The sequence below is a fragment of the Azonexus sp. genome (genome assembly GCF_049652925.1).
GTDB lineage: Bacteria > Pseudomonadota > Gammaproteobacteria > Burkholderiales > Rhodocyclaceae > Azonexus.
Map to the genome: position 1 here is coordinate 1 of NZ_JBASFI010000013.1, position 115,343 is coordinate 115,343.

Sequence of the window (115,343 nt, forward strand, 5' to 3'; positions counted from 1 at the left end):
AGGCTTCCTTCGGCAGCAGGTCCTTGTCGCACTCGCAACCGGCCTTGTCGGCGGCAGCAGCGGCCGGGGTCCAGTAGCCATCACGCCAGCACAGGCCGAAACCGGACTTGGCGACGACGTCACGCTGATCAATCAAGTAAACGCGTTCTTGGGCAACAGCAGAGAAACCGATGCCGGCCAGCAGGGCCAGAACCAGAGATTTTTTGACGATATTCATTTTTGGCAGTCCCGGTGTAGTAATTAGGATGAAAGATTATTTTGAAACCTCCGAATTCTATTACGAATCGTCACATTTCAACCACTTGTCGCCCATGGCGGGCAGCCTTTATCTCCGTTACCATGGGTTCGTCCGACACCCTGACGGCCACTCCGGACCCAAAATAATATGACAAAAATCCAAGCCTTTTTCCTCTGGCTGTTTGGCCAGGCATCGCCGGTAGGCGACCCGCTGGCTGATGCCCTGAACAGCTTTCGCCATCCCCAAGCCGATACGCTCGAACTGATGCGCCGGCTGGTTGCCGCCCTGCGCCCGCAAAATCGGCGCGACGGCAGATCGCCTGAGCGTTACCAATTCATGCTCGACCGACTCGAATCCGACCCGGCCTTGCTCGCTGTCTTTCGCTGCCATGTCGTGCATTTCGTCGCGACGCGCCGGCTCGTCACCTTTTTCACCGAAAGCGGAGTTCTGCCGGGCACCGGTTTTTTCTCGGAATGGTGGCGCATCCTCGGCAGCCATCTGTTGCCGGAAGTCCCCGACGAACGCCGGCTGAAAGACTGCCTGCATGTCATCTACGACAACACCGACGACTGGCGCTGGCTCGAGGAGATTCCACCCGAGGCCTCGCAACGCTTCTGGGCGCTGCTCGCCCCAGCCGAGGAACTGCGCAATGTCGACTGGCACCGCATCCAGGAACAGATGCTCGACGCCGTACTGCTGCTCGCCCACAGGGTCAGTGGCCTGGGTATCGAAAACGAGCTGATGCGCGCCTCGCCCAATTTCGACGACGACACACCTAGCTTCGTCGCGCTCTCCGCCGAGGCGCTGGATTTCGTCAATGCCTTCCGCGCCGCACTCAACGATCCCGAACAAGTTGCTGACGACGGCAGCCAGCTACTGGTCATCGCCGACCAATGCCAGTGCACGCTCCAGCGGATACGTAAGCGGGCGCTCACTGTCGGGACCAGCCTCCATCTTTCCTACCTGTTGACGCGCGCTGAGCAAAGCCTGGACCGCCTGCGCGATCTTACCGCCATCCTCACCGCCAGCCAGCTATCGACCACCCGCAGCGAGGCCATCCAGTCCTGGGGCGAATTCGCCCACGCCGCTTTTCTCGCCGAAAACCGCCGCAACAGCCTGCGCTTTTACGTCGCCCAGCTCTCCCGCCTGCTTGCTGTTCGTGTAACCGAAAACGCGGCGCGCTCGGGCGAACATTACATCTGCCAAACGCAAGCCGATTGCCGCAACATGTGGCACTCGGCGGCTGGCGCCGGCGTGCTGATCGGACTCATGGCGCTGCTCAAGATCAAGGCCGCCGCCCTGCAGGCGCCGCTGTTCGGCGAAGCTTTCATGTTCAGCATGATCTATGGACTGGGCTTCGTCATCATCTTCCTGCTTGGCATGACGGTCGCCACCAAGCAGCCGGCGATGACGGCGCAAACCCTGGCCGGCCTGCTCGGCGACATCAAGCCAACGCGCAGCGCCGATCTCGAGCGGCTGGTCGATGTCGTTGCCGCGGTCAGCCGCAGCCAGCTCGCCGCCATTGCCGGCAACGTCATGGTTGCCCTGCCGGTCGCCATTGCCGTCGGTTTCGGCCTGAGCTATTGGGCTGGCGAGCCGGCCATCACGGTTGACAAGGGTGCCCACCTCATTGCCGATCTCGATCCGCTGTCCTGGGCGCTGCCGCACGCCGCCATCGCCGGTTTTTACCTGTTTCTGTCCGGCCTGATCTCCGGCTATTTCGACAACCGCGCCGCCTACGCCGACATCGGCCCGCGCATCGCCCGCCTGCGCTGGCTGCAGGCGCTGGCCGGCGGCGAGCGGGCCGGGCGCATCGGCAGCTACATTCAGGAACACCTGGGCGGCATCATGGGTAACTTCCTGTTCGGCTGCATGCTTGGCTCGACCGGCGTCATCGGCACCATCCTCGGCCTGCCGCTCGACATCCGCCACATCGCCTTCGCCTCGGCCAACCTCGGCTACGCGCTGGTCGGCTTCCAGTTCGAATTGCCGCTCAAGGCCATCGCCTGGGCCGCCTTCGGCATCGCCGCCATCGGCTTCACCAACCTCGCCGTCAGCTTCGCGCTGGCCATGCGCACCGCCATGCGCGCCCGGGGCATCGTTTTCGAACACTGGGGGCCCTTGCTCCGCGTCCTCTGGAGCCGAGTGATCCACCAGCCGCGCAGTTTCTTGCTGCCGCCGCGCCAAGCCATAGCTGACGCGTAAAATGACGGCGTGATCACCCGCCAACTGCCACTCCTTTTTCTGCTCGCCATAGCCACCCCGCTGGTCGCCGGCGAGCTGGCCGTGCAGGCGCCGAAGGACATCAGCAAGCTGCTGGCGCCCTGGTTGCCCGAGGAAGCCGGCAATCCGAGCCGTTTGCAGGGGCAACTCAGCGATATTCTCGCTACTGAAGGCTATTTTTCGCCGGAATTCACTTTCAGCGAAGCCGATGACGGCCTCAAGTTGGCCATCGATCCCGGGCCGCGGACGACCATCGCCAGCGTCAATGTCACGGTCGACGGGAAAATTGAGCCAATAACGAAATCGGCCCTGATTGCCGGCTGGGGCCTGCCGGTCGGCCAGCCTTTCCGCCAGGAAGACTGGAACGATGCCAAGCAGCAGATCCTTTCCGAGCTACTGGCCGTCGAACATGCTGATGCCTCGCTGCTCGACAGCGAAGCCAGCATCGACGCCGAAACCCACCGCGCCGAGCTAAGCGCTCACTACGATGCCGGCCCGCGCTACCGCTTCGGCGGGATTCGCGTCGAGGGCCTGGAAAACTACCCGCCCGACCTCATCGAACGCTACAACCGCGCCGTGCAGGCCGGCCAGCCTTACCGTGCCGACCGCCTGAGTGCACTGCAAGGCATGCTGCAATCGACACCCTATTTTTCCTCGGTGCAGACCACGCTCGACCGCGAGGCGGCCGTGGTCAACGAGGACGGCACGGCGACGGCGCCCGTCCTCGTCCGCGTCCGCGAGCGTTCGCCCCATCGCGTCTCCTTCGGCGCCGGCGCCAGCTCCAACACCGGCGCCCGCGTCGAGGTGAATTACCACACGCCCAACCTGCTCGGCCGGGGCTGGGCGCTCGACAGCGGCCTGCGCTTCGAGCAGAAAAGGCAGACCGCCTACAGCGACGTCTTCCTCCCGCCCGACGAGCGCAACCGCCGGCACAGCTTCGGCATCATGGCCGAAGCCGCCGACATCCAGGGCCTGAAAACCGAGCGCTACGCCTTCGGCGCCCAGACTGTGCAGCAACGCGGCATCGTCGAACAGCGCCTCTCGCTCAACTGGCAAGAGGAAAAGCGCGAAGCCAGCGGCGCCTCGCCGCAAACCGCCCGGGCTCTCGTCCCGAACGGCGTATGGACCTGGCGCCACATCGACAACCTGCTCGACCCGCGTGACGGCACCGTCATCCAGGTGCAGATCGGCGGCGGCGCCAAGGCCGCGCTTTCCGACCAGAATTTCGTTCGCCTGCACAGCCGCGTCCAGCACTACATCCCGCTCGGCCGCGCCGACACGCTCAACCTGCGCGGCGAAATCGGCTACACCTTCGCCGACTCGCGTCAGTACATTCCGCAGGATTACCTGTTCCGCACCGGCGGCGCCGGCTCGGTGCGCGGCTACGCCTACCAGAGCCTCGGCATCCGGGAAGGCAGCGCCATTGTCGGTGGCCGCTACCTGGCCATCGCCAGCGCCGAAGTGACGCACTGGCTGAACGACAGCTGGGGCATCGCCGCCTTCGTCGACGCCGGCGACGCGGTCGATTCGCTGCAGGATATCCGCCTCGCGGTTGGCGCCGGCCTCGGCGCCCGCTGGCGCAGCCCGGCCGGGCCAATCGGCATCGATCTCGCCTACGGCGAACGCAACAAGGAAGTGCACCTGCACTTCTCGCTGGCCATCCCCTTCTGACATGAAACGCCCTCTCACTCTTTTCGCTCTCCTCGCCAGCGCCGCCGTCATCGGCGGATTCGGCTGGCTGACGACCAGCGAAAGCGGCCTGCAAACCGCCATCGGACTGGCCCAAAACGCCACCGCCGGCCAGCTGCAGATCGAACAAGCCAGCGGCCGCCTGCTCGGCAACATGGATATCGGCCAACTGCGCTGGCAAGCCGCCAAGCAGCAAATCGAAGCGAAGCAAATTCACCTCGACTGGTCGCCGTCAGCCCTGTTCCGCGGCGCGCTGGACATCGCCGAACTGAGCATCGCCGACCTGCACATCGTCACCACCCCGAGCGACACGCCGACGCCCGCCCCGACCGACCTGCAACTGCCTGTCACGGTCAACGCGAAAAAACTCGTAATTTTGAAATTGAGCGTTGGCGACGCCTTCACCGCCACCGACCTCGCCGCCAGTTTCACCAGCGATGGCCGCCAGCACCAAATCGAAGACCTGCACGCCCTGACCGGCGGCATCGCCATTACGGGCAGCGCCAGCCTCGACGGCCTCGCCCCCCTGCCGCTCGCCGCCAGCGCCGAGATTTCCGGCCAGCTTGACGAGCGCCCGCTCGCCCTGGCGCTGACCGCCAACGGCCCGCTCGAACGCATTGCACTGACCGCCGTCGCCACGCAAGGCGTCGCCGGCACGGCCGAGGTGGCGCTCACGCCCTTCGCCGACGCCGCTTTCGCCAGCGCCCGCCTCCTGCTTGAAGACATCGACCCGGCCACCTGGCAGCCCGGCGCACCGCAGGCCAAACTCAGCATCACCGCCGACGTCGTGCCGCAAGGCGATGGCATCATCGGCAGCTTCGGCCTGACCAATCACCAACCCGGCCCCCTCGACCGCCAGCGCCTGCCGCTCACCACGCTGGCCGGCACGGTCGACTGGCAGGGCAGCAGCGCAAAATTCTCTACGCTGCACGCCACCCTGCCCGGCGGCAGCGAATTCAACGGCAGCGGCGAATGGCGCGACGGCGCCCTCAAACTGGCATTGACCGCCAGCCGGCTCGACGCCGCGCAACTCGTCTCGACCCTACGGTCGACCCGATTAAATGGCCAAATTTCAAGTCTGGTCGGCGCCGACCGCCAGCAACTCAAGCTCAATCTGAAAGACGCCACCTTTACCCTGCTCGCCGAGGCCAGCCACGCCGACCAGCGCATCGACCTGCCGCAACTGCAAGTCTCGGCCGGTGATGCCCGCCTGAGCGCCAAGGCTGAACTCAACCTCAAAACGCCGCGCGCCTTCACGGCCGAAGGCGAACTGCAACGCTTCGACCCGAGCCGCTTCGCCAAACTGCCGGCGGCGCAGATCAACGCCAGTTTCAAGGCCGACGGCCGGCTCGACCCGCGCGCCGTCGTCGACGCCAGCTTCACGCTCAAGGACAGCCGGGTCGCCGGTCAGCCGCTGAACGGCCAGGGCAAACTCGCCATCGACTGGCCGCGCATTCCGGGCATCGATATCCAGCTCATCTCCGGCGCCAACCATCTGTCGGCCAAAGGCGCTTTCGGCCAGCCCGGCGACACCGTGATCGTCGATCTGGATGCCCAGCAACTCGCTCCCTACGGCCTTGATGGCGGCATCACCGGCCGCTTCGACCTGAGCGGCTCAGCACAAAATCCGAAAATCGCCGGCCAGTTGAACGCCGCCAAAATCGGCAAGCCCGGCGTCGCCCGCCTCACCGGTCTGAGCCTGAAGGCCGATGGCGGTGGCGAAGCCGGCTCGCCGCTGAACCTCGATCTCGCCATCGCCGCCCTCGACAGGCCGGACCAGCCCGGCCTGCTGCGCGCCATCCGCCTGCATGGCGAAGGCACCAACCAGGCGCACAGCCTGACAGCCAGCGCCGAAGTGGCCGGCAAGAATCTGTTGAATATCGCGGTGGACGGCGGTTTGAGCAGCGATTTCAGCCAGTGGCAAGGGCGGCTGCTCGAAGCGAAACTGAACAGCCCCGACAAATCGCGCAATTTCCACCTCGCCGCGCCGGCCCCCATCAAGCTCGCCGCCACCGGCTGGAACGTCGGCCCGACCAAATTCGTCGGTGATCCGCTCGACTGGCAAGCCACTCTGCAGGCTGCGGCCGACGCCGGAAAACTGCACGCCAGCCTGAACGCCAGCGGCAGCCGCATCGGCCAGGTCGATGGCGAACTCACCGCCGCCATGCTCGGCGCCTGGTCGCTCAACCAAAACGCCCGCTGGCAGGGCCGCCTGAAAACCGACATCGCCGACCTCGGCTGGCTGGCCGAGCTGATCGGCGAGGGCTGGCAGAGCGAAGGCCGCCTCAACGGCGAACTGCAACTCGCCGGCACGCCGGCCGCGCCGCTGAGCAGCGGCCGCTTCCGCGGCGAAAAACTGGCCCTGCGCCTGCCCACACAAGGCCTCAACCTGGCGCGCGGCGAACTCGATGTCGATCTGCGCAACAACCTGCTGCACATCAACCGCCTCGGCTTCGACAGCTTGCTCCAGCCGATGCCCCGGGCGATCCGGCTCGATGCGCGCGACGACCTGGCGGCGCTGACCAAACAGCCGGGGCGACTTGAAATTTCGGGCGAAATTCGGGTTGACCGTGGAATGCAGAGCGACAACGCTTTTCTCGACATCAAACTCGACCGCCTAGGCGCTTTCCAGCTGCCCGATCAGTGGGTGATGGTTTCCGGCAACGGCCGGCTCAGCCTCAAAGACGGAACCCTTGGCGCCGTCGGCAAACTGGCCGTCGATGCCGGCTACTGGCAACTCGCCCCCGGCGGCACGCCGCGCCTATCCGACGACGTCGTGGTCAAGCGCCCGGGCACAGAAAAGCCCGCCGCCAGCCTGCGCCCCAAGCTCGAACTCGACATCAACACCGACCTCGGCCGCAACTTCCTCTTCAACGGCGCCGGCCTGTCGAGCCGGCTGGCCGGCAGCATCCGCATAACCGCCCACGGCCGCGACCTGCCGCGGGCCAGCGGCACCATCCGCGCCCGCAATGGCCGCTACGAAGCCTATGGTCAAAAGTTGGAGATCGAGCGCGGCATCCTGAGTTTCAACGGTCTGCTCGACAATCCCGGCCTCGATGTGCGCGCCGTGCGCAAGGGGCTGTCGGTCGAACCCGGCGTCCAGATCAGCGGCTCGGCGCAACGGCCGGTCATCAAACTGATCTCCGACCCGGAGTTGCCTGACGCCGAAAAACTCGCCTGGCTGGTCCTCGGCCACGGCCCGGAACAGATGGGCGCCGGCGACGCGACGCTGCTCTTCTCGGCGGCCGGCGGCCTGCTCGGCAACGATTCGGGGAATCTTGTCCAGCAGTTGAAAAAGACTTTCGGATTCGACGAATTCGGCCTTCGTCAGGGCAATATCGGTGACACCGGCGGGCGCCAGCCAGGCAGTCGGGTGGCCGGCGGCAACAGCATCGACACGGCCGGGACGACCGGCCAGCAGATTCTCAGCGTCGGCAAACGCCTGACGTCAAACGCGCTTGTTTCCTACGAGCAGACGCTGGGCCGGGCCGAAGGGATCGTCAAGCTGACCGTCAACCTGACCCGACAAATCGCTGTCATTGGCCGCGCCGGCAGCGACAACGCGCTGGATATTTTCTACACGCTGACCTTCGGGCGTGCAGAAAAAAAGCCCATCGTCGAGTAAGAACGAAACAATCTGGCGAATCATGCTGCGGCGATGTGGTTTTTTACGGTGTGGTGTGCGGACATATGGGCCAGACGCCGAATTTCAGCCCGCAAGGCCACCTGCTGCCCGGCCGTGATCATGCGCTGGCCATTGTGCCATTCGTAGTTGATGGCGGTATCGTCAACACCAAGCTCATAAAGCGCCTGCGCCATGGCACGCCAGTCGTGCCGCTCAACGCGCCGGCCATCGCTCAAAGCCGCGACAAATTCACTCTTGAAAAACGCTACGCTTGCAGTAATCGTCATGACAGCACCTCCTGTTGACTCAGGTTAGCGCCATCCTTTTTTGAGGTCAGTGACATATTTCACGCTTGCCATCAATGAGCCTTGAAGTTGCCCAACCACTTGCCGACCATGCCCAGCAACTCGGCATGATTGATCGGTTTGGCCAGAAAATCGTCCATGCCGGCCGCCATGCAGCGCTGCTGATCCTCGACGAAGGCTGCGGCGCTTAGGGCCACGACGGGCCGGCGCGGCAATCCCTTTTCCTGCTCCCAGTCGCGGATCAGGCGGGTAGACTCGAGACCGTCCATGATCGGCATCTGGACGTCCATCAGGATCAGATCCGGGCACAGTCCGCTGGTAATGGCTGTCAGCGCTTCCAGTCCGTTCTCGGCCACCTCGACCACGAAACCCTCTTTCTGGAGCATGGCGCTGACCACTTTGCGGTTCACCAGATTGTCCTCGACCACCAGTATCCGGCCAACCTGGCTGGCCGACGCGTTCTTGACTTCGGGCTCCCGGTTTCGGGTCGCCTGACGACTGTCCTCGCCAGCTTCGACGATCCTGGCGCGAATCCGGAACCAGAAACGCGCCCCCTGCCCGGACTGACTCTCGACGCCGACTTCCCCGCCCATCATTTCGGCCAGACGGCGGACGATGGAGAGGCCAAGGCCGGTGCCGCCAAACTCGCGGGTCGTCGAACTATCGGCCTGCGAAAACGGCTCGAAAAGCTGCGACTGCTGGCCCAAGGAAATGCCGATCCCGCTGTCGCGGACGGAAAACTCGAGGATCGCCCCGTGCGCGTCACGGCTGACCTCGCTCGCCTCGATATCGACAAAGCCGTGCGCCGTAAATTTCACTGCATTGCTGACCAGATTGGACAGCATCTGGCGCAACCGGATCGAGTCGGCACGGTAGCGTGTGCCCGCTTCGCCCCGCCAGCTCGCCCGAACCTCGAGTTCCTTGTCGTGAACCGGCCCGGAAAAAAGCATGGCGGTTTCGTCGATGATTTGCTTCGGATCGAAGACCGCGTCGGACAGGGCCAGCTTGCCGGCCTCGATCTTCGACAGATCGAGGACATCGTTGAGCAGCGCCAGCAAGGTCTGGCCCGAATTGAGGATGATGCGCGCGTAGTCATTGCGCTCGTCATTCGACACCCCTGGCATCAGCAGCAGTTGAGCCATGCCCAGGATGCCGTTCATCGGCGTGCGGATTTCATGCGACATCATCGCCAGAAAACTGCTCTTGGCCCGATTGGCCGCCTCTGCCGCCTCCTTGGCAGCGTAAAGCTCGGTCACGTCAATGCGAAAACCGACAGTGAATCCTTCCGGTGTCCGGCGCTCGAGAATCCGCAGCCAGCGGCCGTCATCAAGCTGCTGAATGATCTCAGTATTGCCGCCGCGATGAGCGGCCAGACGCTCGGCTATCCATTCGTCTTCGCGGCCGATGGCCTCCTTGTACTGGCCGCGTTCAGCGCCCGTGCGAATGATTTCCTCGAAGCTTTTTCCGGGAACCAGCAGGTCGGAAGAGCTCCGGTAATACTGACGATACTGCTCATTTGAATAAGCCAGTCGGTCATCCTGATCGTAAATGACAAAGGCCTCGCCGATGGTATCGACCGCCGAAGCGAGCATCGCCTGGCTATCATGCAGACGCCTCCCCATGTCGGCCCGCAACGCCAGCGAACGGAACAGAAACAGCATGAAGGCCGCAAAAACGATGCTGACCCCCGAAGCTGCGCCAAGCACGACCCGCCGGTGACTATAGAAAGGCATCAACACCTGTTCGACAGCATGCCCGATGACAAAATTCAGGCCGTAGTCCGGCAGTCGGTAAAACCCGTAGACCCGCTCGACACCATCTACCTGGGCCTGTCGCGTGAAACTGCCGGACAAGGGCGCACCTGGCGGCAGATAAGGGGCCCCGACAATTTTCTTACCCATGGCGTTTTCGAAACCAGGCTCGCGCGCGACAATGTCGCCGCTATCGGCAACCACGGTGCTGCTCGCCTCCGGGGCGATTTTTTCACTGTAGGCCGCCACCGAACCCGGGCTGACGGAAGCCACTATCACCCCCGTCAAACGCCCGTTGACCAGGATCGGCCGGGTGAACTGGATGGACCATTTGCCGGACACCTTGCCCTTGATCGGCTTGCTGATGAACAGTCGGTCGCCACCATCAAGGTGTGCCCGAAAATGCTCGCGTTCGCCAAGAAACACGCGCTCACTGGCGACCGACAGATTGGAATAAGCCAACCAGCCCTCGGCATCGATAACGGCCACCTGAAAGGCCATGTCGGCCATGTATTGCTGGCGACGTTTTACCTGTTCGGCGAAGCGCTCGGGGCGCCCATCCCACTGGGTTCGCAGATCGAGCAGCATCTGGTCAAGGCGTTTGATGGCCGAAAATGCGCTCTCGGCAAAGGCCTGCGCCTGAAACCGGGTTGAGTTCTCGACTTCACGCAGATAACCCGCCCGGCTTCGCTCGAGCTCATACCAGGCCATCGCCCAGACGAGCCCCAGACCAAACACCAGCATCAGCCAGAGTTGCGGCCTGAGTGACAAAACGGAGTATTTTTTTGCAGGAATTTCGCTCACCAACTGGCGCATCTGTCATCGCACGGCATCAGGCGGCGAAAAAAGCACGGCACCTGCCGATGAATAAGGAGCGTGATGCTCGCCTCGCCCATTACCAAAGTCAAGACCGTCCCGACAGGAATGACTCTATAACCGCGATCTGACGATCATCTCCATGGCGATGGCGCCTCGCGACTCATTCAGATTTTCGCCAAAACCCTCCGTCCGCACCCCATCTGCCGCGACGCTTAGTGCGGCTTGAGCCCCAGGCGAGCCCGAACCAGCCCGATCAGGTCATCGACGTAGGTAAACACCACCGGGATGACGAGCAGACTCAGGAAGGTCGAGGTAATCAGGCCGCCGATGACGACGATGGCCATCGGCGCCCGGAAGCTCGGGTCGGTGCCGATACCGAGAGCAATCGGCATCATGCCGGCGCCCATGGCGACGGTGGTCATGACGATCGGCCGGGCCCGCTTGCGGCAGGCATCGAGTAGCGCGTGCCAGCGATCCAGCCCGTGCTCGCGACGGGCGAGAACGACGTAGTCGATGAGCAGAATGGAGTTTTTGGTGGCGATGCCCATGAGCATGATGAGGCCGATCATCGACGGCATCGACAGCGCCGTGCTGGTGATGAACAGCGCCAGGAAAGCGCCCGGCACGGAGAGCACGAGGGCGGCGAGGATGGTCACCGGCTGGACGAAGTCCTTGAAGAGCAGGACGAGCACGATGTAGATGCACAGTACGCCGGTCGCCATGGCCAGCGCGAAACTGGCGAACAGTTCGCCCATGGCCTCGGCGTCCCCGACCGTGGTCTGGATGACACCGGGTGGCAGATTGGCGAGGCTGGGCAGCTTGAGGGCGGCAGCCTCGACGTCGCCGAGCGGCTGGCCGTTCAGCTCGATTTCGAAATTGATGTTGCGCAGGCGGTCATAGCGGTCGATCTCGGCCGGGCCGCCGGCAATGCTCACCGAAGCGACGTTGGCGAGCATGACCGGGCCGTGCTTGCCGGGCACGGTCAGGCGTTCGAGCAGAGCAAGATCGGTGCGCGCCTCAGGCGGCAGCTTGACGACGATGGGCACCTGGCGCTGGGCGAGGTTGAGCTTGGCCAGCCCTTGGTCGTAGTCGCCGGCGGTGGCGATACGCAAGGTGTCGGCGATGGCCGCCGAGGTCACGCCGAGGTCGGCCATGCGGGCGAAATCGGGGCGAATGACCAGTTCCGGGCGAACCAGGCTGGCTGTCGTCGTAATGCCGCCGATGCCGGGAATGGTCCGCAGGTTGCGCTCGACGAGGCGGGCGTGCTCGGAAAGCAGCGGCCCGTTTTCGCTGGCCAGGACAAGAACGTATTTGGCGTTGCCGGAGGCCAGGCCAACCTTGATCTGGGCGCCGGGGATCACCGTCAGCGCCTCGTGCAACTGGTCTTCGATGACCTGCTTGCTGATGCCCGAACGTTCGCTGCGTGGCGTCAGGTTGATGGTCAACGTGGATTTCCGTACCTCGGCAGCACCCGAGGCTGCGAATGGATCGCTGCCGGCCTTGCCACCGCCGACGGCGGTATAGACCAGCTTGACGTGCTCGTTGGCCTCGGCAATGTGGCGGGCCTGCTCGGCAATGGCGACCGATTCCTTGAGCGTCGCGCCGGGCGGCAGGGAGAGATAGATCTGGGTTTGCGAAACGTCGTCGGCCGGGACGAAGCCGGTGGGCAGCAGAGGGACGAGCATGAAGGAGCCGACGAAGAAGAAGGCGGCGCCGAGCATGGTCAGGATGCGGTGCTTGAGACACCAGGTGGCCCAGCCTTCGTAATACTTCAACCAGCGTGGCGTCGGCTCGTCGTGACTGACCGGCTTGAGAATGTAGGCGGCCATCATCGGCGTCAGCATGCGGGCGACGACGAGCGAGAAGAAAACGGCGACGGCTGCGGTCCACCCGAACTGGACGAAGAATTTGCCGGCAACGCCGCCCATGAAGGCCGTCGGCAGGAACACGGCGATCAGCGTGAAGGTGGTGGCGATGACCGCCAGGCCGATTTCGTCGGCAGCTTCCATGGCTGCCTGGTAGGGCGTTTTGCCCATGCGCAGGTGGCGCATGATGTTTTCGATTTCGACGATGGCATCATCGACCAGAATACCGACGACCAGCGACATCGAGAGCAGGGTGACGACGTTGAGCGTGAAGCCCATGAGGTACATCGCGGCAAAGGTCGGGACCGCCGAGAGCGGCAGCGCAGCGGCCGAAACGAAGGTGGCCCGGGCATCGCGCAGGAAGAGCCAGACGACGAGCACGGCGAGCAGCGCGCCTTCGATGAGCAGCTTCATTGAGCCTTCGTAGTTTTCGATGACTGGATCGACGAAATTGAAGGCTTCAGTGATTTCGATATCGGGATGATCGGCTTTCAGCTTGTCGAGGACGACCTTGACGCTGTCGGCCACCTCGACCTCGCCGGCGCCTTTGCTCCGCGTGATCTCGAAGCCGACGACCGGCTTGCCGTTGAGCAGGGCTTCGGTGCGCTGCTCGCCGACGGTATCGCTGATCGTCGCCACCTGATCGAGGCGGATACGCCGACCGTCGGAGAGCACGATGTCCATGCCACCCAGTTCATCGGCACTCTTGACGGTGGCGATGGTGCGCACCGACTGCTCGATGCCGCCAACGTCAGCCCGGCCGCCCGAGGCATCCTGCTGAATCTGCTTGAGCTGGCGTGAGATGTCGGCCGCAGTGACGCTCAGGGCGAGCATTCTGGCCGGATCGAGTTCGATACGGATTTCGCGCGTCACACCGCCGACCCGCGACACGGCACCAACGCCGCGTGCCGAGAGGATGGCCTTGCTGACGGTGTTGTCGACAAACCACGACAGCGCCTCGCCATCCATCCGGCTCGACGCCACGGTGTAGGTCAGGATCGGGGCGCCGGACAGGTTCATTTTGCTGATCACCGGGTCGCGCAGATCGCCCGGCAAATCGGCACGAATGCGCGAGACGGCATCGCGGACGTCGTCGACCGCTTCCTGCGTCGGCTTTTCCAGGCGGAATTCGACGGTCACCGTCGCCGTGCCGTCCTGCACCTTGGTGTAGATGTGCTTGATGCCCTGCAGCGTCGCCACCGAATTCTCGATCTTGCGCGCCACTTCGGTTTCCATCTGGGCCGGCGCAGCGCCGGGCAGGCTGGCGGTGACGATCACGTTTGGCAACTCGATGTCCATGAACTGCTGGATCTTCATGGCCTTGAAGCCCATGATGCCGGCCAGCGTGAGGAGAACGAAAAGCAGGATGGCCGGCGTCGGATTGCGGATCGACCACGATGAAACGTTCATCGCATCACACCCTTCATCTCAATCTTCGTAGCCGCCAAGCGGAATTCCACGGTCAACCGGAAAAATCGGCTCATTTTGCAACCCCGTCGACCACCTTGACGATGTCCCCATCGGCCAGGAAGCCCGCCCCCGTCGCCACGACGCGCGCTGCCGGATCCAACCCGGAAAGAACCTCAATGCGCTCGCCAAGCCGACGGCCGAGAGCGACCTTGGCCTGCGCCACGCGATCCTCGCGCTCCATCCGGAAAACGTAGGCGAAACCTTCGCGCAGAACGACAGCTGATTGCGGCAGCGTCAGCGCCGGGCTTTGCGCCAGCGAAAACTCGCCGCGCGCGAACATGCCGGCCCGCACCGCCGAAGTCACCGGCAAATCGACATAGACCAGCCCATTGCGCGTCTGCGGATCAACGCTCGGCGAGACAGCGCGCACCGCACCCTTGACCGTTTCCCCGCCCGGCGCCGTGAGCGCCGCGACAACGCCGGCCTTGATCTTGCCGAGATCGGCCGAGGGCACTTCGGCCCGCCATTCGAGCCGACCGCCGCGAATCAGACGAAACAGCTCCTGCCCCGACTGGGTCAGCGAGCCGACCGTCGCGCTGCGCGCTGAAATCACGCCATCGTCCGGCGCCAGCACAGCAGTCTTGCTGACTTTCAGATCGGCCCCCTGCTGCCGGGCACGGGCGGCGGCGAGGCGAGCCTGCGCCGTATTCTGGGCCGTCTGGTACTGGGTGTTGAGCTGCGAGCTGTAGAAGCCCTTTTCCTTGAGCTCCTTCGCCCGCTCGGCATTGCCTTTTGCCTCGGCGGCACTGGCTTCGAGCTCGGCCACCGACGCCCGGGCCTCGGCCAGTTCACTGGCCACCGTATCGCTGGCGATGCGGGCCAGCACCTGCCCCTTTTTGACCTTGTCGCCAACCTGGACGCGGACTTCGGTGATCCGGTAATTGGCGATCTCGGCGCCGATCACCGCCTCCTGCCAGGCGACGACATTGCCGTTGGCCGGGAGCACCAGCGGCCAGTCGAGATTTTGTGGGGTAGTCAGGGTGACCGTCAGCGCCGGCCGGGCGGCGGCTGCCTTGGCAGCTTCGGCCGGTTTCGATTCATCGGAGCGCGATAAAAAGAAAGCGCCGGCCACTACCAGAGCGGCAATAGCCAGCGCAATGTGCGTTTTTCGCCCGGCAAGCGGGCCCAATATATTGGATTTCATGCAAAAACCTGTGTCGACCGCGGGAATCGTCGAATCATACCGCGGCCAATGTCACAGGCCTAATGACCCTCTGGTCATCATTGCTTTGCCAGATGCCCCTCGGCTTCATCGGCGCTCTCGAAGAGACGCGGCGAAATCCGCTGTTTCTCGAGTGCCTCGCCGAGCTTCATGCGCAGGAAAGTGCTCGAGGTATAGCGCGTCACGTCGTGGTAGTGCCGATCCATGATGCCCTTGACAACGCCAATGTACTCATCGACCAGCTCGGGCACGATGGAGAAACGGTCGTAATTGACGATGGCGTTGACCTTGTGGCCGATCGGCGCGAGTTCGTTCTCGACGGCTTCGAGAATGCGGCTGATATCCGCTTCGCTGCGTACGCTGAGCCCGGCAAAGTCGACGAAGAAGAGGTTTTGCGCCGGATCGTAGGTGAGACGTTCCGACAGCGGCCGTTCGAGCATTTCGGCCCGGAAGTTCATCGGCTCGTCGGTAAAGATCCGCGCATCCATGAGCTGCGGTTCGCGATGCATGATCGGCCGGAATTCCATCTTGTCGAGGATGTCCTTCTGCAGATCAATTCCGGGTGCGATCTCGATCAGTTCCAGTCCTTCGGCGGTCAGCTTAAAGACGCAGCGCTCGGTGATGTAGAGCACGGTCTTGCCCCACTTGGCGGCTTGCGGGCCGCTGAAGGTGCGGTGCTCGACCTCGTCGACAAACTTCACCGCCTTGCCGTCCTCGACAATGCTCAGTTTGCCGGCACTGACTGCAACCTCCAGATTGCCGGCCGTAAAGGTGCCGACGAAGACGACTTTCTTGGCGTTCTGCGAAATGTTGATGAAACCGCCCGCCCCGGCCAGCCGCGGCCCGAACTTGGAGACATTGAGGTTGCCCTGTTTGTCGGCCTGAGCCAGACCAAGAAAGGCGATGTCGAGGCCGCCGCCGTCGTAGAAATCGAACTGGCTGGGCTGGTCGATGATCGCCTGGGCGTTGGTCGCCGCCCCGAAACTCAGGCCGCCGGCCGGCACGCCGCCAATGACGCCGGGTTCGGCGGTGAGCGTCATGAGGTCGATGACCTGCTCTTCGGCCGCGACATTGGCAACGCCTTCCGGCATGCCGATGCCGAGGTTCACGATGGCATTGGCTTTCAGCTCCAACGCCGCGCGCCGGGCGATGATCTTGCGCTCGCTCATCGGCATCGCCGCGATGGCCGACAGCGGCACCTTGATCTCGCCAGCAAAAGCCGGGCTATAGGGCTCGGCAAAGGTTTGCATGTGGTATTCCGGTTTCTCGGCGACCACGACGCAATCGACCAGGATGCCGGGAATCTTGACCTGGCGCGGGTTCAGCGTACCCCGCTCGGCGATGCGCTCGACCTGGACGATGACGATGCCGCCCGAGTTGCGCGCCGCCATGGCGATGGCCTGCGCCTCCAGCGTCAAGGCCTCCTTTTCCATCGTCACATTTCCGTCGGGGTCAGCCGTGGTGCCGCGAATGATGCCGACGTTGATCGGCAGCGCCTTGTAGAACAGATATTCCTCACCGTCGATTTCCATGAGGCGGACGACATCCTTGGTCGTCATTTCGTTGAGCTTGCCACCGCCGAAACGCGGATCGACGAAGGTGCCGAGGCCGACACGGGTCAGCGTCCCCGGCTTGCCGGCAGCAATGTCGCGGAAGAGGTGGGTGATTACCCCCTGCGGCAGGTTGTAGGCTTCGATCCGGTTGGAAACAGCCAGTTGCTGCAACTTGGGGACCAGGCCCCAGTGGCCGCCGATGACCCGGCTGACCAGGCCGTCGTGGCCGAGGTGATTGAGGCCGCGCTCCTTGCCGTCACCCTGCCCGGCCGCGTAGACCAGCGTCAAATTACGCGGCCGACCGAGGCCGTGCACATCGGCCTCCTCGCCTTCGAGAAAAAGCGCCTCGAGCGCGACAGCGATATTTTCGGCAAAGCCGATGCCGACAAAACCACCGGTGGCGACGGTATCGCCATCCTTGATCAGGCGGACGGCGTCGCGTGCCGACACCACCTTGCCGGTGTCGGAAGCGCGCAGCGACGAAGCCATTGGGTGACGTGACAAGGCCATGGTTTATCTCCTCTTTGTTTTTATTGGATTATCAAACAATACCGGTGGCGTAGAACACCCCGATCACCACAAAGACCGCCATGGTCTTGATGCAGGTGATGGCGAAGATGTCCTTGTATGACTGGCGATGGGTCAGGCCGGTGACGGCGAGCAGCGTAATCACGGCGCCGTTGTGCGGCAAGGTGTCCATGCCACCGGAGGCCATCGAAGCAACGCGGTGGAAGACTTCTAGCGGGATGCCGGCGGCGTTGGCATTGGCAATGAAGGTCTCGGCCATGGCGGCCAGCGCAATGCCCATGCCGCCGGAAGCGGAACCCGTGATGCCAGCCAGCGCGGTGACGGTAATTGCTTCGTTGATCAGCGGGTTGGGAATCGAGCTCAGGGCATTGGCGACGACCAGGAAGCCCGGCAGCGCGGCGATCACGGCACCGAAGCCGTATTCCGAAGCGGTGTTCATGGTAGCCAGCAGGGCACCGCCGATGGCATTCTTGCTGCCTTCGCCGAATTTGCTGATGACCATCTTCCAGCCAAAGATGAAGACGGTGGCGATACCGATCAACAACGCCCCTTCAACGGCCCAGATGGCAGCGACGGCCTTGGTCTGTTGAACAACGGGCGCCGCCTTGCCGATAACGGCCGGAATGAACGACACGCTCTCGCCGTAGAGCGCCGGGATGGCGGTGGTGAACACCTTGTTCATGACGCCGACCATGATCAGCGGCAGGATGGCGATGGCCGGATGGACCAGTTTCTCGGTGGAGACCGCTTCCGGCTCATTGATGTGGCCTTCGCCATAACCTTCGCCGGCCTTGGCGGCGCGACGGCGGGCGCTTTCCAGATAGAGCATGCCGACGATGAAGATGAACACGCCACCGATGATCCCCAGCCACGGCGCGGCGTAGATGTCGGTCTTGAAGAAGGTGGTCGGGATGATGTTCTGGATCTGCGGCGTGCCGGGCAGGGAATCCATCGTGAAGGTGAAGGCGCCGAGTGCAATGGTGCCGGGAATCAGGCGCTTCGGAATGCCGCCCTGGCGGAACATTTCGGCGGCAAAGGGATAGACCGCGAAAACGACGACGAACAGCGAAACGCCACCGTAGGTCAGGACTCCGCAGACGATGACGATGGAGAGCATGGCCCGCTCGCTGCCGATCATCTTGATCACCGAGGCGACGATCGATTTCGAGAAGCCGGAAAGTTCAATGACCTTGCCGAAAACGGCGCCGAGCAAAAAGACCGGGAAGAAGTTTTTGACGAAGCCGACCATCTTGTCCATGAACAGACCGGTGAACATCGGTGCAACCATGTTGGGGTCGATGAAAAGCACGGCGCCCATGGCGGCGATCGGTGCAAACAGGATGACGCTGTAGCCGCGATAGGCCACGAACATCAGGAACGCCAGGGCGCCCAGAACGATCAGAAAGTCCACGTTGTCTCCTTGAATATTATTGCGGAGCCTTCTCTATCGCACGCGGCGTGCCAGCGCATTCAACTCATTGACTATTATGGAATTGAACGTTTTTTCCGGTTGACCGTGGCATCGCGAACGTCTGCCCTGGCTGACACTCTGTCCAGTCAGGCAGACACTTCAGGCCGCCTCGGCATCAACCCCCAGGCCGGCAATCTTTTCATAAAGTGCCGCCCGTGAAATACCCAGCTGCCGGGCGGCCTGAACCTTGTTCCCGGCACAGCTGCGCAAGGCAGCGAGGATCGCCTGTCGTTCTGCCTGGGCAACGACTTCGGCAATGCCGAGAACCCTGGCCAACGGCGGCACGAGCGATGCCTTGGCCTTCGGCATGACCCGGTCAAGATCGGTGCTCTCCAGCATGTCGCCATCACTCATCAACAAGGCCCGTTCGAGCACATTGGCCAATTCGCGCACATTGCCCGGCCAGTCGTGCTGGAGCAGACGATTGAGGCCCGACGTACTGATGCCGTGCAGGGGAATGCCTTGCAGGCGGCAAATCTGCTCGATCAGGTAGTCGGCCAACAGGCCCATGTCTTCCGGACGCTGGCGCAAAGGCGGCGTTTTTACAGTAATGACGTTGAGCCGGTAGTAAAGATCGGCCCGGAACTGGCCATCGGCAACCATTTGCTCGAGATCGCGACTGGTCGCCGCGATGATCCGCACATCGACGGTCAACAGCTTGTTCGAACCAACCGGCTCGAACTCACGCTCCTGCAGGGCGCGCAGCAGCTTGGCCTGAAGCGCCAGCGACATGTCGCCGATTTCGTCGAGGAACAAGGTGCCGCCATCGGCCAGCTTGAACTTGCCGTCGCGGCCGCGCTTGTCGGCGCCGGTGTAGGCCCCGGCAGCGACACCGAAAAATTCCGCTTCGAGCAGCGTTTCCGGCACGGCGGCAATGTTGACCGCGACGAACGGTCCGTTCACGCGTGGGCTGGCCGCATGGATGGCCTGGGCCAGCAACTCCTTGCCCGTCCCCGTTTCGCCGAGGATGAGGACCGAGGACGAAGTGCGCGCCGCCCGCCGAGCCGACTGTTTCAACTCGCAGCACAGCGCACCGGCGCCGACAAAACTTGAGAAGGTGTATTTGGTCCGCCGGGCATCGGCCAGCTTGCGCTCGGCCTCGGCCAGATCAGCCCGCAAGCGCTGGTAGCGCGACACCACCGGCGCCAGGTGACGCGGATCGTCGTAGAGAATGAAGCCAACCGCGCCGACCACCTTGCCGCTCGCCTCGCGCAACGGCAGCCGCGTCACGACAAAGGATTCATCGCCGAAATCCATGATGTCGAGCATGATCGGCCGGCCGCTGTCGACCACCTGCCGCATCTGGCTGTTCGGGATCACTTCTTCGATTGGCCGACCGATCGTCGCCGCCAGATCGCTGATCCCCAGACGGCCCGGATATTGATCGTTCATCCAGGCAACATTACCCAAGGCGTCGACAATCACCGCCCCCTCGCACAGATCGGCGAAGTGCGAGAGCAGGGACTGCGACGCCAACTGGCGCAAATCGTCTGGCGTGGTCATGCCGGCACCGGCATCACGGAGCCAGCGCCGCCTCGATTTCGGCAAAGGTGCTGGCCAGTTCGAAACCGAGCACCGGCACGCCGAGCTGGCGGCCGATGTTGGTCGCCGAGAAAACGCCGCGCACGCGTGGCAGACCAGTCGCCGCATCGACGTCCTCGACGAGAATATGCTGGCGGCCGAGGCGCTTCAGGGCATCGAGAATATCCACCACGCGCGCGTTGAGGACTTCCTTCAAATAGAGCGTATCGACGTGGCTGATCGACGTCATGAGCTCGGCCACCTTCAGCTCGTCACGCTTGCAGCCGCGCGCCGAGGCAACCTGCATTGGCTTCTCGCCGAGGATGTCGCGGGCGGTAATCAGCCCCTCCAGCCGGTCGCCGGCCCCCGTCACCATGAGCAGGCGAACGCCGCGCGCAATCATTTGCGCATTGGCCTCGACCACCGATGCGTCGGGCGCGATGACCACCACGCTGACTCGCAGAAAGTCAGTCATCGCCTCGATCGCCGGCGAGTCGGCGCCAATCACGTTATATCCGGAAGCACTCAGCGTAATGTTTTTGGAAATCTTGTGCGTTTGCACCTTGGGTACCAAAGTCATGTCTCGATCCTCCATCCGTTATTGTTTTGCGACCAAAGCTCTGTTGAGTCAGGCAACCTGACACGTACAAAGTATTCGGCGAATCGGATGGCAATACAAGCACCCCGAGGGAAATCCCTAATCCGGCGAGAAAACAAAAAAAGCCTGAAAAATCAGGCTTTTTGAGATGGTGGAGAGGATGAGGATCGAACTCACGACCTCCTGATTGCGAACCAGGCGCTCTCCCAGCTGAGCTACCCCCCCAACGAGGACCGATTCTAGCTCACTCCAATTTGCAGATCAAAGCGGCATTTTCATTCTGTGCCAACTTTCAATTTTGGCCGTTTTTTCCGGTTGACCGTGGGAGTCGGAATTTACGCCTGTCCGGCACCGGCAACGGCCCGGCGCAGGCGGTCGGCGACTGCGGCCCATGCTGGCTCGTCGGGCAAGGCTTCGACGGCGATCAGGTCGACGCCGGCGTGGTCCATGTCGCGCAGGGCGGCGTAGAGCTCGTGGGCGTAGCCGACCGGGTCGGCCGGCAGCATGCGCCAGGCGTGGGGCATGCCGGCGTGTGGGGGCTGGTTGGTGCTGATGACGCCGCAGCGGTCGCCTTTGTGGCGCTGGGCGTTGATGAAATCGAGCAAACGTTCGGACGACACCAGGCGCATCGGGGTTTGTGGCGCGTAGTGGGCGGCCAGCGAGCCGGAGACGCGCGGGGCGCCGTCGGCGGTTTCGATGGCCGGGCGGCGGCCGAGGACGGCTTCGAGATGGGCCGGGGCGATGTGGCCGGGGCGGAGGACGACGGGCTCGCCGCGCGAACAATCGACGATGGTCGATTCGATGCCGACCTTGCACGGCCCGCCGTCGAGAATCAGCGGCACCCGGTCACCAAGTTCTTCACGGACATGTTCGGCCGTGGTCGGGCTGATGCGGCCGAAGCGGTTGGCCGATGGGGCGGCGATGCCGGCATGTTCACCGGCGACGGCGGCAAAGGCACGCAGCAGGTCGAGCGCCACCGGATGGCCGGGAACGCGCAATCCAACCGTATCCTGGCCGCCGGTCACGACGTCGGGCACCCAAGCCTGTTTTTTGAGAATCAGCGTCAGCGGGCCAGGCCAGAAAGCTTCCATGAGTTCCCAAGCGACAGCGGGAACCTGCTCGGCCCAGTGGTCGACCGCGTCGTGGCCGGCGATATGGACGATCAGCGGATGATCGGCCGGGCGGCCCTTGGCGGCAAAAATCTTGGCAACGGCGGCCGGGTTGGCGGCATCCGCCCCCAGGCCGTAAACCGTTTCCGTCGGGAAGGCGACCAGCTCGCCGGCGCGCAGCAATTCAACAGCGCGCGTGTAGTCCTGAGTCATTGGCGAAAGCTGGTCGGAGTGGCGGTCAAGGCTGGTCGGGCAGCGTCTTGGACAGCACTTTTTCGGTCTGGCTCTGGCGGAAGCCGGCCAGCCTCTGGGCAATGGCTTCGTCGCTCAAGGCCAGCATGGCGACGGCAAACAGCGCCGCGTTGGTGGCACCGGCTTCGCCGACGGCAAAGGTGGCGACCGGAATACCGCCGGGCATCTGGACCATGGAGAGCAGCGAATCAAGCCCCATCAGGTGCTTGGACGGCATCGGCACGCCAAGCACCGGGAGTTGGGTCTTGGCGGCGAGCACGCCGGCCAGGTGGGCGGCACCGCCGGCCGCGCCGATCAGCACCTTGATGCCGCGCTCGGCAGCGGTAGAGGCATAGTCAAGTGCCTGATCCGGGGTGCGGTGGGCTGAAAGCACCTTGGCTTCGTAGGGAATATCGAGGTTCTTCAGGGCAACAGCGGCGGCGCGCATGATCGGCCAGTCGCTGTCCGAACCCATGACGATGCCAACGAGGGGCTTTGTGCTCATGTTGTAAATCCTTCAGTTAGAGATGGAAAGATGCCTTAGTCAGCCAGCGCTGCTTTTCGTTCCGCAGCTTCGATCGTATTTGCCAGCAGCATCGTGATCGTCATCGGCCCAACGCCGCCCGGGACCGGCGTGATCTGGCCGGCAACCTCAAGACAGCTGGCGAAATCGACGTCGCCACACAGCTTGCCGTCCGGAAGGCGGTTGATGCCGACGTCGATGACGACAGCGCCCGGCTTGACCATGTCGCCGGTGACGAATTTTGGCTTGCCGACGGCAGCGACCAGAATGTCGGCGCGGCTGGTGTGGAATTTCAGGTCTTTGGTGCGCGAGTTGCAAACGGTGACCGTCGCCCCGGCGTTGATCAGCAGCAGCGCCATCGGCTTGCCGACGATATTGGAACGGCCGATGACGACCGCTTCCTTGCCGGTCAGATCGACATTGCCCTTCTCGAACATCTTCATGACGCCGTAGGGCGTGCACGGGATGAAGCGCGGATTGCCCTGGGCCAGCGCACCGACGTTTTCGGCGTGGAAGCCATCGACGTCCTTCTCGGCAGCAATCGCCTCGAGCACAGCTTCTTCGTCGAAATGCTTCGGCAGCGGCAGTTGGACGAGGATGCCGTGGATGTTCGGATCAGCGTTCAGTTCGGCGATCTTGTCGAGCACCGTCGCCTGATCGACCGTGGCGTCGTAAGTGATCTTTTCGGAGTGCATGCCGATGGCCAGACAGCCATTGACCTTGTTGCGGACATAGACCTCGGAAGCCGGGTCGGCCCCAACCAGAATGACCACCAGACCGGGTTTGTGGCCCTTGGCGGTGAGCGCCTCGACGCGTGCCTTGAAACCCTGGCGCAGTTCTTCGGCCAGCGCCTTGCCGTCAATAATTTGAGCTGTCATCGTCGCATCCAACTGAAAAGAAAAAGGGGAAAGGCGGCGGCCTTTCCCTTTGAATTGGCGCGTATTTTAGCAGATTACGCCGCGGCAGCTTCCGCTTCACCGACTGCTGCGCGACCAGCTTCAAAAGCGCGGCGGTTCAGTTCTACCAGTTTTTCGCCCTTGCGCTGGAAGCGCTTGAGCACGCAATCGAGCAGCACCTCGGCGCCAAACGGCAGGTGATCGGCAATAGCGCCCAGCATTACTGTGTTGCCAAGGCGGATGTCGCCCAGATTCTGCGCGATGGTCGTGGCGTCGAAAGCGACGACCTTGTTGCCGGATTTCCTGATCTCGGCCAGCGGATCTTCCGGGTAATCGAACAGACCGAGTTCGACGACCGGCGGCACCAGTCTGGCGGTGTTCATGAGCGTGATGCCGCCCGGCTTGAGCATATGCTGCCAGCGCATCGCTTCGGCCGACTCGAAGCCGAGCAGGACGTCAGCGGTCCCTGGCGTGATCTGCGGCGACAGGACGCGCTTGCCGAAACGCAGGTGCGACGAAACAACGCCACCACGTTGCGCCATGCCGGCGACTTCGGTTTTCTTGGCGTCGTGGCCTAGCGCGATGGCCGCTTCGGCGAGGATTTCGGTCGCCGTCATGACGCCCTGGCCGCCGATGCCGACGACGAGGATGTTGGTGCAGGTGTTTTCAACAACGCTCATGCTGCGCAGCCTCCCTTGGTCACCAGCTGGATCGGCGAGGTCTGCACATGATGGACAATGGCCTTCGGCGCACAGGGCTGGACACACAGGCCGCAGCCGGTGCACACCGAGGTTTCGATGCGCACGAATGCCAGATCGACCTCGCGACCGCTCGGTTTGACTTCCTTGCCACGGCGCGTGACGTGAATGGCCGGGCAGCCGACGTCGATGCAATTGCCGCAACCCGTGCACTTGTCGTCGATGACTTCGAACGGCTTGAGCTTGTGGTAATCCTTGACCAGCACGCAGGGCTGGTCGGTGATGATGACCGACACATCGGGGACCTTGACCTCGTCGCGAATGGTCTTGAAGAGCACCGGCAACTCATACGGATTGACGACGTGGATGCGCTCATCCTTGACGCCCAGCGCACTGACCAGCTTGGCGAAATCGACGCGCGGCGCTTCTTCACCGTGAATGCCGTAGCCGTTGCCCGGATTGTTCTGGCCGCCCGTCATGCCGACGGCTCGGTTGTCGAGCAACAGCACGGTGACATTGCCCTTGTTGTAAACCATGTCGAGCAGGCCCTGCATGCCCATGTGCAGGAAGGTCGAATCGCCGATCACGGCAACGATGCGCTTGTCCTTGTCGGCCTCGCCACGGCCCTTGTCCATGCCCAGCGCGACGCCCATCGAGGCGCCCATCGAGACGCAGGTGTCGAGGGCGTTCCACGGGTGTCCTGCGCCCAGCGTGTAGCAGCCGATATCGCCCGAGATATTGAGATTGCGCACTTGCGACAGCGTGTAATAGACGCCGAGGTGCGGGCAGGCGACGCACATCGTCGGCGGCCGCGGGAAAACCTGCAGCGGGGCCAGCGCGGTCTTTTCCGGAATCGGCTCGCCGAGCAGCTTGGCGATGGCCGGCTTGAGCACGTTGGGCGACAACTCGCCCTGCAGCGGCAGGATTTCCTTGCCGATGACTTTCAGGCCTTGCGCCTTGAGTTCGGTTTCGACCAGCGGTTCAACTTCTTCGACGATGACAACCTGGTCGACCATGGCCGCCAGTTCGCGGCATTTCTCGAAAGGCACCGGGCAGGAGAAGCCGAGCTTGAGGACCGGCGCATTCGGGAAGGATTCCTTGACGTGCATGTAGGCCGGGCCGGAGGCGATGAAGCCAACGCGTTTGTCGGAGCCATCCTCGATGAAATTCAGTTCAGAGGTTTCGGCCAGCTCGCGCAACTTGATGTCGCGCGCAAACATCAGCGGAATGCGCTTGCCGGCATTGCCCGGCACCATGACGAAGCGGGCCGGTTCCTTCTTGAAACCGGCGCCGACGTACTCGTTCCGCTCGCCGACGATGACCAGCGACTTAACGTGGTTGATCCGCGTCGTCATGCGCAGGATGACCGGCACCTGGAATTTTTCGGACAGCTCGTAGGCGTACAGCGTCATCGCGTACGCTTCCTGCGAATCGGCCGGCTCGAGCACCGGGACGTGGGCGAAACGGCCCCAGTAGCGTGAGTCCTGTTCGTTCTGCGACGAGGACAAACCGACGTCGTCGGCGATGGCGATGACCAGCCCGCCGACCACACCGGTCAGGGTCAGGGTCATCAGCGCGTCGGAGGCGACGTTCATGCCGACATGCTTCATGCAGCAGAACGAACGGGAACCGGCATAGGCGGCACCGATGGCAACTTCTAGCGAAACCTTCTCGTTGACCGACCACTCGGCATAGAGATCGGGGTAGCTCGAAATGACTTCGAGCATTTCGGTAGACGGCGTGCCGGGATAAGCGGCCGCAACTTTCACGCCGGCCTCCCAGACAGCGCGGGCGACTGCTTCGTTACCGGACATCAAAACCCGGCTTGCTGCGGGTACAGGCATGACTGCCGCCATGTCGACTCCTCGATCATTTGGACTAAAGCCATACATTATAAAAGGGCATTCCTGCGGCAACTTGATACAACGCAATTCGCCGGGGTATTTTTTTCGTGTCGCATCAGGGCATGGTGAAAGCCGTTGATGAACATCAAGGCCAGCCCCGCCCGCCCCCGGAACAATGGCCGCTCATCGACACCTCGACCATGACCGCCGCCACCCTCCCCGCCGAACCGCCCCCCGCTGCCGAAACCCCATTCCGTATCCCCGGCAACAAGGGCATCTGGGCCGGCATCACCTGCGAGTTCGTCGAGTTTGGCGTACTTTTCGCGGTGTACTTCATCGCCCGCGCCCATTTCCCGGAGGCCTTCCACGACGGCGCACAACGCCTGTCGGTCACCGCCGGAACGGTGATCACGCTGCTCATGATCACCAGCAGCTATTTGATCGCCTGCTCGGTGAACGCCATCCGTCAGGACAAGCATCGCTCTGCCATCATCTGGCTGGTCGCCGGCCTGATTGTCGCGCTCGGCTATCCGCTGACCAAGGCGCTCGAAATCGGCTGGAATCTGGCGCACGGCATCAATGGCGAATCGGGCATTTTTTTCACGGTCTATTACTACCTGACCTTCACCCATCTGGTGCACGCCACCTGGGGCATCCTCGGCATTCTCTGGGTCCTCGCCCGGCTGAGTTTCCGCGGCTATTCGTCCGAAGACTACGCCGGGCTCGAAGCGCTGGCCTGCTACTGGCACGCCACAGACATCATCTGGCTGGTCATTTTCCCGCTGTTCTACGTACTGGCCTGAATGATGAATTTCAAAATTGATCATTTTTTCCGGTTGACCGTGGCATGGCTGGCGCTGGTCGCCCTGACGCTGGCCAGCCTCGGCCTCAGCGAGTGGTTCCGGGAGGTGAGCTGGCTACCTTTGCTGGTCGCCGCCATCATCTGGATCAAGGGCGTCGTGGTTGCCCGCTGCTTCATCGAATCGCAGCTTGCCCACCCCTTCATCGCCCGCGTTCTCAAGGTCTTCATCGCCGCCTCACCGCTCGCCCTGATCGCCACCGCCTTCTTCGGCGGCACGCTGGCCCGCTGGGCCACGCTCTAACCTCCCCGTTGTAAATCTGCAAAAAAACTCGTGGTACGTGCTTGTACTTATTGCACGATGCGAATTTTGTTTTTACAATGCGAAACGCGAATTAGGGTAAATACGGGTTCGCTAACAGAACTGCAAGCAGTTAAAGTTGTCTTGCTCAACAGGCAAAACAGAATCACATTCAAACCAGGAGACAAACCATGGCCGAACAACCGAACAAATTGCCTGACCCCGCTGACATAGATCCGCAGGAAACCAAAGAATGGATTGACGCCCTCGGCGGCGTCCTCGTCAACGAAGGCGCCGACCGCGCCCATTACCTGATCGAGAAGCTGATCGGCCAGGCCCGCGAAGACGGCATTGATCTGCCCTACTCCGCCAACACCGAGTACATCAACACCATCCCGGCTGACCAGCAGCCCAAGTACCCAGGCAATCCGGATATGGAAATCAAGCTGCACTCCTATATCCGCTGGAACGCCATGGCCATGGTCGTGCGCGCCAACAAGGACACCAACGTCGGCGGCCACATCGCCTCCTTCGCTTCGGCCGCCGCCCTCTACGACGTCGGCTTTTCGCATTTCTGGCGCAGCATCAATGACCCGTCCGGCGGCGACCTGATCTTCTTCCAGGGCCATTCCGTACCCGGCGTTTATTCCCGCGCTTTCATGCTCGGCCGCCTGAGCGAAGAACAGATGGACAACTTCCGTCAGGAAACCGGCGGCAAGGGCATTTCGTCCTACCCCCACCCCTGGCTGATGCCGGATTTCTGGCAGTTCCCGACCGTTTCCATGGGCCTCGGCCCGATCCAGGCCATTTATCAGGCCCGCTTCATGAAGTACCTCGATTCGCGCGGACTGGCCAAGGCAGGTGATCGCAAAGTCTGGGCCTTCCTCGGCGACGGCGAGACCGACGAAGTTGAATCGCTCGGCGCCATCGGCATGGCCGGTCGCGAGAAGCTCGACAATCTGATTTTCGTCATCAACTGCAACCTGCAGCGCCTCGACGGCCCGGTGCGAGGCAACGGCAAGATCATCCAGGAACTCGAATCCGAATTCCGCGGTGCCGGCTGGAACGTCATCAAGCTTGTCTGGGGTACGCAGTGGGACACGCTGTTCCAGCGCGACAAGAAGGGCATCATGAAGAAACGCATGATGGAACTGTGCGATGGCGAGTACCAGACCTTCAAGGCCAAGAACGGCGCCTACGTTCGCGAACATTTCTTCAACACGCCAGAATTGCGCGAACTGGTCGCTGACTGGACCGACGACCAGGTCTGGAACCTGAATCGCGGCGGCCACGACATCTTCAAGATCTTTGCTGCCTACGACCGCGCCATCAAGACCAAGGGTGCCCCAACCCTGATCCTGGCCAAGACCATCAAGGGTTTCGGCATGGGCCAGGCCGGCGAAGCGATGAATACCTCGCACCAGCAGAAGAAGATGGACAAGGAGCAGATCGGCCGCTTCCGTGACCGCTTCAACCTGCCGGTGCCGGACGACCAGCTCTACGAACTGCCTTACCTGAAGTTCGCCGAAGACTCGCCGGAATACCAGTACATGCTCCAGCGTCGGGTCGACCTCGGCGGTTTCCTGCCGCAGCGCCGCCGCAAGGCCGAGCCGCTCGCCATCCCGTCGCTCGACACGTTTGCCGCGCTGTTGAAGGCATCCGGCGAAGGCCGCGAGTTGTCCACGACCATGGCCATCGTCCGCATCATGAACATGATGTTGAAGGACAAGAATGTCGGCAAGAACGTCGTGCCCATTGTGCCGGACGAATCGCGCACTTTCGGCATGGAAGGCATGTTCCGCTCGGTCGGCATCTGGAATCAGGAAGGCCAGAACTATGTTCCGGAAGACCATGACCAGCTGATGTTCTACAAGGAGTCGAAGACCGGCCAGGTGCTGCAGGAAGGCATCAACGAGTCCGGCGCAATGAGCGACTGGATCGCCGCCGCCACCTCGTATTCCGTCCATAACGTCCAGACCATTCCGTTCTACATCTGCTACTCGATGTTCGGCATGCAGCGCGTTCTCGACCTGTGCTGGGCGGCTGGCGACCAGCGCGCCCGTGGCTTCCTGATCGGCGGCACAGCCGGTCGCACGACGCTGAACGGCGAAGGCCTGCAGCACGAAGACGGCCATAGCCTGATCCTCTCCAACCTGATCCCGAACTGTGTTTCCTACGACCCGACCTTCCAGTATGAAGTCGCCGTGGTGACCCAGGACGGCATGCGCCGTATGTTCCAGGAGCAGGAAGACGTTTTCTATTACCTGACGGTAATGAACGAGAACTACGAGCATCCGGAAATGCCGGTTGGCGCCGAAGCCGACATCATCAAGGGCATGTACTCCTTCAAGAAGGGTGGCGAATCCGCCGGCCCGCGCGTTCAGCTGCTCGGTTCCGGCACCATCTTCCGCGAAGTCATCGCCGCCGCCGACCTGCTCAAGCAGGACTGGGGTGTCGAATCCGACCTGTGGGGCTGTACCAGCATGAATGAACTGGCGCGCAACGGTATCGATACCCAGCGCAGGAACATGCTGCATCCGCTCGAAGAGCCGAAGCTGTCGCACGTCGAAGAGAAGCTGGCAGGCGCCAAGGGCCCGGTCATCGCCTCGACCGACTACATCAAGCTGTTCTCCGAGCAGATCCGTCCCTTCGTCAAGGCTCCGTACGTCACGCTGGGCACCGATGGTTTCGGCCGTTCGGATACCCGCGAGAAGCTGCGTCATTTCTTCGAAGTCGATCGTCACTGGGTGACGCTGGCCGCCCTCAAGGCGCTGGCCGACAACGGCGAAATCAAGCGCGAAGTGGTTGCTGCCGCTCTGGTCAAGTACAACCTTGACCCGAACAAACCCAACCCGATGTCGGTTTAATCAGGGAGAGACAACATGAGCCAAATCATTGAAGTCAAAGTCCCCGATATCGGCGATTTCGCCGAAGTGCCGGTGATCGAGTTGTACGTCAAGGTCGGCGACAGCATCAAGGTCGACGACGCCATTGCCACGCTGGAATCCGACAAGGCAACGATGGATGTGCCTTCCACGGTCGACGGCGTCATCAAGGAAGTTTTGGTCCAACTCGGCGCCAAGGTCGGCGAAGGTAGCGTTCTGATCAAGGTTGAAACGGGAGGTGCCGCTGTTGCCGCACCTGCCGCCGCCCCCGCACCGGCGGCCCAGGCCGCTGCACCGGCACCCGCGGCAGCACCGGTTGCCGCTGCACCGGCAGCGGGTGGTGGCGTGGTTGAGGTCAAGGTGCCGGATATCGGCGACTTCGCCGAAGTCCCGGTGATCGAGTTGTACGTTAAGGTCGGCGACAGCATCAAGGTTGACGATGCCATCGCCACGCTGGAATCCGACAAGGCAACGATGGACGTACCGTCCACCGTCGCCGGCACGGTCAAGGAAGTGCTCGTCCAACTCGGCTCCAAGGTCGGCGAAGGCACGGTTCTGATCAAGGTTGAAACGGGCGCTTCGGCTCCGGTTGCCACGCCGCAAGCTGCTGCTCCGGCGCCTGTCGCTGCTGCCGCAGCCCCGGTTGCCGCGCCCGCCGCTGCTCCGGCTGCTGCCGCACCGGCGGCACTGGCCCCGGCTCTGGCTGTCGGTTCCAAGGTTCACGCTTCGCCGTCGGTCCGCGCCTATGCCCGCGAACTCGGCGTCGATCTGAACAAGGTGCCGGCCACCGGCCCGAAGAACCGCATCGTCAAGGAAGACCTGACCAAGTACGTCAAGGGCGTCATGTCCGGCGCCGTTGCCGGCCCGGCTCCCGCTGCTGGCGGCGCCAGTCTCGGCGGCGGGCTCGATCTGCTGCCCTGGCCGAAGGTCGATTTCGCCAAGTTCGGCGAGATCGAGGTCAAACCGCTATCGCGCATCAAGAAGATTTCCGGCCAGAACCTGTCGCGCAACTGGGTGATGATCCCGGCCGTGACCTACCACGAAGATGCCGACATCACCGACATCGAGGCCTTCCGCGTGCTGCTCAACAAGGAAAACGAGAAGGGTGGCGGCGCCAAGCTGACCATGCTGGCTTTCCTCATGAAGGCTTGCGTCAAGGGCCTGCAGAAATTCCCGGAATTCAATTCCTCGCTCGACGGCGACAACCTGGTGCTGAAGAAGTATTTCAACATCGGCTTTGCGGCCGACACGCCGAACGGCCTGGTCGTCCCGGTGGTCAAGAACGTCGACAAGAAGTCGGTCTTCGAACTGGCGCAAGAGTCGGGCGAACTGGCCAAGCAGGCCCGCGACGGCAAGCTCAAGCCGGCCGATATGTCCGGCGCCTGCTTCACGATTTCCAGTCTGGGCGGCATCGGCGGCACCTACTTCGCACCGATCGTCAATGCACCGGAAGTCGCCATCCTCGGGGTCAACAAATCGGCCATGAAGCCGGTCTGGGACGGCAAGGCATTCGTGCCGCGCCTCGTCCTGCCGCTCTCGCTGACCGCTGATCACCGCGTCATCGACGGGGCGCTGGCCACCCGCTTCAACGTCTACATCGCTCAGCTGCTGGCCGACTTCCGTCGCGTCGCTCTGTAAGGGGAGATCACCATGAGCAATCTGGTAGAAGTCAAAGTCCCCGACATCGGCGATTTCGCCGAAGTGCCGATCATCGACCTGTTCGTCAAGGTCGGCGACAGCATCAAGGTCGATGACGCGATCTGCACGCTGGAATCCGACAAGGCGACGATGGATGTGCCGTCGCCGGTCGCCGGTGTGGTCAAGGAAGTGCTCGTTCAGCTCGGTGCCAAGGTCGGTGAAGGCGCCTTGCTGATCAAGGTTGAAAGTGGCGCTGCTTCCACGGTCAACCCGGAAAATGCGGCAAAAACGGAAACCCAGGCCGCGGCGCCAGCCGCCGCTCCGGTCGCCGCTCCGGTCGCCGCTCCGGTCGCCGGCAGCCATGCCGGCGGTGCCGACATCGAGTGCGAAATGCTCGTCCTCGGCGCCGGCCCCGGCGGTTACTCCGCCGCCTTCCGCTCGGCCGACCTCGGCATGAAGACGGTCATCGTCGAGCGCTACGCCACCCTCGGTGGCGTCTGCCTCAACGTCGGCTGCATTCCGTCCAAGGCGCTGCTCCACGTCGCCGCGGTCATGGAAGAAGCCCAGCACGCCAGCGATCTCGGCGTCACCTTTGCCGCCCCGACGGTCGATATTGACAAGCTGCGCGCCCACAAGGACAAGGTCGTCGGCAAGCTGACCGGCGGTCTGGCCGGCATGGCCAAGGGCCGCAAGGTCGACATCGTGCGCGGTTTCGGCACCTTCCTCGACCCGCATCACATCGAGGTGCAGGAAACCACCGGTAGCGGTCAGGACACCACCGGCAGCAAGAAAGTCATCAAGTTCCAGAAATGCATCATCGCCGCCGGTTCGGCTGCCGTGCATCTGCCCTTCATCCCGAAGGATCCGCGCATCGTCGATTCGACCGGGGCGCTCGAACTGCGCTTCGTGCCGGAGAAGATGCTGGTCATCGGCGGCGGCATCATCGGCCTCGAAATGGCCACCGTCTATTCGACGCTGGGCACCAAGGTCGATGTCGTCGAAATGCTCGACGCGCTGATGCAAGGCCCGGATCGCGACGCGGTCAAGGTCTGGGAAAAGCAGAACACGCATCGCTTCGACAAGATCATGCTGAAGACCAAGACGGTTGCTGTTGATGCCAAGGAAGATGGCTTGTATGTCACCTTCGAGGGCGAAGGCATATCAGCCGAGCCGGTCAAGTACGACATGATCCTGCAAGCAGCCGGCCGCTCGCCGAACGGCAAGAAGATCGGTGCCGAGAAAGCCGGCGTCGCGGTGACCGACCGTGGTTTCATCAACGTCGATGCCCAGATGCGCACCAACGTGCCGCACATCTTCGCCATCGGCGACGTCGTCGGCAATCCCATGCTGGCCCACAAGGCCGTCCATGAAGCCCACGTCGCAGCCGAAGTCGCGGCGGGTCACAAGGCCGCCTTCGACGCCACGGTGATCCCCGGCGTTGCCTACACCCACCCGGAAGTGGCGTGGGTCGGCTACACCGAGGATCAGGCCAAGAAGGAAGGCCGCAAGGTCGAGTCTGCCAAGTTCCCGTGGGCAGCATCCGGTCGCGCCATCGCCAACGGCGCCGAGTACGGCTTCACCAAGCTGATCTTCGATGCCGAAACGCATCGCGTCATCGGCGGTGCCATCGTCGGCCCGAACGCCGGCGACATGATCGGCGAAGTCTGCCTAGCCATCGAAATGGGCTGCGATGCCATCGATATCGGCAAGACCATCCACCCGCACCCGACGCTGGGTGAAACGGTGGGCATGGCGGCGGAAGTGGCACATGGGACCTGTACGGATGTACCGGCACCGCGAAAAAAATAGCCAGGAAACCTGATGCGGTTCTGAATCACATCAGACTCCGACAAATCGGCCGAACCCCACGCAAGTGGCGTTCGGCCGATTCGTTTCCGTCGACATCCTGAAATGGAAAAAACAGGCACGGCACTCTCGTCCGCCCGGCCCGGGACGCAAAACTGGCGGCCAGCACCGGCATCTGCAGGCCGAATATGCCAAGCCCCGCCATGCCGTGCACATACCTCGATGACACAAGGGTTTCCGGGGTTTTGCCGGAGTTGACCGTTGCCGGAACAGGGGGAGATACTGCGGCAAAAGCTTCCGGCGCGAGTTGCCAAACGCCCTGCCAGGAAACCAGAATCACCCCGGAGACATGTCGATCCATTCCCTGCACCAACTACTCCCCGGCCCGGGCAATCGCGGCATCCTGGCGCGCCTGGCTCTGCTGGCGCTGCTTGGCATACTCCTCCCGCTGCTCTGGTGGTGGGAATCGTCGTTCGTCATGCGCGGCGGTCTGGCCCTGCTCATCGCTTTCGGCGGCTACGTTGTCCAGGCTCAGTTGCGCCAGCTGTGGGCCACGCAGCGCGCCTATAGCCTGGCCATGGCAGCGGCGCATGACGGCTTCTGGTCGTGGGACCCGGTCAGCAAGCGCCTCGAAGTCGGCAAGCGGCTGCTGGAAATTCTAGGTTACCGCGACAATTTCCTGCCCGACACGCATGCCTGGCTGGAACTGGTCCATGCGGACGACCGCTCCCATTACAACCGGACCGTCGCCGAGCACCTGAAGGGCCATACCCCCTACTTTTACTGCGAGTACCGGGTCCGTGCCAGCAGCGGCCAGTACCGCTGGATCGCCTCGCGCGGCATCGCGGTGCGCGACCGTCACGGTGTCGCCTACCAGATGGCCGGCTCGGTTACCGACATCACCGAACGCAAGCAGCACGACGAGCAACTCGCCTTCATGGCCCAGCATGACCCGCTGACCGGCCTGCCCAATCGCTTGCTGCTCGCCGAGAAACTCTGCGATGCGCTGCACCAGGCAACGGCCCGGCAAGAACGTGTCGCCCTGCTGTTCATCGATCTTGACCGTTTCAAGGACATCAACGACTCGCTCGGCCACCGGCTGGGCGACAGCCTGCTCCAGGATGTCGCCGGGCGCCTGCGCGGCGGCCTCGGCCCGACCGACACCCTGGTCCGCCAGGGCGGCGACGAATTCATCGTGCTGCTCACCGGCATCAGCGACGGCGCGACCGCCGAAGCCCGCGCCCGCGATTTCCTCGAACGCCTGAACCAGCCCTTCGTCACCGATGGCAACCAGCTGCACGTCGGCGCCAGCATCGGGCTCAGCCTGTACCCGGACGACGCCGCCGATGCCGAACAACTGTTGCGCGACGCCGATACCGCGATGTACGTGGCCAAGCGTCATGGCGGCGGCCAGGTGGCCCGCCACACGCCGGCGATGAAGGAGCGCGTGCTGCAGCGCGCCTCGATCGAATTGCGCCTGCACCGGGCCATCGAGCAACAGGCTTTCTCGCTGCACTACCAGCCCAAGTTCGACACTGCCAGCGGCCGCCTGCTCGGCGCCGAGGCCCTGCTGCGCTGGCAGGACAACGGCCAGTGGATTCCGCCCGACCGCTTCATCTCGGTAGCTGAGGAAACCGGCCTGATCATCCCCATCGGCCACAGGGTACTGACCGAGGCAATCGCCTGCCTGGCCCGCTGGAACGGCCTGTCGCCAACGCCGCTGCACATGGCCATCAACCTGTCGGCCCGCCAGTTCTGGCCCGGCGACCTGACCGAGACGGTAGCCGCGCTGTGTGCCGAACACGGCGTCGCCTGCGGGCAAATCGAGCTGGAAGTCACCGAGTCGATGCTGCTGCAGGCCGAGGGCAACCACGTCGACATGCTCCACGCCATGCGCACCCGCGGCTTCCGCCTGGCCCTGGACGATTTCGGTACCGGCTATTCCTCGCTGTCCTACCTGCACCGCCTGCCCTTCACGAGCCTGAAAATCGACCGCAGCTTCGTCACCGCCCTGATCGACGATGCCGGTAACTTCGCCGGCGGCAGCGCACTGGTGCCGGCGATCATCACCATGGCCCACAACCTCGGCCTCGAAGTCGTCGCCGAAGGTGTCGAAACGGCTGAGCAACTGGTGCTTTTGCGCGACTTTCACTGCGATATCCACCAGGGCTACCTGAGCGGCCGGCCGATGCCGGAAGCCGACTTCGTCCAGCGCTTCCTCTTCCCGCCGACGCCCCCCGCCAGCCGGAACTGATGATCGACGCGGCGCACGGCACCTGCACCGACGTCCCGGCACGGCGCAAAAAGTAAGCTGCGTTAAAATTGCGTTCGACTTGGCCGACGGCAACCCCGTCGCCCGTTTTAATGTCTATCGGACCCAATGACCTCGACACCGCCCCGCCGCTCTCCTGAAGAGCAAAAGCACCTCGAAATCACGCTGCGTTATGTTTTCGAGCACCGCCTCTGTTTCAACGAACTCCTCGGTTTTCGCGTTGAATCACTCGATCCGGCAGCGCCACAAATCAGCTTTGCCATGCGCCAGGACCTGATCGGCCATTATCAGCACGGCCGCCTGCACGGCGGCGTGATCGCCACCGTTCTCGATACCGTCGGCGGCCTGGCCGTGACCGTGGCCGTTGCCGAAAAATTCAACAGCGAAAGCACTGACCAGGTCAGCCATCGCTTTGGCCGCATCGGCACCATCGACCTGCGCACCGACTACCTGCACCAGGGCGTCGGCAAGAAATTCACCGCCACCGGGCGGGTGACCCGTCTCGGCGGCCGCATCGCCTCGGTGCAGATGACGCTGGAGAACGAAACCGGCCTGCTCATCGCCACCGGCGGCGCCTCATACGTCATCAGCTAGGGCTGAACCGGCCTCGGCCGCTGCACCTGCCACGGTCAACTAGGAAAAACAGCCAAAACTGAAATGCCATTTGCAGTAACGACAAAGGCCGGAATCTTCCGGCCTTTGTCGTTACTGCAGGGCAAGCCCTGCAGCCTGGAACGCCTCTGTCGTCAGGCGCGGACGCTGCGACGACGAGCGACAACGCCCATCAAGCCAAGACCGGCGAGCAGCATGGCGTAGTTTTCCGGCTCGGGAACGGCTGCCGTGAAGGTCAGGTTGTCGAGCACGACGCCGTCGCCGGAGATACTGACGCGGGCGATATTGGCCGCATCGCTGACATAGCCGAAGCTCTGGAACTGGTCGTAGGTCGTACTGCCAAACGGCGAGAAGATGAACTTGGCCGTTTTCAGCAGGCTGTCGTTGGCATCGTAATAACGCGCCGTCAGCATGGCGGAACCATCGGTATCACCCAGCTCCTCGTAGATGCTGTAATCGAAGGCTACGCCATTGGTCGGCGCGGCAAAGCTGATGTTCATGGTCATTTGACCGACAACGTCAAACGAGACGAAATGGTTGCCGGCACCCCACGCACCGTTTTCACCAAGATCGGCAATGTTCTGGCCGACAGTGTAGTCATTGTTGGCCGTGAGCGAACCGCCGGCGAAATTGTAGATGTCGCCGCCGAGCAGGTTGAGGCCATCTTCGTTTTCGAAGTCGATGACGGTCTGCGTGGCTGGTACATCGGCGCGATCGACGATCACGGCGGCGTGCGAGGCGGCGGAAGAAATCGCCAGCAGCAGGCCGGCGATCAGGTTGAACTTGTTCATTGATTTTCCTTTATCGAATTAACCCCGGCTGGCGCCGGGGCTGGTTCAAAAACTCAGGCGCCGACGATGCCGCCGTCGTCCTTGGTGATGACCACGACGCCGCTACGCGGACGGCCGCCCGGCAACGGGGTGCCGTCGGCACGCGTCGCCCACTGGCTGGCCGGCCAGTTGGACAGCGCGGTCGGATTGGCGGCAACGGCGTCTTCACCGGGGTGCTGGATGCCGACAAACAGGGTCTTGCCATCCGGCGTCATGGTGATGCCGGTGACTTCGCACTTGTTCGGGCCGGTCAGGAAGCGACGGAACTCCTTGCTCACCGGGTCGGCACAGGACAGGCTGTTGGCGCCGATGTTGACCCAGTCGCCGGTGCCGTTGCCGGCCTGGTCGGTCTGCACCCAGAGGCGGCCGAACCAGTCGAACCACAGGCCGTCCGGCGCACCGATATCGGCTGAGCCGTTCGGATCGTCGTTGATGTTGCCCTTGTAGTCGTTGGTCGGCTTGACCGTCTTGGTCGTCGCGTTGTCGCCGCACTGAACGAAGATGTCCCAGCCGAATTCGGTGGCGAGCACCGACTGGCCGGCTTCGCGCCAGCGGATGATGTGGCCGTAGCGATTGTCTTCACGCGGGTTGGCGGCATCGACCGGCGGCCGTGCGGAAGCAGCCATCGTCGAGCCATCGGTCTTGTTGGACGAAGCGGTGGTCGTGCCACGGCGATCGTTGTTGGTCAGCGTGCAGTAGATTTCGATCTCGTCGTTGCCGTTGAGGGGCGGACGGGCGCCGGTCCATTCCGGGCGGTCCATCATCGTGGCGCCCAGGGCATCGGCCGCCATGCGGGTCTTGATCAGGATCTTGGCCTGGACTTCGGCATCGTCGGCCCCGGCAAAGTTCGGGTTGTCGCGCAGGGCAACGCCATCAAGGCCGATGCTGTCCGGCGTCAGCGGCAGCCAAGTGCCGCTCAGGTCAGCATTGAAGCGGGCGACGTAAAGCGTACCATGGTCGAGCAGATCGCGGTTGGCGGCACGGTTGCCCGGGTTGTACTTGTCGGCACAGACGAACTTGTAGATGTACTCGTTCTTTTCGTCATCACCCATGTAGAAAGCGAGATTCTGGGCGCGGTCAACGACGTATTGGGCGCTCTCGTGCTTGATGCGGCCGAGTGCGGTGCGCTTGACCGGCACGCTCTTCGGATCCGTCGGATCGACTTCGACAACCCAGCCGAAGTGGTTGCTCTCGTTCGGGTTGACCGCCAGATCGAAGCGCGGATCGGCGGTGTGCCAGCGATAACCAAAACCGGCGGCAGTGACGCCATAGCGGTTGTAGAGCTTGCCGGCTTCGGTGGTAACAGCCGGCAGGGGTGCGTTGGCGCCGAAGTTGCCGTTCCAGTTCTCTTCGCAGGTCAGGTAGGTGCCCCAGGGGGTAATGCCATGGGCGCAGTTGTTGATGGTGCCGAAAGCCTTGAAACCGTCGGTGCTGTTGCCGGTGACGACCGAGCCGGTCGGCGCGATGTTGAACTCCCGGGTCTTCATCAGGGCGTGACCGGCGGCCGGGCCGGCGATGCGCATCGGCGTGTTGGCAGTCAGCCGACGTCCGTAAACAGAGCCCTTGACGACGCTCCAGTTGCCGTTGATGCGGCGGATTTCGGTGATCGAAACGCCGTGCGCGGCCTGCGACTTGCGGCACTTTTCAATGCTGTAGCCGCTGCTGCCAACCTGGCCGTCCGGGAAGAGGACTTCTTCGTGGGTGTATTCGTTATTGGCGCACAGGATGCCGCGGTCGTTGAGGACCTGGCCACGGCTCGGGAAGGGGAAGAAATGCATGCCGTCGGTGTGCATGCCGTACTGCATGGCCTGCTCGGCGGCGGTATTGCTGGCATCAGCCTTGTAGGCAGCTGCCCCCGGCATGATCGGGTCGCCCCAGGAAACCAGGGCCTTGACGGTATGACCGGCCGGCACGGTGACCTTGTCAGCAACCGGCGCCAGGCTGGGCGGGATGCTTTCGAAACCGATGCCCACCACCGGGCCGGCCACAGCTGCCTCAACGGTACCGACAATACCGGACAGGGTCAGGCCACCGGCCGCAGCCAGCGCGCCGGCACTGGCCGAACCCTGGATGAAGCGGCGACGGCTGACTTCGACGCGGCCGATGATATCGATGATCGATTCGTTGCCTGACGGATTGATCGTCAGATCGTTCCTTGGATGCTTGCTGCCTTTCATGACATTCCTCTCAAAATTGTGACTCGACCATCTCTCATCGTCGGGTGGGGGGCGGGACCATGGCGTCACCAATGCGCCGATTCAAACCGGGAAAATCCATTGGGGGTGACCATACAATTTCGATTCTGGACAACAATTATTACCCGATCATTTCACCAAAGTTGATAGTCGGTGATCCGTTCGGACTACGCAAAGGCTTCGCGGATACGCTTGCTGTCACGCCAGGATGATGGTGATTGTAGGAATCCCGGAAAGAACGTTCGGCCGACCAGCAAGGTAGTCCGCACCACTTGATCGGCAAAAAAATACGGCCACCGGACGGAATCCATCCCGGTAGCCGTATTGCCTTGGTGCAGATGACGCTGAAAACCAAATCTGCCGGCTCAATGATGCCGGCGGCGAGAATTCCACGGTCAACCGGGCTTGCTACGGTCTACCGTAAAAATCGGCCAAAAATGAAATGTGGTTGGCCGCGCCGAAGCCTACAGAATCGGCAGTCCCTGCTGCTCGCCGCGCTCGTAAACCACATTGGCGCGGCCGACGATGAGCGGATCGAGATTGCCGATGCGGTCGGTGTCCTTGTTGTTGTACGGCAGCTTGTGCAGCACATAGCGCATGGCGTTCAGTCGCGCCCGCTTCTTGCAGTTCGACTTGATAACCGTCCATGGCGCATCGGCGGTATCCGTGTGGAAGAACATCGCCTCCTTGGCCTTGGTGTAGTCGCCCCACTTGTCGAGCGAAGCCATGTCGATCGGTGACAGTTTCCACTGCTTGAGCGGATGCACCTTGCGCTCGCCGAAACGGCGACGCTGCTCTTCCTGACTAACCGAGAACCAGAACTTGATCAGGTGCGTGCCGTTGCGCGCCAGCATGCGCTCGAATTCCGGCGCCTGACGGACGAACTCCGCATACTCCTGGTCTGTACAGAAACCCATGACCCGCTCGACGCCGGCCCGGTTGTACCAGGAGCGGTCGAACATAACGATCTCGCCATTGGTCGGCAGATGCTGCACATAACGCTGGAAATACCACTGGCCGCGCTCCATCTCGCTCGGCTTCTCGAGCGCCACGACGCGGGCGCCGCGCGGATTCAAATGTTCCATGAAACGCTTGATGGTGCCGCCCTTGCCCGCTGCATCGCGACCTTCAAACAGAATCACGACCTTCTGTCCGGTCTCCTTGACCCAGGCCTGCAGCTTGAGCAACTCGACCTGCAGGCGATATTTCTGCCGCTCGTAATTGCGGCGCTGCATCAGGTTCTTGTAGGGGTAGCCCCCGTCGCGCCAGTCCTTGACCAGCTCGTCGTCCGCATTGACCGGCAGCTCTTCTGCCAAGCCCCCCTGTTGCCTGAGCAAACCGCGAAGCAGGGCGGCGGACTCTTCCGGTGACATACCGGCAATCACATCGCGCATCGCCCCCATTTTTGATGCCTGGGCACCTTCAACCGCAGCGCGCACGGTAAACCCCTCAATTCCTTGCTCGGTCAGCACGGGCGGCACATCGCCCTGCGCTACCTGGCGCCGGCGACTGGTGCGGGGCACCGGCTTGGCTGCTTCAGTGACAAGCTTTTTCGGCTCTGCAGCTATCCTTTTTTTTCTGGTGACCATCTCTCTCTCCATCAATCGATGTAAAGAGTTTATTTCACGGCAAAGGCGCTGCCTTGTCTAGTCCAACATTTCAACCGGAATGACCGCGCGCAGCACGGTCTGCGTCTCGCCCCGACGAACGCGGTTGCTCAGCCACCACAGGGCACCCTTCTTGATGCTCCATTCGGACTCATGTCCGGCCAGCAACAAGGACGCCATACGCCCGAGCGAAGGCTGATGGCCGACGATCAGCACCGAGCCCTGGGCAGAGGGCCAGCCGGATGCCGCGATCAGCTCGGAAACGCAGGCCTCCGGCCCGATCTTGCGCATCGTTTCGAAGGGCAGCTTCAAGGCTTCGACCGTCTGCTGGGTACGCACCGAGGGACTGGAAATTATGCGCAGATCCTTGGGTTGATGGGCCAAAATCCAGGCCGCCATTGTCCGCGCCTGTTTTTCACCGCGCGAAGTCAGACGCCGCTTCAAGTCGTCCTCACCATCTTCCGCTTCAGCGTGGCGCCACAGCAGCAATTCCATGATCGCCTCCTCAAAAGTCCGCATTATGCTCATCAAGTGTTACCACCTGATTTCAATATAGCGAGTTTCCCAGAGTCACGGTCGGCAGCAAAACAATTGCCAAACAATCGCTACCTGGCCTTCAAGGCCTTCTTGGGATAAATATCATAGCGGCTGGACTTCCCCTCGAGCACATAACCCGGCGGCTGACCATCGACGCTCGGCGCCTTGCGCGGCCGCTTGACGACGACGCGATGCGTCGCCAACCCGAGCGCAGCCTGCAGCAGTTGCGCCGCATCATCGTCGCCCCCGACCAGCGGACGAAAAACGCGCATTTCCTTTTTGACCAAGGAACTCTTGTCCCGATGCGGAAACATCGGATCGAGATAAATGACCTGGGGTGGCTCAACGGACCAATCCCGGATCAACTCGATGGCATTGCCAAGGCGCAAATCCATGCGCTCAATGATCGGCGCCACCTCCGGATCGACGAGCGCCCGCCCCAGACCGTCAGCCAGCAAGGCCCCGATCAGCGGATGGCGCTCAATCAGAGTGATGGAACAACCCAGTTGGGCAAGGAGAAAGGCGTCGCGCCCCAAACCGGCCGTCGCATCAAGAACCACCGGCCGCACCCCGGACTGGATGCCGACCGCCTTGGCAATCATCTGGCCATTGCCGCCGCCATGCTGACGACGATGTGCCACCGCCCCTTCGAGGAAATCAACCCGTACCGGCCCCGCCGCATCCGGCCCCAGCTCCTGCAACTGCAAGCCATCAGCCCCCAGTTGCAAAGCAAACTCAGCCTCCCCCACCTGCGGCAAACCCAGCGCCTCGGCCAGCCCGGCAACCCGGTCGACAAACTCCGGCGCCAGGGCCTCGATGCGAACGTTTGCTGCGGTACTCAAGTCGTCCTCAGACCTTGGGCGTCCCGGCATCAGAAGGTGCAACGTCAGCCGCGGACGGGCTCAACACCGCATCCTCGCCGGAAGCATTGCCAGCCTTCTCGGCCAGCTTCTGGCGACGTTTTTCCTCCTGCTTGGTTTTCTTGGCGAGATCTCGTTGGCGCTTTTCGAACTGGTAGTTTGGTTTGGCCAAGAGGCCTCCTCTAGTCGCCAAAAATGGCGTGGAATGCAGGTTGGGAAAACAGGTGAAGAAAGAAGTCAGCGCCACGATAATAACCGGCACGAGAACCACATTCCACAATGCAAAACGCCAACCACTGAGGGTTGGCGTTTTTTCCTTGAGATCCAAGGATGAATTTGGTGGCCAATCGCGGAATCGAACCACGGACACGCGGATTTTCAATCGCGCCAATGGCCCAAAATCATACGCAACAACCAATCCATTCAATCACTTAGCGCGCACGCAACCGCATTGAAACGCAGCAGAACGCAGCCAATCGGCACCCGAAGTCTCAGAAAAGTCTCAGAAATTTCAGGCGGGCCCATTGTACCACCGGCCCCGGGAGCCGCCGCGCAAAATGCGCCCTTCAGGCGCCCCGGCACGCCTCAAACCAGACGACGGGCAGTCCTTACCAGCCGAGGAGGGTCCGGATTCTGGCCATCATCCACGCGAGTTCATCGGCATCAATATCCCACTCGCCCGTGCGCGCCTTTTTGGCCACGCCCTGCGCCATGCGCTCCAGGTTGAAGTCGTGGCTCCAGTCCGGGTTTTCGCGCTCTTTGCGAGCACAATAGAGCATCAGCTGCTGCACCAGGTCCTCGCAGTATTCGTGGCGCAACCGGAGTTCATCATCGGTCCAGCCAACGACGTACTGCCCGTCAATGTAGCGTGCCAATAGTTTGGGCTGCACACCAGCGACGGCACCCACCGGGCCGCCACGAGGAAAATTGTCAGGAATTGGAGAAGTCGACAAGGTCATAGACTCCGTTTAGCTGATAAATGCGGTATTAGAAGTGTTTCCATTTCCGCAGGACTTCAGATAAGAAATCGTCTTCGGTTGCAGCAAGGCGCTGCTCGAGGGTTAAATTGATTTCCCAAGTCTGATTGCGAATACCGAAGGCCGTCACAGTGCCGACATCCGTATGGGCGCTAACGCCTCTTCGCCGTTCAGGTCTCTTGGACCATGCACTGAGAGTGCCTTTGTTCGCACCCTTAAGCCTTCAATTGTGCGCGAAGCCTCTTGAGCACTTGTGTCATGTCCTTAAGCTCATGCTCCCACACTCGAACCACAGTCCATCCCGCCGCCTCGAGAGCTCTTGTCGCCCTCTGGTCACGGGCCACATTGCCAGAAAGTTTCTTGGCCCAGAACTCCGAGTTATGGTCTGGCTTTCGACAATGCTCCGAGCACCCGTGCCAGAAACACCCGTCGACAAACACCGCAAGCTTTGCAGCACGAAAGAGGAAGTCCGGAACAACCGATATTCTGCCCTTTGACAAGGGCGTCGCGGCAGCCCTGTCTCCGGGGCTAAGCCAAGGACGCAAGGCGACATGACGTCGCCAGCCCGTGATGCGCTCTCGTTTAAAAACGTCAGCCAGTGCCAGTTCAGTCGACCGGTTGCCCTTACCTTGTATACGAGACATCACCAATGAGCGCTTTGCAGGCTCGAAAACGTCGACCATCCAAACCCCTACGCTTGAGCAGGTTTCCTAAAGGTGTTGAGCTATAAAGCCTGGTTACTGACCTTGTCGGCCATATCCTTCAACAGAGTCGACACTGCAGCAGGGCTTTCGCTAAGCAACCATTCGTCCGCAGCATCCAATCTTAATTCATAAGACACATTACCTACCCCGACTGGGACACCTTGAATCAATGATGAGGGTATCAATCTGGGGAACCCTGGCGTGATGCGATATAAACCTTGACCGCGAATTCTGAACTTAACTTTCTCGTATTCCAAAGCGTCTGGGTCCTCATACCCAGAAGCAAGCAACATCGATTCAAACAGGGTCAAGAGTGCGTGGTCACTGGACAACGCACCTCGAATCTCATTCACGAGTTTTGGCAAGGACTCAATACCACTCGCTTCGTCCCGAACCTTCAAGCAGAACAGGAGGAGCACGCCATCAACCGGTTCAAGTAGTTGCTCCAGCCCGTGAATTACATGACTGCCGTCCAACTTACCACTCGTCTTGACCTCGATGGCAAAGCTAGGCAATTCGAAATCGTTTCTAGCACCTGCGGGTCCTCGCCACATGGCCATCCCTCGCTCCAGACCAACACTCGGAAGCAACCATCGAGAAAGGAACCAGAGCTCCCCAAAAAGGCCCAAAAGTTGCTCTTTAGTCAGTAGGTTTTGTGCAACCCCAGCCCAAAATCGACGCCACTTGGACAACACACTCTGTACTAACCGAACGCGGCCAATACTTGCGCCAGCGAGCAGCGCTTCAACGAGCTCGCCAGTGACAATGTCGAGCGCCGCGTAGCCAGCCTGTTCGAGACACGCAATCTCAACGAACACGCCATTCTTAATGCCACCATCAAGCCTCATTTCGACTGTCTGAACCGCAATCCCCCTGCTCGTACGCTCGGACAATGAGCTCGGCTCACCTTCTGGAATTCGAACCAAGATGTAACGTTTCCTAGCAGCATCCATTGCAATGAACACGTCTGCGCAGCGAGAAGGGACTGCTACACGAACCCGAAGCCGCTCGCCGCTCGGCGGGTCGGACTCCAAGAGGTCCCACCGCATGTCCATGCCATTTTGTTCTGTCACAACACCGGCTTCCATGGTGCAGTGCCCTCGACGTACGACTCTGCCGGCCTATCCTTGGCGGCCTTAGGAAACGACACCGCAAAACCGATTAAGTCTCGAGCATCGCCACCATGCGGGTCCACGAACAGAGGTTCGCGCGCCGAACCTAGCTCGACTCCATCGTGACCGGAGAAGCAGCTAATGGGATAAATTACCAGCAACCCAGAATTCGAGTCGCGCGACAGTCGGGCTGCTCTGTTCAGTGTCTTTTCAATGCCGTCCGCCACCAGCTTCTGAGCCGCTGCGAGCTGTGCTTCAGTCAGGCCAAAGGTCTCATCTCCTGCCGTAGTGATAACGCCCAACGAGTTGGAGCCTTTAAGGCGCGTCCGACCAATGTTATTGATGATGCCGACGGAGGCAGGCATCCAAGACGCGGTTCCAAGCTTCTGGTTCAAAGACTCTCGACCGCGAATGGCTATAGTCCAATTGACCAGCCCTCCGTGTAGGTTCTGTTGTTCAATCCAGTCAGCCATTTGGCCCGGCACGCATCCGCACGCGTCTGGGTCGTAATCAAAATCTCGCAAGAATTCAACAACTGAGGCAGCATCAACATCGCCCCAGACTGCTGCGTATTCCTTAGGCTTTTGACGTATGGGCACACCAAGCTTCTCGATGAAGGAGCGAGCAAGCAAGCGATTGCGCTCACACATGGTTCCCAGTCGCTCCAAGTCCTTGACCGGAAACCTGAAAGTCTGTTCCAACTGTTCGGAGTAGCTTTCGCTGACATTGGTCAAGGTAGTTGCACGCTGCTTCAGCGAACTGGTCACTTGCATCGCGGGATGACGCAGGATTCTCATGCCCACATCTTTTGGCGTTATGCCAGGAACCTGCTCATAGACCTGCATGTCCTCACGTAACCGATGCTCAACCAAGGCCAAGTCCGTGAACCATCCAATGAGCTCACCGCTACTGTAGATGCGCACAAGGTCTTCGTAGCCGGCACGATAGCCATACCAACGAGCCATTTGAAGCAGCGTGTCATACTGGGGCGAGCGACGCGCAAAGTAGCTAACCAGCAGACCTTCGAGAGTCAGGCCGCGCGACAGCTTGTTGCCGCCCACTGCAATTGCCTTCAAGGACGGCTCGCGCTCATAGTCCAGCACTTGGCCGACTTGGCTGTTGATTTCACGAACCTCCACCGCCTCCATAAACTTGCCGATGAAGGGGATAAGCTTTTCGAACTCATGGACAGGCCGACCTTGCACTGACGTCGACGTCTTGATGAAGTCTCGGTCCCACAAAAGGTTGAGGCGATTCTGCAGACCAGCTTTCCGATTGTATCGCCACTCATCCTTGAGTTCCCGCCAGCGCTCTTCGACCATGAGCCTCAGCGGCCCCTGCTTCGCCGTCAAGTGGCTAGTATGAATGAGCATGGTGCACGGTGCATCCGGCTTGCCTCGTAACGCCCTTGCCGCGCCACCTAGAACGAATGCACAGATGGCTTCGTTCAATGAGGAGGTAAGGTCATTATTTTGAATCAGCGCGGCAATCTGGTCGGGAGGGACCGGCCGCAGAACTTGGATTCCCTCAATGCTCTCGTCCGTCGATGGGTCAAACCGACCGAAGAACTCCTCCGTCCCAAAATAGCCGTGTGGCTTTGGAAGGTCGATGAAGAAGTCCTTCGGGTACAGGTCCAACCCGGCTTTGGGGTCGTACTGCTCGTGTGGAATCAAGATGTTGGCAAAAGGAGTCGCCGTGTAACCCACATACGCCCGTCGCGCGAACAAAGACAGGAGCTCACGAATCAGGCCATTGATGACAGCAGGGGGCGTGTAGTCCGGGTCTTCCGGGTCGTAAGACTCCTCTGTCTGTATCGATGCCTTGACATCAACGCTCGCTTGGTCGGCCTCGTCATCGATGAACAGAGCCGGCAACGCCTTCCGCACTTCGTCGGGAGCCTTCAAGAACCAAGCCATCAACTTTCGAAGAACCGGCCCGTTCTTTTTGACCACCAGCAGCACTGGCTGCGACCCTTGAAGGGCTGCTTGGTTGGCCTGTCCTGGATTGAAGTCGCCATTCAGGTCGTCCGTCGTATACTGGTGCCACTGCTTACCAACTGGGGGCAGACGTACTGCTCCCGGCGGATTGTGCGGATAGCCAGTCAGTTCCTTGGTCAGGCGTATCTGCGTCTGCCGTCGTAGACCGTTATCGATACCGGAAAGCACCACGATGAGCCGGTAACCTGCGTCAGCCGCCTTGGCAATGACTGCAGTGAAGTTAGCCGTCTTGCCACTTTGTACATAGCCAAGCACCAAACCACGCACGTCGAACTCAGGAGTGGAGGGCGGCCGTAACTCGCGCAACACACGGTCGGAAGCGTCGTCCAGTGAGCTAACGGTGTCCTTTGGCCAGTTCTTTGTGCCTAGCAGATACTTGCGCAGCGTAGTCCAGTAGTACCACTCACTACGGTCGACATCGGCAAGCCAATCATCATCATATGCGGCGGCAGAAATCACCTTGGCGCGCTCAAAGGTGCGATTGCGCTCCTTCTCTAGCTCAGATGCGACCCACAGTCGAAGTTCTGGCGGAATCAGAGAACTATTAAGAACATCTTCGGGGGAGTGCCCCTCCTCAATCAGAAACCGCGCCGTGCGAAGCGCCTTTTCCTCTTGGAGACTGTACATTGACATGGTTATGCCTCCACCATGGGACGCGCACGTGCAATCGCATTCTCGACTGCCTCAACCTCGCCCGGCAGAGCTACTTGGATGAGTAGGCCGGCGACGATATCTAGTTCTTGGCGCGTCGCCTTCCGCTTGCCAAATTGAGATGAGGGCGAAGGCGGAGGGGGCGCCACTTTGCCATCATCCATTGCTGGGTCGGAAGTGGGTCCAGGGGTGTTGCCTTCATCTTCATCAGGGGTCGGAGGCTGAGCCGGCGGAAGTATCTTGGGGGTCGGTTTCGGCTTTCCTGTGCGATAAACCTCTTCGGCCATTTTGACGGCAGGCCGAATCCACTTCTCGATATCGTCTCGGATGACGGAAGGTAGCAGCACTCGCATTTTCGGCACGTTAATCTTGAAATCATCATCAAGCTTCGGATTAAACGAGATAGCAATACGTGATAGCTTGCGGTGCTCGTCGATTGCGCGTAGGCCGCACCACCCGCCACTCTGAATCATCCGGTCGGCGCGGTAGATGTAGAAGCCTTGTTGCGCGTTCCACTTGCGAGGGCCAGATGCGCGATTGAACGCTTCTGGGGACGAGAATAGTGCTTGGGAAGGAAGCACAAAGGGCTCAACCAAGACATCACCCTTGCCTTTGACGCCATCGACGCGGAACGCTTTTGCTTGGGGCTGTATGGTCGCCGCTTCACCTCGCGCGAATGGGTCCCACGGAACGACCTTATTCTCATTAACGTAGAGTGCCAGTCGCTTACCTCTCACCTCTCCGGCGAGGAATCGATGGAATACCATCGCGGCGTAACCCTCCAATTCCCGGGTCAGCGCAAGTAACTGCTTACGCGCCGGCTCGCCGTCGGGATTCTTATAGTCGAGCACGCGGTCGAGCTGCTCCCAGACTACGACAGTACCTGTTGTCTCCTTCAAGTGTTGGCGTACAAGAGAAGGCAACTCGGCGGACTTGATGTTGAGAATTTCCCATCGATTCGTAGCCTCGATGTGGTCAACGTCCCAACGGTAGGCCATGATGTCTGCCCTGTTCGGATTCGAACGAGTGGCGACAGTCAAACGCATGCACTGACTTAGCGAGGCCGTCTTCAGCCCAAGTCCGAACTTGCCAAGGTCAACGTCGTCGTAGTCGCGCTCAGAACCAAATCGCAAAGCTTCCTTGAGGACTTCCGACTTCATGCCTTCGCCATTGTCCGCAATCATCACGCACGAGGAGGAGCCTTCCCATTCGACGTTGATGCGAACCGTGTTCGCCTTCGCGGCAATTGAGTTATCAATAAGGTCGGCAATTGCTGCTGCGAATTCGTACCCCATGTCCCGAAGCGAACGAATGAGACGCTTCGCGCTCGGGATGACCTCCAAACCATTTGATGTCAAATCAATGCCCCCTAGGCGTGTTTCGACCGCCTTCTCAATGTATGTGGCTAACGGCCCCTGCCATCAATGCCGCGGAAAAATAGTATTCATCCTCTTCGAGCAACCCTTCATCAAAGCGCCGCCTTGCCTCGTGTGCGATAGGAATGAGTTCGACCGGCCATCCACTCCGCACATAGTACGGCTCAACAACAAAACTGACGTCTCGCTGCGGACCTTTGCTGAGCGCACTCCCATTGTCGACAATAGCGTCAGGATGGAGCTTCGGATGAAGGAATCCCACCGCCCACCATGCCGTCAGCAGCTCATCCTTAGAGAGCAATGGGAGCGGACGTAGAAAGAGCAACTTAACAACACCCTCAAGCAGTTCGATGGCCGCCTGCCTATTGGCCGGAAGGGTGGCCCCAGCCTGCGGTGCCCACTGGTCGCTATCGACCGCGCAACTCACGTACTCCATTACCGCCAAACCCATCGCCTTGCCCACCAAAGGAGGCACCGCATTGCCAATCTGGGCGAACGAATGCGTTCGTTCTGGCGGCAGCAGAAATGTGTCAGGGAAGCTTTGCACCCGAGCCGCCTCACGTGGAGTCAGTGACCTGCACTGCACAGGATGGATGAACATCAGCCCATCCTTCTTCAAATGAGCAACGATGGTCGAGCACAGGCCATTGCGGCTTTGCCGCGTGTAGCGGTCCTTGAAGTTCTCCCGGTCGTAAGGAAACTCCATTTCCTCGCCTCTGGCAATCGCTTGCTTGCTGTTCTCACCTTCACGTAAACGAAGGAAGTCCCGCCTGTCCCGCTCACTGTGCGGCCTTGCGGCATGGCCAGTGAGCATCTTGACCTTGTTCGCCTTGAGTAAGTCGTAAATGTACCTTTTCCCATATCGCCGGATATGCGCCTTACGAAGCTCTTGGTCGTACGCGCGCTCGAACAGTTCATCTCCAGCGACAATTTCCGGGAGGTCACCGATGGCTTCACCGAGGGTGACCACTGACTCCAGTCCGCCACATGATTCTTCGCCAATCCCGGCGTGCGTATGCTTTATGTACCGGTCAGGAATGAAGAGAGGCAGTTCCCGCCTAGTGCCAATGAACAGCTGTCGGACGCGCTTCTGAGGAACGCCGAAGCGCCACGCTTCTACTTCATAGGGGATGACCCGGTAGCCCATCTCCCTGCTCTCTACCTGTACTCTGGTAAAAAACTCACCACCAGCTGCCGACCGCAGCCCAGGCACATTCTCCATAATGAAGACCTTCGGCTGGTAATACTGTACGTAGCGCAAGAACTCCTGATACAAACTGCGCCTCGGGTCTTCGACAAGACGGTCTCCATGGTTTGCCCCGTCCACCTGACGTGCCTTTGAGAACCCTTGACAAGGTGGACCACCAACGATGATGTCCACCCGATGAGGCGCAATCAACTCGTCTAGGTCCTGCGGCCTGAACTTCGTCAGGTCTTGAACCAGCGCATGCGGCACTCCCGGGTGGTTTGCCTTAAATGTCTCAATGGCATGAGCATTGAAATCGACGGCAGCAATGCACTTCACCCCAGCCCATTCGAGGCCAAGGGAAAACCCTCCGCATCCGGAAAAAAGGTCTAAACAGGTCAGCTGTCGCAGCCCCCCCTCCATATGTTGCTCAGTCTCACTTCTATTTATCTTGGTCATCGTGGTCCAGTTTACACGATTGAAATTCGGTCCGCGCTGGTTCAATCACTGCCCATTGATTCTCACGCCGGAGCCAAATGGTAGAGTGGCATACAATCCATGTCCAGCTTAGCAGCGCCACACGAGCCCGTTGTCATTATTAAATGCTTACGTCTTGGAAAAAGCTTCTGCGTAATACTGCGAGCAACCTCCCCAATTGGATGCCTAAATCCGCTGCGCAACCCTACAATGCCTCTTAATTTCCACCCCCCATGCAATCCTGTGGGAACCACATTAGCCCCCCGCCAGCGTGGCTCATGAATCCCGAGGGTAAACGTGCCAGTGACATCTGGGTTGCGCTCACCAATGGCTTGAACCGAGCCCTCTCCCCAGCAGCCCTCTGCTTACATCCGTTCAAATGCGCTTTTCAGCGCCGCATGCGCCCGCGTCGCACCGTCCGTCCCGCGCAAATGCGCATAGTGCTTCCGCACGGTGTCCTCCCGGTCGTGAAGGACCTGCGCCGCCACTTCCCACGCCCCGGGTATCGCTTTTAAGATGGCCGTGCCGTTGATATACCGGAATGCATGCGGGCCTACACCGGGGCAGTGCAAAAGGTGCCGCTTGGTCAGTTGGAAAACCCGGCTGTTCAGTGTCTCCCAACCGTTACTCTTGGCCCCTCCGTCAGCTGACAAAAAGACATAATCAGTTTCCTTTGCATTCGGCAAGAGCGACCGGAACTGTTTGAGATAGCGCTCGATATCGCTCCAGACAGTTTGCTCGACCGGCATCTCGTACGGCCGGTCTTTCGCCGCTCCTGCTTGGTTTTTAAAGAACTCAGGGGCAATTACAATCCACCACGAGCCATCCCGGGCTTGTCTCAACTGACCACTGTTGTCGGCCCTGTAGGAAAGCAACTTCATGTTCTTTGCTCGTAATGGGTTCGAAGCAAGCAGTTTGATTAGGAGGACGTCGCGCGCCCATACCGCTTCCGTTACCCCTCCCGTGCTTGGCCGAGCGGCTTTCAAGCGCTGAACCATATCGCTCACCGCCTCCATCGGTTTGGCTTGCTCCAAAATACGCCCAATCGGTTCAAAGGGGTCACGGGCACACTTCAGTCTCGGCGCGAGTTGTTGTAACGCCTTCTTGGTCCAATCAAAAGCTTTGCCACAAAGGTCTTGCCACGCCCCACTCAAGCCGAGAGCCGGATGATGAGCACCCGACAATTGCGGCGACTGCGTGAGATATCCTGTTTTAGGATGCACCAGGCCTTTCACGAGGTTTATAAAATTGATGATGCCTTGATGAACCGTGCCTTCCGCGCGAAGAGCCAGCCATTGCACGTAATTCGTCAGATGAGGTGGGGCCAAAACACAAGCAAGGCTCTGCACTGCCTCACTGGGCAGGCCCGCACCACCGCTGGCTTTTGGCAAAGAAAGCCAACCGCAGTATCTAGCAACCGCGGACCAATACAATGAGGCCGTCGGGCAATACTTATCGGCGACGAAGCAGTACCATCGTTTGTCGCTGACAACGATGGTCGTGTGTTCAGTCAGTCGCCACAGCCCTTTGGGGTGGCGCTCCAGTAGCGTCAATAGCGAGGTCTTGTAGCCCAAAAAATCCTGCCACTCCGCTTTGAAGGCATCCGATATCACGGATAGTCGAAACGAACTGTGGCGGCTTTGACGGAGTCGCTCTCGATAGCGGATAGGGGTGACGGCCGCCGTTGTCTCCTGTGAAACAACGGGTGTATAGCCCAGCAGCGAAATAAGGGCTCCGCGCTCCAAACCAAGGTAGGACTCGAGCCGTCGAACTTTGGGTCCCGATGCTGTTTGCGGGGTAACGCCTGCGGCCCAGCGTTGGAGTGCTGACTTAGAAATGCCCGAGTCGCGCGCTAGGTGACTGATGCTACTCGCTGCTGAGATGAGCTCGCGGATGGCAACCTGAAAAGGGGTAAATGAATTGGTGGTGGCCGCACTCTCTCGGTCCTGTGCAAGTAGCAACGAGCGCCAATGCCCGAGCAGGTTTTTTCGGTTTGCGACAAAAGCGGAACTTCGCCCCTCCCGGCTCAACGTCTCAACGTGTTCGTGCAGCCGTCGGTAATAGGAAGCGCGCAGGTGGGAGCCTATTGTGCACTCGGGGGTAAATCCGCGGTCAACCATAAAGCCTCGCAGCGCGGACAGGTGATTGCTGAGAACCTGGGGAGGTTTGCCACTCGTGCTTAAGGCTGCCTTCATGGCCTCTTGCAGGTGGTTGAATGTGAAATGACTAGCTGTCATGGGCTTTTTCCGGTGTGCCCGACGGCTACTCTGTACTGTCAGCGAGTCATTAAGTGACACCGTTAGGAAGTAATGAGCCATGTGCCTAATCCACTGTTTTGTCTACGATAGTATACAACTATCAACGACACAAGTCTTTTAATACCTAGGCTATCACTCTCATTATCTACATACCGGGAGTTTTTGGTCGGGCGAGGTCAACTCGCCCTTCATATAGCTAAACCAGACCGTTTTCCGGTGCCCCTCACCAACTAGATGGGCCCCATCCAGCTTTCCTGCTCGGCCACCAAGCGTCGACGCCAGACTGCGACAGCCTTTTCCGTCCAGTAGACATGCTTGCCGAGGCGGATGGGTGGAGGAAAAGAGCCATCTCGAACCATGTTTTCCAAGGTACGAAGCGAAATTCGCAGGGCCTTGCAAAGCTCGCTTTTTGCAATAAAGTGGGTATTGTCAGCAACAGTCATAACAGGCTCCGAGTTAAGTTTGGGCCTTGTATAGCGACCATGCTTGGCAAACTAGAATTTCCGCCGGTATCACCCTACATCGGGCGTCGGCATAATGGTTGGTGCGGAATATCGCTCCAATTGGCCAGCGTTTCGCATCACCCCTGACCACAAAAAATCGTATTCCTGACCACGCCCACGTCATCAGGCAACAACCGGCCATGAGCCGCCGGTCGACCTTGCTATCCAATTTGAATACCTAAGGCTTCCACCGACCCAGCCGAACGACCGGTTTTTTCAAAGTCGAAAACTCAACCTAGGCCAGGTAGCTACAATACTTCCGCTTGTGCAATTAAAGTAAAAAACGACAATATGAAAAACTGCTCATTGTCGATGGCTAGTTCTGCAAGGCATCTATCACCTGGTTCCGCCTATCCGGAGGCATTCGAAGTGCAAATTCATCCGGTATTGACACGCTTATTCGGGTAAAACGCTCATCAGCTTCGAAATTGCGCGGGCGGAACATAGCCCACGCTTGGGCAAGCCCTTTGTCCATTGTGCAGATTGCGACCTTGCCCGTGCCGGGAACTCGATGGATTTGTATCAAAAATTCCATCTGCCAGACATCAAACAGGGCGTTGTAAATATCGCCATTAAGAACTTTAACCCGTGGTTTCAGTACAGCGCGTCCAGGGGACTCCTGCTCCTTTTTTACCGGGTGGTTGTCGTAAAGGCAATCCAACGTGAGCATGTAAAGGAAAGAGCTTCGAGCCAACCCCAATTTATCAGCAAGCCTTTCCAGCGCATCGTGGACAGCCACCAGGTTTGCATCCTTAACTCTGTTGGCGAGAAATGGGTAGGCGTTGGTCAGAAATTCGGCGTCGCGCGGGTACCGTTGGCGCCGTTCCTCAACAATACGGTAGGCGCCGAGAATGCTCTCATCGGTTGGTATAAAGACCGATTGATTGGGCATCCCCTGCTGAAGGCGTGCGGCGACCTGTCGAACTTCATCTGACATCTCCGCCAGGCTGGGAAACTGGCGAGTATTCCCTTCAATCGCTATGAGCATTGGATGGATATGCTTAGCGGCACGGTCGAGATGCTCCAGCCCATCTGGTAGTAAATTCGAGCGAGCCAGCTCCCGGCTGAACTGAGGAAATTTTTTTGCGACGTTCTGGTCGGGCAACAAGTAATTTGCTTGAACCAGGAACACCGGCAGCCATCCACCCTCGGTTAGCCCGAATACTTTGACTAATGGCTTGGGCAGCAAACAAAAGCTGACATCCCCTTGTCCGTCGAAATTGTGTTCAGGACCGGACAGAGCGACTTCTGCCCCGCTTATAACAATTGGTAGCGGCGCGCCTTCCAGCAGATAGCGTCGAAGCTCGTTAACCCCGAGAGGCACTACAAGGAGCTCCCCTTTTTGGGCGTTCACCACTGCTTCGTGCCCCGCCTCCTCTACAAATTTTATTTGAATCATTGCTGAAATTGGGCCTGATGAGCATCCTTTCGAGTCTAATCGTCTGGAACGTTTATGTTGTCGTCAATTAAAGTCGAAGATTGCTCTGCCTCTTAAATAGCCGCCCATTCGTAAACCTTAGTGAGCGGCCCCCTGTACCGCCTGCGTCCAATCTGCCCTACTAGCCGCTGGTTGCTCGCTTAATTTCTGCCAATCCAATGTCGTACCCAGCGCGAAATCGGGCGAAACCGTGCCCCCATCCGTGTAGATTAGAGTTCCACCGCTGTGCATCCCAGCCTGCTTCAATGAAATCTGAAGCGGCGAAGGCAAACTCAAGCGCGTCAGTAAGGAATGGTACAAACGGTTCAACCTTTGGGAAGTCGATGTCAGACGTGCTCCCGTGAACAAAGAAATTGCGGCATCGAACTGCTACATTGGTCACAAATTGCAGTTCAGGAAACCGCTCCCCTAGCCTCGAATCAACGATTTCCACTCGGTGCGCAACTTTCTTGGGGAGCGAGGGCTTGCCGAGCCTACCAAGCGCCGACAAGGCGCCGTTCCGGTCGACTCCAGCCGGGTGCTTTCGAAACATCGCAGCACACTCATCTCTGGTTGCAGCCAATGCGGCTGGTAATTCGAAAGCCAATGGCACAGCATCTGTAGGCAGAATATCGAACATGTTGGCAGCCGCAACGAGCCGCTCGGGACCATATTTATTAACCTTCCGCATGCACTCCAAGTACCGTAATCGCGCGACTCTCCAATCATTGTGCCTGCTAATCCAGTTAGAGAGTATCGAGGCAAATTCAGCGCCGTATTGAACAGGGTTGAATGGAACGTCTCCTGGATGTGGTTTGTGCTGCTCGCTCTTACTACTTGTCTTCCAGCGATAGCTGGGATGAACAGTAAGCGCTACAGGGATATTTTCAATTACCTCCGTCGTGCTGACATGGATATGCTCAATCCCTTGAGTACGTCCCGCAGCCATCGAGAGAAATGAAGCAACGTCGTACATTCGACCCACTGCTTCGCTAAAGCACACTGGCTCCTCAGGCTCCACGGTCACCACGATGCGGTTCTTGAGGAAGACGCCCGATGGGCCGCCCATACTGTAACGTGGTCTGTGATGCACTGCCACGCGGCCAATTTCAGTGGAGATGTTGGCAATACAATCCTTTCCAGTGAAATAGAAAACTTGTGGCATCTCCCCCGCATCGACGGGCCGCATTTTGCGACGTTCTTGCAGCACTACATCGATAATAGATTTTGAGTCGACAACACCGCCGAATGCGTCAAAATCATAAAAAAGTGTTTCAAGGTCGGTGGCTGTGAAGTGAATCGACTTGATGCATCGGTCGTCGGCTTTTAGGTGACGGCGTCCGATGGCAACGTAATGTGGAAAAACATCCGCACTATAACGAGTGGAGCCCCCCAGAAAAGTGCTCCGACCTAGGCCTGGGCTAAGGCAATCGATGAGTGTGATGCATTCACCGGAATATGCGACTCCCTCAATATTGGTTGCATCCTCGACTCTCGCCAGAACCTCATCAGAGTGCAATTTGAGTAATGTGTTCGCCCCCTTCAGTCGTAGTTCGCCCACAGCAGATTGCTCCCCTGGCAACTGAAAGCTCCCGAGAAAACGACTAGCTTGTTTCTTTTTCATAACCGGAGAAATGGAGCATAAATGAGGCGATTGTACGTGGAGGTAAGGTCACCAACGGCCGTTTCGTAGAACTCCGTTCCGCAAAAAATTGGGATTGGCACAACGACGGCCATGGAGAAAGCTGACCGTCCGCAAAGGGTCGGGTGCTGCCCTTTGTTACGGCAAACAGTTGGCATCAGGCAGTTGCCGGCCAGAAGCGGCCAATGCGCGTCAAGCATTTCAATGTCTGATGACTGACTGGTAGCAGTCGTTTTCGGCTGACGGTTTACACTCAATCTAATAATCGTTAGATTGTCCACATGAAACAGACCATTACCAAGTCCTACCTCTACGAACACGTTGCCCGTATCGGCAAGGCGATTTCAAGCCCCAAGCGCCTGGAACTTATCGAACTGCTCGCGCAAGGCGAAAAGACCGTCGAGACCCTCGCCAAACAGGCCCGCATCGACATGCGACTGGCAAGTGCCCATCTTCGGTCCCTGCGTGAAGCCCGTCTGGTTGAAACACGCCGCGATGGCAAGTTCATCCATTACCGCTTGAGCGGCCCAGATGTCGCCCAGTTGTGGGTCAATGTTCGAGAAGTGGCCGAGGAGCACCTCATCGAACTGCGTGTGGCGCTCGACCAGATGGCCGCCTCGCCGGATGCACTGTCATCCGAGAGCCGCGAGTCCCTGCTGGCCAAAGCCCGCAGTGGCGACATCGTGGTCATCGACGTTCGCCCCGAAGCGGAATACGTCGCCGGTCATCTTCCGTTTGCCCGTTCGCTGCCGCTGGCTGAGCTGGAAAAGCGTCTTGCCGACCTGCCACCCGGCAAGGAAATCGTCGCCTACTGCCGTGGCCCGTTTTGCCTGATGTCCGACGAAGCCGTGAAGCTGCTGCGCCAACGTGGCTACACCGCTCACAAGATTACCGATGGTGTCAGCGAATGGAGTGCTGGCGGCCTACCCATCGAGAACTGAAGTCAAAACCACAACAGAGGAGACAACTCGTGAAACATCTATCCCTATTCGCCCTGTGCGGCACCTTGGCTTTCTCAGCCATTGCCGCCGATGTCTCGATGGCGGTCCCCGGTGCACAGACGGCCAGCGGTCAGAAGGTCCTGACCTTCATCGCCAAAGACCCACCGGGACAGCGCTGCAATGGCAACCTGCAAGTGGCCGCTGAAATCGCCAACACCTATCGGGTGCCTATCCAGTTGCTGCCGTCAACTCTTGCACCCGGATTGCCAGCTCCCGCCGTCTTCTACGGCACCCAGCTCATCGTGGCCGACGGCAAGGATTTCAACGGTGCCGCCAGCTACCAAATCGTCGCCGATGTCCTCGACCTGGAGAGCGTGCCGAAACAGGCCAAGTCAGGACTGCTATTCCAGGACGTCGTGCGCAAGGATTTCGATGCCCTGAAGGCCACTATCAAGGCCGGGGGCAAATAACTTTCTCAACAACAATAGGGAGCCCAGCATGAACACCTTGTTCGTCCTCAATGATGGCCCGTACGGCACAGAACGCAGCTACAACGCCCTGCGCCTCGCGCGCGCCCTCAGCAAGATGGAAAGCGAGACGGTACGCATATTCCTGATGGGCGATGCAGTGACTTGTGCCAAGAGCGGCCAGAAAGTCCCCGATGGCTACTACAACGCTGGGGACATGGTGCGGATGGTCGGTGGCGAAGTGGGTCTCTGCGGCACCTGCATGGATGCCCGCGGCATGGACGCTGACCAGGTGGTCGAGGGCGCTCGCCGTAGCACCCTGAAGGAACTGGCCGAATGGACATCGGCCGCCGACAAGGTGCTGGTGTTCTGATTTATCAACGTAATACAACAATCCCAATAGGAGACAAGATGCCATTCAAATTGATGCGCGCCGCTGCGCTGGCGCTCGCCGTCATTGCGGCACCGGCCATGGCTAACGAAGAAGCCGTCAAGGCCATGGAGGAGTATCTGGACTTCGTCGATTACGGCGGCGCCACTATCTTCCCGGAACAGATTCCCAAGGAGGACTGGAAGAGGTTCTACGTCATCGATGCTCGTGATAAGGACCAGTACGCCAAGGAACATATTCCCGGTGCCGTGAATATCGAATGGCGCCAAGTGCTGGCCAAGCGGACCAGCATTCCGAAAGACAAGCCGGTGCTCATTTACTGCAACACCGGAAGCCTTTCTGCTCAAGCTGGGTTCGCGCTGCGCATCGCCGGTTACGACAACCTGCGCATCCTGCAGGGCGGCTTTGCCGAATGGAAGGCCAAGGGCGGCCTCGATGCAGCTACCAAGGCCACTGGCCAGGCCAAACACTGAGGGTGCAATGAAGGGACGCGAGAGTGGCATGCCTGACGAGGCCTGTTGGGCCTCGTTTTTCGACCCGGAGGGTATTCTCGACCGTGTGCTGGTTAGCCAGGGCGGCTGCTACAACGTGGTCGAGTTCGGCTCTGGCTACGGGACTTTCACGCTGCCGGCGGCGAATCGCACACGAGGGCTGATTACGGCACTCGATATTGAGCCTGATATGGTGAGCTTGGTAGACCAGCGCGCCCATGCGACGGGTGTATCCAATGTTCGGGCAGTGCTCCGCGATTTCGTGGCGCATGGCACCGGGCTCGCGGACGGCTCGCAGGGGCATGCCATGGTGTTCAACTTGCTGCATATCGAAACGCCCATCGCCTTGCTACGCGAGGCGTATCGGAGCCTGCAGCCGGGTGGCATCCTGTCGGTAATTCATTGGCGCAGCGACATCGAAACGCCTCGTGGGCCACCGTTGGCCATTCGCCCCACTCCGGAACAGTGCACAGCCTGGTTGGCCGAGGCTGGATTCGATTCGGTGGTTCCGGTGGACCTTGGCTCAGCGGCACCATACCACTTTGGGTTGCTGGGACAACGGCTGACAAACTGAGGCAGTATAAGGGACTCCGCTATTTCGAGATAACTCATGGAACTGTTGCGTCTGAGTCTTCTGTTTGCCGTCACCGCCGTTGCCGAAATCGTTGGATGTTATCTGCCATGGCTTGTTGTGAAGCAGGGCAAGAGTCTGTTCCTGCTGGTGCCAGCCGCATTTTCCTTGGCGTTGTTCGCCTGGATGCTGACTCTGCATCCGACTGCGGCGGGGAGAACCTACGCCGCATACGGCGGCATGTATATCGCCGTTGCGCTGCTCTGGCTGCACTTTGTCGATGGCATCGCACTGACGCGCTGGGATGCACTGGGTGCGGGCATCGCCCTTGTTGGTATGGCGGTGATTGCGATGCAGCCTTCTGCTTGATGCTTACTACGGCATGTCGGCAACGCCACCCAAAGCAGTCACATAAAAGGGAGCAGCTCTACGGCTGCATTGGGTCGCGAAGCGACCGTCCTCCCTCCGGATTCATCGCCGGAAAGCGGTCAGTGAAATTCCACTTCCAGTAAGCGGCCGGTCGTCACCGATTGCTCTCGACCCATTCCCGATAGCGGCGAGTCAGCCAAAGCCAGGTTTTTCGAACCGGAGTACCAGGATGTGGCTTTAGAAGGTTGGGGGATGCAATGCGTCTCCCTGGCTTTCTTCTTCTAATAACTTGGACGTTTATTGGAAGATAGACCTATCTTTCAATATTTTGAGAAGATAGTGAGAAGATGGCCACTCTCCGCCGCGACCTCCAAGCCGAAATCCGCGAGTATCTGCACCAACCGCTGGCTGCGGGCCAAGCTGACCGATGTCGCACCAACCTGGACATGCCGGCATGAAACCCAGGACTGACCGCCAAACTAGATGCAACGCGCTAACCGTCGGCGGGTTGAGCTACCGGCAAAGGATGCGAACGCCACTATCGCTGCCGAAATCACGGGCTTGCAGAGCGGCAGCTTCGCGCGCAACCCATCGATACAGGCCTGGAGATACACGGTTTTGGGAACGGGCAAGGCTCTCGCCTGCCGCTCCTGGCCGGTATATTCATCGCGGAGGGCCAGCGTCCTGGCGATAACCTCACACTCCGGAATCATGGACGCAATCCAACAACACTCGCGAACGCTAAGCAGCCCGGCTGTTCGCACCTCGACCATCACGTCCGGCAACAGGCGAGTGCTGCCATCGGGTAACGAAATCTGCTCAGCCACCAACTCATAGCCAAGTAGGTTGAACTGCAGTGCCGCCAAAAATACACGGGCATATATTTCACAATCAGCACGAAACGTCAGGTCAACAGGTTTCATCAGCAACATCCAGTGTCTCAAAGGGGGTTTCGCCGGTTTCGCCGTGCCGCCCCATAACGTCGTACAAAACGGACGGCACGCCTACATCCGGTCCACAAAGGCGTATCAGTCTTGCGGTAGCCGGTAGTAACGCCGTGTCGGCCGTCCGGTGCCACGTGTCTGCTCCACCCGCAAGACACCACCATCAACAAAGCGCTGCAGTTGGGACTCAATGACGTTAACAAACCGATAACCCGACAAATTCAATTTGGCGACGTCACGCACGGTAAACCCGTTCAGGATTCCCGACTCAATGCGTTGCCGAAGGGGGTCATAAACCGACTCCTGACAGTCCTCTTCGCTGCAACGCAACGCTTTATGGACCGTACTCGCGTAAAAATCCGCCAACTTGATAGCACGCAGCATCGACTCGGCCGATACCGGCGGCAGTGATTGCTCTTCACCAATAGTTGCCAGGGTACTGAGATGGTCAATCAACGCCAGCGCCGGCACGAGACGGCTATGTTTCTGCAAATACGTAGCGACTTTGGGGTCCGCACAGGCCGTCTCGTTCGACAACCACCACTCCCGGTAGAGGGCAAATGCCTCGTCACTGGTTCGCAAATACGGAATATCGCCCACCAGACAATGCTTGGCGTAGTCGTAGGTACACAGCCAACGCAACACCCGCTGATACGTGGCCTTGGCTTGCGTATCTTCGGCAACATCGGCGAAGCCCCGAGGACTGAACTCGGGGAAGGCCAGGAGCAAAAACCGTTGTGCCAGTCCATCTTGCTGGTTTTTTTGCCCCAAGTAGGTTTTTAGCAACGCGGGTTGAATCGTACCAATCACGCTCAGACACAAGCGCTCAACTTGGTTGGTGCCCCGGGCAATACGCTCCAGGCGGTAGGCGTCGAGTCCATTCCACCCTTGAAGATAGAGCTGGCGCTCCCCTTCGCGACCGCTCCTATAAAACGTCGCAAACAGTCCAGAAATCTCATCCCGGACGACCAGCAGTCCCCCTTTCTGGTGGCTGAGTATCTCAACCAGTTTTTCTCCCGTCGCATCATTCGTCGTCAAGCGCGGGGCGTCGGACCAAGTCTCCAATAACTCCTTTTCGAGTTTTTGATAAGGGCTGACTGCGGCCGACATGCAGGGGCTTTTTCCGGAACTGGGCTCGCCGACGCACAGACACCAGAGGTTGGGCACGATGGTCCACGGGTCATTTTTTTTGACCGCAATCCCGCAGCGGGTCCCGATGGCCGCCCCCATCACGCACAGCACACTGCTTACGACATATTCGATGGGAGCAGGAATACGTGCGGCCACGTTGTCACAAAAAGCACGAATGGCCGGCGGTATGGCCGCCAGGTCGAGCACCGGCTGGTCGACGTTGCGCAGTATATCGTCGCTGGCCTCGAGGGCCGCCGATTCCTCCAAGGAGGTTTTCCAGCTGTCATGCCGGGGTGTAGAAAATTCAAATGCAAGTTGGCTCATCAGTTTCTCCATCAGTGAATGAAGAGACGTATAGCCACCCGCACGAACTTTCCAATCTTTTTGGCCGCTTTTGCCCCTACACGGCGAAACCGGCGAAACCGGCGTAATCCCCTGGCACTTAATGCTCTGGACTGACTGGCCTGTCACCGGCCAGAGGGGGCTTTTCCCCTTGCGACACCATATAGAGCGCGCGCAACGCCGCATCGCCGTAGGACGTGCCATGCGCCAGCACATCGTCCAGCACACAAACCACGTCGTCGCCACAGACCATAAAACTGGCGCCGGCCGCCTGAACGTCGGCCAGCGCCTGGTATAAAACAACTTCATAGGGAACGATGTCGACCTGCTGCCGCTCACTGACGTAGACACGGACCACGCCTTGCGCTGGGTCATAAACCGAAAATGCCGTCTCGGGTGCCCCGAGAACGGCAACCCCTGTCGACCTGAACAATTGGTACAAGGCGGCAAGCGGCATCAGGGGATAATTGGCCGACGCGCTGCCCTCCGCCGGCTCCGGCTGGTGCGTTGCCAACAATGCCTTTATCGCGTCCTTCAGCGCTCCCATACTCATTGCTCCCATTGATGTCTGAGCGGTATTTTCAGAGCCATTGCAAGGGCAGGCAACACACTTTGCCGCCGGAAAACGATATTAGCTGGCGGCTAAGTAGTCCTTTTCCAGCAGTAAATATTCTTTGCTCGCAGCTAAATTGCCACGAGCAAAGCCGATTTGCCGGGGGCAATCGCCCTACGGCGGTGAAGAAGTTACGCTTTGGCTGGCCGCGGGGAGTTCGGGAAACAGACATTGCTGCGCCGCGGATTCATAGAGCCGAATCACCAGCCATTGCACCGGTTTCGGCAGGCCGACGAGCTGCGCCTTGTTCACCTGCGCCACCTCTCCCCATCGCGAGCAGGCCACGATGGCCAATGCCGCCTGCATCAACTCGAGCTCACTGCACTCATCGCTAAAAAAGTCGGCCGATGTCAGGTGTCCGGACAGCACCATGCACCGAACCATCGGCTGCTGCAGAAACTCAGCACAGCGGCGCAAGCTCGCCAGGGATAACGCGGAGACCGGTTTGTCACCGGTGAACAACTGAGACAGGTACGGCGGGCTGATGTCCAGGTGTTCAGCCAACTCCCGCCGCGACAACGAACGCCGGATACGTTGCTGCTCCAGTGCTTGGAGCAAAGTCGGGCCCTCGGCACTCCCCTTTATCGTACGCGTTAGCCAGCTCATCACGCGCTCCGCCGGTACTGGGCAAACGACAGCACGTTCGCCGGCAAAGGACTGACGTCGGCCGCAAGCAAGTCCACCTTTGCCGGCGCCAACTCTTCGGACAAGGCTTCCTTGTCCATCATCCGCGCAACCATTTCGGCGGAAATCTGCACGTAGCGTGCCGCCATTTTGTCGGTCTTGTGGCCCGTGATGGTTTTGACGACGAAGATGTCGCCGTTGAACTGGATGGCATAGCGCGTCGCGGCAGTCCGGCGCAAATCGTGGATATGGGCGTTTTCGACCCCTGCCGCCGCGCAGGCCACCGTCCAGGCTTTCTTCAGGGCTTCGTAGCTCGTCCGAAAAATCCGGCCGCTCTCTGCCGCGGCTTGCCACTTTTCACGGTGCTCACGACGCGTCACGGTCTCGCTCCGCTGCCTGACCGCCGCCCGCAGTTCGCGCAAAATCCCAAGGGCGACGTTGGAAAGCGGCACTTCACGCGGTCCCGCTTTGGCATCACGGAGATGCAGGACTTTTCTATCCCAGTCGACATCCTCCCAACGTGCACGCTCAATCGGTTCGGACACACGGGTGGCAGTTTCCAGCATAAACAGGGCGAGGGGCAAGACATAGACATTGTCGTAGCGAGCCAGTTGCTCGCAGATGCGCTCGAACTCAGCATTGCTCAGAATGCGGGTCCTGACGTTATCGACCGTCGGCACATTGACGCCGGTCGCGGGGTTCACGGTATTACTGTCCCAATGCCAGACTTTTTTGGCATGGTTAAAGAACCGCCGCAACTCCGCTCGTTCCAGTTCAATGCTGGCCGGTGCGACCCCGGTGTCTTTCAACGCAATGATGAGCGCATTGACGTGATAGGTCTGGATGGCGCCCACTTTCATACACCCCAGCCGAGCTCGCGCTTGTTGGAGAGACAGCTTGCTTTTCGCCTGGCCGTCGCGATGCGCCCGCAGGCTGTTCGGTATGGCACGTTCCGGCTGGTCGACGAAAGAGAGGTCCCAGCATCGGATGCCACGCTTCGCCTTCGCGGCAGCATCAGCGGCGGTCACCTGGGAACCCGACACCGGCACAAACGGCGCTAGTTTGATTACCGGCAGGTGGCCAGCCCGGAGATAGTTATTGACGCGTTGCGCGTCCTGGCGGGCACCTTTTCTGTACGGCAGGCACTCGCGGGCATAATCGGACAGGGCGATGGCCAGCGAGGTCCGCTCGGGTCCCAAACGCGCGGGTTTGCCGTCACGGTCGATGATGGCTTGCTGTTCCCGCAGGTAATCGTCGGCTTTGCGGGTGCTGGAAAAACCGCCCTTGTAGATGGTGACGCCCTTGTATTGGGCGCGGATGGACCAGCCCTTGCCCTCACGATACGCCTTAGCCATGGTGACCTCCCAGGCGGCAAGCGAAACTGGGGGAAGACAGGGATACTTCAAAAAAGGTAACCATTACACAACTCCATAAAGTAAGGAGCTGCGTATAGCGACGTCGCCTATTTTTTCGCGGTCACGCAAAAAACTTCGTTAAGGCGCAGTCACACGCAATGGCGCACCCATAGACTTGCAGAAAAGTCGCAGATAAAAGCAAAAAGCCCACCGGAGAGGTGGGCTAAGTGCTTGAATCTGGGTGGTGGCCAATCGCGGAATCGAACCACGGACACGCGGATTTTCAATCCGCTGCTCTACCAACTGAGCTAATTGGCCAAACGAGGGCGCATTATAGCGATGTCACCGCTCCTCCGCAACCAGCACAGGCGTTTTTGAGGACTCAGGTCCCGATCGGCGGGGATTGCCGGTAGAGCTCGGAAAAATCGTCCGGCGGAGGCATTGGCGGAACCGGCGGATGCCAGGCGGCAAAAGCCACCCGCGCCACGGCACCACGGCGATTGGGATTGGGTCGCAGGCTGGCCCGCGAGTCGTGCTGCATGGCGATTTCCTGAACGATGGCTAGGCCGAGACCGCTGCCCTCGGTGGTGGCATCGTCCACACGATAGAATCGCTCGAAGACGAGTTCGGCCTGCTCTTCACTGATGCCGACCCCGTTGTCCTCGACCTCCAGCAGCACGGTCGCCTGGTTGACGAGAATGCGGCAGGTGACGTGCCCGCCGCTGGGGGTGTAGCGCAGGGCGTTGTCGAGCAGGTTCTTGGCGAGTTCCTGCAACAGGAATGAATTGCCGACAATCATCGCAGGTTTGTCGGATTCAAAGCCGAGATCGATGTTTTTCTCGATGGCGACCGGCACCCAGTCGCTGACGACGTCGCGGATCAAATCGGCGAGATCGAGTGGTTCATGCTTTTGCTGGGTAACTTCGCCGCCTTCGGTGCGGGCCAGGGTCAGCAACTGGTTGATCAATCGGCCGGCCCGGTCCACGCCGGTGGCGATCTGGCGGAGGGCATGGCGCAGGGCTTCGGGGTCCGTTTCCCGGATGGCAAACTGCGCCTGGGTCTTGAGGCCGGTGAGTGGGGTGCGCATCTGGTGGGCGGCATCGGCGACGAAGCGCTGCTGGGCCGAAACGCTGCGTTTCATGCGATCGAGCATTTCGTTGAAGGCTTCGACCAACGGCTCCAGCTCTTCGGGAACACGCCGGGTGGCGATCGGCGAGAGGTCATCCGGCTCGCGCGCCTCGATGGTCTGGCGCAGGCGGGTCAGCGGACGCAGGCCGCGCGACAGACCGAACCAGACGAGCATGACGGCAAGCGGAATGATGATGAACTGCGGCAGGATCACGCTGGCGACGATCTTGTTGGCGAGCTGACTGCGTTTTTCGGTGGTCTCGCCAACTTCGATGAGCACCCACTGCGCCTTGGCCATTTGCGGCTCGGCCAGGTAGGTGTAGGCCATGCGCAGGTCCTGGCCCTTGAAATCGGCATCGCGCATGTAGACCTCGCCGGGCATGATCGAGTCATCCGGCAGCGCTACCGCCCCCGGCAAATCCTTGTCGCCAGCCAGCAGTTTTCCGCCGCCGGCGAGCACATGAAAATAGACGCTATCGGTTTCGTCGGCCCGCAACATGGCCCGGGCAGAGGCCGGCAGGGATAGCAGAGGCTTGCCATTGACCAGTTTGACCTGCCGCGCAATGGCCGTGACGTGCTCACGCAATGCCTGATCGTAGGGGTAATTGGCGACGTTGTTGGCGAAGTAATGGGTGAAGGCAATGCTGAGCGGCCAGACAAACAGCAGGGGCGCCAGCATCCAGTCGAGAATCTCGCCAAACAGCGAGCGCTCGGTTTCGGACGCCGGGGCGTGCGGGCTACTCGCTCTGGGGTCGCTCAAGGCAGTAACCCAGGCCACGTACGGTAGCGATCTTCACGCCGCCGGCTTCAATTTTCTTGCGCAGCCGATGGACGTAGACCTCGATGGCGTTGTGACTGACTTCTTCGCCCCAGCCGCAAAGGTGGTCGACCAGTTGGTCCTTGCTGACCAGACGGCCCATGCGACTGAGTAGAACTTCGAGCAGCCCGACTTCGCGGGCCGAAAGGTCGAGCACCTCGCCATGGATCTGCGCCACCCGACCGACCTGATCGTAGCTCAGCGCACCGCACTGAATGGTCGGCGAGGTGCCAGCCGAACGACGGGTCAGCGCGCGCACTCGCGCTTCCAGTTCGGGCAGCTCGAAGGGCTTGACCATGTAGTCGTCAGCGCCAAGGTCCAGGCCTTTGACGCGGTCGCCCGTACCGTCGAGGGCGGTGAGAATCAGCACCGGCAGTTGCGAATTGCGCGATCGAATACGCTTGAGCAGGTCAAGCCCGGAAAGCTTGGGCAAGCCGAGATCGAGGATGAGCAGATCGTAGGAAACCGTGAGCAGCGCGGTGTCCGCATCGAGGCCATTGGGGGCCCAGTCTACGGCGTATCCACCCTGACGCAGCGAGCGGGAAAGTCCATCAGCGATGATGGTGTCGTCTTCAGCAATAAGAATGCGCATGTGTTGGTTTGGGCCTGTGACCGCGTAAGATTTCTGTAAGCCTGTCGCATTATTCTGTTTGGGCTGTTCTCCTTTTATGGTCTTTGGAGTACGCGGTTCAGACCGCTACTCAGGGGGTTGCCCGACCTGCACTGGGCAATCCCCTACCGTTTTTTCCTCACCCAAGCTTCGCAGTCTATCAAATAAACCGCCCTGCGATTTCCGCAGTGCACAAGCACGTCCGCGTTTTCACGATGGCTGCTTCGGCTGGTCGCGAATTATCGTTTGCCACGGTCAACCGGAAAAACCGCTCAAAATCGAAGACGAAAAAAAGCCCGGGCAAGCCCGGGCTTTTTGCTGACGATTGCTCGTCTGATTAGTGACCGCTGGCGCCGGAAGCACCCAGACCGGTTTCCGAACGCAGTTGCTGCGACGGATACAGGGCACGTTCCTTTTGGGCCTGAGCGGAGTTGTCCAGAATGGACACCAGCCAGATCGTGAAGAACGCAGCAGACATCGAGAAGATGGCAGCCGAGTTGTACGGGAACCAGGCGGAGCCCTTCGGGTTGTGCATGACAGCTTCCCAGACGCTGGCGGAGCCAATCGTCAGGACCACGGCCGAGGCCAGACCGACGAAGCCACCGACCACGGCACCACGGGTCGTGCAGTTCTTCCACAGCACGGACATGAAGAGCACCGGGAAGTTGGAAGAGCAGGCGATGACGAAGGCCAGCATCACCATGTAGGCAACGTTTTCCTTTTCGAAGGCGATACCCAGAACCACAGCCAGAACGCCGAGGCAAACGGTGGTGATCTTGGAAACGCGCAGTTCGGACTCGGAAGAGCAGCCCTTGGCGAAGACGGAAGCGTACAGGTCATGCGACACGGCGGAAGCGCCGGACAGCGTCAGACCAGCCACAACAGCCAGGATGGTTGCGAAGGCCACGGCCGAGATGAAGCCGAGGAACAGGTCACCACCAACAGCCTTGGCCAGATGCACAGCAGCCATGTTGCCGCCGCCCTTCAGACCCTTGGCCAGTTCGCCGCCGACGTAGAAGTCGCCCGGATTCTGGATCAGGTTGGTGATAGCGCCGAAACCGATGATGAAGGTCAGGATGTAGAAGTAACCGATCCAGGTGGTTGCCCAGGCAACCGACTTGCGGGCTTCCTTAGCGTTCGGCACGGTGAAGAAGCGCATCAGGATGTGCGGCAGACCAGCGGTACCGAACATCAGGGCCATACCGACCGAGATCGCGGAGACCGGATCCTTGATCAGGGCGCCCGGCGACATCAGTGCGTCATGCTTGGAGTGCACTTCAACAGCCTTGGTGAACAGCGCTTCCGGCGAGAAGCCGAATTGCAGCAGAACCGAGACAGCCATGAAGGTAGCACCGCCGAGGAGCATACAGGCCTTGATGATCTGCACCCAGGTGGTTGCAGTCATGCCGCCGAACAGCACGTACATCATCATGACGGAACCGACCAGGATTTCAGCGTAGAGGTATTCCATGCCGAAGAGCACCTTGATCAGCTGACCGGCACCGACCATCTGCGCAATCATGTAGAAGGCGACGATAACCAGGGAAGCGGAAGCAGCAAAGATGCGGACCGGGGTCTGGGCGAAACGGTAGGAAGCCACGTCAGCGAACGTGAACTTGCCGAGGTTGCGCAGACGCTCAGCCATCAGGAAGGTGATGACCGGCCAACCGACCAGCCAGCCGATCGAGAAGATCAGGCCGTCGAAGCCGTTTGCAAACACAAGACCGGAAATACCCAGGAAGGACGCGGCAGACATGTAGTCGCCAGCGATTGCCAGGCCGTTCTGGAAGCCGGTGATACCACCACCGCCGGTATAGAAGTCAGCCGCCGACTTGGTCTTGGAAGCAGCCCACTTGGTGATGTAGAGCGTGCCGCCGACGAAGATGGCGAACATGACGATGGCCGTCCAGTTGGTGGCCTGCTTTTGGGTTTCGCCGAGGTCGGCACCAGCGGCGATGGCGCCACCGGCAACGGCCAGCGCCAGAAGGCCGGCGAGAATTTGAGTGAATTTATTCATCTTACTTCTGTGCCTCCTTGATGAGGGCTTCGTTGATCGCGTCGAACTCGGAGTTGGCGCGGCGAACGTAGACCCAGGTCAGGACGATGGTGAAGGCGATAACGGCAACGCCGATCGGCACACCGATACTCATCGTGTAACCCTCGCCGATTTTCTTGGCCAGGAATTCTTTGTCGAAGGCGACCAGCAGAATGAAGCCGTAGTAAGCGGCGGCACTGACGATAGCCATAATGATGGAGTACTTGCTGCGCATGGCAACAAACTCCAGAAATTTCGGATTAGCTGTAACCCGATCAAGTACGTCTTGCATTGATTTGCTCCTCAGATTTTGTTTATAGAGGCATTGCTGCGGATCGTAATTTAGGCGCGGCGTCTTACAGCTAACTTACAGACAGTTACAAAAGCCATAGCGCAGATCAAAGCAATTTCAGGCGACAACTCAGGCCGAGCCCTGAAAGCAAAAAGCCCCGCACAAGGCGGGGCTCTTCAAAGCGGTAAGGCTTGGCGGGGAATTACATTCCCATGCCGCCCATGCCGCCCATACCACCCATGCCGCCCATGTCAGGCATGCCGCCGGCCGGCTTGTCTTCAGCCAGTTCAGCAACCATGCATTCGGTGGTCAGCATCAGGCCGGCGATGGACGCGGCGTTCTGCAGTGCGGTGCGGGTCACCTTGGTCGGATCGAGCACGCCCATTTCAACCATGTCGCCGTATTCGCCGGTGGCAGCGTTGTAACCGAAGTTACCCTTGCCACGCTGGACCTTGTCGACCACGACGGACGGCTCGTCACCGGAGTTGGCAACGATTTCGCGGAGCGGCTGCTCCATGGCGCGCAGAACGATCTTGATACCGGCATCCTGATCATGGTTGTCACCCTTGAGCTTGCCAACGGCAGCACGGGCACGGATCAGGGCAACGCCGCCGCCGGCGACAACGCCTTCTTCAACCGCAGCACGGGTAGCGTGCAGGGCATCTTCAACGCGGGCCTTCTTTTCCTTCATTTCGACTTCGGTTGCGGCACCAACCTTGATGACGGCAACGCCACCAGCCAGCTTGGCAACACGTTCCTGGAGCTTTTCCTTGTCGTAATCGGAAGTCGCTTCGTCGATCTGGATGCGGATCTGCTTGACGCGCGCCTGAATGATGTCAGCTTCGCCAGCACCGTCGATGATGATGGTGTTTTCCTTGGAAACTTCGATGCGCTTGGCCTGGCCCAGATCCTTGAGGACAGCCTTTTCCAGCGACAGACCGGTTTCTTCGGCGATGACGGTACCGCCGGTCAGGATGGCGATATCTTCGAGCATGGCCTTGCGACGATCGCCAAAGCCCGGGGCCTTGACGGCAACGGTCTTCAGGATGCCACGGATGTTGTTGACGACCAGAGTTGCCAGCGCTTCGCCATCGACATCTTCAGCGATGATGAGCAGCGGACGGCCGGCCTTGGCAACTTGTTCGAGGATCGGCAGCAGGTCGCGGATGTTGGAAATCTTCTTGTCGTAAAGCAGGACAAACGGGTTTTCCATCAGCGCTTGCTGCTTGTCGCCGTTATTGATGAAGTACGGGGACAGGTAACCACGGTCGAACTGCATGCCTTCGACGACGTCGAGTTCGTTGGCCAGGGACTTGCCATCTTCAACGGTGATGACGCCTTCCTTGCCGACCTTTTCCATGGCATTGGCGATGATTTCGCCGATGTCAGCATCGGAGTTGGCAGAAATCGAGCCAACCTGGGCGATTTCCTTGGTGGTTGTGCACGGCTTGGAGAAGGACTTCAGCTCGGCGATCGTGGCGATCACGGCCTTGTCGATACCGCGCTTGAGATCCATCGGGTTCATGCCGGCGGCAACGTACTTCATGCCTTCGCGGACGATGGCCTGGGCCAGAACGGTCGCGGTCGTGGTGCCGTCACCAGCGATGTCGGAGGTCTTGGAAGCGACTTCCTTGACCATCTGGGCGCCCATGTTGGCGAACTTGTCTTTCAGTTCGATTTCCTTGGCGACGGAAACGCCGTCCTTGGTGACCGTCGGGCCACCGTAGGAACGCTCGAGCACAACATTGCGGCCCTTGGGACCGAGGGTGACCTTGACTGCGTCAGCCAGGACATTGATGCCTTCGACCATGCGGGCGCGGGCGGAATCACCGAATTTGACTTCTTTAGCTGCCATTTAATAGCTCCTGAATTTTGATCATTTTTCCGGTTGACCGTGGGATCAACCGTCATTTCGAGGGATGCAGAAATTACTTCTGCAGAACACCCATGATGTCTTCTTCACGCATGACCAGGACTTCCTGACCATCGACCTTGACAGCCTGGCCGGCATACTTGCCGAACAGAACGCGGTCGCCAACCTTGACGTCCAGGGCGATCTGCTTGCCGTTGTCGTCGCGCTTGCCCGGGCCGACGGCCAGGATTTCGCCCTGATCCGGCTTTTCGCCAGCGGAATCGGGAATGACGATGCCGGATGCAGTGGTGCGCTCGGCTTCAACGCGCTTGACGATCACTCGGTCGTGCAAAGGACGGATATTCATAAATCTGACTCCTGAAATTGAATTGCAACACACGGAAAATAGGCCGACCACGCCTGAACGTGGATTCGGGACCGGAGCGGGCGGGTTGTTAGCACTCGTATCCGGTGAGTGCTAATAATAGGGGCGAGGAACCGCTATTTCAAGGGTGAGGCCTGATTTTTTTGTACCGACCTGCGCCGCCCCGACGACTCAGTTGCCTGCAATAACGTTGCCGACACCCTGGATTCAGTCAATACGGAATCTCGCGGCATATGCCTTTGGTAATAAAATGCTGGGCACCGCCATAGGTTTTTGGTATTTTTGCAACAATAAACAAAAAGCAATACCCCCAACAAGGCAAAACAGTGAAAAACAACCAACCAGTTACCCAAAGAGAAGTCCCCTTCCCGTCGGATTGTTATCTGGTCTCAAAAACTGACTTGAAGGGCTGCATCACCTACGCCAACGACGCCTTTGTCGAAATCAGCGGCTTTAGCCGCGCCGAACTGATCGGCAGCAGCCACAACATCGTCCGCCACCCGGACATGCCGATGGCAGCATTTGCCGACCTCTGGCAGACCGTCAAGGGCGGCCTGCCATGGCGCGGCGCGGTCAAGAATCGCTGCCGGAATGGCGACTATTACTGGGTTGAGGCCTTCGTCGTTCCGCTCAAGAAAAATGGCGAAATCACCGGCTACATGTCGGTACGCACCCCGCTGGCGGCAGACAAGAAGGCCGCCGCTGAAGCTCTTTACCGGGCCACCGGCGCGGCCGGCAAATTGCCGGTGACAACCAAGCGCAGCATCCAGCTGGCCCCTCGCCTGTGGGGTGCGATGGGCATACTGGTCGCCTTGATGGGACTGATCGGCTTCTTTGGCCTGCGCAGCCTGGCAGGGACGGATCAGGCGCTGAATGCGATGTACCGCGAGAATCTATTGCCGTCCAACACGGTCAATCGCATGACCTTCCTGCTCGCTGACAACCGCTCGCAGATCATGCTCGCCTTGCAGCACGACCCGACGAACCCTTTTGCCAAGATGCACGATCACCCGCTCGATCTGCATATCAATGCGACCCTGAAAAATCGCGATGAAATCAACGGTCTGCTCGAGACCTTGAAGAAGCAGACGCTGACCGACACCCAGAAAGCCCTGCTCGACAAATTTGGCGAAAGCCGCGAAAAGTTCTCGAAAGAGGGCGTCAACGCGGCGCGGAGCCTGCTGGCAGAAGGCAAATTCCATGAAACCAACGTGGTCCTGCTGACCAAGATCAACCCGCTATACGCCGAGTTACGGCACAACGCCGAAGCCTTGATCCAGCAATTGAGCAGCGATGCCGAGGCGCGTTACATCGCGGCAGAAACGGAATATGCCTCGGTCCGCAACATGAGCATCGGGCTGATCGCCTTTGCCCTGCTCATCACGCTGATCGGCGGCAGCCTGCTGGTCCGCTCCATCGTCGCACCGCTGCGCAAGGCCAACACCCACTTCGACCGGATCAGCGAAGGCAAGCTGACCGACGAAATCGACATTTCCGGTCGCGACGAATTGGGCTTCCTGCTCTGCAACCTGGGCATCATGCAAGGCACCATCAAGGCCATGCTCGACGAGATCAGCACGGCGGCAAGAAGCATCGACCGGCGCAGCAACCAGCTTGAGCAGCAGATGAGCCAGGTCTCGGCGCAGTCCGTACAGCAGCAGGCCAGTGTCGAAGGGGTCGCCGCGGCCACCGAAGAGTTCAGCCAGTCGGTGCAGGAAGTGGCCGCCAATGCCGAGGAAACAGCGTCGGCAGCCCGCGACTCGCAGAACCAGGTCAAACAGAGCAATGCCAACATCAGCCAGAGCATGGCGGCAACGACCCGCGTCGTCGAAGCTGTGACCGCCTCGAACTCGACGATCGACCAGCTCAACCAGTCGATTGCCAAGATCGGCGACATCACCCGCGTCATTGCCGACATCGCCAGCCAGACCAACCTGCTTGCCCTCAATGCCGCCATCGAAGCGGCCCGGGCCGGCGAACAGGGCCGCGGCTTCGCCGTCGTTGCCGACGAAGTACGCAAGCTGGCCGAACGGACGACAACATCGACCGCCGATATCAACAACACGGTCAACGAAATCCAGTCGGTCACCGCCCAGGCCGTGGCCAGCATGGATCTGGCCGCCAAAGAGGTGGAAACCGGCATCGGCAAGTTGCGCGAGAGCGTCGCCGGCCTCGAAGGCATCACCAACTCGTCCAGCCAGGTCTCGCTGATGGCCAGCCAGATCTCCGATGCCGCCCGCCAACAAGGTGTTGCCAGCGAGGAAGTAGCCGGCAGCATGCAGCAGATCACCGACCTGATCGAGCAGAACACGCAGTCGGCCCAGAGCGCGAAGTCGATTGCCGAAGAGTTGCTCAGCACCTCGCACCAGCTCGAAGTCCTGATCTCTTCCTTCGAGCTATATCGGCGCTGACCGGCTACTCGCAACGACTACAATGGGGGCTTCCGAGCCCCCATTTTTTCGCCATGACTCTGCTCCAGCCCGGCCCAGCACCACACCCGACTGCCTGTCGCAAGCTGCGGCAAGCCTTTGGTTTGCTCGCACTGCTAACGGCGTCCGGGCTGGCCAGTGCTGATCTGCCGCCAACCGTCTTGCAAGCATTGAAGGCAGCGCAGATTCCGGCCGCCAGCGTCGCCGTCGTCGTCCAGCCGGTTGATGCCGGCGCACCGCTGGTCGCCCACAACGCCAGCCGCGCTATGAACCCGGCTTCGGTCATGAAGCTGGTCACCACCTACGCCGCGCTCGACCTGCTCGGCCCGGCTTTCACGTGGAAAACCACGGCGTGGACCGAGACTTCCACGGTCGACGGGAATTTAAGCGGAAATTTGTACATCCGCGGCAGCGGCGACCCGCGCTTCGCGATCGAACACCTGACCGCCCTGCTCCGCCAGATTCAGGTGCGCGGCATCCGCCGGATCGACGGCGACGTCGTGCTCGACCGCAGCGTTTTCAACATCCTGGCCATCGACCCCGGCGCCTTCGACGACAAGCCGATGCGCCCCTACAACGTCGGGCCGGACGGTTTTCTGCTCAATTTCCGCGCCCTGCGCTTCACCTTGCAACCGGACAACGGCAAGCCGCGCATCCTCATGGAGACGCCGAGCGAGGGCCTGCGCGTCGACAATCAATTGCGCACCAGCAACAACGAGTGCGGCAGCAACTGGAAGGATTTGATCAGCGTTCGGCTGATTCCCGAAAACAACGGCAACCGGCTGGAATTCACCGGCAGCTACGCCGCGCTGTGTGGCGAAAAACCCCTGAGCCTGTCGCCGCTGCCGGCCGAAGCCCAGACCAGCGGCCTGATCCGCGCGCTGTGGAAGGAACTCGGCGGCACCTTGAATGGGCAGGTGCGCGCCGGCAGCGTGCCGGTCGGCGCCAGGCTGCTCACCCAGCACGAATCGGCGCCGCTGGCCGACGCCGTGCGCGACATCAACAAGTTCAGCAACAACGTCATGGCCCGCCAGGTTTTCCTGACCATCGGCAATGATTCCGCCCCTGCCACCGCCGAACGCGCCCGCCAGCGTATCGCCGACTGGCTGGCGGCCCGCAATCTGCGCTTTGGCGAACTGGTCCTCGACAACGGTTCCGGCCTGTCACGCATCGAGCGGATCAGCGCCGACAGCCTCAACCGCCTGCTGCTCGACGCCTGGAAAAGCCCGGTGATGCCAGAGTTCGTCTCGAGCATGCCCATTGTCGGCATCGATGGCACGATGAAAAAACGTCTCAACGGCTCCGACGCCACCGGTCGCGCCCACATCAAGACCGGCACGCTGGACGGCGTCAAGGCGGCCGCCGGCTATGCCCTCGATGGCCAGGGCCGGCGCCATGCCGTCACTTTCCTGATCAACCACCCGCGTGCCCAGGCCGGCAGCGCGGCAATCGATGCCCTGCTCGTCTGGGTCGCCCAGCGCCGGGTCGGCGAGAAAATGCCGGTACTCGAAAATGAGTGAGTGCCCGGCTTTTCCGGGCGAGGCGTTGGCCGAGGCCGGCCTCAACCGGCAGTTCGTCTTCGATCTGAGTGGTTTGCCGGAAGAAACGCGAAAAACCCTGGGCGACACGACCGGCTTCCGCCAGCTCATCTTGCTCGGCCACGCCGGCCGGCGGCTTTGGGAGCGTGTGCAGGCGGCCGGGATGGCCAGCGAACACCCTATCGACGACTACACGGTGCGCACCGTCGAAGCCTGGCTGGCCGAACAGCTGGCCGGCCGGACCTACCGCATCCTGTATCCAGGCCAGCAGCCGGTCGGTTTGCAGGCGCTCGGCAAACTGGCTGGCTGGCACCACGCCTCGCCTTTCATGGTCGGCCTCGATGCCGAGTGGGGCAGCTGGTACGCCTACCGGGCAGCCGTCCTGATCGACTTTCAATTTCAGCCGTTTTTTCCGGTTGACCGTGGGAATCCCTGTATCGACTGCGCAACGACGCCTTGCATTACCGCCTGCCCGGCCGAGGCGCTGGCCGGCGGCCGGTTCAATCTGCTAGCCTGCAGCGGCTACCGCCTGCAGGCCGAATCCCCTTGCGCCGAAGGCTGCCTGGCCCGCCAGGCCTGCCCGGTCGGTGCCGAACATCGCTACGAGGCGACGCTGATCGCCCACAGCTACCGCCGGTCGCTAGCCATGCTCCGGCAATACCTCAATCAACCCTGACCAATCGATTGGAATCCACCATGCGCTCGACACTTCTCTTTCTGCACCTCGCCGGCGTCATCGTCTGGATCGGCGGCATGTTCTTCGCCCATTTCTGCCTGCGCCCGGTGGCCGCCGAACAACTCCCGCCCCCCCAGCGCCTGCCGCTGCTGGCCGGCGTGCTCGGCAAATTTTTCAGGATTGTCGCGGTAGCGATTGCCCTGATCCTGCTCTCCGGCATCGCGCGCATGCTCAATGTCGGCTTTGCCAACGCCCCGCTCCACTGGCACGTCATGCTGAGCAGCGGTCTGGTCATGACCATCATCTTCGTCGATATCGCGCTGCGCCATTTCGCCAGGCTGCAGGCCGGCGTGGCGGCTCAGGACTGGCCAGCAGCCGGGGCGGCGATGAACACCATCCGCCAGCGGGTCGCACTCAATCTGGGTTTGGGCGTGGCGACAGTGGCCATCGCCAGTTTCGGCGTTAATTTTTAGGAAATGTCAGCCGGGCCGGGCGCCGGCCAGCCAATGCAGCAGCTTGATGTAAAGCACATCCGGATCCAGCGGCTTGGTCATGAAGTCGTCCATCCCGGCATCGAGACAGGCTTGCCTGTCCTCGGCGAAGGCGTCGGCCGTCATGGCCAGAATGGGCACGGACATGCCGTTGGGCAGGCCACGAATCTGGCGAGTTGCCGCCCGGCCGTCGAGCCTCGGTAACTGGACGTCCATCAGGATCGCGTCGTAACGGGTCTGTCTGACGCGCTCGACCGCGTTGAGGCCGTCTTCGGCCACATCGACCGAGAGCAGCACACCTTCGAGCAGCTCTTCAACGATTTCGCGATTGATCTCGTTGTCTTCGACGAGCAGGATCAATTTGCCGGCCTGAGTCTTGCGCAGGGCGGACTCGCAGCTCGAGCCGGAATCGGGAGATTCGGCGGCGGCCAGCGTGGCGGGCAAAACGCCAACGGCAAGACGGACGGTGAACCAGAAGGTGCTGCCGACGCCTTCAACGCTCTCGCAACCGGCATCGCCGCCCATCAACCGGGCCAGCCGCCGGGTGATGACCAAGCCCAGCCCGGTGCCGCCATGCACCCGGGAGGTCGAATTGTCGGCCTGCTCAAAGGCCGCAAACAGCCGCCCCTGCGCCTCGGGCGACAAGCCGATCCCGGTGTCGGACACCTCGAACCTGAGCAGCGCGCCGGCCGGCCCGTTGTCCAGCAGGCGGCAGCGCAGGCGTACCTCGCCGGCTTTGGTGAACTTGATCGCATTCGTCGCGTAATTGAGCACAGCCTGGCGAATCCGCGTCGGGTCGCCCTTCAGGGGCGGAAAGGCACCACCAGGCTCGATGACCAGCGCGAGTGACTTGGCGGCAGCGTCATCGGCAAGAACGGCGGCCACCTCGCTCAGAATGGCGGCGGGCGAAACGGTGATCGACTCCAGCGTCAGGTGATCCGATTCAATTTTGGACAGGCTCAGAATGTCGTTGATGATGCTCATCAGATGCTTGCCGGCGCTGTCGATCTTGTTGAGTCGATCCGACTGTTCGGGCGTCACGCCATGGCGCTTGAGCAGGTAAACCATGCCCGAAACGGCATTGAGCGGCGTGCGTATTTCGTGGCTCATGTTGGCCAGGAAGGCGCTCTTGGCCCGATTGGCCGATTCGGCTGCCTCCTTGGCTTGCGACAACTCCACGGTTCTGGCCTCGACCAGTTTTTCGAGGTTCTGGCGATAACTCAGCAACTCGGCCTCTGCCCGCTTGCGTTCCAGCACCTCACCAACCAGTCGGGCATTGGCTTCGATGGAAGAGCGCACCCAGCGCGAATTGAGCAGCGCCTTTTTGGGAATCATCACCCCCCAGAGCAGGGTAACGGCAAACATCAAGGCCGAGAGTGAGTCCGCCCCCTGCAGCGCGCGGGAAAGAAAATAAATGGACAGCGGCACCAGCGTCACGGCAATCATCGTCAGATAAAACGACGGAACAGCGGCGTAACCCATGGAGGCCACCGTGACCATCGAACTCATCAGCACGAACAGAAAAACCAGTGAAACGTCGCTCGGATTCTCCGGCATCAGGAAGATCGTGGCCCCGTAAGTGATCGAGATCAGAATCCCCATGCGGAAGCGCATGCGGAGAAACCCGTTCGCGTTTTCCGGGGTCAGGCCGACCTTTCTGACGTACCTTTCATAGATCGCCACGGCACTCGTCATGAGCACCAGCACGGCGAACCAGGCCGCACAAATTTCCGCCGCAGTACCGGCCTTGTGCAAAACCACGGCAAAAATGGCGCCGCCCAGCAGGATACCCACCATGTTGCCGACGGCATGACCGAAAAACGTCTCGGTACGGACCAGCCGAATGCGCTCCTCGACGCTCAGCGGCCGCGTATCGTCAGCCAGATTCTCGTCGGGCGGCAGAAAGGGCTGCATCGTCGATCAGCCGACGGGCCGCACGCCGAACAACGCAATCCAGCCACGCACGACCCGATAAGCCACCCACAGGCCGAGGATGGCGATCAACATCCAGGCTAGCGGGATGCCGATGATGGTGATGACGAGCAGTCCGTAGAAAATCAGTCCGAGGAAAGTGAACCAGAAGGTGCGGATCTGCCAGCGGAAGTGGCTTTCCAGCCAGGTGCCGTTGACGTCGCTGCGCTTGAGGTAGTTGAGAAAGACCGCGCACAGCGACGGCAGGCCGAAGACGAAACCACCTGCCACCGTCGCTGCCGAGGTAATGCCAATGAGCACGGCAATGGCGTGCAGGCCGTAGATGAAATGGGTGAGCTGGACGAGCGATGGACGAACGCCCTGCAAATCGGGCTGGGGAACGGGCTCCTGCATGGTTCAGACCTCCGGAAGAATTTTCTGCATGAGCAGCGCATTGCCGGCTGCCGGGTCGAGGACATACGGCGCGTAGCCGGCCTGTTGGTAGGAGGCCATCGCCCGCGTGTTGTTGGACAGCACTTCGAGCGTCAGCTTGCAGCAACCGAGCCGGCGGGCGCGTTCTTCGGCCCAGGCGAGCAAGGCCTGACCAATGCCCTGGCCGCGCAGACCTTTGAGCACGACGATGTCGTGAACATTGAGCAGCGGCAGCGCGGCGAAGGTGGAAAAACCGGCGAAGCAGTCGATCAGGCCGACCGCCCGGCCATCGAGCCAGGCCAGCGCGCCGTGGAAGCCGGGCACCTCGCGCATGGTGCGGACAAGATTGAGCTTGGCGTAATCGGACAGGCCATCGCCGCCACCCATCGGATCCTGAGCGTAGTGATCGAGCAGGCCGAGCCAGATTTCAGCCTGAGCCAGATCGGACAAGTCGAGCGGAACGACTTTGACGGTCATAGTCCGAGATCGCTCCACATGGCGTCGACCTTCTTCTTCACACCGTCATCCATGACTATCGGCCGCCCCCATTCGCGCGTCGTTTCGCCGGGCCACTTGTTGGTCGCGTCGAGCCCCATCTTGGAACCGAGACCGGCCACCGGGCTGGCGAAATCGAGATAATCGATCGGCGTGTTATCGACCAGCGTCGTGTCGCGCGTCGCGTCCATGCGCGTCGTCATCGCCCAGACCACTTCCTTCCAGTCGCGGATGTCGATGTCGTCATCAACCACGATGATCGTCTTGGTATACATGAACTGGCGCAGGAAGCTCCAGATGCCGAACATGATGCGCTTGGCGTGGCCGGGGTAAGCCTTCTTGATGCTGACGATGGCCATCCGGTACGAGCAGCCTTCCGGCGGCAGGTAGAAATCGACGATTTCCGGGTACTGCTTCTGCAACAGCGGCACGAAGACTTCATTGAGCGCGACGCCCAATACGGCCGGCTCGTCGGGCGGCTTGCCGGTGTAGGTGCTGTGGTAGATCGGGTTCTTGCGCATGGTCATGCGCTCGATGGTGAATACCGGGAACTCGGCCTGCTCGTTGTAGTAGCCGGTGTGGTCGCCGTACGGCCCTTCGAGCGCCATTTCGCCGGGATGAATGACGCCTTCGAGGACGATTTCGGCCGAAGCGGGCACTTGCAAAGCCGAGCCCAGGCATTTGGTCAGTTCGGTCTTGGCGCCGCGCAGCAGGCCGGCGAACTGGTATTCGGAGAGCGAATCGGGGACCGGCGTCACGGCGCCAAGGATGGTCGCCGGGTCGCAGCCGAGCACGACGGCGATCGGGAACGGCTGCCCCGGATTGGCCAGTTGAAACTCGCGAAAATCCAGCGCCCCGCCACGATGCGCCAGCCAGCGCATGATCACCTTGTTCGGCCCAAGCACCTGCTGGCGGTAGATGCCGAGGTTCTGCCGGTTCTTGTGCGGACCTTTGGTGACGACCAGGCCCCAGGTGATCAGCGGCGCGATGTCGCCCGGCCAGCAATGCTGGATCGGCAACTTGGCCAAATCAACATCCTTGCCCTCCCAGACGATTTCCTGACAGGGCGCCGACGACACCGTTTTCGGCGCCATGTTCATGACCTGCTTCAAGATCGGCAGCTTGTCCCAGGCATCTTTCAAACCTTTGGGCGGCTCGGGTTCCTTCAAGTAAGCCAGCAGCTTGCCGACTTCGCGCAGCGCCTGCACCGACTCCTCGCCCATGCCCAGCGCCACCCGTTTCGGCGTGCCGAACAGGTTGGCGAGAACCGGAATGCTGTGGCCCTTCGGTTTTTCAAAAAGGATGGCCGGACCTTCGGCGCGCAGCACGCGGTCGCAGATTTCGGTCATTTCGAGGCGGGTATCGACCTCGACGCCGACGCGTTTCAATTCGCCGGTTTTTTCCAGTTGCGACATGAAGTCGCGCAAGTCGTGATATTTCATCGGATTCGGTAAGCCTGGTGACATTGGGCACAACTGCCGGTCAATTGCGGCAGCATGGCGGTGGCGGTATGTTGGTCGCCGGTCAGGGCGACGGTGGCAAAATCGCTGGCTGCCTTGTAGCCATCGAGCGCCAGTGTTTGCATTTCCTGCGGCATGTATTGTTCGGGCTGCGCCGACTTCGGCAACCGGGAGTGGTTGCCCCATAGCGCCACACCGAGACGTATCTGGGCAATCTGGCCGGCTTCTACCACCTGGCCGTCGCGCATCCGTTGCAGGACGCTATCGAGCGCTGACATCCGGTCGCGCATTTCAGCCCGCATGGCCAGTCGCGCCGGTGATGGCATCCTGATCAGCTCGCGTTCGTCGTTTGCGTTGTCTGGCTTTGCCGGCGTGGAAACCGGCGCTGGCTGGACTTTCTTTGCCTGCACCAACTTCGGGCTCGACGGGGACGGGGATTGCGTCACCTTTTTCACCACCACTGTCTTTTTGACCGCCGCCATCTTTTTTACTGCAACCGTCTTTTTGACCGACACCGCCTTCTTGGCCGTCGCTGTCGTACCGAGCGCCCCCGGCGCCAGCACGACGCAGGCCAGGCCGAGGAAGACGGCGGCAGGTTTCATCGCGTGCGATACGAAAAGTGGCAACCGACGCAGGCTGCCGTCAAGTTGGGCAGCAGGGCCAGCGCCTTGTCGCGGTCGCCGGTCTTGGCGACGGCGGCAAATTCGCTGGCCGCCTTGTGCCCATCCATGCCGATGCCGTGCATGGCCGGCGGCATGTGCGGGCCGGGCCGGGCGTCAAAAGGCTTGCCGCGATGCTTGCCCATGGCCGCCTGGCCAAGCTTGGCCTCAGCCGCCTCGCCTGCCTCCCGGACCTTGCCGGCGGCCATCAGCAACAACACCTCATTGACCGCGACGAGATTGTCGAGCATCTCCTGACGCAGCGACTCCTGCGCCAGCTCGGGCAATTTGACCAGTTGGCGGGTGTCTTCGGCGAATGCCACGGTCGACAGGAAAAACAGGGCACAAATGAAAGCCTTCATCCAAAGCTCCTTCCCGAGACCACAAAGTCGACGACGATGCCAACGAAAATCACCAGGCCGACCCAGTTATTGTGCAGGAATGCCTTGAAGCAGAGCATGCGATCGCGGCCGCGAATCCAGGTGTAATGGACGCCCATGATGTTGGCGGCGACGACCAGTCCGGCGTAGAAGGCGAGGCCGAGATTCAGCGACCAGCCAACCCAGCCGATGATCGCCAGCGTCGCCGCATAACAGGCCATCACTGCCGCCACGTCAAAGCGACCGAAGGTTATTGCCGAGGTCTTGATGCCGATTTTCAGGTCATCCGCGCGGTCGACCATGGCGTATTCGGTGTCATAGGCGACTGCCCAAAAGACATTGGCGAGCAGCAGCCACCAGGCTTCGGCCGGCACGCCGCCGACCTGCGCCGCGTAGGCCATCGGGATGCCGAAGCCGAAGGCAATGCCGAGATAGGCCTGCGGAATGGCCAGAAAGCGTTTGGTAAATGGATAGCTGGCGGCCAGGAAAAGCGCCGGCACCGACAGCCAGATGACCAGCTGGTTGCCAAGCAGCAGGACCAGCGCGAAGGACAGCAGCGACAGCCCGGCAAAGAGTGCCAATGCCTCCTTGGTCGTCACCTTGCCGGCGGTCAGCGGGCGCTCTTTGGTCCGCTCGACATGCTTGTCGAATTCACGGTCGGCGTAGTCGTTGATGACGCAGCCGGCCGAGCGCATGAGTACGGTGCCCAGAACGAAAATCCACAACACCCACCAGTTGGGCCGGCCCAGCGCCGACAGCCACAACGCCCACAGCGTCGGCCAAAGCAGCAGCAGGATGCCAATCGGCTTGTCGAGCCGCATGAGCTTTTCGTAGAGGTCGAGCTTTTCCTTGAGGGCGGGCCAGTTCATCGCGGGATTTTACCTTGGTGACAAGGTTCAGGTGGCGCTATGCCGACTCGCCTGCTGCCAAGCCACCACCGCCTGCCCGGCGTGGGCGAGGATGGCCTGGTAGCGCTCGGCGGGCAGGGCGTGGCGCAGGGAGGCGAAAAGCTGTTGCGTACCGTCCTGGGCGAGCGGCGATTTCGGCGCCAGATCGGAGAGCAGCGAAATCTGGATATTGGCCAGCGCATCGGCCAGCAGGCGCCAGCCGAGTTCCGGCATCTGTTCGTTGAGGGCAACCATCATGCTGCCCAGCGGCAGGACGATGCCCTGCACCTGCTCGGCCGTTTCGCAAGCGGCCATGGCATGCCACAAGGCGAGGTGGATGCCGCGGCGCAGATCGACCTTGAAGTCGATGACATCGGACTCAACATCGTTGATCTGCTCGAAATACTGCTGGAAGAGCGTGTCCTCACGCGCATCGAGCCGGGTGCGCAGGCCGCCGATCAGTGCCGTCAGCGAGTGGATGGCCTCAAGATTGAACGCCTGCGTGTAGGCCAGACCCCATTGGTCGAGGCCGCTGATCAGCATGGCCAGACGCAGCGCCCGCGCCTCGTCGCTGGCCCCGGCCCGGCACCAGTCGAAGCAGTGCGCCGCCACTTCGCCGAGCACCGCCACATCCGGCGCCGCATCGACCGTCGCCGCCTGACGAAAAGCCCCGGCGAAAACATCCTGCACCATGCGCGCCGCCAGCCACTGGGTATCGGCGCTGGCCAGCTTGGCGAGTTGATCGGCGGGAATTTGGGCGGCTGTCGTCATGGCGAATCGAATTGAGGGGAAAACGCTATTTTAACGGGAGGCCACGGCCCTGAGCCGGAATGCCACGGTCAACCGGAAAAACTGACCAAAAATCAAATGCTGCGGATGGCCTCAAATATCGGGCACTATGCGAGCTAGCGAACAGACGGACATGCACAGCCGAGTAGCTTGGAAGCTATGGCGACAGCTGCACCTATCCACGACAGGCGACATCCAGCAAAGCGGACCGCCACTCGAAGGAGAAATCAATGAAGCGCGAGAACCATTACTTGACCCTGCGTGTTGATCGGTGCGCCTCGTGCGCCGAGATCAAGTCGGCTTTCCGGAGCCTCGCCCAGCGCTTTCATCCCGATGTCACCACGGACCGCGATGGCGAACGGAAATTCAAGGATGTCGCTGAAGCTTACAGAACGCTCAAAGGCCACGATTCCCGGGTGGCTTACGACCATCAGATAAAAAACCGTTGCGCCGAAAACAGGGCGCTAAAAATGGCCGCGCCGAATATGAGCGCCTTCAATTGGGGCTTGAGCCTGATGCAATATTTTTCATGGTTCTGGCTGCATCCGGGAAGCGACCCCGACTGATCATCCTGCCGGCCATCGTGACGAAAATCCACGACTAATCAGCCGCCCTGGCGAATTGCCGGGCGATGAAGGACCAGATCATCCGTGAGGCATCCGGGCCTTTGGGGTCGCTGTAAGAATGCCCCGCGGCGCCGCCACTCCAGGCGTGACCAAGGCGCTCGACTTCGCACAGCGTGGCAATTAGCCGGCCGCTTTTTCGATAATCGGTGATCATCGCCGCATAACGAGCCCCACGCTGCACCCGGCGCGGCGTGCTGGCCCGGGCGCCAACCCGTTCGCCCCAGCGCATGGCCGCTTCGGCGCCATTCCCCGGGGCCACCACGTGATCGGCGGCGCCGTGGATGACCAGCAAGGCGGGCAGCCTGACGTCGGGCGGAATGGCCGGCAGTGGCGAGGTCGTCACGCTTTGCCCGAACATCGCCTTGATTGCGCCGGCCGACGAGTGGGCGACGCCCGGCGCGATTCCCGAGTGCATGGCGATGGCGCGAAAGCGTTCCGGATGATGCGTCGCCAGCAACACGGCCATGCCGGCTCCGGCGGAAATTCCGGCCAGGGCAACACGGCGGCGGTCGATGGCTTGCGTCAGGCAAACCTGTTCGATGGCGGCGCTGATTGAATTGGCTTCGGCTTGCGCCCTGCCTGTGCGGGTGTCGTACCAGTTCCAGCAGCCCTGCACGTTCGACAGCCGATCCTGCTCGGGATAGAGCACGAAAAAGCGCTCGCGGGCGGCAATCGTGTTCATCCGGCTGCTGGCGGCCAGCGCTTCGGCATCCTGCCCGCAGCCGTGCAGCATGACCAGCAAGGGCAGACTCTCGTTGCGGCGCACGCCTGGCGGCTTGTAGAGCCGGTAGCGGCGCGGACCGGCGGTGCCGATGGCCAGCCCCGTCGTCCAGTTGGCCGATGGCGCAATCGTTTTCTTGGCCGGCAGTCGTTTGGCCACCAATGGCGCCGCCCGCATGCCCTCCTTGAGGGCCTTGGTGCCGACGCGCATGGCCGTCCGCGTCATGGTCTTCAATACGCTCTGGAATGATCGGCTCCAGGCCGGTTTTCGTGTGCGCCTTGCCATTGTTTTCCTCCTCGATCAGGTTCGACCTGCCGCCCGATTATCGAGCCAAGTCCTCTTTGTCTGCGTCGGCTCCCGAACATTTGGCGAGCCTGTTCGCTATGGGCGCCAGCGCACCGATTTGCGGAAGCAGCCGGCCTACTCTCGCCATTCGGGTGCCGGATTGCATTTCGACGCCCCCCACCTAAATCAATTTCAATACCAGGAGCACACCATGAACAAGGATCAAGCCAAGGGTCGTCTCGAAGAAGCCAAGGGCAAAGTCAAGGAAGTCGCCGGCAACCTCGTCGGCAACGACGATCTGGAACTGAAAGGAAAGATTCAGAAATCAGGAGGCAAAGCCCAGGCCGCCTTCGGCGATCTGAAAGAAGACCTCAAGGATGCCGTCAAGGGCAAATAAGCGTTTGAAGCCCTGGTCAAACCGACGGCCAGGGCTAATTCCAGTCTGCCCGGCAAGCTGAAACGCAATCCCACGGTCAACCGGAAAAATTGACCAAAATTGAAATCTCGCCGCCCGGGCAAAAGTCCCTCGCCGCAGCCACTACCAAAGCAAGGGCTGCTCCGTTATCGGGGTGAAGTCGGCGGCTGCAGGCAGCATGGGACTGTCGGTCGACAAGGCCTCATGGCAAAAATAGGGAAGCACCAGACCGTTGGCCGCATCCTCGACAGCCACGGCACGAATGACTGCCGGATGCGTCCCGACGCCACCAAAAACCGTCGCGAAAGACAATTCGGCAGCATCTCGCCCCGTGCCAAAACGCACGAACCCCATGGGGATTCCCGTGCCGGACGGATCGAAGATATACCAGCGGTGCCCCAGATAAACCTCGACATAGGCCTGAAAATCGGAGGGCCCAAGCGTCGGGTCAGCCCCGTAATCGGTGCCCGTGGCGAAACGGGCCGGAATATTGAGGGCGCGGCAAAGGGCAATCATCAAATGGGCGAAGTCGCGACAGACGCCGACCCGTTCGATCAGCGTATCGGCGGCCGAGGTGTTGGTATTGGTACTGTTCAGCTTGAAAGCAACGTGCCTTCTGATCCAGTCGTGGATGGCCTGCACCCGGCTGTAACCCTGGGGCAATTGTCCGAACTCGTTGTTGGCCAGCTTGATCAGGCGGTCCGACTGGCAATAGCGGCTGGGATAGATATAACCCATCACCTCGGGCGGAATGTCGCGCACGGCCACTTCGGCGATAGTCGCCGGATCGGCAAAGTGGTGAACGAGATCAATCGTCGCGCTATAAGAAACATTCAAGGGACCAGGCGCCGCGCGCACCTGAAAGTGACGGTTGCCAGTAACCGGCGTCGTATACATCCGGATCGGGAGCGACTGGCTTAGCACCAGGTTTTCCGCGAAAACACGCTGATTCGGCGTGTGCGCCGCATGGATGTTGAAGACAAAATCGGCCCCCGCGTTGTCGATTTCGTATTTCAAGTCAATATTCAATTCGATCCGGATCATGTCGTCCGCAAGCCACCGTTCAATGGTTAGAGGAGAGAGCATTCGTTTCTGCTCAATGGGACACGGTAGCGAATCTCATGCGGACTGTTGGTGCGCCAGCGTACATAACGCGTTTGCGTCACCGGCATTCGTCTTGGGCGGCCGATCAACATGGTTACGTTGCAGCCAGCTTCATTCTGCCCACATAATAAATGCATGAATATCAACCCATTTGCTGACCTGGCTGCCGGTGAGACCCCGGCCGGCCGTGAACTCGCCGGTACCGAGGCAGCTCCGCATCATGGGTTGCATGCTCCTGACCAGCGCACCGGCGGGGCCGCAATGGCTGAGCACGCTTGAAATCCATGCAGCCCGACACCACGCCGGAGCCGCCCCCCGCCCCGCGCCAGGCGCCGGACAGCCATCCTGTCCGCCCCGGCCCGCAGCCGGGCCATCGCCAGATTCAGGACGATCGGCAACTCTATCTGCCGATGCTGCTTTCACTGCTGTTTCATGCATTGCTGCTGAGCCTGGCCTTTGGCAGTGACGAATTCGGGCTGCCGGGCTTCGCCTTTCCCTGGCAAGCTCGACGGGTCGAGGTGCCAGATCTGCGCATCGTGCTCGCGCCGGTACCGGTCACAGTGGTGAAGCCAGCCATCACGCCGCCCCCTGCTCCTGCTCCTGCTCCTGCTCCTGCTCCGCCCGGAGCAGTCGAGCCAACCGTCGCTGCTGAGCCAGTGGCAGTCAAAACTCCCGAGCCGCCGGCGGCACAACCCGCCACAGCAATCCTGTCGCCGAGCGCGCCGACGGCGAATATCAGCCCGGCCACAAACAGCGCGGCCCCGGCCAACATATCGACCGTTTCGCCGCCCCCGGCCAAGCCATTTCCAGCCGTAATCGCCATGGAGGACGCCAAGGAACCCGAGTTCATCGTACCTCCCGCGCCGGTTGAGCCAACACCGGTCGCCGAAGACGCCGCGCGCGAAGAAGCCGCCCGGCAGGAGGCTGCGCAGCGGGAAGCCGCACGACGCGAAACCGAGCGACTTGAGGCCGAACGCCTTGAGGCCGAACGCCTTGAGGCCGAACGCCTTGAAAATGCGCGACAGGCAGCCCAGCAGGAATTGGCGCGCCAAGAAGCGGCCCGACTGGAGACAGCACGGCAGGAAACAACACGAGCAAACGCTGAACGACTGGCGGCCGAACGCCGGGAGAGCGAACGACAAGCTGCCGTCCGCCAGGAAGCCGAGCGACGGGAAGCGGCACGTCAGGAAGCCACCCGTGCTGAGACCGAGCGCCTAGCCGCCGCGCAGCTAGCGAATGATCGACAAGCCGCCGCCCGCCAGGAAGCAGCGCGGCGCGAGGCTGCGCGTCAGGAAGCGGCTCGGGCAGAAACCGAGCGGCTGGCCGCCGAACGTCAGCAGAACGAACGACAAGCTGCCGCCCGCCAGGAAGCAGCGAAACGGGAAGCGGCACGTCAGGAAGCCGCCCGGGCAGAAGCTGAGCGTCTCGCCACCGAGCTCCAGGAGAACGAACGGCAAGCTGCCGCCCGCCAGGAAGCAGCGAAACGGGAAGCAGCACATCAGGAAGCTGCCCGGGCTGAAACCGAGCGCCTCGCCGCCGAACGTCAGGAGAACGAACGGCAAGCTGCCGCCCGCCAGGAAGCAGCGAAACGGGAAGCGGCACGTCAGGAAGCCGCCCGGGCTGAAACCGAGCGGCTGGCCGCCGAACGTCAGGAGAACGAACGGCAAGCCGCCGCCCGCCAGGAAGCGGCACAGCGTGAGGCGCGTGAGCAGGATGCCAGACGCGACGCGGCGCGGCGGGCAATGGGCCGACAACTCGACGAGGAAGCAGCCCGCCGCCAGGCAGCTCAGGCGGCGGCCGCGCGCCTTTCACCGTCGGCGAGCTCCTTGCGCCGTGGCCGGCTCTTCGGGCGGGCCGACCCCAACGCCGAACTGATCATGTATGCCGAAGCCTGGAGCCGGAAGATCCATTTCAGCGCGGCCTTCGAATCGATACGCGAGCTGGTCAAACAGCCGCACACCAAGCCGCTGGTCACGGTAGCCATTCGCAGCGACGGCTCGGTCGAATCCGTGACCTTTGTTCTGTCCAGCGGCGTGCCCGCCATCGACAACGCGATACGGGAGATCGTGCAAAATCTTGCGCCCTATCAGCCCTTCTCGGCAGCGCTGGGCCGCGACTTCGATGTCGTCGAGATTCGCCGGACCTGGCATTTCGACTCGGCCATTCGGCTCTACTGACGGCGCAGCGGTCCCGCTGCTTGCCGGGCCGCTCAGCGCTTCGGGAAGATCTTCTGCAACAGTTTGAGCAAAGCCTGTGGCTTGAACGGCTTGATGATGTAGCCACTGATGCCGAGCTCGCGCAGGGTTTCCAACAGCTTGGGGTCGCCTTCGGCCGTCACCATGACGATGGGAATGGTCTTGTTGCGGGCGCGGATCGCAGTGACCAGTTGTGTTCCATCCATGCCCGGCATGTTCCAGTCTGACAAGACCAGATCGAACGGACGGCGGGCGAGCAGATCGAGCGCAACGCGCCCGCTGCTGACGCCCAGCGGCTCGCAACCGACGCTTTTGAGATGGGCCATGATGACCTGCCGAATCGCGGTCATGTCATCAACCACCAGCACTTTTTTGCCGACCAGATTCATTCGCTCAGGCTCCCCTCACAAGCGCGCTCCGCGCAACTCTGCCACAACGTCTTGCAAATGCGTCGGCGTCGCCGCCTCCGGAGAAATCGGCGCCCCGACATGGAGGCTGATCGACGAAAACACGCCGCGCCGGAACGGCGTTTTCATCGCCTCACCGTCGATGCGTGAGAAATAGCTGCCCCACAGCCCGGACAGCGCCATCGGCACGACCGGCACCGGGTTGGCGGCGAGGATGCGGCAGATACCCGGGCGGAAGGTCTGCAACTCCCCGTCGCGGCTGATGTGGCCTTCGGGGAAGATGCCGACCAGATCGCCGTTGGCCAGCGCCTTGCCGACTTCGGCGAAAGCCGCTTCCATCATCGCTGGGTCGTCCTTGGCCGAGGCGATGGGAATCGCCCCGCAATGGCGGAAGATGAAACCGAGCAAGGGCGTTTTGAAAATGCGATGGTCCATGACGAAGCGCACTGGCCGGGGCGAGGCGCCCATGATCACCACCGCATCGACAAAACTGACATGGTTGGCGACGAGCACGGCGGCGCCTTTCTGCGGGATGTGCTCAATGCCTTCCGTGCGCAGCCGGTACACCGCCTTGACCAGCAGCCAGGCGACAAAGCGCAGCAGGAATTCCGGCACCAGCCCGTAGATGTAGATCGCGACCAGCGCATTGAGCAGTGCCGCCAGGCCGAACAGCGCCGGCATCGACAGCCCGGCGCCGAGCAGGCTGGCCGCCCCGAGGGCGCCGACGACCATGAACAACGCATTGAGAATATTGTTGGCGGCGATGATGCGCGCCCGGTGTTCGGGCGAACTGCGCAACTGGACCAGCGCGTAGAGCGGCACGATGAAGAAGCCACCGAAAACGCCAAGCATCATGAGGTCGAACAGTACACGCCAGATGGCCGGGATGCTGAGCAAGGCGAGCAGTTCGTGCGGCGTCGTGCCGACCAGGCCGACCGGTGAGGCGAAATACAGATCGAGGCCGAACAGCGTCAGGCCAATCGAGCCGAAAGGCACCAGGCCGATTTCGACATGCTTGCCCGACATCCGCTCGCAAAGCATCGAACCGATGCCGATGCCGACCGTGAAGATGGCGAGCAGCATCGTCACCGCCGACTCGCCACCGCCCAGCACGAACTTGGCGTAGGCCGGGAACTGTGCGAGGAAGAGCGCGCCGTAGAGCCAGAACCACGAAATGCCGAGGATGGACAGGAAAACGGTGCGGTTCTGCCGGGCGAAGGCAATATTGCGCCAGGTTTCGGACAGCGGATTGAGGTTGATCGTCAGTTCGGGCGCCGGCGCCGGCGCGGTCGGAATGCCGCGGCTGGTCAGGTAGCCGGCCAGGGCCACGACAAAACCACCGACCGCGATCCAGGCCGGATGCTCGACCGAACCGGCGAGCAGGCCGCCGGCCAGCGTGCCGATCAGGATGGCGACAAACGTCCCGGCCTCGATCAGCGCATTGCCGCCGACCAGCTCATCCTCATGCAGATGCTGCGGCATGATCGCGTACTTGACCGGCCCGAACAGCGTCGAATGGCAACCGAGCAGGAACAGCGCGCCCATCAGCACGGGCAGGCTGTGCAGAAAAAAGCCGGCCGCCGCGACGCCCATGATGACCATTTCGAGCACCTTGACCAGCCGTGCCAGCATCGCCTTGTCGAACTTGTCGGCCAATTGCCCAGCCGTCGCCGAGAACAGGAAAAAGGGCAGGATGAACACGCCCGCCGCCATGTTGGCCAGCAGTTCCGGCTTGAGCGTCGTCCATTGCGCCGCCTGGAAAGTCAGCAAGACGACCAGCGCGTTCTTGAACAGGTTGTCGTTGAAGGCGCCAAGAAACTGCGTGACGAAGAAAGGCGCAAAACGCCGGGTTTTCAGGAGTCCGAATTGACCGCTCATGCGTGGCTCGCAGCAAAAAGTCGGCGGGTGTTGAAGACCGCCGGTGAAAAGGAATGGCCCTGCCAGTTGAGCAGGCGCTTGAGGGTGAAATCGAAGAGCAGCGGATTGTGCTGACGCAGGATGTCGAGATCGTTAATCGCCGCTTTCGGCAGCAGGCCGGCCCGCGCCAGGGCAGCCGTCGAGGTCAGCGGCACGATGCCGGGCAATGGGTAGTCGGAACCGTGCAGCAGGCGGACGTGCAGGTCGTTGCGTTCGAGCAGCGTGCGGATCAGGGCCGGCTTGCGGTTGCGCTGGGTGATGGCCGAGATGTCGCCATGCAGCAGGTTTTTGGCGCGCGGTTCGGCCATGAGTTTGAGGAAGAGATCGAAACTGGAGCGTACCTTCCCGTCATCATCGAGATCGTCGCCAAGCGAGGCGCAATGGGCGACGACGACCTTGACGCCGGTATCGAGCGCCCGGCGCAGGCGCAGCGGGTTGCCGAAGGCTTGGGTATCGCTGCCTTTGACGGCTTTTTCCTCGCCGCAATGGACGATGAGCGGCGTGCCGGATTCGGCCAGCACGCGATAGAAGGGTTCGCATTTGGCATCAGCCGGGTCCATGCCCATGGCGGCGGGCAGCCATTTGACGGCGCGGGCGCCGTTGGCGACGGCCAGCTTGAGGTCGTCGGCCGCTCCGACGTGGTAGGGATGCAGCGAAGCGACCCACTCGAAGCGTGCCGGGAAATCCTTCGCCAACTTGGCCGCCCAGGCGTTCGGCACATAAAAGGCCGAATGCTCGGGATGGGCGTCGCCCTTGCTGTTGTGAAATTGCTCAAAGGCGAAGAGCATGACCTTGAAGCCATCCGGCATCGCGTCGCACAGGTTGAGCAGGCGCGCGACGTAAGCCTGATCGACCTTGCCCGGCGCATCGTGGGCACAGCCGGCGTTCATGTAGAACAGGCGCTGGGCGTAGTGCAACGGATGCAGGAGCGAAGACAGTTGCGGCCCGACGACGATGCCGCTGCCACCATCGCCAATGCCGGCCAGATGGACGTGGCAGTCCCAGAGTTGCGTCGGGTCGATCCCGGCCCAAGCTTGTTGCAGCCACGGGCTATCGATCAGCCCGGCCGGAATGGCAACGCGGCATTTGTTGACCAGCAGCGGCTTGGCCAGGGCCGTGCCGCCGGCTGCCAGCGCAGCTCCGCCGGCCAGCCAGCCTATGAAGCGGCGCCGCCCCCGGTCCGCTGAAATTTCATTTTTGGGCATTTTTTCCGGTTGACCGTGGGAATCTCGAAAACGGCTCATACCGCCTCCGCCAAGCGTTTCAGCGTGACGTAATCGACCTTGCCGGTGCCAAGCAGCGGCAGCGACTCGACCTTGTGAATCTTGCGCGGCACAGCCAGTTCTGGGATGCCGGTTGCGCGGGCCTTGGCGGCGAGCAGTTCGCGGGTCAGGCTGCCATCGGTTGTGAATAGCACCAACGCCTCGCCCTTGGCCGCATCGGGCTGGCTGGAGGCAGCGTGGGGCAGCGCTGGCGAGGTCGCAGTGGCGAGCTTCTCGACGACTTCGAGGCTGACCATTTCGCCGGCAATCTTGGCGAAGCGTTTGACGCGGCCGACGATTTTCACGAAACCGTCTTCATCCAGCTCGACCACGTCGCCGGTTTCGTACCAGCCGTCACCGAGGTCGGAGACCGGCGGTTGCAGCACGCCTGGCTTGTCGGCCTTGAGGTAACCGGCCATGACGTTCGGACCGCGGACATGCAGGATGCCGCCGCCAGCAATACCGGGAACCGGCACCAACTTGTGTTCAACGCCCGGCAGCAGGTTGCCAACGGTGCCGGTGCGGTAGGCCATTGGCGTGTTGACGGCGAGCACCGGCGCCGTTTCGGTCGCGCCGTAGCCTTCAAAAATACGTAGCCCGAATTTCTCGAACCACTGATTGCGCACCGATTCCGACAGTTTTTCGGCGCCGGCCACAACGTAACGCAGGCGATAGAAATCGTAGGGATTGGCGAACTTCGCGTAGTTGGCGAGGAAGGTCGAGGTGCCGAAAAGCACTGTGCAGCCACGGTCGTAGGCCAGCTCGGGAATCACCCGGTAGTGCAGCGGCGACGGGTAGAGAAAGAGGCTGGCACCGCTCAGCACCGGCAGCAGCGCGCCGGCCGTCAGGCCGAAGGAATGGAAAATGGGCAGGGCATTGAGCACCTTGTCGTGGACCGAAAAATCGATGACCGAGCAGATCTGCGCGACGTTGGCAAGGATGGCGCGGTGCGGCAGCACGACGCCTTTCGGCTTGCCTTCGGAGCCCGAGGTGAAGAGCACGACGGCGGCGTCTTCGGGCGAGGCCGGCAAGGCAAAGGCGCGCGGGAAGTGCAGCGCGTAGCCCATCAGCCACAGCTTGTCGCCGAGGCCGATCTTTTCGCGGACATCTTCGAGATAGACCAGCTCGACGCCCTTCAAGCCGGCCAGTTTGTCGGTCAGCTTGGCCTGCTCGACGAAGGCGCGCGAGGTGACCACCGTGCGGATTTCAGCCGCATCGACAGCGGCCTGCATGGCGTCGGTGCCAGCCGAATAGTTGAGCATGGCCGGGATGCGCTTTCTTGCGGTCAACCCGAAAACCAGGCCAATTGTCGGCACGAGGTTGGGCAGCAGCAGGCCGACCTTTTCGCCGGGCTGCGTGATGCGCTCGATCTGGCGGCCGAGCATCAGCGCCATCTTGAACAGGTCGTTATACGAATACTCGATCTGCTTGACGTCTTCGAGCAGGCGACGGCCGCGGCCGTAGATGTCGGCCGCATCGCACAGCGCGGAGAACAGCGTTTGCTGCGGGCGCGAGGCGAAAATCATTTCCTGCATCAGCCGGCGCATGGCCTCGCCCGACTTGCGGCGACGTAGCTTGGCAGTGGCGCCTTCCGGCATCGGGAAATGGCGCGCGGCCAGAATGCTGAGGCGGATTTTCGGGAACAGCGTCTTCGGATGCTTGCCCGACAAGCGCGAGAAATAGCTGCGCGAAGCGCCATCAAGGCGCACCGGCACCACCGTCGCCCCCGTCTTGGCGGCAACGAAGGCCGGGCCGTCGTAGACCTTCATGAGCGAACCGGTCTGCGTGATCCGGCCTTCCGGGAAGATGACCACCGGACGGCCCGATTCGATCAGGCGGATGACCTTCTTCATGGCCATCGGGCTGGTCGGATCGACCGCCAGATACTCGACCTGCGAAAGCAGGATGCGGAAGAAAAAGCTCTCGGCGATGGTCGTATGGACGACGAAAACCGGGTCGATGGGCAGGAAAAGCCCGATCAGGAGACCATCGAGAAAGGACTGGTGATTGGCGATGATGAGCAGTCGCTCGTGCTTGAAATTGGCCTGTTGCGCCGAAATTTCGACGCGAAAAAACAACCGGGCCAGGCCGCGCAACAGCGGCCGCAACAATTTGCGCATCAGGAATTTTCCTTGAGGTAATTCAGGACGTTGGTGAACGTCGCTTCCAGCGAATCGCGGTTGATCCAGAACCAGACCTCCTTGCCGATCTTCTCGGAAGCCAGTACGCCGGATTCGTGCAGGATTTTCAGATGGTGCGAGACCGTCGACCGGGCCAGCGTCGACACCTCGGCAATGTGCCCGACATTGAGCCGCTCACCCGGCTCAAAAAGCAGCAGAATGCGCTGGCGATGCTCATCGCCCAGCGCCACGAAAATCCGGGACATCGCCTGCCATTCAGCCGGGATGGTTTGGGTGTAGTCGTTTTTCATATCGACGATCTTAGTTACGTCGATATGTGTTGTCAATACTGTTTCAGGGAGATTTTCTCCGTTGAGTTGCATGTTCAATGAATTGCAACCTTGCAAAGGTATATCTGCCCAAAGGTATTGAACGATTGTAGTGAGGAATGTTTATGGCGATTTCACCTGGCCGTCAGCCCGTAGAGCCCGTAGAACCCGACACCCCAAATCCCAAGGATCCTATCCATCACCCCCATAAACCGGACCACCCTTTTCATGATGAGCGTGAAGAAGAAGGGATCGAAACGGATGACGATGAAGATACCGGGGCAGACCCTTGGTGGACTTAGGGCTGCTACAGCCCCCGACCAGGAAAGTGTGGACGTCGTCGCCAGATAGCTGACCGAGTGGTCCCGACTTTTTGCGGGCAACGTAAATGACTATTGCTATTCCAGGCACTGTCGTTGTCTGGAGTGAAATCGAACGCCAGCGAAGGCCAACGAAGTACCTGTGACGTACGTCTAACCGCTCAGGGCGTCTTAACCAGAATATAGCCCCGGTTCTCGACCACATCCCTGGTTCGCATTCCTTTGACCAATGTGGAAACAGGCATCCAGACCCACGGGAAATGGCTGGGATTGACGTCGAGGATGAGCACCGAGTCGGTCGCGGCGTCGTAGGCGGCGAGGGGCGAAATGTGGCCGCCGCCGGATTGGCCGACGGCGGCGCGTTGGTAGTTGACGATGACCACATCGCCGGGGCGGTTGAGGTTGTCGATGAGATCACGGCGGATATCGGCCTCGGCGGTTTGCGCATCGACGATGACCAGGCGGGTGGCGAGGGCGTGGGCCTTGAGAACCTCGTCGAGCTGGCGAATCTGGTAGCCGCCGTCGCGCACGACCTTGCCGTTGACGGTAGAGGGCTCGCCGAAGACCTGGGCGCGCGTTTTCTTGCCGGTGGCAATGACGCTTTCCTGGGTGTACCGGGGCACGGTCAGTTCCAGGCTTTTGGGCAGGTAGAGGGCATCCTCCGGACGCAGGCGGCTGCGGTCGCGGGGCGTCTCGGTGGCCGATGGGCGCAGGGTGTTGAGGACGATGGCAGCGGTCGTCGGGCCGCAGAAGGCGATGGTGGCTTGGGCTTCGAACTGGTTGGCGAGCGGGGCGAAGTCGCTTTTTGCCGTACTCCGCGCCAGGCGCTCCAGGCCCTCGGTCGAGGCGAAGGGCACCAGTGGCTGGACTTGCGGCGTGGCGTCTTCTCGGGCGAGCGCGGAGGCGCTGAGCATGCAGGCCATGAACAGCGCGCTGGCAAAGCGGCCGGACTTTGACATTGATCTCTCCAGCGAACAGGGAAAGGTCATTTTAACGTCCGAAGCAACGCGAACGGGATGCCATCAAAGCATGTCAAAATGGCTTGTCCCCAACCGCCAGGGCGGGCTTGCGCCGTGTCACGCGGCAAGCCGTGCCGAACCACGATGAAACCTTCACGCTCCGAATTTCTCGACCTGCCCGACGTCCGCCTGCACATTCGGCGATGGGGCAATCCCGATGCGCCGATGCTCTTCCTGCTGCATGGCTGGATGGATGTTTCGGCCTCGTTCCAGTTTGTCGTTGATGAACTGGCCAGGGACTGGAATATCGTGGCGCCGGACTGGCGCGGCTTCGGGCAATCGGAATGGTTGAACCGGCCCTACTTTTTCGCCGAGCACCTCGGCGACATGGAGGCCATCGTCGACCGCTATGCGCCCGAAGGCAAGGTCAAGCTGGTCGGCCACAGCATGGGCGGCATTCTTTCCTGTCTTTATGCCGGCATTCGGCCCGAGCGGGTGGAGAGCGTGGTGTCGCTGGAGGGTTTCGGCATTGCGCCGACGACGCCGGAGATGGCCCCGGAGCGCTACCAGCAGTGGCTGGGCGCCATCAAAAAACCGCCGCGCATGCACGCTTATGCGGACCGCGCGGCCTTTGCCCGCCGACTGCTGCACAGCGACCGCTTTTTGACGGTCGAGCGCGCCGAGTTTCTGGCCAAGCATCTGGCCCGCGTCGGCGATGGCGAAAACCGGGCCGGCCTGCGTCATCACGGCATCATCTGGAATGGCGACCCGTGGCACAAGGCGCCGGCGCCGTATTTGTTCCGGCTCGAAGAGTCGATGGCGATCTGGAAGCAGATCACCTGCCCGGTGCTCTGGGTGGCCGGCCGGCAATCGTGGGTCATCCGTGATTTCGGCCAGCGGCCGGGCGACTGGGAGGCGCGTCAGGCGTGTTTTGCCAATGTCCGCGAAGAATGGGTCGAGCAGGCCGACCACATGTTGCACCACGACCAACCGGCCGAGGTGGCGCGCATTGTCGAGGCATTTATTGGCTGATTTGGGGGAATCCCACGGTCAACCGGAAATTTTGGCCAAAAATGAAAAAAGCCGGGAAACCCCGGCTTTCAGATGGGCGTTACCGGCTTAGTGGTAGGCCGTCTTGGAGGCCAGCTTGGCGGCCATGAAGCAGGCCAGAGCAAGAATAACCACCGTGAAAGTAATGCCGACGTAAGAAAGTTCGTCCATTTTTATAGCCTCTGTTTGGGTTGGGTCAGTTTGCAAAACAGGCTGTAAGACAAGGCTCGTGGCAAAAGTTCCCGACTGATTGAAAATTTTTTGTGCAACGCAACAAGGCCCGGAGGACGACACCGGGCCTTGTCTTTTGCAGCTGGAAAAATCAGCGGCCGACTGACCCGCTCGGCGCCGCGCGCAGATATTGATTGGGCCAGACGCCGACCTGCCGCAGCTCCTGCGCAGCCTGCAAGGGCCAGTACGGATTGCGCAGGATTTCGCGGCCGATCAGCACCATGTCGGCCTGACCGCTGCGCACGATGTGGTCTGCCTGCACGGCCGAGGTGATCAGGCCAACAGCGGCCGTCGGCAAACCGGCTTCGTTACGGACGCGGGCGGCGAATTCGGTCTGGAAGCCGGGGCCGGCGGGAATCTTTGCGGTCGGCACTAGGCCAGCGGTCGAGATATCGGCCAGATCGACGCCAAGCGCCTTGAGGCCGCGGCATAGCTCGACCGTTTCGTCGGCCGTCCAGCCGCCTTCGACCCAGTCGGTGGCCGACAGGCGGATGAGCAGCGGCAGCTTGTCCGGCCACACGGCGCGCACGGCAGTGACGACCTCGCGCAGCAGGCGGCTGCGGTTGTCGAAACTGCCGCCGTAGGCGTCGGTGCGCTGGTTCGACAGCGGTGACAGGAACTGGTGCAGCAGATAGCCGTGGGCCGCGTGCAGTTCGATGGCCTGAAAGCCAGCCACGATAGCCCGCTTGGCGGCCGCAACGAAGGCCGAAACGACCTCGCCAATCTCGGCGAGGCTCAGTTCATGCGGCTGGGCATAGCCCTCGCCGAACGACACGGCCGACGGCGCCACCGCCTGCCAGCCGCCTTCATCGGCGCGCAAGGTCCGCTGTTCGCCCCAACCCAGCCCGACACTGGCCTTGCGCCCGGCGTGGGCGAGCTGGATCGCCGGCACGCAGCCGTTTTCACGGGCCAGACGGGCGATCTTGGCCAGCGGCGCGATCTGCTCTTCGTTCCACAGGCCAAGGTCGCCCGGGCTGATCCGGCCGGCCGCCGTGACCGCCGTCGCTTCGAGGATCATGAGCCCGGCACCGCCGATGGCGCGGCTGCCGTAGTGGATGAAATGCCATTCGCCGGCCATGCCGTCCTTGGCCGAGTACTGGCACATCGGCGGGATACCGATGCGGTTCTTGAGGGTGATGTCGCGCAGTTTGAGGGGTTCGAAGAGGTGGCTCATGATTTCAATTTTTGAAGATTTTTCCGGTTGACCGTGGGAATGTGCTCGCCTACTCGCCGCGCGCCCGGCGGACGGTGATCGACTCGCCCGCCACGCCCCAGTTGTCGGTATCGACTTCATCGATGACGACGACCGTCGTTTTCGGGTTCTTGCCCAGCACATCGACGAGCAGTTGCGTCGCTCCGGCGATCAGGCGCGCCTTCTGCTCCGGCGTCGCCCCTTCGCGGGTGATCTTGATATTGACGTAGGGCATCAGCGATTCACGTCCACGACGACACGACCGCGCACCTTGCCGTCCATCAGTTGCGCTGCCGTCGGGATGGCTTCGGCCAGCGAGACTTCGTGCGCAATCAGGCCGAGTTTGCCGACATCGAGATCAGTCGCCAACCGCTGCCATGCGACCAACCGCTCCGGCCGCGGACACATCACGCTGTCGATACCGACCAGCGTCACGCCGCGCAGGATGAAGGGCGCCACCGACGACGGGAAATCCATGCCGCCAGCCAGGCCGCAGGCGGTGACGACACCGCGATATTTGGCCGTGGCGCAGATGTTGGCCAGCGTGTGCGAGCCAACGACATCGACCGCCCCGGCCCAGCGTTCCTTGCCAAGCGGCTTGCCAGGGCTGGAAAAAGCCGCCCGGTCGAGCACTTCCGCTGCGCCGAGTTGCTTGAGGTAATCCGTTTCTTCCGGCCGCCCGCTGACCGCAACGACCGTGTAGCCGAGCTTGGCCAGCACGGCAATCGCCACGCTGCCCACCCCGCCGGCCGCGCCGGTGACAACGATCTCGCCATCCGCCGGCTTGACGCCCTGCCGCTCCAGCGCCAGCACGCACAACATCGCGGTGTAGCCGGCGGTGCCAATGGAAACAGCCTGCTTTTCGGAAAACGCCGCCGGCAGCGGCACCAGCCAGTCGCCCTTGAGCCGCGCCTTCTGGGCCAGCCCGCCCCAGTGCGTTTCACCGACGCCCCAGCCGTTGAGCACGACGCGGTCGCCAGCCTTGTAGTCAGGGTGGCTGCTGCTTTCGACCGTGCCGGCAATATCGATGCCCGGCACCATCGGGAACTTGCGCACCACCGGACCCTTGCCGGTAATCGCCAGCCCGTCCTTGTAGTTGAGCGACGACATCGCCACGCGCACCGTCACGTCGCCTTCCGGCAACTGGCTTTCGGCTATGTCCTGCACGGACGCCCGGTAACCGGCGTCGTCCTTCTCGATCAGAATTCCCTTGAACATGTCTCGTCTCCGTTTCAGTGCTGCAAGCCGGGTTGAAGCGCCAGCGTGGCGTCCCGCTTTTCGACAAATTTCAGTATAACCAAGAGCACTACGCCAACCACCATGACCCCGGCGGCGATGGTCAGGCCGATAGAATAGTTGCCGAGCCGTGTCGCCAGCCAGCCGACGATGGCCGGGCCGATGATCTGCGCGACGCCGTAGGAAAGCGTCATCTTGCCCATCATTTTGGCCGGCTTGGTCGGGTAATAGCGCCCGGCCATGGTCAGCACCAGACTGACCATGCCGATGAAGGTTCCGCCAAAAAGCAGCGCGCCGAACAGGGTGGCGTAGAGCCCGCCCACCGCCACCGGCATGATGATGCCGACGATCTGCAGCACTGCAGCAAGGATCAGTGCATTGATGTCGCCCGTATAGCGCGCGATCAGGTCCCAGTTGAAGGCGGCCGGCGTCGCCGCCAGACCGATGGCCAGGAAGGCGAGCGCCCCCTGCCCGGCCAGCCCTGGCAAGCCATCGACGATGGCGACGATGAAGGTGGCGCTGATGACGTAACCGAAACCGGCGCAAAAATACGCCGCCATGAAGATGCGCAGGAACAGCGTGCTCGGCGGGTTGTCGTGCATCGGCGCACCGCTCTTGGTCACCGTGCTGGTATCAGGCGCCGGCAACCAGGCCAGCGCCGGCACGATGAGCAGGCAGGCAATGGCCGAAAAGGCGAACCACTGTTCGCGCCAGTCCAGCCAGCCGTTGGTCAGCCACACGGCAATCGAACAGCCGGCGATGCCGAGCCCGATGCCGCCGAAATGGATGCCCAGTTCCGGCCGGTGGTTATGGCGGATCAGCCAGTTGAGGATCAGCCCGGTGCCGAGCAGCATGCCGGCCGCGCTGGAAAGCCCGGCGATGAAGCGCGAAGCCATCCACAGCCATGGATCGGCGGTCAGCCCCATCATGATCGTGCTCAGGATGGCGACCACCGTGCCGATTCGGTACAGCCGATCCTTCAGCACCAGATCGCTGATCAATGAGGCTATCAGCGCCCCGCTCAGGTAGCCGGCGTAATTGAATGCTGCCAGCCAGCCGGCTTCAGCCAGGCCAAGCCCGGCCTGTTGCTGCATGATCGGCAACAGCGGCGTGTAGGCAAAACGGGCGACGCCGAAGGTCAGCAGCAGGCTGAATATCCCGGCGCCCAGCACCTTGAAGCGTTCTCTCTGTGAGTTCATGGGATGTTCCCTTTGTTATTGATACCTGAACAATAAACAGAGTAAAGTATCAATTCAAATGATTTGTTTTGAACGAACCATTCTTATTTAGAGATACACCATGGAACTCGTCGCTCTCCGCACCTTTCAGGCCGTCGTCGAAGAAGGCGGCATCCTTGCCGCCTCGCGCAAGCTGAACACAGTCCAATCCAACGTCACCGGCCGCATCCGGCGGCTCGAAGAAGAACTCGGCGCCGAACTGTTCTTCCGCAAGGGCCGCGGCCTCGAGCTCGCACCGTCGGGCAAGGTATTGCTCGACTACGCGCGCCGGATGCTCATGCTCGAACGCCAGACGGCCAGCGCCGTCCGCCAGGTTGGCGAAAGCGCCGGCGAACTGCGCATCGGTGCCATGGAAACCTTCGCCGCCCTGCACCTGCCGAGCGCCCTGAAAGCGGTGCGGGCTGGACACCCCGGCCTCGAACTGCGCGTCACGACCGACACCACGAGCAGGCTGACTGAAAAGATACTCGACCACAAGCTCGACTGCGCCTTTGTCGCCGGCCCGGTCATCCACCCCGACCTGCAGTTCGACGAACTGGTCATTGAAGAGCTGGTTCAGGTGCACGCCGCCGGCACCGACCCGGTGCTGCTGCCGCTCATCCTTTTCCGCGAAGGCTGCGCCTACCGCACCCGCGCCGTCGCCTGGCAGCGCGCTCAGGGCCACGCCGTTTCCGACGCGATGGAATTCGGCACGCTCGAAGGCATCCTCGGCTGCATAGCAGTCGGCCTCGGCTGGACGTTGATGCCACGCCGCGTCGTCGAACAATCGAGCCACGCGGCCGATCTGGTCATTGAAACGGTGCCGGACGAATTCAGCCTGGTACCGACCGGCATGATCTACCTGCGTGAAGCGCGGGCGATGGCGGCGCTCAAGACGTTGAGCGACGGGATTACCGCTTCGGCGAACAGGAAACGCTGATTATTTGCCGCCGTCATTCCCGCGCAGGCGGGAATCCAGCTCGTCGATCTTCTGGACCCCCGCGTTCGCGGGAGTGACGGCCAGCTAAGACTTAAGCAGCTCTTCCCGCGAACCGAGCCAGCGTTTGAGGTGGCGCTCAGCCAACTCAAGGTGTTCGGTCAGCATTTCCTCTGCCACGTCGCGCGCCATTTCGACCAGATCGGCATCCATTTCCAGATCGGCGTAACGCAACAGCGGCACGCCGCTCTGCCGGGCCCCGACGAATTCACCGGGGCCGCGAATCTGCAGATCCTGCCGGGCGATCTCGAAGCCGTCGGTATTCTCAAAAATGATCTTCAACCGCTGGCGGGCAATCTCGCCAAGCGGCCCGGCGTAGATCAGCACGCAGCTTGATTCGTACTTGCCGCGTCCGACCCGCCCACGCAACTGGTGCAACTGCGACAAACCAAAACGTTCGGCGTGTTCGATGACCATGAGGCTGGCATTCGGCACATCGACGCCGACTTCGATGACCGTCGTCGCCACCAGCACGTCGATCTCGCCAGCGGCGAAGGCGGCCATCACCGCCTGTTTTTCGTCAGCCTTGAGGCGGCCATGCACCAATCCCACGGTCAACCCGGGAAATTGCTCAAAAAGGAAATCATAGGTTTCCTGCGCCGTCTGCAACTGCAGCGCCTCTGATTCCTCGATCAGCGGGCAAACCCAATAAGCCTGCCGGCCCTCCTCGACCGCTTTCCTGACAAAGCCGACCACGTCGTCGCGCCGGTTGTCGGCGACAAGACGCGTCTTGATCGGCGTCCGGCCCGGCGGCAACTCGTCGAGTACCGTCACGTCGAGATCGGCGTAATAACTCATGGCCAGCGTGCGCGGGATGGGCGTCGCCGACATCATGAGCTGATGCGGGTTGTCGCCCTTATTGCGCAAGGCCAGCCGTTGGGCGACGCCGAAACGGTGCTGTTCATCGACAATGGCCAGCCCCAGTTTGGCGAAATCGACACCGTCCTGAATCAGCGCGTGGGTGCCGACGACCAGTTGCGCCTCGGCCGCCGTCGCCGCCAGCTGCTCGCGCTTGGCCTTGGTTTTCAGGCTGCCGGACAACCACGCGACACGTATGCCCAACGGTTCCAGCCAGTCCTTCAATTTCAGATAGTGCTGCTCGGCAAGGATTTCCGTCGGCGCCATGAAAGCTGCCTGCCAACCGGCCGAGATGGCCTGACACGCCGCCAAGGCGGCGACGATGGTTTTGCCGGCACCGACATCGCCCTGCAGCAGGCGTTGCATCGGATAAGGCTGGGCGAGGTCGTCGGCAATTTCGGCCATTGCCCGCAATTGCGCGCCGGTCAGACCAAACGGCAGTTGGTCGAGCAGCCGCGCCCCAAGATCATCCCGCGCCACGAGCACCGGCGCGCCCTGCTCGCGACGGGCCAGATAAGCGCGGCGCAGCGACAGTTGCTGGGCCAGCACCTCGTCGAATTTCACGCGCCGCCAGGCCGGATGATTGCGCGCGTGCAGCGTATCGAGATCGGTGCCGGGTGGCGGCGTGTGCAAAAACCGCAGACTGCGCGCCAGCCCTGGCAATTTCAGGCGCTGGCGCAGTTCTTCGGGCAGCGTTTCGGACAGATCGCCAACGGCCAGCGCCTTGCCGATCAGCTTTTGCAGCGCCGAATTGGCCAATCCGGCGGTCGTCGGGTAAATCGGCGTCAATTCCGCAGGCAGCGGCTCGTTGTCACCGACCTTGCGAAAACGCGGGTGCACCATCTCGGCGCCAAAGAAGCCGCCGCGCACTTCGCCGAAAGCCCGGATGCGCGAACCTTCGCTCAGCGCCGCCTGCTGATTGGGATAAAAACTGAAAAAGCGCAGCGTGATCTCGCCGCTCTCATCGGCGGCCCGGACGATCATCTGCCGGCGCGGCCGGAACTGGATTTCGTTGCTCTGGACGACGACCTCGACCTGCACCGGCTCGTTCCCGAAAGCACGATTGACCGGCGTGATGCGCGTTTCGTCCTCGTAGCGCAGCGGCAGATGGACCAGCAAATCGGCCTCGCTATGGAGGCCGATCTTGGCGAGCTTCTTCTGCAACGCCTCGGAGGCGCGAATGGGCGGAGAAGCCGGGGCTGGCGCCCCCGCTATCATCATCGGGCCTTGATTAGCCGATGAACATCACTGCATCGGCCTCGACCAGCGCCCCGCGCGGCAGTTCCTTGACGCCAACAGCAGCCCGTGCCGGGAACGGCTCGCTGAAGTACTTGGCCATCGTTTCATTAACTTTGGCGAAGTTGGCCAGATCAGTCAGGAAGACGTTGAGCTTGACCACATCGGCCAGCGAACCCCCGGCAGCTTCGGCGACCGCCTTCAGATTGTCGAAAACGCGAACGATTTGCGCGTCGATCCCGTCTACCATTTGCATGGAAGCCGGATCGAGCCCGATCTGCCCGGACATGTAAACGGTGTCGCCGACGCGCACGGCTTGCGAATAGGTGCCGATGGCAGCCGGGGCGTTCGGGGTGGCGATGATGGTCTTGACCATGAGTAAGCTTCCTGTATCCAGATTGCAAAACCCTATTTTAGCCTTGGTAGCCCATGAACCCACGTATCGAATCCCTGGAAAAAATGCTCGACGGCCCGCGCGACGGCGCCCTGCTCCGCTTCTCGCTCGGCAACGAATACCTCAAGGCCGGCGATCCGGCCAAGGCCGCCGATTGCTTCCAGCATGCCGTAGACCGCGACGCCAACTACTCAGCCGCCTGGAAAGCCCTGGGCAAGGCCTTGGCCGAAGCCGGCGACCATCCCGCAGCCCTGGCCGCCTACGAACGCGGCATCGTCGTCGCCGAAACGAAGGGCGACATTCAGGCTGCGAAGGAGATGACCGTTTTTGCCCGACGCATTCGGACAGCGTTGGCCGAATAGCCTCTAGCTGTTGAAACAAAATCATTCAAGACCTGCTCTAGATCAACCATCAGCATTTCCTCTTGGCATAATATCGCCCTCTTTCATCAATATCAGGGGGTTGTATATGAGAAAAGCCATGAAACTGCTGGCCTTGCTTGGACTTGTCGTTACGCTTAGCACGGGCTGCGCGGTCAACCGTGCTACCGGCAGCGTCGATCCATCGACCAATCTCTCCTCGCTCAAGACGATGTACGTCAAGAAAGTGGCCGATGACGACAACACTTATAACCTGATCGCCGACAAACTCCGCACCAAGGGTGTCACCGTCACCACCGGAACAGGCGACCCTGCCGGCAACGTCGATGCTGTTGTCACCTACATCGACAAATGGATGTGGGATATCACCATGTACATGCTTGAGCTGACCGTCACGATTCGCGACCCGAAAACCGATTTCCCATTGGCCACCGGTAACTCATTCCACACCTCGCTCACCCGCCTGTCACCGAAGGAAATGGTCAATGAGGTCGTAGAAAACATTTACAAGGGAGCAAAGTAAATGAAAACCGTAGCAAACCGCCCCCTGAACTGGCTAGCCATCGCAGCAATCTCGCTGGTCCTGGGTGGATGCGCCTCGCCAGCTGACCGCACGGCGATGACGCCGACAGATCTGACAGTCAGCAAGCATTTCCCTTATAGCCTGAAGGTCCAGACCGGCGGAGGCGCTCAAACCGGCGCTATGGACAGCAGCAATATTGCAGACGAGGACCTTAAAGCAGCCATTGAAGAAGCCGTCGTCAAGAGCAAGCTGTTCAATACCATCGTCAAGGGTAGCGATGGCGACTACGAGCTTGGCGTAAGCGTCACCAGTCTGACGAAACCATTGTTTGGCGGCACATTTACCGTTGAGCTTGAAACCGCCTGGACTCTGACCAAAATGTCTGATCGCTCCGTAGCCATGCGCAAATCGGTAAAATCAAGCGGAACCGCCACCATGAGCGATGCCTTCGTTGGTGTAACCCGGTTACGAATGGCTGTCGAAGCGGCAACCCGTAGCAATATCTCGCAAGGCCTCAGGGCAATCGCCCTGTTGAACCTCTAACGATTTGTTACAAACTAGCCCGGCATCCGTGTATGCCGGGCGAGGACCGTCCGCGTTAATTGCTTACATAACCACCGGACACATTCCCCAATGAGCCTCAAACAAATGCTTCTTCGCCTTGGCCTCGCTACCGCACTGATCGGCAGCCTGGGTGCCTGCGCAGTGGCACCTTACCCGGCGGGCTATCACCGGCCACCGCCGGCGTATGTCGAAACATATCCGGGCTATGGCCAACCAAGCGGAACCATTTACTACAACTCCGGATCTCGGTACTACGACGACCGTGGTGGCAGGTATTACGATGATCGCGGTGGCCGCTATTACGATGATCGCGGTGGCCGCTATTACGATGACCGTCGTTATGAGGAGCCGCGTCGCCAGGCTGCGCCGCTGCCGCCACCGCTCCAGTTGCACCGCGACGTCCGGCGTAGTCTCGGCTTGCCGCGCCTGCCGGGCATGCCCTGAACGGGTTAGTTTTTACCCTTGGGCGGAACGAGGATGGTCTCGACGCCCAGTTCCTTGAGCTTGGCCTGTGCCGCCTCGGCCTCTTGCCGGGTCTTGAACGGCCCAACCTGAACGCGGGTTTCCAGCGTCGATGGAACGCCGCTCAGGGTTAGCCGGGCGTGCAGCTCCTCGGCTCGCTGGACGCTCGAGAAAACACCGGCCTGCAAGAGGAATCCAGAAAACAGTCGAGACACGGCCGGCGGCGTAACTGCCGGTGCAGGGCGGACATCAACGATCCGTGCAGCAGGCTTGGGCGGCGCTGGCTCAGTCTGAACTGCGGCGCGTGGTGGCGGCAGGATATTGGATGGTGCCGTAGTCGCCTCCGGCACCGGAGCAGGCACTGGAACAGCGGCCGGCGATGGTGCTTGCGGCTTTTTGGTCGCTTCCACGGTCAACGGCAATTTTGGCCGTTTTTCGACAACCGCCTCCGGCTTGGCCTCGACCACGGCTGGCTGATGCGTTTCGACCTGCGGCGGCGGAGGCGGCTCGACAGGAGCCTCTGCCTTTTCGGGCTCCGGCGGCGCGGGCAGGTTTTCTGCCGGTGTCACTGGCTGCGATGCTTCTTTCTTCGGTGCAACCGGGACGGGCTGGGTGAATACCTGCTCTTCCGATTCGTCCGGCGCCGTTGCCAAATAATCAAAGAATGCCAGCACGCCGAGCAAAGCAGCGACCAGCACGCCGGCCACGGCCAGGCGAGCAAGCAGTTTGCTGCGAATCTCGCCGGCCCCTGCTTCGCTTTCGGAAACTTCCGGTTCTTCTGCCATTGCCACCCTCAACGTTCCTGACTTTTGGCCAGCGCCACGACCAGTTCGGCCTCGGCGCGGGCGATACCGCAGCGTTCGGCGATCGCCGCCGGATCGTAACCCGAAACAGCCATCTGCATCGCGTCACCATAAATGGGGGAAACCGTCTGGCCAGCGCGCAGATGGGCCAGCTCTTGATGCATGTCCTGGCGCAAGGCGGCCAGTTCGCCGCGAATGGCGTCGACTTCGTCGCGCATCTGGGCCAGTTCCTGCTCAAGACCGCTGCGCAATGCATCTCCAGCCAGGCCCGCCGAGGCCTGCGCCCAGCTGTCGTCGACATCGGCGGAAGCATCAGACTGCTTCTCATCCGCTTCTTCGCCAGGCATGACCGAGGGAACTACTTTTTCTTTAACCGCCTGGCGATTGCGCAGCAGGAGCATGCGCAGCAAGACGAACAGCATGTAGGCCGCGACCAGCGCGATCAAACCAATCACGCCTTCGCGCAGCCCCAGCGTCATGCCACCCAGTTCAAGCGCCGGCAATTTGGCCTCGGCCGCGACAGCTTAGAAACCCACCGAGTACTGCACGCCGACGATATGGGCACTGGCGTCGTACTTGCCCTGCACCGCCCCTTGGGAAATAGTCGGATCGATAACATAAAGGTAGGTGTAGCCGAGATCGAACTTTCCGACGGTCCCCGCATTCCACTGGCCGCCGAGTGACAACCACAGACGATTGTTGTCCGGCACGCGGGGCGAGCGATATTCGTCACGAACCGGCGTGCGGTCGAAGGCGATGCCAAACTTCAGCTTGGCTTTATCGGTTGCCTTGTAGCCGGCACCCCAGGCAAAACGCCAAGAGTTTTCGTAGTTGAACGTTTCGCTGCTCACCAGCGCTCCGCTGGCGCTGCTCATGACATTCAGCGCCTTCATTGAACTCCAGCGGGTGTAGGAGAGATCGCCCATTGCCTCCCAGCGATCCGATACCTGCTGCCAGACCGAAAGGATGAAAGTATCAGGCAACTTGACGTCAGCATTGACCGGCAACGCGCCGTTTACCGTACCTTCAAGCTTGTGCTTGACTGCGGAACGGTAGGAAATGCCAACTCGCATGGCGGGTGACAGGGTGAACAATGCACCGGCATTCCAGCCCCAAGAGGTATCGTCGGCCTTGAGGGTAACCAGCGCCCCAGGATTCCGCGTCAACTCACCTTCGATGCTCTGGTAGTTCAGTCCAAAGCCAAGCGACACCTTGTCACTGACGCGATAGGCCAGGGAAGGATTGATGTTGATTGTCGTAATTTCCGACTTGATTGCCAGCGACTTGCCTGCCCAGTTGCTGTCATATTCCGTGGCCAACCCGAACGGCGCCGAAATACCCAAGCCAAGGAACAGGTCTTTGGTCAGCTGCCCCGAGAGGTAGGCATTGGGTACGGCAGCCCAGCCGCCAGCGTCACCCCCCGACTTTACGCCGAACTGATCGCGGTATTCATAGCTCGGGCCGACACCTGCCACACCGGCCGAAAGCTGGATCCCATTGCCCAACTGCGTCATGCCAGCCGGATTGTAGAAAATAGTACTGGCATTGTCGGCAACCGCAGCCGAGCCGGCGTAGGCGTTGCCCAGACCGCTGGCATTTTGTTCCAGAAGCTGGAAAGCAGCGGCCGAAGCGGCGCTGGAAAACGCAACCAGCAACAGGGCCGGAACGATACGCAGGGTCATTTTATTCATTGGCTTGCTCCCTAACAGGAGGGGTAATTGGATAACTGACGGATTTTAATCCATTTTCGGCAAGTTTTCGGGCGGAACCTTGCGCTTCATTCCGTCGCCATCAATGGCCACGTAAGTCAGTTCGGCTTCGGTGACCTTGACGATGATGGGCGCGGCGTAATTGCGTTCGGCATAGACCTCGACCTTTACCGTGATCGATGTCGTGCCGACACGCACGATATCGGCGTAGAGGCTGACGATGTCGCCGACTGAAACGGGCTGTTTGAACAGGAAGGAATTGACCGAAACGGTAGCCACCCGGCCACGTGCCCGGCGCATGGCGGGAATGGCACCAGCCACGTCAACCTGGGCCATGACCCAGCCACCGAAGACGTCGCCGTTCTGATTAAGATCCGCTGGCATGGGCACGACGCGTAACGTGGAGTGCTTGCCGGGAAGGGTGATTTGGTCGAGGGCCATTAGTTATCCAAAACGCTATGTATGTCAGGATTTTCCCGGAAAGCGGGCAGTTTTCATATACTCGCAGAAGTCACCTCACCCGCCAATCTCCGTCAGGCCCCGCCATGCGCCGTAGCACCGCCCTTCCCAAACCGCCCGCCGGGCAACCTCTGCCGGAAACCCATGTGTGGCTGACCTTGCGCACGCTGTTCCCCTACCTTTGGCAATACCGTCTGCGCGTTCTTGCCGCGATGGCTTGCCTGATCAGCGCCAAGGTGGCCAATGTCGGCGTGCCGCTGGTTTTCAAGGAGATGATCGACGGGCTGTCGGGCGGCGAGCAACTGCTTGCCTTGCCGATTCTGCTGCTCGTCCTTTACGGCACGCTGCGCTTTTCCACCTCGCTGTTTCAGGAACTGCGCGAAATCCTCTTCGCCCGGGTCACGCAACGCGCTGTCCGGCAGGTGTCGCTGGAAGTCTTCCGCCATCTGCACGCGTTGTCGCTGCGTTTCCATCTCGAGCGGCAGACCGGTGGCGTGTCGCGCGACATCGAACGCGGCAGCCGTTCGATTTCCAGCCTAATTTCCTACACGCTCTATTCAATCCTGCCGACGCTGGTCGAAATCGGGCTCGTCCTCGGCATCCTGTTCGTCAAGTACGACATGGGTTATGTCGTCATCACGATGATCTCGCTGCTCGCCTACGTCGTGTTCACCATCAAGGTCAGCAACTGGCGCATCGACATCCGCCGCGCCGTCAATGAAAACGACTCGGCGGCCAACACGCGCGCGGTCGATAGCCTGCTCAACTATGAGACGGTCAAGTATTTCAACAACGAAGCCTGGGAAGCCCGCCGTTACGACGAGCAACTGATCAAATGGGAAGAGGCGGCAACGCGCAGCCAGACGACGCTGGCTTTCCTCAATCTCGGTCAGCAGGCGATCATTGCACTGGGCGTCACGGCCATGATGTGGCGCGCCGCGAGCGGCGTGGTCGATGGCCGGATGACCATCGGCGACCTCGTACTGGTCAACGCCTTCCTGATCCAGCTCTACATGCCGCTGAATTTCCTGGGCATCGTTTACCGTGAAATTCGCCAGGCGCTGACCGATATCGAACGGATGTTCAAGCTGCTCAACGAGAACCGCGAAATCGCCGATGCACCTGATGCCCGCGAGCTGCCCAGCGGCCCCCTGCAGGTCAATTTCGACGCCGTCGAGTTCGCCTACGAGCCAAACCGGCAGATCCTGAAAAACCTCAGTTTCGCCATTCCGCCCGGCAAGACGGTGGCCGTCGTCGGTCATTCCGGGGCCGGCAAGTCGACGCTGTCACGGCTGCTTTATCGTTTCTATGACGTCACGGGCGGCGCCGTCCAGATCAACGGCCACGATCTACGGGCATTGAAACAAACCAGCCTGCGTGCCGCCATAGGCATCGTGCCGCAGGACACCGTGTTGTTCAACGACACCATTTTCTACAACATCAACTACGGCCGCCCGGAAGCCAGTCGCGAAGAGGTTTTCGCCGCAGCGCGGGCCGCCCAGTTGCACGACTTCATTGAATCCTTGCCGCTCAAGTACGAAACCCGTGTCGGCGAGCGTGGCCTGAAGCTGTCTGGCGGCGAGAAGCAGCGCGTCGCCATTGCCCGAGCGCTCCTCAAGAATCCGCCCATCCTGATCTTCGACGAAGCTACGTCGGCTCTCGACTCGGCGACGGAACGGGCCATACAAACGCAGCTGGAACAGGTCGCCATTGGCCATACGACGCTGGTTATTGCCCACCGATTGTCTACGGTCATGAATGCCGACGAAATCCTGGTCATGAACGAGGGGCGGATCGTCGAGCGCGGCAGCCATACCGCGCTGCTGGCCGCCGACGGCACTTACGCCCGAATGTGGACGCTGCAACAACAGGAAGATCGCGACATGGAGCCGATCACGCCGTGAAGGCAAAGCCTAACGCAACATTGAAGCGTAACCGTGGCAACTGGTTGTTGCCACTCGTCACTTTTTTGCTGCTGGTCTTGATGACGCTCGCGACTTGGCACTGGCAGCTTCGCCTGCAGACTCACGCAGAGGAACTGGCCAACAATCAGGAAAGCGCGGCGATTACGGCCGAGATTCGCGATCGCCTCAATCTGCACGGCCAGTTTCTCCGCTCGCTGCAGGCATTTGCCACTGCGGCGCCGATGCAGGATCTGGCAACGTGGCGACGTTTTGCCAAGGCCATGGAAACCGAGGGCAGCCTGACCGGCATGTTTGCCTTCGCCTATGCCCCCGCCGTGCATCGCGATGTCACGGAAACATTTCAAAAATCGGGCAAATTTCCGGTTGACCGTGGAATCCTGCGATTTTTCCCTGAAACCGACGCCCGGCTGCTCTTGCCGCTTGTCTTTATCGCTCCTGAGTCGCCAGCCCTTGAATCTGTGATCGGTTTTGACCTGTTATCCGAGCCGACTCGCCGCGAAGCGATCAGCCGCGCCATTCTTACCGGCAAAATCGCGATGACGGCACCCATCGAACTTCAGCCCGATAAAGGAAAAAAACGTCCGGGCTTCCAGATGGTCCACGCCATCTTCGATGACCGCAGCTTGGCCAGTCGCCTCGACACGAACAAGCGGGCTTTCGCCGGCGTCGTCCTGACGGCTTATCGCTTCGACGAGTTCATGTCTTCCTTCAAGCTTCCCCTCGGTAGCCGCTTCGTGCTGCAAATCTTTGACGAATCACTGGCCGGAGACAGCGCCGAGGCTTCGGTCCCGACCCTGATCTACAACTCGGACCCCAGCCACAGCATTGGCGATGCACCTTTACTGCATCACGAAATCGATTTCGGCGGACGCAACTGGGTTCTTCACTTTTATTTGAGCAGCCATGCCAACAAAGGGCTCGACACCCCGGCACTGGTCCTCTACGGCGGACTGCTAGGCAGCCTGCTGCTGGCGCTCCTCGTTCACCACCTCGCCACCCATCGCGAACGCGCTGAACGCTATGCACTCTCTCTGACACGAGAGTTGAGTGATCACCGCGACCATTTGCAAGAACTCGTCCACGAGCGAACGGCCAGCCTCGATGGCGCCTTGCAGCAGGCGCGCGCCGCCAACCAGGCCAAATCGGAGTTTCTTGCCAACATGTCGCATGAGCTGCGCACGCCAATGCATGCCATCCTCGGCTTTGTCGAACTTGGCAACCGACGCGCCGCGAATGCCAGCGATCCCAGAATCACCCAGTACTTCCAGCGTATCGACCAGAGCGGGCAACGCTTACTCACCCTGATCGATGAATTGCTCGATCTCTCGAAACTGGATGCCGGGCAAATGGCCTTACGCCCGACAACGTTCGACGTGCTTGCCTTGGTCAAGCAGGTCGGGGCTCAGCTCGAATCGCTGCTGATCGATCGCAAGTTGCAACTCGATATCAGCAGCCTGGCGGCGAGCACTCGCCTCACCGCCGACGAAGGCCGGATTACCCAGGTCATCTGCAACCTGCTCTCCAACGCCATCAAATTTTCACCGGAAGGCGGATGCATTCGCATCGAATTATCGGATGACAAACTCCCGGCGGGCCGGCGTTTCCAGGACAGCGGCTCGCAAGCGGCACTGGCCATCAGCTTCATTGATCAAGGAATTGGCATACCAAGCGATGAGCTGGAGCACATTTTCGAAAAGTTCGTACAGAGCAGTGCCACCAAGAGTGGGGCTGGTGGAACGGGACTCGGACTGGCTATTTGCCGGGCAATTGTTGCGCAGCACCGTGGTACGATTGCAGCCCACAACAATCCAGGGCCAGGCGCCTGTTTCGTCGTCACCCTGCCATTGAACTGCTGGATGGAAAAATCGGGACAACATGACTAAGAAATGCGTCTTGCTGGTGGACGACGAAGAACTCAACCTGGAAATTCTGGTCGAGTATTTCGAAGGGGAAGATCCCTTCGTCCTGCAAACAGCAGACAGCGGCGAAGCCGCCTGGCAACTACTACAAAATCCGGAAAACGACTTCAAACTTATCCTGCTTGACCGGATGATGCCAGGGCTGGATGGCATCGCTCTACTCAAAAGGATGAAGGGCGACCCGCGCCTCTCCGGTATTCCCGTCATCATGCAGACGGCCGCCAACTCCCCAGAGCAGATTCGCGAAGGTCTCGAGGCCGGCGCCTACTACTATCTGACCAAGCCCTACCGCCGGGACAGTCTGCTCGCCATCGTTCACGCGGCGCTGAGTGATGCCGAGGCGCGTAACTCGCTCAGCCGGCAGTTGCACCAGCACATCAACTCGCTGCAGTTTCTCGATCACGCTGAGTTTTCAATCCGAACCGTCGATGAAGCTGCCCAATTGGCCTCCTTTATCGCGCACGCCTGCCCGAACCCGGAAGCTGCCGTTATGGGAATTTCCGAATTGCTGATCAACGGTGTCGAGCACGGCAATCTCGGCCTGGCCTATGCCGAGAAAAGCATTTTGAAACAAGAGGATCGCTGGCACGAAGAGATCATCCGACGTGCCGCCCTGCCGGAAAATTCGGCCAAGGAAGTCCGCCTGAGCTATCGCCGTCAGCCTGATGCCATCACCCTGCGCATCTGCGACCAAGGCAGCGGATTTTCATGGCAAAACTACCTCGAAATTGACCCCGAACGCGCCTTTGACCCCAATGGTCGCGGTATTGCGATGGCCCGCATGCTGAGCTTCAGCAGCATCACCTATGAGGGCTGCGGCAGTATTGCCGTCGCCACCATTCGCAGTGGCAAGGGAAACAATGGTGAGCATCAAACATGACTTCGATTTCAAGCAAGATGAAGGTACTGGCAGTCGATGACAACCGCACCAATCTGCACATTCTTCAGGTTTTCCTGAAAAAACTGGGACACGAAGTTCTGCTCGCCGAAAATGGCGAGGAGGCCGTGCGCCGCTTTGCAGCGGAATCCCCGGACCTGGTGTTACTCGACATCATGATGCCGGTGATGGATGGGTTCGAGGCGGCACGTCGAATCAAGGCGATGCCCCGCGACCGATGGACGCCGGTCATCTTCCTCTCCGCGTTGAATCGCGACGAGAATCTGGTCGAAGGCCTTGATGCCGGAGCAGATGACTACCTGACCAAACCGATCAATTTCGTCGTTCTCGAAGCCAAGCTTCGCTCCATGCAGCGTTCGCTGGC

Annotated in this window: 99 protein-coding genes, 2 tRNA genes and 1 pseudogene (1 of these 102 running past the window's edge); 33 read left to right on the top strand and 69 right to left on the bottom strand. The window is 60.9% G+C overall.

Annotation, left to right across the window (positions count from 1 at the left end):
- Window positions 1-217: pseudogene (locus WBK19_RS05740) on the bottom strand (OmpA family protein); the annotation flags it as partial.
- 168 nt (window positions 218-385) lie between these two features.
- Here WBK19_RS05740 and WBK19_RS05745 point away from each other — a divergent pair.
- From WBK19_RS05745 to WBK19_RS05755, 3 genes are read left to right on the top strand one after another with little or no spacing between them, the layout of a single operon-like run.
- On the top strand, window positions 386-2,443 hold the full coding sequence (locus WBK19_RS05745) for a site-specific recombinase (RefSeq protein WP_511287791.1): 2,058 nt from the start codon (window positions 386-388) through the stop codon (window positions 2,441-2,443).
- Between the two features lie 9 nt (window positions 2,444-2,452).
- A complete protein-coding gene (locus WBK19_RS05750) occupies window positions 2,453-4,132 on the top strand; it encodes an autotransporter assembly complex protein TamA (RefSeq protein ID WP_511287793.1) in 1,680 nt (559 codons plus the stop codon).
- Window position 4,133: 1 nt separating this feature from the next.
- Complete coding sequence (locus WBK19_RS05755; RefSeq protein WP_511287795.1) at window positions 4,134-7,775, top strand: translocation/assembly module TamB domain-containing protein; 3,642 nt, start codon at window positions 4,134-4,136, stop codon at window positions 7,773-7,775.
- A 20-nt stretch (window positions 7,776-7,795) separates the two neighbouring features.
- Here WBK19_RS05755 and WBK19_RS05760 read toward each other — a convergent pair whose 3' ends face one another.
- The 14 genes from WBK19_RS05760 to WBK19_RS05825 all read right to left on the bottom strand — a co-directional run bounded on the left by WBK19_RS05760 (window position 7,796) and on the right by WBK19_RS05825 (window position 26,131).
- Window positions 7,796-8,062 carry a hypothetical protein gene (locus WBK19_RS05760; RefSeq protein ID WP_511287797.1) on the bottom strand — a complete coding sequence of 89 codons (267 nt, stop codon included), beginning with the start codon at window positions 8,060-8,062 and terminating at the stop codon, window positions 7,796-7,798.
- A gap of 71 nt (window positions 8,063-8,133) precedes the next feature.
- Window positions 8,134-10,635, bottom strand: a complete 2,502-nt coding sequence (locus tag WBK19_RS05765; RefSeq protein WP_511287799.1) for an ATP-binding protein — start codon at window positions 10,633-10,635, stop codon at window positions 8,134-8,136.
- 227 nt (window positions 10,636-10,862) lie between these two features.
- Window positions 10,863-13,925 (bottom strand): efflux RND transporter permease subunit, encoded by a 3,063-nt coding sequence (locus WBK19_RS05770; protein WP_511287801.1) that lies wholly within the window; start codon window positions 13,923-13,925, stop codon window positions 10,863-10,865.
- A 70-nt stretch (window positions 13,926-13,995) separates the two neighbouring features.
- Window positions 13,996-15,129 carry an efflux RND transporter periplasmic adaptor subunit gene (locus WBK19_RS05775; RefSeq protein WP_511287803.1) on the bottom strand — a complete coding sequence of 378 codons (1,134 nt, stop codon included), beginning with the start codon at window positions 15,127-15,129 and terminating at the stop codon, window positions 13,996-13,998.
- Between the two features lie 77 nt (window positions 15,130-15,206).
- Window positions 15,207-17,210 carry an acyl CoA:acetate/3-ketoacid CoA transferase gene (locus tag WBK19_RS05780; protein ID WP_511287805.1) on the bottom strand — a complete coding sequence of 668 codons (2,004 nt, stop codon included), beginning with the start codon at window positions 17,208-17,210 and terminating at the stop codon, window positions 15,207-15,209.
- A 31-nt stretch (window positions 17,211-17,241) separates the two neighbouring features.
- Complete coding sequence (locus WBK19_RS05785) at window positions 17,242-18,639, bottom strand: GntP family permease (RefSeq protein ID WP_511287807.1); 1,398 nt, start codon at window positions 18,637-18,639, stop codon at window positions 17,242-17,244.
- A 159-nt stretch (window positions 18,640-18,798) separates the two neighbouring features.
- Window positions 18,799-20,202: a sigma-54 interaction domain-containing protein gene (locus WBK19_RS05790; RefSeq protein ID WP_511287809.1), complete on the bottom strand. Its 1,404-nt coding sequence runs from the start codon at window positions 20,200-20,202 to the stop codon at window positions 18,799-18,801.
- A gap of 13 nt (window positions 20,203-20,215) precedes the next feature.
- Window positions 20,216-20,800: a CBS domain-containing protein gene (locus WBK19_RS05795; RefSeq protein WP_511287811.1), complete on the bottom strand. Its 585-nt coding sequence runs from the start codon at window positions 20,798-20,800 to the stop codon at window positions 20,216-20,218.
- Between the two features lie 167 nt (window positions 20,801-20,967).
- A tRNA-Ala gene (locus WBK19_RS05800) sits at window positions 20,968-21,043 on the bottom strand.
- A 110-nt stretch (window positions 21,044-21,153) separates the two neighbouring features.
- Window positions 21,154-22,140, bottom strand: coding sequence for an L-threonylcarbamoyladenylate synthase (locus WBK19_RS05805; RefSeq protein ID WP_511287813.1), 987 nt, complete (start codon window positions 22,138-22,140; stop codon window positions 21,154-21,156).
- Window positions 22,141-22,165: 25 nt separating this feature from the next.
- Window positions 22,166-22,663: a 5-(carboxyamino)imidazole ribonucleotide mutase gene (gene purE, locus WBK19_RS05810; RefSeq protein WP_494648292.1), complete on the bottom strand. Its 498-nt coding sequence runs from the start codon at window positions 22,661-22,663 to the stop codon at window positions 22,166-22,168.
- 35 nt (window positions 22,664-22,698) lie between these two features.
- Window positions 22,699-23,559 (bottom strand): bifunctional methylenetetrahydrofolate dehydrogenase/methenyltetrahydrofolate cyclohydrolase FolD, encoded by an 861-nt coding sequence (folD, locus tag WBK19_RS05815; protein ID WP_511287815.1) that lies wholly within the window; start codon window positions 23,557-23,559, stop codon window positions 22,699-22,701.
- 74 nt (window positions 23,560-23,633) lie between these two features.
- Complete coding sequence (locus tag WBK19_RS05820) at window positions 23,634-24,257, bottom strand: indolepyruvate oxidoreductase subunit beta (RefSeq protein ID WP_511287817.1); 624 nt, start codon at window positions 24,255-24,257, stop codon at window positions 23,634-23,636.
- A complete protein-coding gene (locus WBK19_RS05825) occupies window positions 24,254-26,131 on the bottom strand; it encodes a thiamine pyrophosphate-dependent enzyme (RefSeq protein ID WP_511287819.1) in 1,878 nt (625 codons plus the stop codon). Before WBK19_RS05825 ends, WBK19_RS05820 begins: the two co-directional genes overlap by 4 nt.
- Window positions 26,132-26,319: 188 nt before the next feature.
- Here WBK19_RS05825 and WBK19_RS05830 point away from each other — a divergent pair, with 188 nt between their 5' ends.
- From WBK19_RS05830 to WBK19_RS05860, 7 genes are all read left to right on the top strand, one after another.
- Window positions 26,320-26,922 carry a cytochrome c oxidase subunit 3 family protein gene (locus WBK19_RS05830; protein ID WP_511287992.1) on the top strand — a complete coding sequence of 201 codons (603 nt, stop codon included), beginning with the start codon at window positions 26,320-26,322 and terminating at the stop codon, window positions 26,920-26,922.
- A 3-nt stretch (window positions 26,923-26,925) separates the two neighbouring features.
- The gene (locus tag WBK19_RS05835; protein ID WP_511287821.1) at window positions 26,926-27,222 is read left to right on the top strand and encodes a hypothetical protein; all 297 of its coding nucleotides are present in this window, start codon (window positions 26,926-26,928) and stop codon (window positions 27,220-27,222) included.
- A 188-nt stretch (window positions 27,223-27,410) separates the two neighbouring features.
- Window positions 27,411-30,086: a pyruvate dehydrogenase (acetyl-transferring), homodimeric type gene (gene aceE, locus WBK19_RS05840; protein WP_511287823.1), complete on the top strand. Its 2,676-nt coding sequence runs from the start codon at window positions 27,411-27,413 to the stop codon at window positions 30,084-30,086.
- A 15-nt stretch (window positions 30,087-30,101) separates the two neighbouring features.
- Window positions 30,102-31,742, top strand: a complete 1,641-nt coding sequence (gene aceF / locus WBK19_RS05845) for a dihydrolipoyllysine-residue acetyltransferase (protein ID WP_511287825.1) — start codon at window positions 30,102-30,104, stop codon at window positions 31,740-31,742.
- A 12-nt stretch (window positions 31,743-31,754) separates the two neighbouring features.
- On the top strand, window positions 31,755-33,551 hold the full coding sequence (lpdA, locus tag WBK19_RS05850) for a dihydrolipoyl dehydrogenase (protein WP_511287827.1): 1,797 nt from the start codon (window positions 31,755-31,757) through the stop codon (window positions 33,549-33,551).
- 346 nt (window positions 33,552-33,897) lie between these two features.
- Entirely contained in the window at window positions 33,898-35,802 is a 1,905-nt protein-coding gene (locus WBK19_RS05855) for a putative bifunctional diguanylate cyclase/phosphodiesterase (RefSeq protein WP_511287829.1), read from the top strand.
- A gap of 126 nt (window positions 35,803-35,928) precedes the next feature.
- Window positions 35,929-36,414: a thioesterase family protein gene (locus WBK19_RS05860; RefSeq protein WP_494648301.1), complete on the top strand. Its 486-nt coding sequence runs from the start codon at window positions 35,929-35,931 to the stop codon at window positions 36,412-36,414.
- Window positions 36,415-36,566: 152 nt separating this feature from the next.
- Here WBK19_RS05860 and WBK19_RS05865 read toward each other — a convergent pair whose 3' ends face one another.
- From WBK19_RS05865 to WBK19_RS05940, 16 genes are all read right to left on the bottom strand, one after another.
- Window positions 36,567-37,223: a PEP-CTERM sorting domain-containing protein gene (locus WBK19_RS05865; protein WP_511287831.1), complete on the bottom strand. Its 657-nt coding sequence runs from the start codon at window positions 37,221-37,223 to the stop codon at window positions 36,567-36,569.
- Window positions 37,224-37,276: 53 nt separating this feature from the next.
- Window positions 37,277-39,439, bottom strand: a complete 2,163-nt coding sequence (locus WBK19_RS05870; RefSeq protein WP_511287833.1) for a PhoX family protein — start codon at window positions 39,437-39,439, stop codon at window positions 37,277-37,279.
- Between the two features lie 482 nt (window positions 39,440-39,921).
- The gene (gene ppk2, locus WBK19_RS05875; RefSeq protein WP_511287835.1) at window positions 39,922-41,046 is read right to left on the bottom strand and encodes a polyphosphate kinase 2; all 1,125 of its coding nucleotides are present in this window, start codon (window positions 41,044-41,046) and stop codon (window positions 39,922-39,924) included.
- 57 nt (window positions 41,047-41,103) lie between these two features.
- Window positions 41,104-41,559 (bottom strand): SixA phosphatase family protein, encoded by a 456-nt coding sequence (locus tag WBK19_RS05880; RefSeq protein WP_511287837.1) that lies wholly within the window; start codon window positions 41,557-41,559, stop codon window positions 41,104-41,106.
- Between the two features lie 110 nt (window positions 41,560-41,669).
- Window positions 41,670-42,443, bottom strand: coding sequence for a class I SAM-dependent methyltransferase (locus WBK19_RS05885; protein ID WP_511287839.1), 774 nt, complete (start codon window positions 42,441-42,443; stop codon window positions 41,670-41,672).
- Window positions 42,444-42,450: 7 nt separating this feature from the next.
- Window positions 42,451-42,789, bottom strand: a complete 339-nt coding sequence (locus tag WBK19_RS05890) for a hypothetical protein (RefSeq protein ID WP_511287841.1) — start codon at window positions 42,787-42,789, stop codon at window positions 42,451-42,453.
- Window positions 42,790-43,069: 280 nt separating this feature from the next.
- A complete protein-coding gene (locus tag WBK19_RS05895; protein WP_511287843.1) occupies window positions 43,070-43,420 on the bottom strand; it encodes a hypothetical protein in 351 nt (116 codons plus the stop codon).
- A gap of 233 nt (window positions 43,421-43,653) precedes the next feature.
- Complete coding sequence (locus WBK19_RS05900) at window positions 43,654-44,121, bottom strand: very short patch repair endonuclease (protein ID WP_511287845.1); 468 nt, start codon at window positions 44,119-44,121, stop codon at window positions 43,654-43,656.
- Window positions 44,122-44,162: 41 nt separating this feature from the next.
- On the bottom strand, window positions 44,163-45,230 hold the full coding sequence (locus tag WBK19_RS05905; RefSeq protein WP_511287846.1) for a PD-(D/E)XK motif protein: 1,068 nt from the start codon (window positions 45,228-45,230) through the stop codon (window positions 44,163-44,165).
- A complete protein-coding gene (locus WBK19_RS05910; protein WP_511287848.1) occupies window positions 45,212-47,884 on the bottom strand; it encodes a Z1 domain-containing protein in 2,673 nt (890 codons plus the stop codon). Before WBK19_RS05910 ends, WBK19_RS05905 begins: the two co-directional genes overlap by 19 nt.
- A 2-nt stretch (window positions 47,885-47,886) precedes the next feature.
- Entirely contained in the window at window positions 47,887-49,197 is a 1,311-nt protein-coding gene (locus tag WBK19_RS05915; protein WP_511287850.1) for an ATP-binding protein, read from the bottom strand.
- Between the two features lie 97 nt (window positions 49,198-49,294).
- Entirely contained in the window at window positions 49,295-50,923 is a 1,629-nt protein-coding gene (locus WBK19_RS05920) for a DNA cytosine methyltransferase (RefSeq protein ID WP_511287852.1), read from the bottom strand.
- A 383-nt stretch (window positions 50,924-51,306) separates the two neighbouring features.
- Entirely contained in the window at window positions 51,307-53,178 is a 1,872-nt protein-coding gene (locus WBK19_RS05925) for a hypothetical protein (protein WP_511287854.1), read from the bottom strand.
- Between the two features lie 251 nt (window positions 53,179-53,429).
- Window positions 53,430-53,642 (bottom strand): helix-turn-helix transcriptional regulator, encoded by a 213-nt coding sequence (locus WBK19_RS05930; protein ID WP_511287856.1) that lies wholly within the window; start codon window positions 53,640-53,642, stop codon window positions 53,430-53,432.
- A 376-nt stretch (window positions 53,643-54,018) separates the two neighbouring features.
- On the bottom strand, window positions 54,019-55,101 hold the full coding sequence (locus tag WBK19_RS05935) for a hypothetical protein (RefSeq protein ID WP_511287858.1): 1,083 nt from the start codon (window positions 55,099-55,101) through the stop codon (window positions 54,019-54,021).
- A gap of 160 nt (window positions 55,102-55,261) precedes the next feature.
- Entirely contained in the window at window positions 55,262-56,743 is a 1,482-nt protein-coding gene (locus WBK19_RS05940) for an ApeA N-terminal domain 1-containing protein (protein WP_511287860.1), read from the bottom strand.
- Window positions 56,744-57,042: 299 nt separating this feature from the next.
- Here WBK19_RS05940 and WBK19_RS05945 point away from each other — a divergent pair, with 299 nt between their 5' ends.
- Genes WBK19_RS05945 through WBK19_RS05970 form a run of 6 tightly spaced genes read left to right on the top strand, consistent with a single transcriptional unit; the run spans window position 57,043 to window position 59,991 of the window.
- Entirely contained in the window at window positions 57,043-57,702 is a 660-nt protein-coding gene (locus WBK19_RS05945; protein ID WP_511287862.1) for a metalloregulator ArsR/SmtB family transcription factor, read from the top strand.
- Between the two features lie 29 nt (window positions 57,703-57,731).
- The gene (locus WBK19_RS05950; protein ID WP_511287864.1) at window positions 57,732-58,172 is read left to right on the top strand and encodes a hypothetical protein; all 441 of its coding nucleotides are present in this window, start codon (window positions 57,732-57,734) and stop codon (window positions 58,170-58,172) included.
- A 28-nt stretch (window positions 58,173-58,200) separates the two neighbouring features.
- A complete protein-coding gene (locus tag WBK19_RS05955) occupies window positions 58,201-58,542 on the top strand; it encodes a DsrE/DsrF/TusD sulfur relay family protein (protein WP_511287866.1) in 342 nt (113 codons plus the stop codon).
- Between the two features lie 38 nt (window positions 58,543-58,580).
- Window positions 58,581-59,033 carry a rhodanese-like domain-containing protein gene (locus tag WBK19_RS05960; RefSeq protein ID WP_511287868.1) on the top strand — a complete coding sequence of 151 codons (453 nt, stop codon included), beginning with the start codon at window positions 58,581-58,583 and terminating at the stop codon, window positions 59,031-59,033.
- 28 nt (window positions 59,034-59,061) lie between these two features.
- Window positions 59,062-59,625 (top strand): class I SAM-dependent methyltransferase, encoded by a 564-nt coding sequence (locus tag WBK19_RS05965; protein WP_511287870.1) that lies wholly within the window; start codon window positions 59,062-59,064, stop codon window positions 59,623-59,625.
- Between the two features lie 36 nt (window positions 59,626-59,661).
- The gene (locus WBK19_RS05970) at window positions 59,662-59,991 is read left to right on the top strand and encodes a YnfA family protein (protein WP_511287872.1); all 330 of its coding nucleotides are present in this window, start codon (window positions 59,662-59,664) and stop codon (window positions 59,989-59,991) included.
- 479 nt (window positions 59,992-60,470) lie between these two features.
- On the opposite strand, the gene WBK19_RS05975 is transcribed toward WBK19_RS05970, so the two are convergent.
- From WBK19_RS05975 to WBK19_RS06030, 12 genes are all read right to left on the bottom strand, one after another.
- The gene (locus WBK19_RS05975; RefSeq protein ID WP_511287874.1) at window positions 60,471-60,914 is read right to left on the bottom strand and encodes a hypothetical protein; all 444 of its coding nucleotides are present in this window, start codon (window positions 60,912-60,914) and stop codon (window positions 60,471-60,473) included.
- Window positions 60,915-61,019: 105 nt separating this feature from the next.
- A complete protein-coding gene (locus WBK19_RS05980) occupies window positions 61,020-62,390 on the bottom strand; it encodes a DUF3987 domain-containing protein (protein WP_511287876.1) in 1,371 nt (456 codons plus the stop codon).
- Window positions 62,391-62,508: 118 nt separating this feature from the next.
- Window positions 62,509-62,955, bottom strand: a complete 447-nt coding sequence (locus tag WBK19_RS05985) for a hypothetical protein (RefSeq protein ID WP_511287878.1) — start codon at window positions 62,953-62,955, stop codon at window positions 62,509-62,511.
- 180 nt (window positions 62,956-63,135) lie between these two features.
- On the bottom strand, window positions 63,136-63,627 hold the full coding sequence (locus WBK19_RS05990) for a helix-turn-helix domain-containing protein (RefSeq protein WP_511287880.1): 492 nt from the start codon (window positions 63,625-63,627) through the stop codon (window positions 63,136-63,138).
- Window positions 63,627-65,000 (bottom strand): tyrosine-type recombinase/integrase, encoded by a 1,374-nt coding sequence (locus WBK19_RS05995; RefSeq protein WP_511287882.1) that lies wholly within the window; start codon window positions 64,998-65,000, stop codon window positions 63,627-63,629. Before WBK19_RS05995 ends, WBK19_RS05990 begins: the two co-directional genes overlap by 1 nt.
- Window positions 65,001-65,242: 242 nt before the next feature.
- Window positions 65,243-65,318, bottom strand: a tRNA-Phe gene (locus WBK19_RS06000).
- A gap of 64 nt (window positions 65,319-65,382) precedes the next feature.
- A complete protein-coding gene (locus WBK19_RS06005; protein ID WP_511287884.1) occupies window positions 65,383-66,888 on the bottom strand; it encodes a sensor histidine kinase in 1,506 nt (501 codons plus the stop codon).
- Window positions 66,866-67,537 (bottom strand): response regulator transcription factor, encoded by a 672-nt coding sequence (locus tag WBK19_RS06010; RefSeq protein ID WP_511287886.1) that lies wholly within the window; start codon window positions 67,535-67,537, stop codon window positions 66,866-66,868. The genes WBK19_RS06005 and WBK19_RS06010 overlap by 23 nt, the downstream gene beginning before the upstream one ends.
- A 355-nt stretch (window positions 67,538-67,892) precedes the next feature.
- A complete protein-coding gene (locus tag WBK19_RS06015) occupies window positions 67,893-69,572 on the bottom strand; it encodes a cation acetate symporter (RefSeq protein WP_511287888.1) in 1,680 nt (559 codons plus the stop codon).
- 1 nt (window position 69,573) lies between these two features.
- Complete coding sequence (locus tag WBK19_RS06020) at window positions 69,574-69,882, bottom strand: DUF485 domain-containing protein (RefSeq protein ID WP_511287890.1); 309 nt, start codon at window positions 69,880-69,882, stop codon at window positions 69,574-69,576.
- Window positions 69,883-70,084: 202 nt separating this feature from the next.
- Complete coding sequence (gene groL / locus WBK19_RS06025) at window positions 70,085-71,737, bottom strand: chaperonin GroEL (RefSeq protein WP_511287892.1); 1,653 nt, start codon at window positions 71,735-71,737, stop codon at window positions 70,085-70,087.
- A gap of 73 nt (window positions 71,738-71,810) precedes the next feature.
- Window positions 71,811-72,101 (bottom strand): co-chaperone GroES, encoded by a 291-nt coding sequence (locus WBK19_RS06030; RefSeq protein WP_028994852.1) that lies wholly within the window; start codon window positions 72,099-72,101, stop codon window positions 71,811-71,813.
- 344 nt (window positions 72,102-72,445) lie between these two features.
- Here WBK19_RS06030 and WBK19_RS06035 point away from each other — a divergent pair, with 344 nt between their 5' ends.
- Genes WBK19_RS06035 through WBK19_RS06050 form a run of 4 tightly spaced genes read left to right on the top strand, consistent with a single transcriptional unit; the run spans window position 72,446 to window position 77,235 of the window.
- A complete protein-coding gene (locus WBK19_RS06035) occupies window positions 72,446-74,530 on the top strand; it encodes a methyl-accepting chemotaxis protein (protein WP_511287894.1) in 2,085 nt (694 codons plus the stop codon).
- 53 nt (window positions 74,531-74,583) lie between these two features.
- On the top strand, window positions 74,584-76,068 hold the full coding sequence (gene dacB / locus WBK19_RS06040; RefSeq protein ID WP_511287896.1) for a D-alanyl-D-alanine carboxypeptidase/D-alanyl-D-alanine endopeptidase: 1,485 nt from the start codon (window positions 74,584-74,586) through the stop codon (window positions 76,066-76,068).
- Entirely contained in the window at window positions 76,061-76,762 is a 702-nt protein-coding gene (locus WBK19_RS06045) for a hypothetical protein (RefSeq protein ID WP_511287898.1), read from the top strand. The genes dacB and WBK19_RS06045 overlap by 8 nt, the downstream gene beginning before the upstream one ends.
- Before the next feature lie 20 nt (window positions 76,763-76,782).
- Complete coding sequence (locus WBK19_RS06050; protein WP_511287900.1) at window positions 76,783-77,235, top strand: DUF4149 domain-containing protein; 453 nt, start codon at window positions 76,783-76,785, stop codon at window positions 77,233-77,235.
- Between the two features lie 6 nt (window positions 77,236-77,241).
- Here the strand turns inward: WBK19_RS06050 and WBK19_RS06055 are convergent, their stop codons facing one another.
- The 8 genes from WBK19_RS06055 to WBK19_RS06090 are packed head-to-tail and all read right to left on the bottom strand — an operon-like array spanning window position 77,242 to window position 84,248.
- On the bottom strand, window positions 77,242-79,167 hold the full coding sequence (locus tag WBK19_RS06055) for a response regulator (RefSeq protein ID WP_511287902.1): 1,926 nt from the start codon (window positions 79,165-79,167) through the stop codon (window positions 77,242-77,244).
- Between the two features lie 6 nt (window positions 79,168-79,173).
- On the bottom strand, window positions 79,174-79,578 hold the full coding sequence (locus WBK19_RS06060) for a DUF4870 family protein (protein WP_511287904.1): 405 nt from the start codon (window positions 79,576-79,578) through the stop codon (window positions 79,174-79,176).
- Window positions 79,579-79,581: 3 nt separating this feature from the next.
- Window positions 79,582-80,073 carry a GNAT family N-acetyltransferase gene (locus WBK19_RS06065; protein WP_511287906.1) on the bottom strand — a complete coding sequence of 164 codons (492 nt, stop codon included), beginning with the start codon at window positions 80,071-80,073 and terminating at the stop codon, window positions 79,582-79,584.
- Window positions 80,070-81,533, bottom strand: a complete 1,464-nt coding sequence (gene ubiD, locus WBK19_RS06070) for a 4-hydroxy-3-polyprenylbenzoate decarboxylase (RefSeq protein WP_511287908.1) — start codon at window positions 81,531-81,533, stop codon at window positions 80,070-80,072. The genes WBK19_RS06065 and ubiD overlap by 4 nt, the downstream gene beginning before the upstream one ends.
- Window positions 81,530-82,153 carry a cytochrome c gene (locus WBK19_RS06075; protein ID WP_511287910.1) on the bottom strand — a complete coding sequence of 208 codons (624 nt, stop codon included), beginning with the start codon at window positions 82,151-82,153 and terminating at the stop codon, window positions 81,530-81,532. The genes ubiD and WBK19_RS06075 overlap by 4 nt, the downstream gene beginning before the upstream one ends.
- Window positions 82,150-82,572 (bottom strand): cytochrome C, encoded by a 423-nt coding sequence (locus tag WBK19_RS06080; protein WP_511287912.1) that lies wholly within the window; start codon window positions 82,570-82,572, stop codon window positions 82,150-82,152. Before WBK19_RS06080 ends, WBK19_RS06075 begins: the two co-directional genes overlap by 4 nt.
- On the bottom strand, window positions 82,569-83,459 hold the full coding sequence (gene ubiA / locus WBK19_RS06085) for a 4-hydroxybenzoate octaprenyltransferase (protein WP_511287914.1): 891 nt from the start codon (window positions 83,457-83,459) through the stop codon (window positions 82,569-82,571). The genes WBK19_RS06080 and ubiA overlap by 4 nt, the downstream gene beginning before the upstream one ends.
- A gap of 27 nt (window positions 83,460-83,486) precedes the next feature.
- A complete protein-coding gene (locus WBK19_RS06090) occupies window positions 83,487-84,248 on the bottom strand; it encodes a hypothetical protein (protein WP_511287916.1) in 762 nt (253 codons plus the stop codon).
- 248 nt (window positions 84,249-84,496) lie between these two features.
- On the opposite strand from WBK19_RS06090, the gene WBK19_RS06095 reads away from it, so the two are divergent.
- Window positions 84,497-84,832: a J domain-containing protein gene (locus tag WBK19_RS06095; protein WP_511287918.1), complete on the top strand. Its 336-nt coding sequence runs from the start codon at window positions 84,497-84,499 to the stop codon at window positions 84,830-84,832.
- Window positions 84,833-84,866: 34 nt separating this feature from the next.
- Here the strand turns inward: WBK19_RS06095 and WBK19_RS06100 are convergent, their stop codons facing one another.
- Complete coding sequence (locus WBK19_RS06100) at window positions 84,867-85,898, bottom strand: extracellular catalytic domain type 1 short-chain-length polyhydroxyalkanoate depolymerase (protein ID WP_511287920.1); 1,032 nt, start codon at window positions 85,896-85,898, stop codon at window positions 84,867-84,869.
- 211 nt (window positions 85,899-86,109) lie between these two features.
- Here WBK19_RS06100 and WBK19_RS06105 point away from each other — a divergent pair, with 211 nt between their 5' ends.
- Window positions 86,110-86,295 carry a CsbD family protein gene (locus WBK19_RS06105; RefSeq protein ID WP_511287922.1) on the top strand — a complete coding sequence of 62 codons (186 nt, stop codon included), beginning with the start codon at window positions 86,110-86,112 and terminating at the stop codon, window positions 86,293-86,295.
- A gap of 141 nt (window positions 86,296-86,436) precedes the next feature.
- On the opposite strand, the gene WBK19_RS06110 is transcribed toward WBK19_RS06105, so the two are convergent.
- Window positions 86,437-87,399 carry a transglutaminase-like domain-containing protein gene (locus WBK19_RS06110; RefSeq protein WP_511287924.1) on the bottom strand — a complete coding sequence of 321 codons (963 nt, stop codon included), beginning with the start codon at window positions 87,397-87,399 and terminating at the stop codon, window positions 86,437-86,439.
- A gap of 302 nt (window positions 87,400-87,701) precedes the next feature.
- On the opposite strand from WBK19_RS06110, the gene WBK19_RS06115 reads away from it, so the two are divergent.
- A complete protein-coding gene (locus WBK19_RS06115) occupies window positions 87,702-89,594 on the top strand; it encodes an energy transducer TonB (protein ID WP_511287926.1) in 1,893 nt (630 codons plus the stop codon).
- Between the two features lie 32 nt (window positions 89,595-89,626).
- Here WBK19_RS06115 and WBK19_RS06120 read toward each other — a convergent pair whose 3' ends face one another.
- The 6 genes from WBK19_RS06120 to WBK19_RS06145 form a co-directional block, all read right to left on the bottom strand.
- The gene (locus tag WBK19_RS06120; RefSeq protein ID WP_511287928.1) at window positions 89,627-90,001 is read right to left on the bottom strand and encodes a response regulator; all 375 of its coding nucleotides are present in this window, start codon (window positions 89,999-90,001) and stop codon (window positions 89,627-89,629) included.
- Window positions 90,002-90,016: 15 nt separating this feature from the next.
- The gene (locus WBK19_RS06125; protein ID WP_511287930.1) at window positions 90,017-91,897 is read right to left on the bottom strand and encodes an MFS transporter; all 1,881 of its coding nucleotides are present in this window, start codon (window positions 91,895-91,897) and stop codon (window positions 90,017-90,019) included.
- Window positions 91,894-93,141, bottom strand: a complete 1,248-nt coding sequence (locus WBK19_RS06130) for an amidohydrolase family protein (protein ID WP_511287932.1) — start codon at window positions 93,139-93,141, stop codon at window positions 91,894-91,896. Before WBK19_RS06130 ends, WBK19_RS06125 begins: the two co-directional genes overlap by 4 nt.
- A 35-nt stretch (window positions 93,142-93,176) precedes the next feature.
- Complete coding sequence (gene aas, locus WBK19_RS06135) at window positions 93,177-95,318, bottom strand: bifunctional acyl-ACP--phospholipid O-acyltransferase/long-chain-fatty-acid--ACP ligase (RefSeq protein ID WP_511287934.1); 2,142 nt, start codon at window positions 95,316-95,318, stop codon at window positions 93,177-93,179.
- A complete protein-coding gene (locus WBK19_RS06140; RefSeq protein ID WP_511287936.1) occupies window positions 95,318-95,665 on the bottom strand; it encodes an ArsR/SmtB family transcription factor in 348 nt (115 codons plus the stop codon). The genes aas and WBK19_RS06140 overlap by 1 nt, the downstream gene beginning before the upstream one ends.
- Before the next feature lie 463 nt (window positions 95,666-96,128).
- Window positions 96,129-96,926, bottom strand: coding sequence for a phytochelatin synthase family protein (locus tag WBK19_RS06145; RefSeq protein WP_511287938.1), 798 nt, complete (start codon window positions 96,924-96,926; stop codon window positions 96,129-96,131).
- A gap of 144 nt (window positions 96,927-97,070) precedes the next feature.
- On the opposite strand from WBK19_RS06145, the gene WBK19_RS06150 reads away from it, so the two are divergent.
- Entirely contained in the window at window positions 97,071-97,958 is an 888-nt protein-coding gene (locus WBK19_RS06150; RefSeq protein ID WP_511287940.1) for an alpha/beta fold hydrolase, read from the top strand.
- A gap of 340 nt (window positions 97,959-98,298) precedes the next feature.
- Here WBK19_RS06150 and WBK19_RS06155 read toward each other — a convergent pair whose 3' ends face one another.
- From WBK19_RS06155 to WBK19_RS06170, 4 genes are read right to left on the bottom strand one after another with little or no spacing between them, the layout of a single operon-like run.
- Window positions 98,299-99,381 carry an NADH:flavin oxidoreductase/NADH oxidase gene (locus tag WBK19_RS06155; RefSeq protein WP_511287942.1) on the bottom strand — a complete coding sequence of 361 codons (1,083 nt, stop codon included), beginning with the start codon at window positions 99,379-99,381 and terminating at the stop codon, window positions 98,299-98,301.
- A gap of 49 nt (window positions 99,382-99,430) precedes the next feature.
- Window positions 99,431-99,634, bottom strand: coding sequence for a tautomerase family protein (locus tag WBK19_RS06160; RefSeq protein WP_226497023.1), 204 nt, complete (start codon window positions 99,632-99,634; stop codon window positions 99,431-99,433).
- A complete protein-coding gene (acuI, locus tag WBK19_RS06165) occupies window positions 99,634-100,617 on the bottom strand; it encodes an acrylyl-CoA reductase (NADPH) (protein ID WP_511287944.1) in 984 nt (327 codons plus the stop codon). Before acuI ends, WBK19_RS06160 begins: the two co-directional genes overlap by 1 nt.
- Window positions 100,618-100,631: 14 nt before the next feature.
- Entirely contained in the window at window positions 100,632-101,834 is a 1,203-nt protein-coding gene (locus WBK19_RS06170; RefSeq protein ID WP_511287946.1) for a YbfB/YjiJ family MFS transporter, read from the bottom strand.
- A gap of 100 nt (window positions 101,835-101,934) precedes the next feature.
- Here WBK19_RS06170 and WBK19_RS06175 point away from each other — a divergent pair, with 100 nt between their 5' ends.
- Window positions 101,935-102,792, top strand: coding sequence for a LysR family transcriptional regulator (locus WBK19_RS06175; RefSeq protein ID WP_511287948.1), 858 nt, complete (start codon window positions 101,935-101,937; stop codon window positions 102,790-102,792).
- Window positions 102,793-102,876: 84 nt separating this feature from the next.
- On the opposite strand, the gene recG is transcribed toward WBK19_RS06175, so the two are convergent.
- Together recG and ridA are read right to left on the bottom strand one after the other, a co-directional pair.
- A complete protein-coding gene (recG, locus tag WBK19_RS06180) occupies window positions 102,877-104,925 on the bottom strand; it encodes an ATP-dependent DNA helicase RecG (RefSeq protein ID WP_511287994.1) in 2,049 nt (682 codons plus the stop codon).
- A 13-nt stretch (window positions 104,926-104,938) separates the two neighbouring features.
- Entirely contained in the window at window positions 104,939-105,319 is a 381-nt protein-coding gene (ridA, locus tag WBK19_RS06185; RefSeq protein ID WP_511287950.1) for a deaminase RidA, read from the bottom strand.
- A gap of 53 nt (window positions 105,320-105,372) precedes the next feature.
- Here ridA and WBK19_RS06190 point away from each other — a divergent pair, with 53 nt between their 5' ends.
- From WBK19_RS06190 to WBK19_RS06205, 4 genes are all read left to right on the top strand, one after another.
- Window positions 105,373-105,699, top strand: a complete 327-nt coding sequence (locus WBK19_RS06190) for a tetratricopeptide repeat protein (protein WP_511287952.1) — start codon at window positions 105,373-105,375, stop codon at window positions 105,697-105,699.
- 118 nt (window positions 105,700-105,817) lie between these two features.
- On the top strand, window positions 105,818-106,240 hold the full coding sequence (locus tag WBK19_RS06195) for a hypothetical protein (protein ID WP_511287954.1): 423 nt from the start codon (window positions 105,818-105,820) through the stop codon (window positions 106,238-106,240).
- On the top strand, window positions 106,241-106,783 hold the full coding sequence (locus WBK19_RS06200; RefSeq protein WP_511287956.1) for a hypothetical protein: 543 nt from the start codon (window positions 106,241-106,243) through the stop codon (window positions 106,781-106,783). It abuts the gene before it with no gap.
- 90 nt (window positions 106,784-106,873) lie between these two features.
- A complete protein-coding gene (locus WBK19_RS06205; RefSeq protein ID WP_511287958.1) occupies window positions 106,874-107,248 on the top strand; it encodes a hypothetical protein in 375 nt (124 codons plus the stop codon).
- Between the two features lie 5 nt (window positions 107,249-107,253).
- On the opposite strand, the gene WBK19_RS06210 is transcribed toward WBK19_RS06205, so the two are convergent.
- Genes WBK19_RS06210 through WBK19_RS06225 form a run of 4 tightly spaced genes read right to left on the bottom strand, consistent with a single transcriptional unit; the run spans window position 107,254 to window position 110,219 of the window.
- Complete coding sequence (locus WBK19_RS06210; RefSeq protein ID WP_511287960.1) at window positions 107,254-108,051, bottom strand: SPOR domain-containing protein; 798 nt, start codon at window positions 108,049-108,051, stop codon at window positions 107,254-107,256.
- A gap of 8 nt (window positions 108,052-108,059) precedes the next feature.
- The gene (locus WBK19_RS06215; RefSeq protein WP_511287962.1) at window positions 108,060-108,572 is read right to left on the bottom strand and encodes a DUF2802 domain-containing protein; all 513 of its coding nucleotides are present in this window, start codon (window positions 108,570-108,572) and stop codon (window positions 108,060-108,062) included.
- A gap of 21 nt (window positions 108,573-108,593) precedes the next feature.
- Window positions 108,594-109,760 carry an OmpP1/FadL family transporter gene (locus WBK19_RS06220; protein ID WP_511287964.1) on the bottom strand — a complete coding sequence of 389 codons (1,167 nt, stop codon included), beginning with the start codon at window positions 109,758-109,760 and terminating at the stop codon, window positions 108,594-108,596.
- A 45-nt stretch (window positions 109,761-109,805) separates the two neighbouring features.
- A complete protein-coding gene (locus WBK19_RS06225) occupies window positions 109,806-110,219 on the bottom strand; it encodes an acyl-CoA thioesterase (protein WP_494648343.1) in 414 nt (137 codons plus the stop codon).
- A 104-nt stretch (window positions 110,220-110,323) separates the two neighbouring features.
- Between WBK19_RS06225 and WBK19_RS06230 the strand changes: the two genes are divergently transcribed.
- The 4 genes in view from WBK19_RS06230 to WBK19_RS06245 are tightly spaced (at most 17 nt apart) and all read left to right on the top strand, a layout consistent with a single transcriptional unit that may run on beyond the window.
- Window positions 110,324-112,141 (top strand): ABCB family ABC transporter ATP-binding protein/permease, encoded by a 1,818-nt coding sequence (locus WBK19_RS06230; RefSeq protein WP_511287966.1) that lies wholly within the window; start codon window positions 110,324-110,326, stop codon window positions 112,139-112,141.
- A complete protein-coding gene (locus WBK19_RS06235) occupies window positions 112,138-114,045 on the top strand; it encodes a CHASE domain-containing sensor histidine kinase (RefSeq protein ID WP_511287968.1) in 1,908 nt (635 codons plus the stop codon). Before WBK19_RS06230 ends, WBK19_RS06235 begins: the two co-directional genes overlap by 4 nt.
- On the top strand, window positions 114,038-114,961 hold the full coding sequence (locus WBK19_RS06240) for a response regulator (protein WP_511287970.1): 924 nt from the start codon (window positions 114,038-114,040) through the stop codon (window positions 114,959-114,961). Before WBK19_RS06235 ends, WBK19_RS06240 begins: the two co-directional genes overlap by 8 nt.
- A 17-nt stretch (window positions 114,962-114,978) precedes the next feature.
- A protein-coding gene (locus tag WBK19_RS06245; RefSeq protein WP_511287996.1) for a response regulator crosses the window boundary here: on the top strand, window positions 114,979-115,343 show its start. It continues 1,156 nt past the right edge of the window; the window shows 365 of its 1,521 coding nt (coding positions 1-365); the start codon lies at window positions 114,979-114,981; its stop codon lies off the right edge, out of view.

Excerpts from the sequence above, each read along its gene's own strand:
- WBK19_RS06145 (WP_511287938.1), bottom strand. The coding sequence starts at position 96,926 with ATGTCAAAGTCCGGCCGCTTTGCCAGCGCGCTGTTCATGGCCTGCATG.
- WBK19_RS05945 (WP_511287862.1), top strand. The coding sequence starts at position 57,043 with ATGAAACAGACCATTACCAAGTCCTACCTCTACGAACACGTTGCCCGT.
- WBK19_RS05755 (WP_511287795.1), top strand. The coding sequence starts at position 4,134 with ATGAAACGCCCTCTCACTCTTTTCGCTCTCCTCGCCAGCGCCGCCGTC.
- WBK19_RS05775 (WP_511287803.1), bottom strand. The coding sequence starts at position 15,129 with ATGAAATCCAATATATTGGGCCCGCTTGCCGGGCGAAAAACGCACATT.
- ubiD (WP_511287908.1), bottom strand. The coding sequence starts at position 81,533 with ATGAAATATCACGACTTGCGCGACTTCATGTCGCAACTGGAAAAAACC.
- WBK19_RS05985 (WP_511287878.1), bottom strand. The coding sequence starts at position 62,955 with ATGGGAGCGCTGAAGGACGCGATAAAGGCATTGTTGGCAACGCACCAG.
- WBK19_RS05930 (WP_511287856.1), bottom strand. The coding sequence starts at position 53,642 with ATGACTGTTGCTGACAATACCCACTTTATTGCAAAAAGCGAGCTTTGC.
- WBK19_RS05955 (WP_511287866.1), top strand. The coding sequence starts at position 58,201 with ATGAACACCTTGTTCGTCCTCAATGATGGCCCGTACGGCACAGAACGC.
- purE (WP_494648292.1), bottom strand. The coding sequence starts at position 22,663 with ATGAGCACAAAGCCCCTCGTTGGCATCGTCATGGGTTCGGACAGCGAC.
- WBK19_RS05910 (WP_511287848.1), bottom strand. The coding sequence starts at position 47,884 with ATGTCAATGTACAGTCTCCAAGAGGAAAAGGCGCTTCGCACGGCGCGG.
- WBK19_RS06120 (WP_511287928.1), bottom strand. The coding sequence starts at position 90,001 with ATGAATCTGGTCGGCAAAAAAGTGCTGGTGGTTGATGACATGACCGCG.
- WBK19_RS05995 (WP_511287882.1), bottom strand. The coding sequence starts at position 65,000 with ATGGCTAAGGCGTATCGTGAGGGCAAGGGCTGGTCCATCCGCGCCCAA.
- ubiA (WP_511287914.1), bottom strand. The coding sequence starts at position 83,459 with ATGAACTGGCCCGCCCTCAAGGAAAAGCTCGACCTCTACGAAAAGCTC.
- WBK19_RS06225 (WP_494648343.1), bottom strand. The coding sequence starts at position 110,219 with ATGGCCCTCGACCAAATCACCCTTCCCGGCAAGCACTCCACGTTACGC.
- WBK19_RS06205 (WP_511287958.1), top strand. The coding sequence starts at position 106,874 with ATGAGCCTCAAACAAATGCTTCTTCGCCTTGGCCTCGCTACCGCACTG.
- lpdA (WP_511287827.1), top strand. The coding sequence starts at position 31,755 with ATGAGCAATCTGGTAGAAGTCAAAGTCCCCGACATCGGCGATTTCGCC.
- aceF (WP_511287825.1), top strand. The coding sequence starts at position 30,102 with ATGAGCCAAATCATTGAAGTCAAAGTCCCCGATATCGGCGATTTCGCC.
- aas (WP_511287934.1), bottom strand. The coding sequence starts at position 95,318 with ATGCGCAAATTGTTGCGGCCGCTGTTGCGCGGCCTGGCCCGGTTGTTT.
- WBK19_RS06065 (WP_511287906.1), bottom strand. The coding sequence starts at position 80,073 with ATGACCGTCAAAGTCGTTCCGCTCGACTTGTCCGATCTGGCTCAGGCT.
- WBK19_RS06155 (WP_511287942.1), bottom strand. The coding sequence starts at position 99,381 with ATGAGCCACCTCTTCGAACCCCTCAAACTGCGCGACATCACCCTCAAG.
- WBK19_RS06105 (WP_511287922.1), top strand. The coding sequence starts at position 86,110 with ATGAACAAGGATCAAGCCAAGGGTCGTCTCGAAGAAGCCAAGGGCAAA.
- WBK19_RS05880 (WP_511287837.1), bottom strand. The coding sequence starts at position 41,559 with ATGGAATTGCTGCTGTGGCGCCACGCTGAAGCGGAAGATGGTGAGGAC.
- WBK19_RS05990 (WP_511287880.1), bottom strand. The coding sequence starts at position 63,627 with ATGAGCTGGCTAACGCGTACGATAAAGGGGAGTGCCGAGGGCCCGACT.
- WBK19_RS05960 (WP_511287868.1), top strand. The coding sequence starts at position 58,581 with ATGCCATTCAAATTGATGCGCGCCGCTGCGCTGGCGCTCGCCGTCATT.
- WBK19_RS06045 (WP_511287898.1), top strand. The coding sequence starts at position 76,061 with ATGAGTGAGTGCCCGGCTTTTCCGGGCGAGGCGTTGGCCGAGGCCGGC.
- WBK19_RS05965 (WP_511287870.1), top strand. The coding sequence starts at position 59,062 with ATGCCTGACGAGGCCTGTTGGGCCTCGTTTTTCGACCCGGAGGGTATT.
- WBK19_RS05825 (WP_511287819.1), bottom strand. The coding sequence starts at position 26,131 with ATGGCGGCAGTCATGCCTGTACCCGCAGCAAGCCGGGTTTTGATGTCC.
- groL (WP_511287892.1), bottom strand. The coding sequence starts at position 71,737 with ATGGCAGCTAAAGAAGTCAAATTCGGTGATTCCGCCCGCGCCCGCATG.
- folD (WP_511287815.1), bottom strand. The coding sequence starts at position 23,559 with ATGACAGCTCAAATTATTGACGGCAAGGCGCTGGCCGAAGAACTGCGC.
- WBK19_RS06230 (WP_511287966.1), top strand. The coding sequence starts at position 110,324 with ATGCGCCGTAGCACCGCCCTTCCCAAACCGCCCGCCGGGCAACCTCTG.
- WBK19_RS05795 (WP_511287811.1), bottom strand. The coding sequence starts at position 20,800 with ATGACTTTGGTACCCAAGGTGCAAACGCACAAGATTTCCAAAAACATT.
- dacB (WP_511287896.1), top strand. The coding sequence starts at position 74,584 with ATGACTCTGCTCCAGCCCGGCCCAGCACCACACCCGACTGCCTGTCGC.
- WBK19_RS06170 (WP_511287946.1), bottom strand. The coding sequence starts at position 101,834 with ATGAACTCACAGAGAGAACGCTTCAAGGTGCTGGGCGCCGGGATATTC.
- WBK19_RS05835 (WP_511287821.1), top strand. The coding sequence starts at position 26,926 with ATGAATTTCAAAATTGATCATTTTTTCCGGTTGACCGTGGCATGGCTG.
- WBK19_RS05780 (WP_511287805.1), bottom strand. The coding sequence starts at position 17,210 with ATGGCCTTGTCACGTCACCCAATGGCTTCGTCGCTGCGCGCTTCCGAC.
- WBK19_RS05805 (WP_511287813.1), bottom strand. The coding sequence starts at position 22,140 with ATGACTCAGGACTACACGCGCGCTGTTGAATTGCTGCGCGCCGGCGAG.
- WBK19_RS06125 (WP_511287930.1), bottom strand. The coding sequence starts at position 91,897 with ATGAGCGGTCAATTCGGACTCCTGAAAACCCGGCGTTTTGCGCCTTTC.
- WBK19_RS05900 (WP_511287845.1), bottom strand. The coding sequence starts at position 44,121 with ATGGTCGACGTTTTCGAGCCTGCAAAGCGCTCATTGGTGATGTCTCGT.
- WBK19_RS05770 (WP_511287801.1), bottom strand. The coding sequence starts at position 13,925 with ATGAACGTTTCATCGTGGTCGATCCGCAATCCGACGCCGGCCATCCTG.
- WBK19_RS06050 (WP_511287900.1), top strand. The coding sequence starts at position 76,783 with ATGCGCTCGACACTTCTCTTTCTGCACCTCGCCGGCGTCATCGTCTGG.
- WBK19_RS06055 (WP_511287902.1), bottom strand. The coding sequence starts at position 79,167 with ATGCAGCCCTTTCTGCCGCCCGACGAGAATCTGGCTGACGATACGCGG.
- acuI (WP_511287944.1), bottom strand. The coding sequence starts at position 100,617 with ATGTTCAAGGGAATTCTGATCGAGAAGGACGACGCCGGTTACCGGGCG.
- WBK19_RS05860 (WP_494648301.1), top strand. The coding sequence starts at position 35,929 with ATGACCTCGACACCGCCCCGCCGCTCTCCTGAAGAGCAAAAGCACCTC.
- WBK19_RS05895 (WP_511287843.1), bottom strand. The coding sequence starts at position 43,420 with ATGACCTTGTCGACTTCTCCAATTCCTGACAATTTTCCTCGTGGCGGC.
- WBK19_RS05940 (WP_511287860.1), bottom strand. The coding sequence starts at position 56,743 with ATGAAAAAGAAACAAGCTAGTCGTTTTCTCGGGAGCTTTCAGTTGCCA.
- WBK19_RS06130 (WP_511287932.1), bottom strand. The coding sequence starts at position 93,141 with ATGCCCAAAAATGAAATTTCAGCGGACCGGGGGCGGCGCCGCTTCATA.
- WBK19_RS06095 (WP_511287918.1), top strand. The coding sequence starts at position 84,497 with ATGAAGCGCGAGAACCATTACTTGACCCTGCGTGTTGATCGGTGCGCC.
- WBK19_RS06020 (WP_511287890.1), bottom strand. The coding sequence starts at position 69,882 with ATGCAAGACGTACTTGATCGGGTTACAGCTAATCCGAAATTTCTGGAG.
- WBK19_RS05830 (WP_511287992.1), top strand. The coding sequence starts at position 26,320 with ATGACCGCCGCCACCCTCCCCGCCGAACCGCCCCCCGCTGCCGAAACC.
- WBK19_RS06100 (WP_511287920.1), bottom strand. The coding sequence starts at position 85,898 with ATGGCAAGGCGCACACGAAAACCGGCCTGGAGCCGATCATTCCAGAGC.
- WBK19_RS05975 (WP_511287874.1), bottom strand. The coding sequence starts at position 60,914 with ATGAAACCTGTTGACCTGACGTTTCGTGCTGATTGTGAAATATATGCC.
- WBK19_RS05865 (WP_511287831.1), bottom strand. The coding sequence starts at position 37,223 with ATGAACAAGTTCAACCTGATCGCCGGCCTGCTGCTGGCGATTTCTTCC.
- WBK19_RS05980 (WP_511287876.1), bottom strand. The coding sequence starts at position 62,390 with ATGAGCCAACTTGCATTTGAATTTTCTACACCCCGGCATGACAGCTGG.
- aceE (WP_511287823.1), top strand. The coding sequence starts at position 27,411 with ATGGCCGAACAACCGAACAAATTGCCTGACCCCGCTGACATAGATCCG.
- WBK19_RS06210 (WP_511287960.1), bottom strand. The coding sequence starts at position 108,051 with ATGGCAGAAGAACCGGAAGTTTCCGAAAGCGAAGCAGGGGCCGGCGAG.
- WBK19_RS05925 (WP_511287854.1), bottom strand. The coding sequence starts at position 53,178 with ATGACAGCTAGTCATTTCACATTCAACCACCTGCAAGAGGCCATGAAG.
- WBK19_RS05760 (WP_511287797.1), bottom strand. The coding sequence starts at position 8,062 with ATGACGATTACTGCAAGCGTAGCGTTTTTCAAGAGTGAATTTGTCGCG.
- WBK19_RS06075 (WP_511287910.1), bottom strand. The coding sequence starts at position 82,153 with ATGAAACCTGCCGCCGTCTTCCTCGGCCTGGCCTGCGTCGTGCTGGCG.
- ridA (WP_511287950.1), bottom strand. The coding sequence starts at position 105,319 with ATGGTCAAGACCATCATCGCCACCCCGAACGCCCCGGCTGCCATCGGC.
- WBK19_RS05920 (WP_511287852.1), bottom strand. The coding sequence starts at position 50,923 with ATGACCAAGATAAATAGAAGTGAGACTGAGCAACATATGGAGGGGGGG.
- WBK19_RS05970 (WP_511287872.1), top strand. The coding sequence starts at position 59,662 with ATGGAACTGTTGCGTCTGAGTCTTCTGTTTGCCGTCACCGCCGTTGCC.
- WBK19_RS06110 (WP_511287924.1), bottom strand. The coding sequence starts at position 87,399 with ATGCTCTCTCCTCTAACCATTGAACGGTGGCTTGCGGACGACATGATC.
- WBK19_RS05745 (WP_511287791.1), top strand. The coding sequence starts at position 386 with ATGACAAAAATCCAAGCCTTTTTCCTCTGGCTGTTTGGCCAGGCATCG.
- WBK19_RS06160 (WP_226497023.1), bottom strand. The coding sequence starts at position 99,634 with ATGCCCTACGTCAATATCAAGATCACCCGCGAAGGGGCGACGCCGGAG.
- WBK19_RS06030 (WP_028994852.1), bottom strand. The coding sequence starts at position 72,101 with ATGAATATCCGTCCTTTGCACGACCGAGTGATCGTCAAGCGCGTTGAA.
- WBK19_RS05855 (WP_511287829.1), top strand. The coding sequence starts at position 33,898 with ATGTCGATCCATTCCCTGCACCAACTACTCCCCGGCCCGGGCAATCGC.
- WBK19_RS05935 (WP_511287858.1), bottom strand. The coding sequence starts at position 55,101 with ATGATTCAAATAAAATTTGTAGAGGAGGCGGGGCACGAAGCAGTGGTG.
- WBK19_RS06115 (WP_511287926.1), top strand. The coding sequence starts at position 87,702 with ATGCAGCCCGACACCACGCCGGAGCCGCCCCCCGCCCCGCGCCAGGCG.
- WBK19_RS06015 (WP_511287888.1), bottom strand. The coding sequence starts at position 69,572 with ATGAATAAATTCACTCAAATTCTCGCCGGCCTTCTGGCGCTGGCCGTT.
- WBK19_RS06200 (WP_511287956.1), top strand. The coding sequence starts at position 106,241 with ATGAAAACCGTAGCAAACCGCCCCCTGAACTGGCTAGCCATCGCAGCA.
- WBK19_RS06150 (WP_511287940.1), top strand. The coding sequence starts at position 97,071 with ATGAAACCTTCACGCTCCGAATTTCTCGACCTGCCCGACGTCCGCCTG.
- ppk2 (WP_511287835.1), bottom strand. The coding sequence starts at position 41,046 with ATGGTCACCAGAAAAAAAAGGATAGCTGCAGAGCCGAAAAAGCTTGTC.
- WBK19_RS05820 (WP_511287817.1), bottom strand. The coding sequence starts at position 24,257 with ATGAGCGTTGTTGAAAACACCTGCACCAACATCCTCGTCGTCGGCATC.
- recG (WP_511287994.1), bottom strand. The coding sequence starts at position 104,925 with ATGATAGCGGGGGCGCCAGCCCCGGCTTCTCCGCCCATTCGCGCCTCC.
- WBK19_RS06190 (WP_511287952.1), top strand. The coding sequence starts at position 105,373 with ATGAACCCACGTATCGAATCCCTGGAAAAAATGCTCGACGGCCCGCGC.
- WBK19_RS05790 (WP_511287809.1), bottom strand. The coding sequence starts at position 20,202 with ATGACCACGCCAGACGATTTGCGCCAGTTGGCGTCGCAGTCCCTGCTC.
- WBK19_RS06060 (WP_511287904.1), bottom strand. The coding sequence starts at position 79,578 with ATGCAGGAGCCCGTTCCCCAGCCCGATTTGCAGGGCGTTCGTCCATCG.
- WBK19_RS06175 (WP_511287948.1), top strand. The coding sequence starts at position 101,935 with ATGGAACTCGTCGCTCTCCGCACCTTTCAGGCCGTCGTCGAAGAAGGC.
- WBK19_RS06220 (WP_511287964.1), bottom strand. The coding sequence starts at position 109,760 with ATGAATAAAATGACCCTGCGTATCGTTCCGGCCCTGTTGCTGGTTGCG.
- WBK19_RS05915 (WP_511287850.1), bottom strand. The coding sequence starts at position 49,197 with ATGGGGTACGAATTCGCAGCAGCAATTGCCGACCTTATTGATAACTCA.
- WBK19_RS06080 (WP_511287912.1), bottom strand. The coding sequence starts at position 82,572 with ATGAAGGCTTTCATTTGTGCCCTGTTTTTCCTGTCGACCGTGGCATTC.
- WBK19_RS06090 (WP_511287916.1), bottom strand. The coding sequence starts at position 84,248 with ATGACGACAGCCGCCCAAATTCCCGCCGATCAACTCGCCAAGCTGGCC.
- WBK19_RS06010 (WP_511287886.1), bottom strand. The coding sequence starts at position 67,537 with ATGCGCATTCTTATTGCTGAAGACGACACCATCATCGCTGATGGACTT.
- WBK19_RS06195 (WP_511287954.1), top strand. The coding sequence starts at position 105,818 with ATGAAACTGCTGGCCTTGCTTGGACTTGTCGTTACGCTTAGCACGGGC.
- WBK19_RS05905 (WP_511287846.1), bottom strand. The coding sequence starts at position 45,230 with ATGGAAGCCGGTGTTGTGACAGAACAAAATGGCATGGACATGCGGTGG.
- WBK19_RS06240 (WP_511287970.1), top strand. The coding sequence starts at position 114,038 with ATGACTAAGAAATGCGTCTTGCTGGTGGACGACGAAGAACTCAACCTG.
- WBK19_RS05870 (WP_511287833.1), bottom strand. The coding sequence starts at position 39,439 with ATGAAAGGCAGCAAGCATCCAAGGAACGATCTGACGATCAATCCGTCA.